This is a genomic window from Sporosarcina sp. FSL K6-1508 (assembly GCF_038007465.1).
GTDB lineage: Bacteria > Bacillota > Bacilli > Bacillales_A > Planococcaceae > Sporosarcina > Sporosarcina psychrophila_B.
Genome location: NZ_JBBOXF010000001.1, coordinates 1120858 through 1231537, shown reverse-complemented (window position 1 = coordinate 1231537; position 110680 = coordinate 1120858). Strand labels below are relative to the sequence as shown.

Below are 110680 nucleotides of genomic sequence, written 5' to 3'. Positions count from 1 at the left end.
ACGAAGTCGTAGTTTATCATGGCGCAGCCCTCCTTTATCCTTTCAGTTGAAGCCTCATCCTCTTTGCGACTATGTCATGGGTCACGCTTTTCACAATGCAATTAATTCCTACCTGAACACCGTCTTTCATGGATCCGATCGTGCCGGATGCAACTGATACTTTATCTCCCTTTCTAATCCAAGGGATATCAGGATGATTGAGCGGGCGACTAATCTCAGGCTTTCCCTTCTCTTTGAGAATTGCATTTCCTGCAGCTTTCGCAGCCCCGGCATTATCGAAGTCGGACTTGTAAAGGATCTCTTGCATGATTCCGAGTTCAGTTCTGCCACTTATGACTGATTCCACTTTTGGCCGTGCTTCTTTTGCTTCGTTACCGTAAATTTTCACACGAGTGACAAATCCGCTATCAATGGAATGTTCATCAGAGCTACCTTCAGTCGTCGCGTCAGTCAATTCATAAACGGTTGAATTCATTCCTTCTTTAACAACGTCGAGCTTGCCTAATGTCGAACGGACGATATAACCACTGTCGCCCTTTTCGCTCGATTCTTTAAACCGTTCCTTGATTGTGTCGGATAGATAACCGCGGTACATCTTCTTAATGAGCGAGACGTTCGGGCCGTCTATTTTCCCCAGGGGAATGCCCCATTCACCCGCGATCACTTTAACGCTCCCAGCTCCCGTCATTCCGGTTTTGAAATAATAGTGCTCCTTTGACGTCACCAGGCGATAATTCGGATCATAAGCAATGAAGTCAACGGTATGATCTTCAGATGTCGTTTTCCAGACGAAACTGGATCCCCGAAAGACTTCTTTCCACCCGTTGCCGTCAGTCGCCTCGAGCACCATCCTCTTGGCAAGGTACGCGTGCTGGTGAATCCAACCATCATCCCTCTTGATATTTTTAATATTGACCGCGAGCTTGGCCGCCACCTGACCTTCCATTTCTTCAAGTATGGCCGATTGCATTAAATCAGTAATATCAATCTTCGAACCGGATGGAGGCAACAAAGTTAAACGATAGTCAACTTTAGTCAAATCAATCATTTCAACCACGCTGCCGGGATCGTTATGGTTTCGCCTGGATAGATCAGGTCGGGGTTTTTACTCCTGCTCGTTGACTTGAAGGAACTCCATATCTCGGTCCACTTCGCGCCGCTGCCTGTATGCTTACGAGCGATCGCCCAAAGGGTGTCGCCTTTTTTTATTGTGTAAGTCTTTGGCTTCGGCTTAGTTTCACGAACAGTCTCTTTCCCGGAGGATTGAGGCTTCACCTCTTTGACGACGAAGTCACGAAACTCTGTCATTTCCAAGCTATAATGAATGTCGCCACCACCGCCAGAATACTCAGGACTAAAGGAATTGAAGAAAACAGGTATATTCCAGTCAGTGCCGGTTACAATGAAGCGCAACTTTTTTCCGGTCGCGCCTTTCGCGTCGGCCCACCCGCGGAACTTCTCAACAATTTCCTCCGGAGTCAATTCCGATTGGCGCTCTATGGACTGAAACTCCCCAGGCAACAACCCGTCTAAGGAGAACTTAACAGGCAATCTTCCACGCGGAACTTCGACGATCCCGAGGGTCGTGGGTTCAAAGCTCAACACCTTTGTGCCGATGACCGCCCCCATTCTCGTGGGGCCGATCGGCAATATGACGACTTCCTTTGTAACCGGATCTAAAAAAGAAAACTGCATACCTTCACCCCCTCTATCTGTTAGCAAGCGCCTCCAGCAATTTGGCCGTCATTTCTTTGCCGAATTTGCTGAGCACTTCATTTATGATTTCTTGATCAGTGGCAGATCCCTCGATCGCGACACTTACAGGTGCACTTACATGGATCGCACTCACAGGAGCAGGACTGCCGCCACCTCCGACAATTGCAGGCGCCGCGCTTGATTGGAAACCGATTCCGTCAGCATAAGCCGGCACATTGCCGAACACTTTTCTGGTGTCACGATGGGACAACACCGATGTCCCTTTCGGTAAATTCATGAGCGTGTCCACCCCAGGGGATAAAGATAAGCCGCCGCCAGGATAACGGATCAATTCAGGACCACCGCCATCCCCGACAATTGCAGGACCGCCTGGGTGGAAATTCGTCCCCTTTGCGTATTTGCGAGGAGAAACTCCTGTAATTTCCTCTCCTCGTTTAGTGACTCCTGTCGTCCAAGTCTTGACGTCGTCCCATTTTCCTTTTGCCCAATTATATGCGGATGTGATTCCTTCTTTCGCGCTATCAAAAGCAGACTTAATCCCGTCGGCTGCTGCTTCGCCTAGCGATTTTACCGGATCCCATACATTGGTCGAAAACCAACCAGATACTCCAGACCAGGACTCTTGTACGAAGTCTCTTGCTTCGGAATACCTGTCAAAAATCCACTGACCGGAAACAGCGGCTCCCTCTTTCACAGGAGCCCAAATTGCTTCGTCGAACCACCCCGAAAAGTCAGACCATGCACCTTGTATCCAGTCCTTCGATTCGGTATATCTATCAGATATCCATTGACCAGAAATGGCAGCCCCGGTTTGAATAGGAGTCCATATAGCTTCGGTAAACCAATCACTAACATCGCCCCATTTCTCCTGGACCCAACCCTTAGCCTCTCCGTATCTATCAGATATCCATTGACCGGCGATGGTTGCTCCTTCTTTCACAGGTTCCCAAACAGAATCGGAAAACCACTGATTAAAGTCCGACCAAGTTCCCAGCACCCGCTCTTTAGATGCGGTGTACTTATCTGATATCCACTGACCGGCAGCTGTAGCGCCGTCTGAAATAGGAGTCCAGACAGCATCGTCGAACCAATTAGAAAAATTTGACCACTTTTCCTTTGCCCATTCTTGTCCGATATCTAAGAGGCCGGCTGTGAAGTTCATGGCATTTATCGCCCCGTCTGAAATGGGGGTCCAAACAGTATTATCAAACCAGCCGGATATTTCTCCCCATTTGCTCTTGACGGCGTCTAAACCAGCACCAACCTTTCCACTTGCCCAGTCGGCTCCACCTTTGACTGAATCCAATCCCGCATTCCATTTGTCGGCTACCCAGGTACTCGCTGCTTCCGCTCCGGATTTTATTGAATCCCACTTTCCGCCCCACCATTCACCATTAAGTAAAGTGGCCGAAGTGACCTCTCGTGCACTATTAAACTTAGTGCCGATCCACCCAGCAACGTCAGCAGCCTTCTCCTTAATGATGTCCCAGTTTCCGCCTAACCACTCCCCTCCAACGGCACCTCCAATACCACCAACAAGACCTCCGACCCCTGCACCAATCGCGGTGCCGACGCCAGGAACAACGGAGCCTATAGCAGCCCCCGCCATTGCCCCTCCTTTAGCGCCAGCAATACCTCCACCAAAGGCACCGATCGCTCCGGGCAGCCCCTCTTTAGTTGAATTGGTTATTGCTACCGCGCTGAGTAACGTCCCGAGGAAAGGCAGTTTTTTCATCGCGCCAGAAATACCTTTCGGTAACTTAGGAGCCTTTGAAGGCTTCGGTACTGGCGTCGATGCTGATGCCGGTTTCGCACCTGAAGGTGGCAAAGGCTTCCCGTGTTGATCTAAGATCACTGGGGTATTCCTTGGTGGTGCTGACGCCTTTTGTGGTTCCGGTTTCCCTGCGCTACTAGGTTTTAAATTAGGAGCGACAACGGGTGGCGTTGAACCTTTACCTCCCCCCATTATCCGCTGGCCCGCACCAAGTAAGCCGCCGCCAGCCCATTTCGCGCCCTTCATTATGCCGCCTACGCCTTTCAACAGCGGAGATAAAGCCATGGCCGCCAGAGCGCCAGCGCCAAGCGTCGCCACGCCAGCCCCGCCCGCCGAAGTAGCTGTTTCCTTAGAAAACACACCATGTTCCTTAGCTGTTTCGTTCACACCGCCCCACATATCTCCCAGGGTGCCAAGGCCTTTCGAGAGGCCTAATTTCAACCCTTCGAATATCGCCTCTCCGATGGTCAGCCCCATTTCTGCTGCCCACGGTTTGCCTGACGATTCCCACCAGGCGTCTAGCGTAGGTTTAGCCGTGCCGCTCCACCAGCCGGACACGTCAGCCATAATGAATCCGATTTTACCTTTGAAGTCCAGGTTTTTAAAATCTTCATTTTCGAGATAATTCGTTTTTAAATAGTCAAAGCCCTTCTCCAACTTAGAAAAGGTCCACTCAGACGCTTCGTGACCAGCCTTGACGAGCGTTTCTTTCCAAGCGCCCCACTTATCCTGGTTATCATCAAGCCAATCATTTATGGCTTGCAATCGCGGCTTCATGCCTTCCAGGATCCCATCACCGAGCATACGGAATTGGGACGACATATACCCTGATAAGGTACTTAGCATACCTCTACCCGTCTTCGATAACGCCGCAGCGCCGCCTTTGAATTCAGCCTCTACACGATCTATAAAGCCATTAAAACCTATTTTGTCATACTCTTTTTTTGACATTTGCATATTAAAGCCTAGCTTCATCCTGGTCATGTTTCCCATTTTTGCACTCGTTAACGCCTGCATGGCATCCTCAACAGTTTGCTGTCCGCCTGACAAAGCGGCCATATCAATAGCCGCACTCGTCAAACGTTGTATGTTTTTCTGATCGTTGCCAGCCAGCGCGACGGCCCCTGTCATGGCTGGGAAAATATCAGCGGAACTATATGGCGTCTTATCCGCCTTCCGCCCCATCCAGGTCATCAGTTCTTTTTGAGCCTTCTGATCACCTTTAAGCCAATGGTTCATCGCCACGCCATAATCCTCAAAATTCATGGCCGCACCGACGGTTGCTTCTTTTAACTTATTAACCCCGACAACGGATAAAGCAACAGTGACCATAGCCGGTATGCTAGTTATAGCTCGCTTTATCCCCCCTAAAGTTCGGGTCGCCATATCGACCGCTCGAAGAGTGAAGCTATAGCTCCGGTTCGCAGTACGATGGATGAGCGAATTGACGCCGGTGATTACCCTTGTGGCATGGTCCACCGCTCGAACAGTCAGATTCCAACTAGAAGAAGTGAGGGATCTGAGTCGATCCCTCGTTTTTTGAACGGTAGACTGGAATCTCGTGACTTCTCTTTCAGAACCGCGAGCGGAGCTGCCTACCCTGCTTACGCTCTTTGCTGCATCCTCGGACGTGTTGCCCAGTTCCTTGGTGCTTTTTGCTGCTTTTTTAGCAGTATCCTCAAAGCCTTTAACATCTTTTTCAGCTCTTTTTAATCCATCGGAATACTTGTCGGTCGTTTCGATAGGGATCTCAATGCGATAAACTTCCTTCGACATTAAACTACCCCTCCGTTCTTCCGCCGCTCATTTTCTTCAATCAACTTAACCTCCATCGACAACAAGGCAAACTTGCGCATGCCGTCAGGAAGATTCATGATTTCGTCCGGCAATTTCCCGGTCCGTTGAAAAATCTCGTGCAGGAGCGTTATTCGTCCTCCTGCCCTAATGAGTTTTTTATGATTTCGTCCGCATCGTCGGTATAACCGGAAATTTCGTCAATCTTATCAATGATGGCTTTCTTTTCCCCGGCCTTCAGAACAACGTCAATCAGGTGGATCCCGTTTGGAACGTTCAGCTGCCTCCAGGCTTCCTTGTCATCCCAAATCTTCTGGCGATCTTCCTTCACGGTCGCATGATAAATGAGCAGCGACCTGAAGCGTGTGATATCCGTTTCCTCAGCAACTTTCACTCCGCCCAAGTTTTTCGCCTTACGGAATTTCGTCGCTTTATCTTGCAAATCATGGTACTGCTTCTCTGTCAAGGCATGGATGTCGAAAGAAAACAACACCTTCCCTTTCCGGGCAATTTCAATTGTCGTCGTATCATCTTTCTGATCCTGGTGTGCAGCCAAAAGGCCGCTGAGAACGGAGCTCTCAACAGCCAGCAATTCTTCTTGATTTAATTTTTCTTCAGACATTTAAATTCCTCCAATAGTTGTTTTTATCGTTGGTGCGAACGCAAGACAGCTGTGAACGTTAGATCCGGCAAGCGAGCACCTTTTTTAAATCCATCAAGAATCTTAACGAGCAACAAATCACGAACGACAGTCTCTGTGAATGTGAGAGTAAACGAGTAACCCGTTGTAATACCCCACTCGACCCACTCACCAGCCGCTTGATAATCAGCCGTATTAAAGCTCATCTGCGCGTGGAACGTGTTCACTTCCGCTAAGAAATTTCCATCCTCGTCATAAAGCTCGCCATCCACGCCGTGCAAAATATTTCGTGGATCAAACTCTCCACTATCGAGCTGCTCCTGCATTTCTGGTGGCATGTTAACGCGAAAACCCCATTCACGCTGAAGCAATTCCCCAGGTTGAACGTTTGCAATATCTATTTGATCGACAGGAATACAACGTCGAAATGTATATCTTCCATCCATGCTTTTACCTCCCTGAAATTAAAAAAGCCACCCGCGAAGGTGACTTCTCAATTATTTATTAATACTGAAACCCGAACGCCAAATAAGCTTTTTCAAGCCCATCTAGATCGACAAGATTGTCAAACTTAAACCAAGCCGAGTCGCCCTGCGGCGATGTAACTGGATCTATAATCATTTCTCCGCTTTCCAATCCGCCTTCACCGATCATTTCACCGATGATGCCATTGGCAAGCTGAATGACGAACTGCCTGCCGTCGTGGCCATTATCGATGTTGTTCGCCATAGCCTTGGAAATCGTGATAGCGATACGGTCGATCAGCTCATAGCGAGTACGAACGCGACGCAGCTTCTGCCAACCCTCATCCTCGTCTTCAGCAAGGGAAACAAGGGTATTGATTCCGTAATCAATCTGAGGAATGCTGTCCGGATTGAGAGAGAAGACCATCATCCCGCTCTGAACCGCTTCGTTATATTCATTCGAAGTCATTTCACCGATAAGACCAACACCGCCTGTAATCGTGTTCTTAGTCAGGCTGGACTTGTAGGACCCAGAGACCAGCATGCCAAGCACGCGAGCCGCAGCAGTTGCGCCCACGATTCCCCCTGTCGTCGTTTCGACACCATTCCCTACATAAACAACCGCGAAGTCATTAAAGGCCTTGGCGTGGGACTTGCGCGTTTCAAAAGAAACATCCGGCTTTTCACCAACGACCATCGTCATGCGGTAACCTTCTCGAATTTTTCGTCTTACAAACGCATGAAGTGCAGCGTGGATAATGGCGTCTTCTGAATCAACCGTAATCGAGTCGAAGAACTTAGTTTCAAGATGCTGCATTCCGTCGGTGTAATCTTCCCCGACAGTATCTGGATCTGCTCCGCCAGAAAGAGGTTCATTTATGACGACTTCTACTTCACCGGATCCAGCGGTTGTGGCCGTTAAGTATTTACTTTCCGCATTAACGACTTCAAGAAGTGCCGAGGCTTCGTTTTCACCCTTCGCGAAAGTTAACGACTGAATTTGTCGGGTGCCTTCAAACAGAATGATCTCTTTTAATGCAGGATCAAGAGCCTCCCTCACAGTCACGCTAAAGTTCCTGGACGTGGGGTACTTTGTCCGCAGCTTCACTGTTTCGGTTTCGGCTTCCAGGTCCACTTCTGCCGGTTGGCCGCCTGTGCCGATCCTGACTGTGTGACAGAACGAAGCGCCGCCCTCGAATATTTCATTAACCACGTCAGGGCCTAAGCCGGTTCCGAGTTTATCCTTTACGTCTTCGCCTGTATCCAGTGTGACAACTTCACCAATCGGCCCCCAGTTTGACTTGATAACAGCCGCAGAAACACCGAGTGGCCGCGAGTATCTTTTATACCCGCCGGCATTATACCAGCGGACGAAAACACCAGGGCGAATCTTTTGTTCACCGAGCTTAAACATTGCTCCAATTGACATGCTTTACACCTTCCTTTTCTTGAATTTTTCAATAGCCGCAAGGACCTGACTTCTCGACAATTCCTCGCCATCAACTAAACGTAAAGCGCCAGCCAATACCTCTGGCAACACACCGAAAGAAGACGGTGCCGCTTCGATCTCCTCGCGCTTATAAGTGGTCTCAGCGACAAGTGCTTTCTTGACTTGATCCGCCGTGACCTGTTTGTCTTTAGACATGGGATTCACCACCTAACTTTTCATCAAAATAGACATGCTTCAGGAAGCTTAAATTTTTCGCATCTTTGAGAACCCCGAACTTAACGGTCAGCGTTATCTGCCCTTGGCCGAACGGATCGTAGCCGCTGTCAGCTGCCGCCGTTTGGAAGTTCATCTTTGATCCGTCTGTCATATAGGTTCTGTTGTCGATCGCAAGCCTTCGCACGACTTGCTCCACATAGACACGCCGAATAGACACATCAGGAGAAATGATGTGCCCTCTTAATTGCATAGTTAACCAGGATCCCCAACTCGTCGGCTCGATGGCCGATGTAGACTCTTGCCGCCAATAAAGTGCAGGGTTCGAATTGGACGGGGACCAAGCGGTCGGATTCGTCTGCAGCTCGGGAAATCTTTCGGCAGACCATAGCCGCATGGCCGTGACAGGATCCGGATCGATTGGCGCATGCAACAGCCAGGCCAGTGAATAGACCTGGAAGCGCAGGCCGCGAGTGAGCGCGTCCCACTCTTCGTCAACTATGTCCTCTGTGGCCGTTCCTGCGTATTCGATGTAATGAGGGATTCCCTGCACGTCAAACCTCTTACGATGCAAGGCCCCAATTACTTCCTTCGAAAGCTCGTCAACGCGCTTAAAAGTCGTGCGTTCGACATACGGCCAAACTTCATAGACGGTTGTGAAATCCGCATAAGCCTCGCCGCTACTTTGCGCCCCTTCACGCAGCACAAGGTGGGGTTTCGGCAAATCAGGACCCGCCGCAGACGGCTCCCAAACTTCCCCTTTCACCATAGGTACGCCAGCCAATAACATATCCCTTATCGCGCCCCTCATTTAGGTACGCCCCCAATAAGACCTGACTTGACGCTTAATATCAGGCCATCTACTATCAGCGGTCGGATCAATGACAGGCTTCGCTTGCATACCTTTTATGGACTTCGCAAATATGGCTTTTCCACCAATAGAGAAGTGAAGCGCCTGAGCTGTCGTCGGTACGATAGGCCGCTTTTTTGGTCCGTATATCCCGGTCCCCATTTCGTGATAAAGACCGATCTTCGAGCCGTGAGCTAAATAGATAACGGCACCCTTGTCCGTTTTATCCGCGCCACCATGGATCGCCTGTCGAGTATTGCCTGTTCGATCAGTCCAAGCAGCATTGTTTTTAGCGGTCTTTTCCATGTCTTTCCCGATATTCTCCGCAAGGGCATGCAAGCCGGCTAACTTTCTGTCTAAATGCGCTCTTGCTTCAGTGCCAAAAGTCATATTAATTCACCCTCTCGAGCTCCCCTTGATAGCCAGTTACCTGACCGTGGATAGTTTGTGGATAGATCGCCTTAACGAGGAACTTCATCCCCATTGCCTCGAATTCATCTTTAACGTTGGTTCCGGCACGAATATCCGCCTCGTGATCTGCAAGCAAGCCAAAATAGCGGTCTACCTGCTTTTCACCGGCAAGCGTGGTGACTTTTTGACTCGTGTTGGAACTGGAAACAAAAACGCGTACAACAAAAGGACCTTCATCGGTTTCAACAACAGCGATGTGGCCCTCAGCTTTTTTCTTTTCCGTTCTTTTGACAATGATTTCAGCCGGGTTCTGATCAATGGACCACCGCGTATGCTGCCTGCGCATTTCGACAAGATTCATCATCACATCACGTCCGGCGTGCGGAACTTTAATATAAGGCTTGTGTCCGGCTCGCCTGGATCTTTTTCAGCTTCCGCCTTATCGTCATATAGCCTCGCCATTGCCAGGGCGTGGGTGTAACGATCCTTCATTGACGTCAAGTCATACTTTTCATTCCCAGCCGAATAGGACTGGATATCCCCCTGGATTAGCCCGGCTTTGATGGTCCAAATTTCCGAAGCCAAAGAGAATATACTTTCGTGTTCGTAGAACATCACCCTCAGGTCCTCATCAGTAAATAACGGGGAACCTGTCCCATTGGCCGGAATAGGATCATTCACCATAAGTCGCAATCTTTTAATTAAAATAACTGTCGGCTCCAATTAAGTCACCCCTTATCAGCCAGGTAGCGTAATCTCCTGAACGTTTTCATCAATGGCCAAGAATGTGCCTCTCCAGAAGTCACCGACGATTTGAGCCTCAACAAGACGAGTCAGATCACCGATTGACGAATTGATTTGCAACCCTTGTTTTACAAGCTCTTTAAATCCGCGCTTAGGACGAATCAGGTAGGCTTTACCTTGTGGCACTCCTGGATAAGCATGCGACTTTCTCGCAACGTCCGTCTCCCAACCGTCGTAATAGATGATGTCGGAAATCCCCGATGTGGCGCCGTATGGAGTCGCCTGAAGCGTCATGCTCCCTAGCGCATCTTGGATATCCTCCTGGTCAGCAGAATTGGCAAGCAGGATTGTGCCGGGACGCTTTGCGGTGCGCGTATCTTTCAGCGCCTGCCTTAGCGTTTCCCGTAAAGATAGGATGTAATGAGCATCGCTCGCCGTGCCCTTATTGCCGTCAGGCTTAACATAGACAGGAGCCGTTTTATTGGCCGCCTTGTACGTGTAACCGATGAACGGTCCCAGGTGCAAGTGGTTGAGCAAAGCGTTGTGCGCTTCACCAAATGCTTTGTTCAACATTTCAAAGTTGAATGTCTGGTTAAAGATCTGCATTTCCTTTGTATATTCGAACCCAGCAGAAAACCCTTTGAGCCGCGCGATTGGGCCGCTCTCAGCCTGCAAGCTGCCGAACTTGACCTCTTGACCTTCGATGTGCTCGAAGAAGATGACCGTTCCGCGCTGCGCCCACTTGGCCTCGAACTCCTTCGGGAAATTAGCATCCTCGATACGGTCAAAGATTGGACCATAAAGTACAGGCACCTCTTCGCGTCCCATTTCAACATCAAGGACTACTTTCTGGATCAATTCTTTTCGCACGATATCCGATGTAAGCATTTCGCCAATCGGCTTACCAAGCTCATAGGTCTCCATTTCACCGTCAACAATTTTCTTTGTGACAGCCTCTTCTTTTCCGTCCAATAAAAAAGGAACCTCAGCTTCATGGGTTCCTTTGCGACGCTTTTCTTTTAGTGATTCAATTGAATGGATTCTCATTGTTTAACTCCTCCCTTAAACCTGTGGTCCAAGAATGAACCAGATGACGTTATTTTGATCTTTTCCTTCAGTAACTCGGCCAACAAGACGGGGGGCGTCTGTTGGATCGGTCGTGAACTTCCCATCAGCGAAGTAAACTGGATCACCCGCTGCAAAGTCCTCTGTCGTCTGAATCTGATTCGTCTCATACTCAGCCTGCTCGATATTAAGAACGACCTCAGACGTTTCTCCAGCTTTAGTCTTAACCGACTGGAATGCTGGCCCGAAAAATCCGCCAAGCTCATAAAAGCTATTGACATCGATCGTTGTACTTGCAGGAACCGCGACCTTGACCGACTTCCCGTCAGATACTTTAGCGCGGTATACTTGGTAGCTTGTTGTTGGTGCTGCTTGCCCTTTGTAAGCCATGCGTAAATCCCTCCTTATAGCGCCGTGCGCTTAGTTTTCAAACTGGACGTGCCTTGGTTACCCGATGGAGTCCCGCGCAAAGCAGGGCCATCTGTGTGATAGTTACTGATGATAGATTTCACGCTTTCATCCGCAAGGAACGAGTCCATTTCACCAGCCATCTGCTCTTCAGTCATTCCAGGAGTGATCCCGGCTGAATGATAGGACCAGAGCTTTCCGATGACAGTCTTCTCGTCGGCGATATCTTTCTTGATCGCGTCGGACTCAATCTTTTTACCGATCATTTCACCGATAACCTTTTCAAACCCAGCCGATTCTTGCTGCTTCAATGCTTTCGCTGCATCTGTAGCGATCGCCACGACGTCCATTTCACCGGATACGCCGAGAGCCTCCTCGACTTTTTTCAATTTATCAACAGATGAAGTGATTTCATTCGCCCATTTTTGGTCAATGTCCGCCGCAATAACTTCTGGCTTCCAACCCATTTCTCCCGCAATCATCGGGACTGTCAATTGTTTGTTAGCGAGCATGGTTTTTAATGCCGCCATTAATTCTTCTGGATTCATTGTTTTTCCTTCCTTTCCTGTTTCCATTTCACCGGACGGACCATCACCGTCCAAGTCCCACATTTCGCCGGACATGGCGACAATACGGGTATTCATTCCCGCGCGATCAAGTGGCGTCCAATCGATGGACATAGGCTTATATCCGATGACGTTTGTTTCACCGGCTACCTTTTGGATTTTAGGCATACCGAAAATAGACACCTGCTTAATACGGCCGGAACGGATCCATCTTTTAAGGTCCGTCGCAGCAGCGTCAACCACTCCCCTAAAGTAAGCAATCTCACCTACCATTTTAGCGCCGACCCAATGGGTGACAGGGGGAAGAAACTGATTACTGACATCCTCGGGTTTCTGATGGCCGAGAAATCCATTCAGCGTGCTGCTGTTAACTGCGTCAACGATATTCCGTAGGGATTCCGCTGTATAATTCCAGCCACGCTTTGATCTCGAGGCCGGGATCTCCACCACCACTTCCAACGGATCGGTATCCCCCTTCTTCAGCTCGTCAATATTTACTGAAGAAGCAGCAGGAATATCATCAGCTTTCATTTCGCCGGTCGTGCCGCCGAATAGCTGAAAGACTTTGTTTTTATTTTCAGCCATTTCTCCGCATATAAAGATCTTATTCACATTCTCACCTCCCTCTAATGCTAGATATGATTCCAGACGTAATGGACTCAATGGCCTGCTCTATTTCAACATGAAGCGAACTGCCTGAATCACTCTCGGAAATAGGCGCAAAGTGCAGGTGTAGTAATTCGTGTACCAAGCAATTCTCCATGTCCTGCGAGACCATCACATCCGACGGATAATCGATGGGGTCCAATATTAATATCGTGGCCATCTTCTTGGTTAGGATCCAACTAATTTCGCCCTGGTTGTTGTCGTTGTCGAACTCCCTGCCACGAACGATTTTAGCCTTTATAATCCAATCTTGAAGGCGCAATCGCTTCTGCCACTCTTCCAAACTGCGCTGCAACTCCTCGCTAGAAAAGATAACTCTACTCATAATAAAAACCTCCTTACAATTTTCCTGTTTTATAAACTGTCTGGTACCAGCTTTCTAAATCCGGGTGCGTGTGCGGATTTGCATTCCATTCAACGAGTCGTTCTAGGAAGTCGTCCGTATTTTCCACGACCTCGGACAAGTTGCACAAACAGTTAGGGTGAGCTGGGTAATCAGGCAAATCCTCCAACTTATAAACGCCTCTACCTAAACCGCTGTCGTGCGCCGCGTTATCTTGACAAACGGAGCACGCGACCCCTGCGTTGGACAAACTCCATTGAATGCCCAAATTGGACGGATTAAGCTCGGCCGATCTTACTGAAGCTTCACCGTAAGCTGCCGCCATTTCAGTACGGGCAAGCCGCAATGATTCATAACTCAAATCTTTCGGCAATCCATCCCCGATCCGATCCATCATATTGGGATATTCCGTGACAAGCGAATTAGCGCCATCCCTTACATACCTCTGCAACATTTCCGCAACACGGACCGGGTGCTCACCTGCAGCGATAGCCTCTTGAATAACCGTCCCCATCGAAGCTCTTACTTTTTGACTCTGCCCCCAAATTCGATCAGACAGATTCAAGCCCTTTAAAGTCCTGAACTCCATAGCTTGCACAGCTTCGTGGTGAACCCTGAAATAAGAACGCTCCATAGGCTGCCAATCCATTTTTACGCGCTTCAGCAAAGATAGCGTCGTCTGCTTCGACTGATGCAGCCCCGCCTCAACACTAATGGACAAACCGCTACTAAAAAGCGACTTCAATTTACTTTCAATAGCTTCAGATGTGAACCTTAAATATTCGTCAAGGTGTTCCATTATCCGATAGGCCGCGCCAATCTTGTCAAGATCCTTGATCTTCCTGGCTAGTTGGTCCGTTGCTTCAATGTAAATGCGACGGATCTCCTTATCTTGCCGCAGGATCAACTCGATCAACTTCTTCCTGGACTGCAACAAAAGAAGTAAATATATCCCGGTGTTGTTTCCCAGGTCTTCGAATTCATCCATCAGCCATCACCCTTCCCGAGCTGCCGATTAATAATCTTCAACTGCTCTTCGAGATCTTCGGTATCCGGCATACGCAACCTATTTAAGCGAGACTTCGTGATTCGGTCTTGCTCACTCTCCCCCTCATCAACTTCCCATTCATTCATGGTGTTGATATGTCGGGCCAGGTAGTTAACGGCAGCCTCGTCACTGGCCAAGTTATTGCTAACTGCAGCAACAAGCGCATTCACAATGTTCAGCAACTCAGCACTAATCTCCTCGCCGGTTCTCGCGTCAATATTAGCCCACTTAACATCCGTGGCAAACGTCTCGAAGTGCTTATTCTCCGAGTGAGCTGTCATAGCCAAGACGATCCGAGCCAGACGCTGCCAACTATCAACAAAGTGCTCCCTCTTACGCTCAATTGAACGGATCAAGATGGGCATTTGCTCTTTAACTGAAGACAAACTGGAAGGTGTATGGACACCGAATACAAACTCCGGAGTTTCTGAAGCATCGACAATACAATAAAACAGGAGCTTCAGCAGCGCCTTACCGTCGCCGGTTGTTGATCTCGCTTCAATGAATTCCGCCGTTTCCCCATCAGTAAGCATAATGAGCTCGTGGCCATCAAGATTGATCTCGCCGCCATCTTTAGCGAACTGCTTAGGATCCGTCACGCCGAAGTTATTGAGCAAGAAAGACCTCACATCTTTTAACGACAACTTCAAGCGAGGCGTGCTGTGCATCTTAGACCCCTTCATCGCGTGCAACAGGACATCATGATAGGCCTTCAGGTATGGCTCAACTGCCTCCAGGTCTGACTGGCCGAAGACTCCTTCATCCCCCTCATTTTTAAAATGAATAATCGGGATAAAATCCCAAGGCGTTGGATGAGCGCCGACCTCGACATCGGGAGGTCTGTCCCCTTCAACCTCGATAATTTTCTCTCTCCGCCGGATCCGTTGCGTAATCGTTCCTTTTTTCTTGTTTTTGCGATCATCTTCCCATTCGTGAATGGAGACCAGCACGTACTCCTCTACATCGCCGGTCAATGGATCTCTTTTAATTTCCTTCACTTGCCCAGGAGGAAGGACGTTGTAAATCAAACGGGTCTTTTCTTCAGGATAAAGAGTCATGTCCTTCACATCTTCACGAGTGATCCAAACGAAACAATCGCCATCGCGAAGGCCGTTTCTTGTGGTTTTTTGCATATTGGATTGATTGGACAAAAAGAACTTTTCCAATACGGCATGCGCTTCTTTGTCGCCGCTTTTAAACGAAGGGACACCCATGAAGCTGACCGCGTTATTAATAATGATCTTGGCAAAGCCGGCGCCGAGCTTATATTCATCCTGGGTATTGTAATAGAGCGCCTTCGCTAATTCATAATCAACACGCGAACTGTCGAGTTTGTAACCCCCGCCGAGCGTTCCGGTAGTTGTTCCCCATCCGAAACGACCGCGAAAGCTATCACGCATCTTTGACATTTCCCCGACAGCCCGATCAATCCATTCAGCCATGAACCCTCACTCCTCTTAACAGCGCCGCAACATCATCGTCAAGCGCCTCTTTTCCTGTCTTAGCAAACGCCAAAACGACCGCATCCGCCCTATCGGGTGAACGCAAGCCTCTTTTCTTCATATCATCTTTGCTTTCCAGGTGTATTTTACCCTTAGAAGTAATTCGGTATTTCCTAGTAGACAGCTGGCCGACTAGATCTTCATCATCAGGCAGCTGGATCTCGCCGTCGTGCAAATAATCACGAATGGTCGCCCAGGACTCAGTGCCCCAGTTTTCATAATGGTCTGAGTCAATGGCCCTCCCGCCGTTGTGGCAGTCAATAACATCAATATGCAAGCCCTCTTCATACACCACTTCGCGCAGCCTGTCAGTCACGCCGCCGCCCACTCCGTCGTCGTCAATTTTTATAACGCAGGAAGGACGGCCGTATTCTAACATTAAGGCCTTTGCCAACATAAGCGCATTACCAGCCGTAACCATCGTGTCTTGCTTGCTGTAGGTTTTTAGGTAAGGAACAAAATGACCGATCCGAGGGCATATGACAGTCTGGTCATCCCCGAACCGTGCAACGTCCACTCCGATTTCAAGCGGGGCGTCTTCCGGGATCGCAAAGCCGTACTCTTCTCCGTAAACTTCCCGCATTGTGGCCGCCTCTACTTTTTCCAGGTGGATAAATGTATCAGGCTCACTTTTAGGGAAATCACCATAGACACGGACACGGACAACGTCGCTATCTTCTCCGTATCTGCGGATGAGGCGCTCGATGTTTTCCTTGCTCGCCCTGGAACTGTCCCAACTGCTCACTTTATGGACCTTATAATCCCCTCGATCCCGGTGGTGGGAATCATAAAAAACGCCGCTCGTTCTCGTCGGGTTGCCGCACATCAACAGCTTATTTTCCGCGCCTGAAAGCGTTCCGAGGATCGCCTCCATGATGTTATCTGCAACGCCTGAAGCCTCGTCAACAACAAATAACATGTAGTCTTCATGAAACCCCTGCATATTTTCGGGTTTAGTAGCCGTCCGGGCAGTGGCAAACCAACGCTCTTCGTTGCCAGCCATGTACACCTTCGTCTTGGTCCACTTTAAAAAGTTTTTTACAAGAGAGGACTCCATCCACTTGGCGATTTCCGCCCAAAGAACGTCATTCAGCTGCTGCCTAGTCGGGGCAGTACAAACGATCTTTGAATTCGGCCTGCAGCACAAGTACCAAATAACGGCCACCGCTTCAACGCTTGTCTTCCCGACACCTTGGCCGGACCGGACAGACACAAAAGGGTTGCCCGCTAAATCATTTAATACATCCCGCTGCCAAACGTCAGGGTGGAAGCTTAAAATATCCTCGGCAAAAGCCACAGGATCATCCCAGTACACGTCAATCAGGTCAACCATGACTTTATACGGCTTATTACTCATCGCGATTCACCTGGACTGCACGACGCTTTTCAGCCACTTCTTTTAACACGTTCACCCAATCATCGGCGCCGCCGTTACCCTTCTCACCATTCAGGATTTCCGTCTCAGCCTTCACCCTGTCAATACCAGCACGCAGCTGATCCAATTTCAATGGATGTTCCAAATAGGCTTTCTCCATATCATGCTTCTGCTTGACGGATCGAACAAGCTGGTTAGTTATCCTGGTTAACGCCTCTTCAATACTCAATAGATCGTCTATTTTTCGGAATTGATTTTCCTCGACTTGCGTCACGACAAGAGCGGATCTATTAATGGGGACTTTTCTGCTCACACCGTCTTTTTCAACCAAATGAACGTCCTTCGAGTTCTTCAACTCTTGCAGTACCCGCCGCCCCTTCTCGCTCAATCCGTCCTCGATCTCTCTTATTCTTTTCATCATGCGCCGCTGCCTCAATGAGAGCTCCCGTATGGTTATGTCTATTTGATAAAGGGGGTCAGTCTCGATGGAGTCGAATAATTCTTTTTCATCTTCATCTAAAAAGTCCCACATGATCGTTTCATATTCGCCGGTGGTAACAGCATTTTTATTGCCGTATGCCGGTCTACCTCCACGGTTACCCGCAGCCCTCTGATTTCCTTTTGGCGCTCCGCCGCGATTGCCAACTGCATTCTTGTTGCCTGTCGGAGGGCCCATTCTTGGGGTTGCATCCCTATCAGCAGGGGTTGCATCCCTTTCATTAACGGATGCATCTTTTTTTAACGGGGAATCACGCGACCACTTCTCGCGGCTTCTTCTGCTTTTCAGCGTCCCGATTTTCACTCCGTACTTTTCTGCCAAAGCCTTAAGAGTGATTTTGCTGGTTTCCCACTCTTGCCTTATTTCATTCCAATCCGGCATTTCACATCACCGCCACCTCCAGCGTTACTCGTGCTGTGTTCGTTTTCAGTAATCATCTTTCTGAAGCTCCAGGTCAATCTCGATCAGCTTCTTCAAGTCGTCAACGGTCTCGATCTTTATCTGGCCGTTCTGGAAATCCTTCACCCAACGAGCAATGCCTGCATTTATGATCTTCCGGTACTTCTCTTTAGAATCGATGAGGTTACTCGCTAACTCGATCTCGCGCTCCATTATTAAGAAGTCGAGCTCTTCGTCACTTATAGGCTTGATGCCTTTTTGCTGCACGGTTATCCCCCCTGTTCTTATTATCCGTTAACCAAGACCGGCTCTATTCCTGCAGATTCATAGAAGCGTCGTTTTATGACATCGCAAAATACAGGATCAAGCTCTAGCGTTCGACACTCCCTATCAGTTTGTTCACAGGTCATAAGAGTGGATCCGCTGCCGCCGAATAAATCAACAACAATATCTCCTTTCTTACTACTGTTCACAAGGGGAATCGCGATAAGCTCCAAAGGCTTCTGTGTAGGGTGGACATAATTATTTATGTTTCCACGGCTTACTTCCCATACAGTGGATGGTTCAGGAACATCTTCAAGTAAACCAGCACGCCAAACGGTTGATTGCGTTCTGCCGCCATACCAACTCGGCGCTTTACCTTTCTTAAATGCATAGAAACACGGTTCATGCTGCCACCTATACTGAGACCAACCAAAGGCAGGCGCATTCTTCACCCATATGCACTGTTGCCTGATTTCCAATCCGTTGGCGTTCATCGCATTCTGGAATTCTCTTTGATAAGAGGATCCGTGGAACACATAAATACCGGCAGCATCACTCATTAAATGAGCGTAGCTCCTGAAGACTTCATCCAGGAAGATGTCAAAGTCCGCATCCGACATATCATCATTCATGATTAAGCCGCGGCCTGACTCATTCAGTTCTGCTGAGTCACTTTTTATGGCCACATTATATGGGGGATCTGTAATGACGAGATCTGCTTTATCTTCACCCATCAATTTATCAATATCGCTTATTTTTGTAGCATCACCACAAACGAGCAGATGACGGCCGAGCTTCCAGACATCGCCGTGCTTCGTCTCGGGTTCCTTAATATCTTCCAGCGCTTGCTCCACATCGAAGTTATCCTCTTCGACAGGATCGTTTAATTCGGTATCTTGCGGCAAAGAGTCAAGCATTTCCTCTAACTCGCCGGACTCGAAACCAGTTAGCGCTACATCATAGCCACTGTCGCCTAGCTCATCCAGTAAATCTTTGAGCTTCAGAACATCCCAATCCCCTGATATTTTATTCAAGGCCACATTGAGCGCCTTTTCCTGATCATCGGATAAATCGACAACGGACACATCGAGTTCTTCGTATCCCAATTCTTCCAGAACCTTCAGCCGCTGATGGCCGCCTACTACATATCCGGTCCTTTGATTGAAAACGATCGTCTCTACCAGGCCGAACTCCAAGACGGATCTTTTTAATTGCTCATATTCAGGATCCCCTGGTTGCAGATCGACCCGCGGGTTATATGGAGCTGGCTTCAGGTCAGACAATTTCATTTTCTTTATCAGCATACTTCTACCTCACCCCTTCGATTTTTAGGTACGAAAAAACTCCGACCAATGAAAATGATCGGAGCTCGCCTATGTACTTTACCTAAAGGAGAACGTGTCCTTCAGGCAACCAGCGTCAAGCGCTTTGCTTAACTCGCCGGAACTAACCCTAGTGTAAACCATCGATTCAAAAAGGGGAAATCGTGTCCCTTTTGGTCTTTTTGGCCTTAATGGCCCCTTTTGGTCCAAATGGCCTTTTTGGCCTTAATGGTCTTTTTGGCCTTTTTGGCTTTTTTGGTTGAAGTGGTTTGTGTTAAGGAGAAACTCGATCATTTCATTCCTGCTTTCATTCAACCTATTCCGCGACATGCCCAGGTGCTGGCCGATGGAACGATAACTCATCCCATCAGTCATGCAATCGAAAATAACTCGGTGGACATCGTTCTCCAATAACTCCGCAGCATCTTCTATTAAGATGATCTTGGCCCTATAATCAATTATCCTGTTGTACATACGAAGCTCCCGCCTGTCCATCGCGTCCATTTCTGCCCTACTGCGAATTGCCGACCCTTTCGGCATTGCAGCCTCTAACCCATACTGTGCTACCCCTCTGTTTGACGGAGAGGAATCAATGCCGTAGTACATACTTTCTAAGCGGATCACTTCTCTTAACATGAATGTATAGTTATAAATCAATTGCTCTATTTTTTTCTGGTTCATCATGCACCATCCTCTCTCATCCATTAGCGACTTCTTATCGCGCCATTCCTTCGGTGGTACGTCTGGCGATTGGTCCCCATTAAATCGCGCAGCTCTCTATCTGTCAGTCGTTCCTTCGGCTTGTCTTGCGTTTCGCTGCTCTTCAGCGTTACCTCTCGTCTACGCGGTTGCGAAAGCCCCAATCTGGCAAACTCCGTTCTAAATGTCCGCATGTCATAACCCCTCCCCAGTTGTTAAGTAATACTTGACTACTGACCATTTTGTTAGCATCAACAATATGGTCGAACTCACCAAAAACGTTCATCACCCTTCCAACCAACGGCGACCGCCAAGCAAGTTGCCATGATGCCCAATATAGTATGATCAGCAGCAGCGACGTACCTCGCACCGAACGCCGTGTACAATTTAAGGGACAAAGTGAAATAAATTAGCGCCTTAGCGATCCAAAAAGCAAGGAAATTGAACAAAATTAAGTAAAAAGCGGTTCTTGCTACGTTTGCTATATTTATTAGAATTTTCATCTGAAGCGCTCCTCGGTTTGTGATATTTTCAAATAAAAAAGGACACCAAAGCAGCGCGAAGCTGAATCAGTGTCCCTGGTTGTTCCAGTAGACCTATTATGAATAACCTTTCGTTTTCCCGTGTACGCACCAGCCTATTTCTTCATAATTTCCATATTGATAAATCTTTCCACTCAGTCCGAGCTCGGTCCAGACGTAAATGACGCCCTCGGTATTGATTTGATCGGATATTTCGTTAAGTGTCAGCATTTCGATTCCCTCATCACCTTCATGCCATTTCAATCGATCAGCGTCAACAACATGCTGGTCAATGATAATAATCAGGAAGCCGTCACGGTAAATCATTTTGTTCCCTACATCCTCCACATCTTCGCCCCCTTATCTCATGGTAAAACTCACTTTTTCCGTATGAATTTTTCCATCTTGCCAGGTAATAAGCTGCTCGCCGAATCCGCTCTCCGGCTTCGTTATGAGCTTTAAGTCTTTCTTTTTAATCACCAGCACCGCGTCCGTATTCAGGCTTATTTTTTCCAGATTCCCATTTTCAACCTTATAGACCGCGTTTTCACTTAAACTAATCTCTATCTTTCTAGTCAACGGAACCCCTCCTGTGTGTTATAATATCCTTGCTGAAGGACGGGAGAAATCCTGTCTTTTTTTCTGTTCTGCTTAAATAAATCGATATGCCTATTAAATTTTTAATTCATCTTGCCACTCCCTAATGTGGTCAATTGATTCCTGCCAATCGTCACGACAGCTTTTCAAATAAGTCATTGACTCGACCACTTTGTCTTTTTCATTAAAAGAACAACCGTCGGCAGTCATGGTACTTAGCTTTTTATCCAGTTGATCAAAATGAATTTGGCACTCGTCACGTTTCCGAAAAGCTTCCTGTAGTGCTAATTGTAAAATTATTTGACGTTTGTTTATTTTTTTAAAGTCCATTTTATTGACTCCTTTCTGCGAAGTTTAATGGTCGTTATGCGTCTATGCGTTCGAAATGAATTGCGAGGTCATCCTCGTATATCTCCATCCATCTACCGTTAGAATCCGTCAAACGAACAGACTCAGCTGCCGCAATGAATCTATACGGTTCTTCATCCTTTTCCCAAACACTTCCCACTTCTACCGCAAAGTATTTATTTTCAACAAATGAACCGTCATCATCAAAAACATCTAATTCCAAAACTTTTACGCATTTATATTTAGCCATATCAACTCAACATCCTCCTTCTGGTCGAAGCTTAAAATAAGCCGTTTTCCCTTTGCTTTATATACCCCAGTTCCGCTTGCTCAATAATCAACAGTGCGACCTCCAGCGCAGGACGACGCAGCCAATCAGCAATTTCCGTAATATCTTCTCCTCGTTCCCACAACTCTCGAAAAACCAGGGTCTCCTTATCTGTAAATTCCCAATTAATATCGACTTCATCAAGAAGGATCCTTTTCTGCTCTTTCGCTAGAATCATAATATCCCCATCTTCTGAAATAGTTTTATCAATCCTGAAGTTACCGCAAGCGCCCCGGCGATTGAGGCGCTAACGCCGAAACGATCCTCTCCGTTAGTGATTCCTATAACACCGATAGACACCATAAATAATCCGACGACTAAAATCAGTACCCCTACGATCAACTCGAGATCCTTCCTTTTTCAGTTAGCCTATTCAGCAGTTTCGCTGCATCCGAAAACCTTATCTCCGCCACACTTTGAATGGATGCTGCACCGTAAACTTTGACCTTGTCTGACGATTTCCAATCCGGCATGGCCTTTAGTGCTTTTTCATAGTTAGATTCATTGACAGCTCTATCGAAGGAAGGGGTTATTTTACGGATCACTCGCTCCTTCTTCATTCACTGCGGCCTCCTTTCAAAAAATACTTCGCGAATCGCAACTGTTGATAGATATATGGATCATCTTCGCCACCGCCGCCATTTATCCAGTCCCTCGATCGCGATTGGATGTCTCTCAATACTTCTTTCGGCAAGAGGCCGGAGATCGCGTTTATTTGCTCTAATGCTGTCATTCACTTGATCCTCCTAGTCTTTCAAAAGTTCATATTTTTATAGAGTTCAAATTCTCCGTCTTTTCGCAACTGGTTAACAAGCGAGCGCAACGTTCCCTCTGTCCGCCCTACGGCCATGGATAAATTCCTTACGTTTCCGAGTCGGTAATGCTGACAAATATAGGCCAACTCTTTCGTCGTGTATTCGTTGCCGTGATTAAAGTGGTAAGCCGGGTGAAACTTCATGCGTCCGTGGTTGTCATATTGAATAGTTTCGTCTACAACAGGAGATCGATCAGCGCAGGAACTACACAAATTTCTTTCGAGTGAATCAGCCCACCAGCACGGACCATCCGAAGTCACGCAAGCATTTTCATCTGTACAACCACAAACTTTACATGTGTCTACCAACGATCATGCACCTCCATTTTTTCTTTCCTTCAGAACCGGAATATTATCTCCGCCCAACTTCTTGCAATCAAATCCCATCTTGCTGATACAGTGCCTATACAGCCGGCAACGAGTCATGCAGGCGACACCTTCATCCTCACGACGCATCCAACCAGGGCGAACGTCAGAAATAATAACTTTGTTCATTCATAAGCCCTCGACCGCTTGGCGAAATTCTTTAATTCAACAAGGTCGTCATGAATATGCTTACATTCATCGCAATGAATAAAATTGAAGCGGTCCAATGAGTATTCAATTAGCTGCGGGATGATCAAGACAGCACGGCAATTGTCACAAATCATAAATAAGCTTGCTGGCCTATCCATGAGCCTGCCTTCTTTCGCGCTTATCGTTATCCCGGCGCATTACAGCCCCGTAAAACTTATGAGAAGAGTTCCCCGCGTGTCGATACTTCGCACCGTCCCGATTCCTATAACCGCCATCCAACCAGGAATTTCCCTCTTTTTCGTATTCGTAATAACGGGCAACCTCAAAGCCGCGTGATTCGTTGTCGCCTACACGTGCAGAAAGCTCCTCTTTCGATTTTGCCTCGACCTTTATTTCAAAGTATTTTCGTTCCATGAGATCACTCCTTAATTTTTAAGGAGGGGCAGCCATAAGCCGCCCCGACCAAATTCATGCCACGCCTTTGTCAGCATCGTCATCCCGTGCTTCTGTATCAGAATCCGTGTTTTCCGGCTGCGTTTCCGGTTGCCCTTGCTTCCATTCCCACCACTTTTGAGCAAGAGGAGCAATACGGCATCTGTAATCATCGATTATTTCAACGATCTTACCTGAACTGATCCCCAATTCATCGGCCAACCGGATATAGGAGTCCCCTTCAACCCGACGCCTCGCAATGTCAGTCATGTTTTCTGGCAGATCGTCATAAGGTGGGGCCATATCACTTAAAATGAATTGGTCCACAGCCTCGCGATCAAGAGCGACTTCTTCTTGTTCGGTTTCAATAACTTCTTTAGGGAAGCCCGGGAACTCCAGTTGCTCCGGTTCCTTGACCTCTGCGACAATGCCATCTTTATCGATCTTGTATTCAATCAAAGGCTCTCGAGTAGCAGCATTGATTTCAATGTTGTAATTGACAATCGTAGACTCCAACTCTATCTGCGCTAGATTGTCAATCATTTTCGACAGACGTTCTAACTGCCCGCTCAATTCATCGCCGGATACTTCCAGGACAATTTCCTGGACACCCTTCGGCTTTAGGTTGACCTTTTTCACAACTGCTTTAAAATTTGCATACGACATTTGATATCCTCCTCACATAGATAATTGATGCGCCTGAGATTCAAGGGCCTCAATTTCAATTTCAACACGGGGTGTAGAGCTGTAATACTTGGAAACTTGCAAATCGACCACCTGGCTGTCATCATTCCAAATGATTTGAGTAAGCCCGTCTTTGACCCCTTTGACGTAGTTGTCAACATCAGGCCGGGTTACAGGTCTTAGCGTTCCAGCTTCCGCAGCTGCAGCTTTCTTTTTCGAGAAACTTTTCAAGGAAGGTTTGTACACCTTCACGCCCATTCTTAATGGCCCGGTGAGCAACTCCTTCGGACGATGCTGCGAAGCTACCAATTTCACATACTTTTTAAAATCGCGAGACTTGGCTGGATCATACATCCTGACCTGGCCATTTATCGTCGAAGCCCTGGGTCTTCCCTGGGCTACTGGTTCTCCGAATACAGTGAATTTGAGAATCATTGTCTATCAACCTTTCTATTTTTTAATGGCAGTTTAAGAGTCAATGAAAAATCCCGCCATCTTCTGGATCCCCCGCGATCAACTCCTCGTCATGACGGTAAATAACTCCGTTCCCATCGATGCTGTATTCTTCAGCGCGATCTTCCTGACTGATCCCCAGGTCATCAAAAATACTTTCCCAAGTCTGGTGAGTTTCTTCCTTGAATCGCTTGCATGAAGGACCGTGCTCGGCCTTCATTTTCTTGATGAATGCTTTAATTTCAGCTTCTACGCGATCATGTTCTGCATCGTGGTCGGCGCGCAGTTTGTCAAGATGCGCATCCTTCGCCGGATCCACTGTGCCGATCCGAACCTTTGTTACTTTCGTCATTTTTACACCTACGATTGATTTCAATAAGCTTTTAATTGGCATAATATTAGCCCTCCTGGTTTGTTTTTATTGATGGTTTGCAATAAAGAAATTGCCCATTTGATCTCTTGTTGGAACGCCATTTTCATCAGCTGTCTTTGTGGCCGGTTCAATAAACATGTCAGCGCTGCACTCGTAGCAAGAAACGAATTCCTGACCCAACGGGATGTAGATATTCGACTTGTAGCCGCATTCGCACCAGTAACGGCACTTATAACGTTTTCCACCGTTTTCACTGACCTTTATGCCTGTTACCCAGTGGCCGGGTTCCGCTTCAGTACCAACTTTCTTATCTGGAGAAGGACTAACTCTCGCGATCTCTTCAACAGGGAACTGCGCTCGATTTTCACTACCGATCATCGGGAGCGCTCGCGGCTTCGATGGACGCAACGCGTTTTCAATCATGTCATCCAGCCGATCATTTTTAGAAAGTGGTGGCATTTCAAATTCTTCGGTCACAAATTTGGTATAAACACCAGGAGCCGGCTTTTTAGTTGCTGGAGCCTCAATAGGAGCCGCGGCCACCTTTTGCTTAGGGACTTCTTTCACACCAGGAGACTCTTGCTTATATCCGCCCATATTTTGTATAGGCGTTGGCTTAGTTACGCCCAATGCTTCAAAGAAACCGAAAATGACATTTATTTCAGCTCCGTGAGGGGCACCCTTCAGCTCCATCTCACTCATTTTTTGACCGTCATTAAACTTAACAAATACTTCCATCGTCATTTCCTCCTCTTTTTTTAAAATGGCAGGTCATCATCTGTAACTTCAACCGGCCCGCCGCCAGTCGTGAATGGATCATCATCAGTCCGTGTGTAGTTTTGCTGCTGACTTTGCTGAGCGTTGCGATCCGGCGAACCTTGACTGGACCGGTCAGCGGAAGCATTGCGCGGTTCAAGGAACTGGACGCTATCAGCGACCACCTCCGTCATGAAGACGCGCTTTCCGTCCTGGCCATCAAAGCTGCTTGTCTGAATGCGGCCTTCAACGCCGGTCAAACTGCCTTTTCTTAAAAAGTTCGCCGTGTTCTCAGCTTGCTTTCTCCAAGTCACGCAGTTGATAAAGTCAGCTTCCTGTTCCCCGCTTTGCGATTTAAACGATCGGTTACAGGCTAAGGTGAATCGACAAACGGCAACCCCACCCTGGGTGTATTTTAGTTCTGGATCTTTAGTGAGCCGACCCACTAGGACAACTCTATTAATCATCGTGAAACCTCCCTATCTGTGATACTTAGCTGAATCAATGGACCCTTGCACTCATTTCATCCAGCTCTTCTTGCAATTTCCTTCTTCGTTCCTCGATATCAGGATCCGGCTCCCGTTCTGCTTCAGGGGCATCCTTTCGCTTGTTGAACCAATCAGGAATCTTCTCCTCACGTTGAGAACCGAAGCTGCGTCTACTTCCCGTATTTTGTTGCTGGACATTCTTTTGTTGTTCACGTTGCTTTTCAAAGGCAGTGACCTGCTCGACAGTGGAAAGCTTTCTGGTGTTCCAGTTTTTTAATATCCCCTCAGCGTAGCTCCATTTGGCAACGCCATTCTCGATGGCCAACTTCATGGCCATGATTACAAGATCTTTTGACATATCATCAATCCAGTCAGCCATCCGATCTGCGACATGCGGGGTTATCATTCCAAAGTGCTGCTGCTCATAAAAGTTGGTGACTTCTTTGAGATCCAAATTTATGAGACTCGGTGCGATCGGCGATGATGATGGTGATGATGATGATAAGTTCTTTAATTCTTTAGTGCTTAAATTCTTTACATTCTTGTTTGTGTTCAAATGCTGTTCACTCGCTGTCCATTCGCTGTTCACTTGCTGTTCATCTGCTGTTCTTTTGCTGTCCATTTCTTTTTCAGTTTCTTGATAAAGCGCCCAATTACCAACGGTTACAATGCTGTATTTGCTGTTCGCTTTGATGTTCAACATTCCCCACTCTTCAAACCTTTTGAGGTCGCGCCACCAAGTAGATTCACTTTGCCTTTTCTTCGGGGCAACACCGCGATTCATTTCTTCAGCGAGCGATATTCTCCCGGTAACAAATTGCCCAGGAAGCAATTTTATGATCTGATTCCCCACCAGCTGATCATGCTCGGCGTGGGAGGCCTGCAAAAGGCAATACATCCAAAGTTTCATATAGTGGGGATCTTGCCAGATCGGATTGTCAAGCAGCTTCCTGTGTAGTTTAATCCAGCCTTTTTGCACGTTGATACCTCCTTCCGACTTACGGCATGCGTTACACTTTTTCTTTTATTTCATCCAGGAATCTACTCGGTATAGCTGGCGCCGGCGATCCGTTCCACTGCTGCTTAGCGTGAGCATGGGACAAGAATAGTTGCTCCTTTGCTCTGGTCACTCCAACATACGCGAGGCGCCTTTCTTCCTCGAGATCACCACGTTTGGACGGGAATGTTTCCTCTACCAAACCGACGATGAAAACAACTTCAAACTCCAACCCTTTCGCACCGTGCATGGTCATGAGCTTGACTGCATCCTTCTCTTCGACAAGCTTTTCTTGAATATCTCTGAACTTCAGCCATTTTAGGAACGCCAGGAGGCCGTTGTCTTCACCCAGTGAAGCCTTTGAATCTTCCCAGGCCTTTATATACTCAATTCCGTCTTGGATCGCGTGTAGGCGATTTTGTAGCCCCTTGCCCTCATAGTCTTGCAACACGCCTAATATTTCAGCTGTGTACAGGATCAAATCTGACACATTCATACCTAGCGATTGCTTCTCGAAGATTAATGAACCTATTCCAAAGAACTTGGCAGATCTCCTGAAATCCAACTCCTTTAGCATGACCAACTCAGTCTTTTCTTGCCTAGCAGCCTCGAGCTTCAATTTCTTTTTTTCCCCTTCAGACAGAAAAGGTTCAGGGTAGTCAAGCGCCCGCCTTAATGCGTTGCCGTCCTTCTGGTTTGATATAACCTGCAACCAGGCAATAATGGATCTGATGTCTTGATTGCGCATGATATCGTTACGACCAAGCGCCACATTCGGGATCCCATCTCGCTCTAGCTGACTCTGCATTCTAGTAAGCTGCATATTCGTCCTTGATAGAACAGCGACATTTTTATAAGTGGTACCTGAGCTCCGCAGATCCTTTATTTTCCGAGCGATGCTTTCATATTCAGCTCTTTCATCACCCGTAGTAGAAACTGTTATCTGTGGCCCGTCTTTATGGGCGATCAAAGTCTTTTCTGATTGAGTCAAGTTGTACGAAATTAGGTTATTGGCTGCCGCAATGATTTCTCTCGTAGATCGATAGTTATCCTCTAACTTCACGACCTCGCAGCCAGGATACATACCAGGGAATTCGAGAATGTATTCAACCTTAGCGCCTCGCCAACCGTAGATGGCCTGAAAATCATCACCTACCGCAAAGAGATTGGCAGGAGCCAGCGAGCGGATCATTATCATCTGCTCGTCGTTGCTATCTTGGAACTCGTCAACGAATACGTGAGAGTAAAGCCTTTTGTAATGATTAAGTGACTCGGGGTGCTCGGCCCATAAAAAATTTATTTTTTCTATGAGCTTGTCCAAATCGATGGCGTTATTTTGCCGCAACCGATAAACGTACTCATTAATAACCATCGTGATTTCATGATTGGAAACATCATTTTCCTCATACGCCTCAACGACTTTTTTCAACTTAACCCTGTCGCCTAATTCTTTAATAATGACCTCGAGGATCGACGTGCGATCTTCTTGATCGTAAATCGTAAAGTTTTTATCGATGCCGATTAGATGACCCCAATCCTTCAGTACATGAACCGCGAAAGCGTGGAAGGTATTACAAAACAGCTTCTTTCCTTCCGCATCACCTACAAGGGAGATGACGCGCTCCTTCATTTCCTTTCCGGCCAACCGAGTGAACGTGAGGGCCAGCATGTTGCTGGTCCCCACCCGGTTATTAAATAAATGAGCAATACGCCTTGTAAGGACCGTCGTTTTCCCTGATCCAGCTCCAGCGAGGCAAAGGATCGTTTTATTATCCGAGAGGACAGCCCGCTGCTGCCCCTCATTCAATCCTTTAAGCAATGTTGCTTGCATCGATCACAACCCCCTCTGACAGGTTGTCAACAACCCAGCCATCCGCGGAAAAATCATACTCAATGGCGCCCGCTAGAATGATATTGTCAACTTTATCCGTCAAGCCGTTCAATCCATCGATGAGCAACTGGAAGTTTTGCTTGTCCAGGTGATTCAGGTTATCCATAGCAAGGATCCGCAACTTCGGCTGCGCCCTGTCGATAATGGTCATCATCATGGCCGCAAGGAAGACCGTCTGCTGCCCCGTGGACAAAGCGTCGAAATTCACTTCGTGGCCGCGATCATTGATCCAGCCAAACTCAAACAATTCTTTTCCGGTGTCGCTTTCCGTCTGAAAATAAGGAACTTGGTCAAACTTCATCAGTTTTAAATTTTCTTCAATCTGTGCGCGAATCGGCTCCAGGATCTCTTTCACCAACTCACCCTGAACACCCTTTGCACCCAACGACTCCTGAAGAATCTTCAGGGCGCCAGCCTTGTACTCGGCCTCGTTATTTTGCAAGACGTTTTCATTCATAAGGATCAGAGTCTGCTTGGATTTTTCTTTCTCCTGAACTTGCCCCTGGAGCTCTGCGATTCGAGCTCGTGTACCAGTCGCTTGTTTCGACATGATTTCTAGGTCTCCGATTGGATCAGCTTTTTCATTCACAAGTTTGTCCAATTCCTCTTTGAGAGACGCTAGTTTATTATTTCTGCGATCAATAAGGTTTAAAATATTAGCCTTTGCCGCTTCAGCATTTCTTACCTTCTGAGAAATAACATCACGCGCGCCTTGTACGACCTGCGCCTCAGCAAACACGGCAGCCTTCGCCTTTTCTTTTTCCTTGATGTTCTGAAGTAACAGATTCAATGCGCCTTCATGTTGATCGTGTAGCCCTTTCAGTTCAGCCATAGACTTCGCAGCTTCAGCTTTCTTCTTGTCGACATACTCATCGAACCCCGTGAAATCTTTATTACATGAAATCATTTGGCTGATGACACAAAAGCCAGCCATTTCTCCAACCTTCCGCAGCGTGCCGTCAAGCGTCTGGACGTTGGCTTGTACATTCATAATCAACTCTTTGTGCTTATTCAGCATTTGGCGCTGGGTATCAGCCAAGTTGTTCAGCTTCCCGATCTCCTCATCCAACGGCTTCAGTTGAGTTTCGACATCCACAGGCAAGGGAATGGAGGCAGTTAATGCAGCGATCTCCTCATCCAATGGCAAGGTGTTTGTTTCGACAGTGGTTTCATTTACTAACTGGATCTCTTTTTTTACTTCTTCGATCCGTTGAAAGCGTTTGTCGATATTGCGCTTTTTCTCTGTATCTGCAGATATATTCTTTTCAATGGAAATAAGATTGGCCTGTAGTTCTTCAAGCTCTTTTTTCGTTGCGGCAATGTCACGATCTGTTTCCGATAATTGATTTTTCATGTCAGACATCTGACGCACAGCGCCTTGTGAGTCTTCTTCTTTTCGTTTCCAGTACGACAATTCGGTCGTGGTCCAGTCGAGCATCGAGAGCAGCCCGTCATGAATATCAGCGCCATCACGAAACTGCTCTAAGGACTTCGCGATCAATTTATTCGTAATATCGAACAGCTCTTCATTGTTGGATTCAAGCTCCGCGGTCAACATTCTCTTCTGCAGGTAGTTTGATAGTTTTTCTTTATCCCACGTATTCGACTTGATTGGAGATAGGGAATAAATGAAATTCCTCCTCTTTGCATCAGAAAGTGCTAGAAACTCGTTGAAGTCGAGCGCGACGGGAAAGTTCCCGATTTCTTCATGGATACGATCTTTCTTCTGAGTAGCCGTCCGCTCCCCTTTACCAGGGGAAACGGAAATAACTTCTTTGATACTTATACTTTTTTCGCCAGTTCGGCCGTTGAATTTTTCTTCTTTCACAAAGCTCCTGGAGAACTCGAAGTCCTTTGTTTTAAGCCCTACCGCCATTTTGTCGCCCGTTGCAAATTTGAAGGTCGCCGCCGACGTCTTAGCTTGCCCTGGCACATTCCCGAGCATCGCAAGCCCTAGAGCCTGCATCCGCGTAGTTTTCCCTGACCCGTTCTTCCCAATGAGAATGTTCTTGCCTGTGAGGAGCTGCGTGATGCTTTGCCCCTTCATATTTTCGACCGTGATCTCAGTGATCATTTAAAACCCGCCCCTCTCCATTTGAAATACGTTTTCCGGTGGTGCTACCTCGCGCTCTATGAATTCCTCAACATAATCGGTGCCGTTGGGTACATCTTCGGCGCGAATAACTTCAGGATGGACAGATTGAGCAATTTCTTCATCGTCCGCATCAGCTATGAAATCGGCTTCAGTTGCTTCTGCAACCGCCTCAATGACCTCCGCCTTTTGGTTCCCGACTTCGATCTCTTCCCCGCGCTCTGCCTTATCTGCAATATCAAGCAGCTCTTCACGGTTGAAATCATGCACATAACCAACGACCGGAACGCGAGCGACATCACCCTGTTTGGTGACATATGCAGCACTAGCCAACGCTGGGTGCTTGGACATTACAAGTCGTTCACAAATTGATTGGGCGTTACGTTCCGCAAATTGCTTTTTATTGATAAACGTGTCGATCGCCTTCAGCACCTCAGGGTGTTGGATATTGGCTGCGATCCCAAGCGGCCCTTCGATCTTTAGGAAGATACTGTTTTGTTTTTCATCTTCGGTAAGCATCTGCTCCATGCAGACGCGTCCGGAACCCTGGTTGTACTGAACTTTTTTCATCACGTCCTGGATGAAGTAGGCCTTGATGTCATACAGCAACGTGGAGCTTGTTATAACAAGATTTCCTGTCGGGCTGTAACCGATCGCCGTCTTCTTAACCCATACCTTCGAGATCGTTCCAGATTCCGGATCAATTACCGGGTATGGATTTACAACAATTTGACCGTCAGGAAGCGTCAATGACTCTGGCGTGATGATCGACAGTCCTGCGATTTGGTTGAGGGTATTAAAACCCTTGGCTGTCGTCATTGTCTTCCCTTGGATCGTCGCAATCTCGCCGTTCAATTGGCGTAGAGTGACCGTTCCTTTCACACTGCGAATCTGCCCACCGTTCACCCTCTTGACGAATACTTCTCCATCGCCAAGCGCTGCGACATTTTGCTTCTTCAGCGCATCGATCTCTTGGAGCGCTCGGTTGAAATCTTGCTGAATTACCTGAAGTTCATTATTTTCTGGTTGCATAAATTGTTCCTCCCTTGTTTTTATGGAGGTTTCTATGTACAATGAAGACAAATTGTGAGTACACAGAAACCACTTAGCCCGCTGCCCTACAGCGGGCTTTTTTATTCACCTGCGATCGAGTGGATTGTATAGCATTCATCCACTCGATCACTTAGGCAGCCTTTGCTGCAATACGCCTCACCATCAAAAACCCTCAACTCGTCACCCTTGCATATTTCACACCCACATGCGCTGCAGCTCGCGACAGCTTCCGACTCCGGGTAAGGGTAGCCGGTTAACATCGTTTGCCTGATTGCTGTATCAACCATTTCACTCACTCCCTTCTGCGACATTTAAAAGTGAATCAACCAGTTTAGATACCTTGCCTTTGACCCGTCTGTCGATCAGCTCTTCATTGGCCGATTCAATTAAAGCTTCTAATTCGAAATCAGATAGATTCTTCAAACCATCTTCCGCTTGATTGCCAGAGTCCAGAGTTTCAGAGTCCAGAACTTCCAAGACCGGGCGCCAACCGATGTACACATAGCGATACGAAGCAGTAGTGCTGTGGAAGCTACGAGCTGAGTTGTAGCCGCGAGAGACACGGTACGAGCCGGCCTCAAAGAACTTTTCCTGACACCAGCTTAAGGTATACGCCCAATTCCAAAACTTGTTATGATTCCCGTTGAAGGACTCTGCAGACACGTATTCCGAGAAATCTTCTTCAGTTGGGATGGGTAACGAAGTATTTTCTTCGAGATTGACGATAATTTGATCCCACTCATTATTTGATGGAGTGCCGCCTAGTTCGTAATCCCCTTCAAAGGGTCTGTCGCCGCCAGTCAGGATCCTTAGTTTGAATCGGTTGCCCCCGAGTTTAACTTCTCGGCCGAACACCAGGCCCTGCTCATTCAGTTGGTCCCACGTAATATCAGTGAGTATATTTCTATCAGCCACCAGCACACGCTTACCTTCTTCGCTCAATCCTGGAACCCAGGAAATCAATGCCGCCGGATCCGTCGAGTCGACAATTCCAATCGATCCGCCGTTACGGTACCGGTGGATGTCACCAGGCTCTGGAGCGTGAGTTCCTTCATATCCCCAAGGACGCTGTGGAAACGGAAGCACCTTACCTTCAATAGAGAGAGCTCCTAACTTAACTTTTTCTGTCATCATTTTCCTGCCACCTTTCAAAATGTTCTTGCATCTGCGACGGCGCGATAAAGCTGCATAACTTCCCTGTTTTCATTCTCGAATCGCTCATTCTTAAGCATCGGAATGCTGTACGCGCCCTCCATGTCCGTCATCATGACTGAAAGCCTTTCGGTCTTGGATTCGTTCGAAGCACCCGACTGGATGATCTCCTTGAAGCGCTTCGTGAAGCCCTGCATTTCTCCGAACGTCATTCATTTCACCGCCTTCTTATATATATTGATGGGTCGGAGCCATCGCCACGCCCAGGAGCCGTAAGAGGAGGTAACAACTCCCGAACATGGCGACAGGCCCAAGCCTGCCGAATTCATACTTCTTTAATCCTGAATTTCACATCTAAAAATATGCTTTCATAAAGTTTGAGCGCTTCCTGAGCCTCCGCCCTGGTGTTATGCTCGACTTCCTTCCCCAAGGTTTCGTCCATCGTGCAAGATGTGACAACCATTCCGTTATCGCCACGAACTACATATTTCATGTGTTCACTTCCTTCTCCGTGTGCTAGAATAGTAGATATAGTATTTAACGAACCGCAGTGAGCAGGATGGCCGTCCTTAGCTCGCTGCTTTTTTTGATTCATAAATCTTTCTTTTATACTCAAACTCCAGTGCCAACAGCAGCGTCGGATTGCTTCGCATTTCTTTGCACATTTTCCGAACCTCACCTGCAGTCATCAACCGACTCGCCGAAAGAACATAGCTCATTCACCTTCACCCCCGTACAGCCTTGGTGACCATTCCTTGATGTTCAGCTTCAACTTGCAATCCCGACAAAAGCAGTTGTTCTCGATCGGTGCATACCAAACGACTTCCGGCTTATCAAAATCCCTGTGACATTCCCCGCAATAAGAAACCGTTGTTTTCTTCAAATCCATAAGATCATTCCTCCTACTAATTTTGTTAGCGTTTCAGTAAGCATTAATATATCCACGCTGTGTACCATTGCAATCCCTACCTCTATCGGCAAAGTTGCATTTGAGGGGTTCATCCGCGATCCAACGATTTGCAGCCATTTGACAAGGTCCTCAGCCTTTAACGGCATTTCTCCACGCTCCAACTTGGAGACAGTGCTTCTCGAGATATGCACCAGGGGCGCTATTTGCTCCTGGGTTAGATCAACGGCTTTCCTGGTTGATTTAAGCAACATTCCAAAGTTCATAACATTTGTTCACCTACTCTCGAATGTTCAAATTCTGAACAACTCCAAAATGTTCAAACTATGAACAGTATTAAACTATTGGTAGTTATATAATTAAGGTGCAAGCACGCGAAGACGGCCATAACCCTCTTCTTTCTTTTCCGCTGCGATATCAACAACTTCCGGCATGGATCTACTCGCCATCCACTGATCAACCAAATCCTTGCGAAACGTCCACTTGCTGCGTCCCTTGAATCTAAGTACCGGCAACCCCTCCTCGTGCACATATTTCCTAGCAGTGCCGAGTGATACCCCGATGTAAGCTGCAACCTCTTTAGTAGTCATAGTTTCCATTTGTGACACCCCCTTCAGCCTTAGACTTAAACGGGCGCAGTTTGCGCCTGTCCCTCCCTTGCAGAAACTTCACTTTACGTGGACTTCTTTCTCAAAAAAATATGAGGCTTGGACCTCTAAAACTACCGCTATTTTTTCTAGTTCCTCAATACTGATAGGACGCTTCCCGTGTTCCTTCATATTGTAGCCGGACACGGTTATACCAATGCTATTAGCGACAAAAGTTTGAGAAATTCCTTTAGATTCCCTCAATCCTCTCACCTTTTCGTGAACCTTCACTAGATAACCTCCTTTTTAATCCACGTTACGTGAACCTCTTGATTACATATTAACTCCACGTTAAGTGTAAGTCAACACTTTTATTAACCTTTCGTGGAATATGCTTAACGATACGTGAAATGTTGATATTATTAATGTGATAAATACGATTGAAAGGATCAAAAAATATGAGCTTGGGCAAACGTTTGAAAAACGAACGCGAAAAAAGAAAGTGGTCTCAAAAGTACGTTGCGGAGAGAGTAGGGATAACGAACACAGTTCTGTCCAACTACGAAAGAGATTACAGGGACCCCGACACCGACATGCTCGCTAAACTTGCTGAGCTTTACGAAGTCGCTACGGATTATTTGTTAGGGGTTCGTTCGAAGAAGGATGAAACGCGCACCAACGGCCTAACAGACAAAGATGAAAAAGACATAGCTAAGCGAATGGATAAGATGAAGGCAGATTTAATTGAGGCTAACGAGGATGTTGAAGGTCTGAACTATATGGGAGAACCTATGAGTGAAGAAGCATTTGAATCGTTTATGGAGGCGCTTGAACACGCAGAACGAATAGTAACGATAGCTAATAAAAAATACGCCCCCAATAAATATAAAAACAAGGACGAGAAATAGTCCTGTAGGGGGTCAGTGTGTGTGGATCAAGGAGATCGTTGAAGATTTAGTGAGAAAATACAGCACCAACAATCCGTTTGAAATTGCCGCAGCTAAGAATATACACGTGATCGAAAGAGACATGCATGAAGAAATATGCGGGTTTTACAAATACATGAGAAGAAACAAGCTCATCTTCCTTAATTCTAATTTGAATGAAAGGGATAAGTTTTTCACATGCGCCCATGAGCTAGGGCATTCAGAACTCCACCCGAGATTGAGTACCCCTTTTTTAAAACGAAAAACATTTTTTTCGATCAATAAAATAGAAGCTGAAGCAAATCGATTCGCTGTTGAACTATTGATGCCCGACGAAACGGTATATAAGTACAAAAATAGTTTCTTAGCATTTGATGAGATAGCCAGCATTCACGGCGTACCTAACGAGGTCGCGCACTTGAAAAGACTAAACAATATTAATTGAACAATATAGGAGGTGCCGCTAATGGATCTATTCTTATTTATAACAGGATTTGTCGCGATGCTTATCGCCTTTGGTTTATTGATTTTGAGAGTGTTCACCAAAGGGCCGAAAAAGAAGTTGCTAATATTACTAGCTGCCGGCTTCGCGCTTTTCGTTACTGGAGCATTGATCGGTGGAGCAAACATGACCCCTGAAGAAAAGGCTGTTGCAGAAGAAAGAAGATTGGCAAAGGCTGAAGAAAAGGAAGCAAAACTCGAAGCTGAACGACTTGAGAAGGAAAAAACAATAGAAGTTGAACGGAAGGAACTTGAAAAGAAAGAATTAGCTGAAAGGGAAAGGGCTGAAGAAGAAACTGCGGAAGCTCTAAGAAACGAACAAGAAGAAAAAGCGGTAGCAGAAAAGAAAAAATCAGACCCACTCGCCATCAAAGAGGTTGAAGGAAAAGCTGGTACCGAGAAAAATGAAGGGAGCACGGGTATAATCCCAATCTTCGATATTAAAGATGTTGCACACAAGACTGAAAGTGAAGTAACCGATCTACTCGGAAAACCCTTTGATACCGAAGAAGGTGATTTTTCTTTAGACGTTGATTCGCCGATATATACCTTGAATTATTATAAGGACGGGAAAATCGAAGTAATGTTCATAGAGGACAAGGCAGTGAACGTCATCCTTAATCTGAGCGAAGAAGAATATTTTTCCGGCGAAGATGCAAAGGGCAATCTGGAGTATTTAAATCTTACTGTTACCGATTTGGAAAAACCTCTTATAGAAGGACAAACTTCAGTGGGCGCATATAACATTGATGGATTTCACCGCGTGGAGGTGGGCAAGTGGCGCAATGTACCAGGAGGATTTGTCACTGTATTCACAGATAAAAAATATAAGTATTGAAGGTAGTCGAAGAGTACGCCCTATCCAGGGCTTTTCTTTCACCTAATAAACCGAACATTTATTCTTAATTGGAGTTGATTCATATGGCAAAAGGACATGCGAGAGAACGCAGCCGCAACATCTGGCAATTAGAAGTGGATCTCGGATCGTACAAGGATCCGGAGACCGGTAGAAGAAAACGGAATCGAAAATATAAGACAGTCACCGCCAAAGGGCAACGCGAAGCTGACACGGAACTTGCGAAGTTTGTCACGGAAGTGACCGGGGATGATTACTTTGAACCGACGAAGATGATGTTCTTCGATTTCGTCATGAAAGAATGGCTGCCGAAGTGCGGAGAACTTCGATTGTCGCACACCACTTTAGCTACACATATAGAGTATCTGGAGTTAAGGATTTTACCAGCATTCAAATATCTTCGAGTGGATCAGATACAACCTAAGCATATAGTAGACTTTATTTACAACATTAGCGAGGACGGTATGCGCGCAGACGGGAAAGAGGGTAAACTCGCTAGTTCCACAATTTTTTATCACTATCGAATTTTAAACAATATATTCAACTTTGCAGTAGAAATAAAAATGATCGAGGAGTCCCCGCTTGAAAATGTGCAGAAGCCTTCCGTCGAGTATGAAGAATCTGAGGTTTATGATTTAGAGGAGACGGTCCTATTACTTGCATGTTTGCAGAAGGAGTTACTACATTGGCAAGTTGCCGTTATTTTAGCTGTGACAAAAGGAATGAGGAGGTCCGAATTATTCGGGCTGGATTTACTGAAGCATTTCAACTTCCGAAAAAACACCGTAGAGGTAAGGCAGGCGTTAACGTATTCAAAAAGAAGCGGATTTCAAATACACGAGATCAAAAAAGGAAACAAGAGGGCTAAAAAGAGGAACATTGCATTGTCAGCCATTTTGCACGAACCGCTAAGCGAGCTGATAACGCTACGAATGAAAGAACGAGCTGTAGCTGAAGAGTTGTGGGAAGACGGAAAGCACTGCTTACTACTCGCTCACGAAGACGGCGAGCCTTACAATCCTTCGTCTATGAGAAATTGGTGGGTGCGATTCCTGAAGCGGCACAATTTAAGATACATCAAACTTCACTCGCTGAGACATACCATGGTCACATTATTGATCGAGCTCGAAATTCCGCTGTCGGCGATTTCAGATCGCGCCGGCCATTCAGGGATCCAAATCACGAATGACACATACGGTCACAAATTGAAAACGGCCGATCAGGTGGCGACGGCGAAATTGGATGCAGCACTATCCGGCACCAACAAAAACCAATAGAAATCATTCGGTTTTTAGGTTTGGCCGTCAAATGGTCGGCAATCAGGATTTTAAACAAACAAAAAAGCGGCCCCCAATCTCTTGGGAACCGCGTCATATATAAGGTTTCTCTGGAGCTTCCAACCGGATTCGAACCGGTGACCTCTTCCTTACCATGGAAGCACTCTACCTACTGAGCTATGGAAGCATATGGCTCCGCAGGTAGGACTCGAACCTACGACCGATCGGTTAACAGCCGATTGCTCTACCACTGAGCTACTGCGGAATAAAAAGTATTTTTTTATGTACATGCTGTTCACGACAAATTCCATTATAACAAGAATAAAATCTTTTTCAAGACCTTTTTTAAAATTTGTTTGTTCCCGACAGCAACTTTTACATAGTATCACATCTTTTGCATATCTGTCAACGCACTTTCATAAAGTACAATAGATTGTGTAAAAAGGGGACAACATATGCGAAACAAATATTTTATCATTGTCTTGATGTGCTGCGGGCTATTCTTGCTTCTCCCTGCATTACCTAAGCAGCTATCACCCATATCCGTCTTCCGCGTAACAGAAAAACCTGCCGTCATTGTACGCGGTTCAAACGGGTCAGCGCTCACCGTGAATATTTCATTTGGAGATATTGAGGTGGAAAAATGGATACAGGAATTAAATAAACCCTATCCACTCCTTTTTGTAGACACGAAATGGGCTGAGCGCTTTCCAGAAACCGTACAACTTATTAAAGAAAAGAATATTCCGGTTGGACTTCTCGGCGATGAAGGAGTGACCTATGAGCAGAACACACCAAAGTTCGTTAAACAACTTGAGCAGTTTGAAAAAACGTTCGAATTAAAACCTCTTTGGTTCCGTACACGTGATGAAGTTTTTCCTCTCGCTCTGTCTAGCATGCTCTGGGAAGCAGAAATTAATGCACTTGGGTCCTCAGTCACTTGGAGCGGTGGAAATCCTCCACCAGTCACAAAAGGGGAGATCCTATCTGTTCCTCATCATCGTGAGGAGCGTATTGATTTCGCTGAATTGAAAAAGTTAGACAAGGATCGGACCCTTATCACCGTAGAAGCTATGTTATTCGGAACAACAGTGAAAGTCAAAAAAATACCCGAGTAACCCAACTCCCACACTTGTTACAAGAAAGGCGATAATATCCAGACATGAAAGCTCTACGTTCTAACTTACCCAGAATTTCAAATTTTATAGTTTCTTGCAAAGCAAAAAACAGCACAATCCGCCTTTAACGGCAGTTTGTGCTGTTTTTCATTTTGCTTTAGCAGCTTTTCTACGTGCTTTTCTGCGTTCTTCCAATTTCACTTTGTCTTCATCCGACTGCTTGTTAAATTTCGGAAGTACTAAAATTTGATAAGCATTCACTGCAAGAAGCGGGAATAGCAAAATTGTTACCCATGAATCAATATTGCCTGAACGTACCATTAATGCCGGTAACCATTCAAGTGTTGTAATTACAATCATGAAAAATAGTGCTGAAATAAGCGTGTGTTTCTTCGTCCATCTCGCTTTGAAATAAGCGGTTACGGTGGAAACCCCAACAAGTGTCGCAAGTAAGCAGAGATATAAAACTGTGCGTCCCGTCTCGCCTGACGTCAACTGGAACCTGAAGAATATAAGGTCAAACAACACAACGACAATTATTAAAAGCTGGACCCAGTTCCACAATGTAAGTGTTTTGAAGATATTCACTCCGAATTGATGGACCGTTAAATAGGCGAAAAAACCCATTTGAGCAACGACACTCATGGTAAATCCAAGGAAAATCATCCATAGAAATGCGCCAATGAATTGACCATATTCCCCATTTGATAAATATTGAGAAAAGAATTCCCAGCGGACAATTAATCCCACAACCGCCGTAACGAATCCTCCGATTAGTAATGCTGTAGAAAAGAATTTTACCCAATTTCGTATTGTCACAATAGTGATCCTCCGTTTTGTTTTTACTTCCAATAGTGTAACAACGTTTCGTCAAAAAATCTATTTCATTAAACGATTCATGCATATTCTGCGCTGTATTGTGAACAATAAATGAAAATGCTTGTTGAAGGGAATTTGATTTCCATGAAAAAAATATTTTTTCTAATCCTGTTTTCAGCCTTTCTTTTAACTGGATGTAGCATGCAGCAGGCCGCTCCGACATATGATGAAACCAAAAAAATGATGACCGATGCGCTTCAGACAGAGGATGGAAAAAAAGCAATCCGTCAAATGTTTGCAGATCCGGAATTCAAGGAGCTGCTTATCTTGGAGCAGCCTGAAGTTAAAAAATCAATTGAAGATGCATTATTATCCAAGAAAGGAGAAGATTTTTGGAAAAAAACGTTCGACGATCCAAAGTTCACAGAAACCATTGCCAAAAGCATGAAAGAACAGCAGCAAGACATCATGAAACAACTGATGGATGATTCTTCATTTCAAAAACAATTGGAAGAGTTTTTCACGCAACCTGATATGTTAAAACAGCTGGAGACAGTTACGCAGTCGGCGAATATGAAAAAACATCTTGAAAAAGTGGTTGAAGAAACGATTAACAGCCCATTGTTACAAACAAAGTGGCAAGAACTCATTATGAAAGCCGGTGAACCGAAAGAGGAAGAAAGCGGCGGAGGCGGAGGCAACGGTAGCGGTGACCAAGGGGGAGCAAAGCAGGATGAAAGTAAAAGTGGAGGAGGCAAATAGCCTTCTCCACTTTTATCAATTCTTATTTTGTTGTTTTTTTAACAATGTTCTCTGCAATCCCCATATAAATCTTACCGATAGGATGATCCTCAGCATAGACAGAAGGTGCAAAGTCTTCTTCGTCCCAATCTGGCTGACCAAGCGGAATCTGACCGAGTAACTCTGTACGCAGTTCCTCAGCTAATTTCACTCCGCCACCCTGGCCAAATACAAATTCACGTTCACCTGACGTTTTTGATTCGAACCAAGACATGTTTTCAATAACTCCAAGCAATTCATGATCCGTTTGAAGCGCCATTGCTCCTGCACGCGCAGCTACAAAAGCAGCTGTTGGATGCGGAGTTGTTACAACAATTTCTTTGGACATTGGAATCATCTGGTGGATATCAAGCGCGACATCCCCTGTACCAGGCGGCAAATCGAGGAATAAGTAATCAAGATCTCCCCACTCAACATCACGGAAGAATTGGTCAAGCGCTTTCCCTAACATCGGGCCGCGCCATACAACTGGCGCATTATCCTCAACAAAGAAGCCCATCGAAATAACTTTAACGCCAAGACGCTCAACCGGGATAATCCGGTCCCCACGAACGACCGGTAAATCTGTTACGCCCATCATATCTGGAACACTGAAACCATAAATATCTGCATCGATCAAACCAACTTTTTTCCCGAGACGGGCAAGTGCTACGGCAAGGTTCACTGAAACAGTTGATTTACCGACGCCACCTTTACCCGAAGCGATTGAGATGAATTCAACATCGCTCAGAGGCGACAATAAGTCTTGAGCTTCCGATTCCGTCACTTTTCCGCGGAACTGTTCAAGCACTTCACTCGATAATTCTTCAAAACGGATACCGACGGAATCAGCACCTGCTCCTTTTAACGTATCGACCACTTGTGTTTGTAACCCCATCTGTTCAGCAGTATTAATTTTTGCGATGGCCAGCTTCACGCTTACATGTTTTTTCTCCGGCTTTATTGTTACACCTATAATGCCACTCGTTTCTGCAAGCGTTTTATGTAAAAACGGATCTTTCAGCTGTCCTAATAACTCTCGTACTGTTTGCTCATTTATCAACGCAGACACCCCTTGGAGGTTTTTTCATTCACCTCCAAGTATACCATAGTGGGTTGTTTTCATTGCTTGCAAATCACTCATTTTTCTTCCGTGGTATGAAATTCGATGATCCCTTCCATAATTGCATCCGCAACTTTCGATTGATACGCCGGGTCAGTCAGTAGTGCCCGTTCCTCGTTATTTGAGATGAAGCCTGTTTCAACGAGAACCGCTGGAGTTGGAACTTTTTTCAACAAATAGACTTTCTTGATCGCCATTGCCACTCTTTCTGTATTTTTCAAATTTGTCCGGAAAGACTCTTGAATCGCTTTTGCCAGAAATTCACCATTGGGATCTCCCCCCGGATGATAAAACACTTGGGATCCGCGCCATTTCTCCTCTGGTATTGCATTGACGTGAACACTGATGAACATATCAGGCTTTTCACTGATTGCGATGCTTTCCCTCAACTTCAAATCTGCCATTTTTCTCTCTCGGGTTGTTCTAAACTTTTCAGCCGGAGCATGTTCAGCCAGTGCGTCACCATCTTTCATCCGCGTCATGATTACCTGTGCCCCTTTCTTTTCTAGGCGCTTCTTCAGCTCATGCGAAATACTCAGCGTAATATCTCGTTCTACGACCTCATTGGATGAGGCTCCCCCGTCCATCCCTCCATGTCCCGGATCAATAAGAATCTTCACACCCCCAAGTTCTGCCGGCATGAAGAAATTCCGGTCTGACGAAGCCTTTACGCCGTACATAACAACTCCGAGAGAACATACAAATAGTAAGCAGATCACAAACCACCGTTTCATATGGACACCGCCTTTTTCCTTTACTATACGCAGAAATAACGACGGATATGTCCCACTAAAAGCAGAGTTAAAAATGAATAGCCTTTTTACTGTGTGATAATCAATGGTTCACACTAGTTCACAAAGACTTCGCGCTATAAAATCACGTTCCAGTGAATACAAATAATATCATGGTGAGATCAACCAATGATTAACTTCCTATAAAATAAAAAAGGAACCCCGAAAGGCTCCTCTTACATATCAATTATTCAGTAGTACCTTCCCATTTGAGCATGCCGCCTACCATATTAGTTACATCATACCCTTCATCCCCTAGAAACTCCGCAGCACGTCCACTACGGCCTCCTGAACGGCAAATAAGTATATACGGCTTAGAAACATCAAGCTCACTCATACGCACTGGTACATCTCCTAAAGGGATATGAGTTGCGCCCGGGATAATCCCTTCTTCTACTTCATCCGCTTCGCGTACATCAAGCAAGTGAAGTTGTTCACCTTTTTCTAACAGCTCTTGCACTTCGATTGGTGTGATTTCTTTCATAGCAAATCCTCCTCACTTTTTATCCTTTCTACTTTACCATAAACACGGTGATATTCATGGAAAACAGCTGTAGGTATAACAGCGGGGCCAAGCTAAACTTCGAATAGGTTATAACTAAAGGCTTTGGTATACTAAAGAGAAAGGACTTTTAAAACTCGTTCTAGATCATCATGCAACACAAAGGAGGACGGATCGGGCATGAGAGAGGATATTTCCTACACAACCGAAGAAATTGCTCAGATATTAAAAGTGTCCAAATTGACCGTCTATGATCTGATCAAAAAAGAAGAATTACCCTCGTACCGAGTTGGACGACAAATACGAGTAGACGCCCACGACTTGTCGGCTTATAAAGAGCGGGCCAAAAGCGGGAGAAACATAAAAAGAGTGGACACGCATAGACCGGAAAACCCTCCCTTTGAAAGTAAATCATCTACCACAACCAGACAAATCATAATTAGCGGTCAGGATTTAAGCTTAGACATATTAGCTAATTACATAGAGAAAAACTCAAACGGCTACCGTCCGCTTCGCTCATACACTGGAAGTTTGAACAGCTTAGTTTCCATGTACCAAGGAGAAGCGGATGTCGTAAGCACTCACTTATTTGACGGTGACACAGGAGAATATAATGTTCCGTACATCCGCAAAATTCTTGTGGGGCAACCTTATCTCATCGTCAATTTCCTATCACGTTGGGAAGGCTTTTACGTAAGGAAAGGAAATCCCAAAAACATTCAATCTTGGACTGATCTAACGAAGCCGGGAATCACAATGATAAACCGAGAAAAAGGTTCAGGTGTACGTGTATTAATTGATGAGAAGTTTCGGGTGGAAGGTATTTCTCCATATCGTGTAAACGGCTATGAGTCAGAAGAATTGAACCATATCGGAGTCGCCAGCAAAGTTGCAGGCGGGGATGCGGATGTAGGAATCGGCATCGAGAAGGCCGCCCGTCTTGTTGATGTTGACTTTATTCCCTTGATCGAAGAACGGTATGATCTCGTCATATTGAAGACCGAACAAAACGAAGGGCTTATTGATTTGTTAACACGTATTTTACAGTCAGATTCGTTCCAGAAAGAGATCAAATCAATCGGCGGCTACGATTTATCTCAAACAGGGAACGTTATCTTTGAAACATTTTAGCAAGGTTTAAAAAGCTACTTTCTTCAACGATATGACATAGTTGAAAGGAGGAACTTTCTTTAATTACAGCTAGCTAGCCTTCCAGCCGTGTTACCAACAGTCTTAGTCACCGATCCCTTTTCAAGATACAGGATTCTATCACCAAGCTTCTCCGCCTCATTCATGTCATGCGTAACAATAATAAATGGTATTCGCCAAATTTCATGGAGCCTTAACAGCTCGTCCTGACACTCGATCCGTGTTTCATGATCAAGTGCAGATAAGGGCTCGTCGAGTAATAAAATGGATGGTTCCGTTGCTAGGGCCCGCGCCAGTGCAACCCTCTGCTTCTCCCCGCCAGAAATCTGATGGGGATATTTTTTTAACAAATGCTGGATCCCTAACACACTTACTAAGTGTTCAATTTGAAATGGCGGTTCTCCTTCTTTTTTCTTTTTCATGCCATAGGCAATATTTTTTTTCACAGTCATATGAGGAAAAAGTGCATAATCCTGAAAGAGATAGCCGATATTTCTTTGTTTAGCCGGCAGCGGTTGTTGTTTTTCACAGAAGTACGTTTTTCCATCCAATCTGATATATCCCCCGTCAGGCTTGTCCAGCCCCGCTATACTATTTAATATTGATGTTTTCCCGGATCCTGATGGTCCAAATAAAACAAGAATTTCATCGTCTACCCTCAATTCGATATCCAATAAAAAGTGAGGCAGTTTTTTTGTGATGTGAACTTCGAGCATCCAATCACCCTCTTATCCATTATCATTTTTATAGCGACGCATGTTCCGTCTGCTCCACCAATTTAACCACATGATTGTACTAAATCCTAAAGCAACGATGATAACTACCCAAAAGGTAGCCTTCTCCATTTGCCCGGATTCTACAGCAAAGTAGATTGCCATCGGAATCGTATCTGTTTTTCCTGGGATATAGCCCGCCAACATCAACGTAGCACCAAATTCGCCGAGGCCCCTTGCAAAAGAGAGAACTAAACCGGCAAGAAGACCCGGCCAAGCAAGACGAAACGAAATGGTCCAAAAAACACGCCACTCAGAGGCTCCCATGGTTCTAGCCACATTCTCCAACTTTGCATCCAAGTTTTCAAAAGCTGCGCTTGCACTTTGGTACATTAAAGGAAAAGAAACGACTATCGAGGCAATAACTGCACCGAGCCATGAAAAAATGATTTGAATACCGAACGTGGAATACAGCCAACTGCCAATAAAACCATTCTTTCCAAAAAGTATGAGCAATCCGAACCCCACGACAGTCGGAGGTAAAACGAGTGGCAAAAGAAATAACGTTTCGATAATCCCTTTACCGAAGAACGTTTTGCGTGCCAGTATCCGCGCAAAGAAGACTCCCGCAATAAAAACGAAAAGAGTAGAAATACCCGCTACTTTTAACGATAAAAATAATGGCGTATAATCCGTTTCGTTCACTAGCATCCCTCTTCCCTCTTACTTGAATCCGAATTTCCTCAAGACTTCTTTGCCTTGTTTGCCTGTGAGAAATGCTATAAATGCTTTCGCCTCTTCAGGATGTGCCGTGTCGGCAATGACAGCCCCTGGGTAGACAATCTGATCATGCCATTCAGGATTAGCTACGGCCAATACTTTCACCTTGTCTGAAATCATTGCGTCACTAGCGTATACAATCCCAATATCCGCATTTCCCATTTCGACATGCGTCAGCACTTGGCGTACATCCGAACTCAAAACCAACTTACTTTGTAATGACTCCCCAAGCCCCAACTTTTCAAGAACTTGTTTCGTATAACGGCCAACAGGTACACTTTCTGGCTCACCAATTGCAAAATGGTCGATAATTGCTCGATCTATTTCTTCAAATGAGGACAAATTGAATGGCTTTTCTTTATTCGTAATTAACACCAGTTCATTTTCAGCAAAGTCTGTTCGGCTATCTTCAAGTATCAGATTTCTCTCCTGCAGCTTATCCATATCTTTTTTACTTGCCGATAGGAATACATCTGAAGGCGCACCTTGCTCGATTTGTTGTGCTAATTTACCTGAGCCTCCAGGATTGAACGACAGGGTAATGGTCGGATTTTCACTTTCAAACAAAGGCTTCAGATCAACCAATGCATCCGTCAAACTGGCTGCGGCCGAAATTGTTAATTCAACGTTATCATTTGATTCACCACTGATTGGCTGTTGTCCATTGGAACACCCTGCCGAAATCAATAACAAACATAGCAAAACAAGATAACATCTAACTTTTTTCACCATCAAAAAACCTCCCATTCCCTATATCGGTTATAACTAAGTATAACTAGTTATGTTTTGTTATATCTAATTATGAATTACCATAAACTGTGGGTCAAGCAATTTTCTTAATCAACTAACAGCCCTTTAGTGATGAAATCACAAAAAAGCCCTCTTCCACGAATGGAAAAGGACCTTTTTTAATTGCAAGATTAACGTTTTGAGAAATACGAACACATTTCTCATGTATAACCAAACCATCTAAATCCCTTCCTATCAATAACGAATAGAATTGTAAATTGATATAAAGGGTTGAACATGTATAAAAATTGATGCGACTTGAACCAATTTGAACCAAAATAGAAGCTAGTTGAATACACTTTGTTAACTTCTATATGGTTAATCGTTTTCCAATTGCTTTTTGGTGTCACTAAAATAAACGCGTTAATTCAAACAAACATGCTTGTTCGAACTTTCACGATTGAACGAGTGACTGGCACGAAGCACTCAACCAGAAAATCCTCAAGACCTAACTCGCTATGAATAATTCAGGTAAATCTATTTTTCTTCATATTTGATTACAAATTTCATATCTTTATCTAGCTTTATTGAGTCTACATCTTTGGAGCATATTCCGCCCTTACAGTCTTCTGAAGTAATTTCCCACTCGTATTTGTCGTTATTTTCCATGCCATAGAATGAATATATGACTCTCCCATCCTTTGTTTGTTTTAGGGTGATCTCTATGTTTGTGGATTTATTTACTTTCTCTATTTCTTCGCCTAAAGTTTTAGATTTTGTATTAACTATCCAAGATCGAGATCCATTTTCTGTATCAATATTTATGTCTATCTCTATCTCATTCATGCCATAGCCTTTAGCAAAATCTCTACCGATTTCGTACAACAGACTCAAACTCTCTGTGTTCACGACTGGTTTTTCACCAAACGTTGTAAACTGAATAACATCTCTTTCTGGCTGGTAATTTAACATCATACTCTTTCCATTATTATCTGTTCCTAGCATCACAATGTTCCTAGTATAATCAGCAATGACTTCTTTAATTGCTCCACCACCAGGTAAACCTTTATTATATGAATACACTAGTGAATATCCATCGTCCTTAATAAGCTTTGCTCCACTCGGAACATAACTTGGCCTAGTTGTATTTGGCTCTGGGATACAAGAATTAATTCCAGGACCATAAAGCCCTTCAACACAATCTTTATCAGGCTTAGGTTTAGGTTTAGGTTTAGGTTCTGGCTTGACCGGCGGTGTCTGTGTCAATGGCTTATCCGGCTTCGGTGCATTTTCTGGATTCAATGCGCGATATAAGAACATCGCGTAGTGCGCACGTGAAACTGAGTCGCTTGGTAAGTATTTACCGTTGCTGCCGGTTGTGATGCCGCTCATGTATAGCGATGAAATATAGTCTTTTGCCCAGTGGCTTTCGCTCACGTCATCGAAGATATAGCCTTTGTGAATGTCTAGGTTAAATGCTTCAACTATCACTTTTGCCATTTGCGCACGCGTTAAGTTATCCGCTATGCCGAAATTTCCGTCATCTTTACCATCGAAGATGCCCGCACGATAGACTTTTTGTACGATATCGTAATCGGGGTGTGTTTTCGGTACGTCTTTGAATTCTTTACCTGCTCTCACAGGTGTTAAGTCAAGTGCTTGTACGAATGAAGACGCGACGTGTACTCGGCTGATTGATTGTGCCGGTTTAAACAGATTGCCTGGGTATGCATCGATAATACCTTGGTCATACATCGCCATGATTTCTTTGTATGCTGAATTGCCTTTTGATACGTCCTTTAACTCTTGCAAAACCTCAGCACTAACTTCTTGAGCTTGCATAGGCACTACCATTGCCGGTAACGCAACTGCCATTGCCAAAGAACTCAAAAACAACTTTTTACTCATATGATTTTCCGCCTACTTTCAGTGAACTATTTCCTATATACCATCATATACCAATGTCCCCCTTATTCCAATAGAGTGGTGACTGCCACCATTGTTCTTTTTTCTGGATTTAAAAGCATACAAAAAGCCCTCCTCCACGAATGGAAAAGGGCTTTGAATTGAAAGATTAACGTTTTGAGAACTGTGGTGCACGACGTGCGCCTTTAAGACCTGGTTTTTTACGTTCTTTCATTCTTGCATCACGTGTTAGGAATCCAGCAGATTTAAGCACTGGACGGAAGTCAGGGTCTACTTGAAGTAGAGCACGTGCAACTCCGTGACGGATTGCTCCTGCTTGTCCTGTGTATCCACCACCATCGACGTTTACAAGGATATTGTAGCTTCCAAGAGTTTCTGTAGCTACTAGTGGTTGTTTGATGATTTCGCGAAGTGTCGCGAACGGTACGTAGTCTTCTACGTCGCGGTTGTTGATGATAATTGTGCCATCTCCAGGAACTAGACGTACACGAGCTACTGAGCTTTTACGACGGCCTGTGCCGAGATATTGTACTTGTGCCAAGTTGTTTCCTCCTCTTAATTAACCGCGAAGTACGAATACTTCTGGTTGTTGTGCTGCGTGCGGGTGATCCGGTCCAGCGTATACGTTAAGTTTTCTGTATGTTTGACGGCCTAAAGGACCTTTTGGAAGCATTCCTTTAATTGCAAGTTCAAGCATTTTTGTTGGGTAGTTCGTACGCATTTCAAGAGCAGTACGTTGTTTCATGCTACCCGTATAACCTGAGTGACGGTAGTAAATTTTGTCTTTCAATTTGTTACCTGTAAGATGTATTTTTTCTGCATTGATGATGATGACATGGTCACCTGTATCAACGTGTGGTGTGAACGTAGGTTTATGTTTGCCGCGCAAAAGTGATGCAACTTCAGAAGCAAGACGACCAAGCGTCTGTCCTTCAGCGTCGACAACGAGCCATTTACGCTCTACTTCGTGACCTTTAGCCATGAATGTTGTACGCATAATTTTATCCTCCTAAATGAATATCTATTAGTTCCCGTTTTCTCTATCCCTAAACACAAGTATACCTTCCGGGGCTTATTTGTGGGGTTATTGAAATACCATTACTCATCTTATACCGAATTCCACATTAAGTCAAGCGGTTATCCGAAAAACACCAGGAAAAGTTGCCTCAGTCCTCGTAGCTCACTTTTTGCAAGTACAAACCGTGTGCCGGCGCGGTTTTAACGTTCGCTTTACGACTGCAAGATTCAAGTATTTGCTTGACGTCCCCCGGAGTTTTCCAGCCGTTCCCTACTACAAGAAGCATACCTGCAATGCTTCGAACCATATTATATAAAAAACCGTTTCCTTCGATTGTCATGACAAGATAATCACCTTGCTTTTCTAGCTCAAGCGTCCTTATCGTTCTGACTTTATTGGTTGTAGCGGTTTTTGAGGAACAGAAGCTTGTAAAGTCATGTGTCCCTATTAAAAATTCCGCGGCTTCCTTCATCAACTGAATATCGGGATGCGATCTGCCGAGATGAACGGAAAAGTTACGCTCAAATGGGCTGTGTACTTCACTATAAGACCACTTATAAACATAAGTCTTACCAGTAGCAGAATAACGGGCATGAAAATCTTCGTCGACGTATTCAACTTCCACCAACCGGATATCTGTAGGCAAAAGTACATTCAACGCCAGCTTCCAACGATCTATCGGTAAATTCAACGGGGTGTCAAAATGAATCACTTGTCCAGTTGCGTGCACTCCGGAATCCGTCCTGCCACTTGCGACAGAAAAAATTTCCTTGTCTTTATGCATTTTCACTAACGCTTTATCAATTTCCGCTTGAACTGTCCGCATGCCCGGCTGTATCTGATACCCCGAAAAGGAAGTGCCATCATATGAAATAATTGCTTTAACACGTTGCATCTGCATTTACCTCCTATGCCCTAAGAAGGAAGAGGACGACAACCAACACCGCAAGCAATACCATTATTGTAGTATCACGCCAGTGCCATTTCAGCTGCCTGTACCTCGTCCTACCCTCGCCTCCGCGATACCCGCGAACTTCCATGGCGACTGCAAGGTCCTCCGCACGTTTGAACGCACTCACGAAGAGCGGTACGAGCAAAGGAATGACTGCACGGATTCGCTGCTTAACAGAGCCAGTACTAATGTCTGAGCCCCTCGCCAATTGCGCTTTCAATATCTTATCCGTCTCATCCATCAATGTCGGGATGAAACGCAGGGAAATTGACATCATCAGCGCAAGTTCATGAACTGGTAATTTAAATCGCTTAAATGGTCCCAGTAAATCTTCCATACCATCTGTAATCGAGATCGGTGATGTTGTTAACGTCAAAATGGATGTCAGCAAAACAAGAACGAGAAAACGAATGGAAATGAAAATACCTTGCCTTAATCCTTCTTCGTATATCTTTAGGAACTTCCAATCAACAAGAAGTGCCCCTTCTTTTGTAAAAAAGATATGCATGATTAACGTGAAGACAACCAAGAAAAGAATTGGCTTCAACCCATTAATCAGGAAATACAGACGTATCCTTGATGTGAAAATAACAAGAAATGTAAATCCTAACAGCACGGCATATGTCACTGTATTATTTGCAAGGAACACTCCGATGATAAACAAAAACACAAATGACAACTTCGAACGGGGGTCCAGTTTATGGACAAATGAATTTCCCGGGATATAACGGCCGAAAATCATCTTTTCCAACATTAACGGCCACCTTCTTCCGCCGCAGCAAATGCTATCGCCTTCGCAAGCTGTTCTTCCGTCAATGCCAGCCCTTGGAGTGGACGGCCGATTAACTTCTCAATATCACGTTGGAACTTTACTGAGCGCGGTAAACCTAACCTAAAAGACTTTAGCTTCTCTTCATCACTAAACACTTCTTGCGCGGTCCCGGACATGACTGAACGTCCATCATGCATAACAACAACATTGTCCGCATAACGTGCAGCATCTTCCATACTATGTGTCACGAGAATTGTCGTCAGGTTTTCTTCAACATGGAGGCGACTGAAAAGCTCCATAATTTCACGCCGACCTCGTGGATCGAGTCCTGCTGTGGGCTCGTCCAAGACTAGCACAGAGGGTCTGAACGCAAGGACTCCAGCTATAGCAACCCGGCGCATCTGTCCGCCTGAAAGGTCAAACGGAGACTGCTGTGCGACCTCTGGAGGGAGTCCTAACAGTTCAATCAGTTGATGTGCCCGTTTTCTTGCCTCTTCTTCGGGCACACCAAAATTCATAGGACCGAACATAATATCTTTTTCTACAGTTTCCTCAAATAGTTGATGCTCTGGAAACTGAAAAACAATTCCTACATGCCTGCGGACCTCTTTCAGCCCTTTCGCTTTCGTACCGGCAGTAATCGTCGTATCTCCAATTTTCACAACACCTTCTGAAGGTTTTAACAAACCATTCAAATGCATTAGAAGTGTCGATTTTCCTGAGCCGGTATGGCCTATAATTGCAGAATAAGAGCCAGAACGTATCGTTGCATTTACGTCTTGCAATGCTCTCTTTTCAAAAGGAGTGTCTTTCCCATACAAATACCCTACTTGCTGAAGTGAGATGTCCATAATTCATTCACCAACTCTTCTTCCGTCATATGCTCACCGTTAAGCTCCATCCCAGACTCCCGTAACAAGTCAGATACTCTCATAGCGAATGGCAAGTCCAAGCCTATCTCCTCAAGTTCATCTCCCCGGGCAAATATCTGCTCTGGCGTACCAATCGTCAGAACTTTGCCTTTGTTCATGACAATGATTCGATCTGCCAACAACGCCTCTTCCAAGTCATGTGTTATGGAGATGACCGTAAGACCCGTCTTCCTTTTCAACTCTTCAACTAAATGAATCACTTCATTACGCCCCTGTGGATCAAGCATTGACGTCGCTTCATCCATAATAAGAATCTTTGGATGTAAGGCGAGCGCTCCAGCTATTGCAACGCGTTGTTTCTGTCCGCCGGAGAGATGGTGCGGCTCCTGATTGAGGAAATCACTCATATTTACCTGCGAAAGTGCATCGTGAACTCGGATCACCATCTCTTCGAAAGGAACTCCGTTGTTTTCTAATGCAAATGCAACATCATCTTGGACTGTCGAACCAACAAATTGATTATCCGGGTTCTGAAAAACAAAACCCATTTGTGAACGTATATCCCATATGTTGTCCTCAGTCAATTTCTCGATAAACACGTTGATATTCCCTTCTTCCGGGAACAACAGACCAATCATTAATTTCGCAAGCGTCGACTTACCAGAACCATTATGGCCAACAATCGCAATCCATTCATCGTCTTGTACCGTAAACGACACACCATCGACTGCTTTCTTTGTGACCGCGTCCTCAGATTGATAAGAATAAGACACATTATCCATCGACAGAATTTCCTTCATCGCCTACCACCTCCGACTACATTCACATTATGTATAGAAGGACTCCTTGCGAACTGCCAAGGAATCCCTCCGAAAAAAAATTTATTATTTTTGGATAAAAAAAAGCGCGCACCTCATCCGAAGAAATGCGCTCATATCTATGACTAGTACCAGGTGCTCAATCCGATACCGCGGATGAGGTGCGTAGAGCTAGACCAGGCGGTATTCACCGACGATCGTAACACTCAGCTTTTAAATTTGTCGTATAAATTTTGAAAAAAGGGTGCGGCTCTGGGAACGCCAGACACACCCCCTTGTAGACTAAATCAATTACTCCTCGGCAAAATTATATTCGCCGGAGGCTCTAACTTGGTTCAGTGGGCGTTCTGACGCCCACTGAATCTAGTTAAACGAGTTCGATTACAACGACAGGAGCTCCGTCGCCGCGACGAGGTCCCATTTTCATGATCCGTGTGTATCCACCTTGACGCTCAGCGTAGCGTGGAGCAACGTTATCAAAAAGTTTTTGGATTGCGAAGATTTCTGTCTCTTTGCCTTCTTCGTCCGTCATCGTAACAAGTTCGCGACGGATGAATTGTGCAACTTGACGACGTGCATGCAAGTCTCCACGTTTACCAAGCGTGATCATTTTCTCAACAACTGAACGCAATTCTTTCGCACGAGCTTCTGTCGTTTGAATACGTTCGTGTACGATAAGATCTGTCGCTAGGTCGCGAAGCATTGCTTTACGTTGTGAACTTGTACGTCCAAGTTTTCTGTATCCCATAGAAGTTTCCCTCCTTCAATCTATAAATTCACTCAATCTTCAGTGCGTAACTCTAGGTTAAGCTCGTCCAATTTCGCTTTCACTTCTTCAAGTGATTTACGGCCAAGATTTCGTACCTTCATCATTTCATCCTCTGACTTGCTAGCAAGTTCAAGAACTGTATTGATGCCTGCACGTTTTAGGCAGTTGTAAGATCTAACTGAAAGGTCAAGTTCCTCAATAGTCATCTCGAGCACTTTCTCTTTCTGATCTTCTTCTTTTTCCACCATAATTTCTGCAGTTTGGGCTTCATCTGTCATACCGACAAATATATTTAGATGTTCTGTCAGGATTTTTGCCCCAAGTGAAACAGCTTCTTTAGGACCAATGCTGCCATCTGTCCAAACATCAAGTGTCAACTTATCGAAGTTCGCCATTTGGCCAACCCGAGTGTTTTCCACTTGGAAGTTAACGCGTGAAACTGGAGTGTAAATAGAATCGATTGGAATAACGCCAATTGCGAGATCCTCACGTTTGTTTTGATCAGAAGGTGCGTAACCGCGTCCACGTACAGCATACATACGCATGCGCAAATGTCCGTTTTTACCAAGAGTCGCGATAGGTAGTTCAGGGTTCAATACTTCTACGTCACTATCATGTGTAATGTCCGCAGCTGTAATGACTCCTTCGCCTTTCACGTCTATCTCAATCACTTTCTCTTCATCTGAATAGATTTTGAGAGCCAGTTTTTTTACGTTCAAAATAATTGACGCGACGTCTTCTACGACACCTTCAATTGTTGAGAACTCATGAAGCACACCATCAATCTGAATAGATGTGACAGCAGCACCCGGCAATGAGGATAGAAGGACCCGGCGCAGGGAGTTCCCTAACGTGTTTCCATATCCGCGTTCGAGTGGTTCGATGATAAACTTACCGAACTTGATGTCTTCGCCGATCATAACTGTTTCAATCTTCGGTTTCTCAATCTCGATCATTCATTTACCCTCCTTCAAAACATCAATGTATAGGCCGTTCCATATTGAAATCGATTTTCATAGACGGCAAATTGCAATCGCACAATCATTGTTGACAAAAATTGTGTTTCTCAATCATATGGAGAATAAGCCATTATACACGACGGCGTTTTGGTGGTCGGCATCCATTATGCGGAACCGGGGTAACGTCTCTGATTGCAGTAACTTCAAGACCTGCAGCTTGTAGTGAACGAATGGCTGCTTCACGTCCAGCACCTGGACCTTTAACAGTAACTTCCAACGTTTTTAGACCGTGCTCCATAGATGTTTTAGCAGCTGTTTCAGCAGCCATCTGTGCAGCAAAAGGAGTTGATTTACGAGAACCTCTGAAGCCTAGTGCACCTGCACTTGACCAAGATAGTGCGTTCCCTTGCATGTCAGTGATTGTAACAATTGTATTATTGAATGTTGAGCGGATATGTGCAATACCGGATTCAATATTCTTTTTCACACGACGTTTACGAGTTTGTTGTTTACGTGCCATGTTAAGAAGATACCTCCTTTACCTATTATTTTTTCTTGTTCGCTACTGTCCGTTTAGGACCTTTACGAGTACGTGCGTTATTCTTCGTGTTTTGTCCACGAACAGGTAGTCCACGACGATGACGGATACCACGGAAGCTACCGATTTCCATCAAACGTTTGATGTTAAGGGAAGTTTCACGTCGAAGGTCACCTTCAACTTTGAAACCGTCCAATTGTTCACGGATTTTATCAAGCTCTGCGTCAGTAAGATCACGAACGCGCGCATCCTCAGATACTCCAGCTGCTGCTAATACTTTTTGAGCAGTTGTTTTTCCGATTCCGAAAATGTAAGTTAATGAAATGACAACGCGCTTATCGCGCGGAACGTCTACACCAGCAATACGTGCCATATAGATTGTGCACCTCCTTCAGAATTAGCCTTGTCTTTGTTTATGTTTCGGATTTTCACAGATTACCATTACTCGGCCGCGTCTGCGAATAATTTTACATTTTTCACAGATCGGTTTTACAGATGGCCTTACTTTCATCTTACCCAACCTCCTTCAATATTCCGGAGTGCAAAAGATTATTTAAAACGGTATGTTATACGACCACGTGTTAAATCATAAGGCGAGAGTTCCATTGTCACTTTGTCGCCAGGCAGGATGCGGATAAAGTGCATACGAATTTTGCCTGATACATGCGCAAGAATTGTATGGCCGTTTTCCAGCTCAACTTTAAACATCGCATTCGGCAACGTTTCGAGTACGGTTCCTTCAACTTCAATTACATCATCTTTCGCCATCAACCCAGTCTCCCTTCTATATCCAATAAAGGTTCTCACCATCGAGCGGCATCAGTCGCCTTTAAAGCTTCCTTCAACATATGTCCGGATTGCATGAGTGATGTTCGAAAGAGGTCTGTCACATTCCGTTTCCCTTAAGTCAGTCCTCGACTTCGTGTTGTGGAAAATTGCGTCGAAATGGACACAACTGTCCAGAATGCCGTGGATGAGTCCCCAGTTGCGTTATACAGTTCTTTCCACGAAATTCATTATACCTGCCTGAACAGGAAAATGCATTTACTGTGTTTTAGAACCGTACATCCGCTAAAAAACAACTAGTTGTTATACCGGGCATCATATGCTTTTGCAGCTCGTTGAAACGTTTATTCTATGCTTATATACTATACTACCCAAAAAAAGTTTATAATATCTAAGTTTGAAAAGGATTATTGTCCGTTTCCTTGCAGAATAGCGTCCAAGTCCTTGAAAACGTCCTTGATGTCTTTTTGCCCATCGATGTTCACCAATACCTCTTTGGAATCGTAAAACGCCAAAAGTGGTGCGGTTTGATTCATATTTACTTCCAGACGGTTCGTGACAGTTTCCGGATTGTCATCGGCTCGCTGATAAAGTTCTCCGCCATCCTTATCACATATGCCTTCAACCTGTGGAGCGTTGAAAAGCAAATGATAGGACGTACCGCATACTTTACAGATACGGCGGCCTGTCAGCCTCGCAATAAGTTCTTCTTTCTCGACTTGGATATTGAGTACATACTCAATCTTTTTCCCCATGTCAGCCAAAAGCTTATCAAGCGCTTCAGCTTGAGGAACTGTACGCGGGAAACCGTCAAGTAGGAATCCGTTATCGCAATCGGATTTGCTTAATCGTTCACGAACAATTCCGATTGTCACTTCATCAGGGACAAGTGCTCCCTGATCCATGAACGACTTTGCTTTGACTCCAAGTTCCGTGCCTTCTTGGATAGCAGCACGGAACATATCGCCTGTAGAAATATGAGGGGTTCCGTACTTTTCGACAATTCTGTCTGCCTGTGTACCTTTACCGGCTCCTGGCAGACCCATTAATACGATATTCATACGTATTGCACTCCCATTCATATTCACATCACAAAGAGATGAACCTTTGTGATTATTACTTCATGAATCCTTTGTAATGCCTTTTCACAAGTTGTGATTCAAGTTGTTTCATCGTTTCGAGTGCAACCCCGACGACGATGATCAAACTTGTTCCTCCAATTTGCGCAGACTGTGGAAGGTTTGCGATATTGATGAAGAATATTGGCATGACTGCGACAGTAGCGAGGAATATCGCACCAACGAATGTCAGTCTATACAAAGTGCTCGTTAGGTAATTTTGTGTATTTTGTCCTGGGCGGATGCCCGGGATATAAGCGCCTTGTTTTTTCAAATTATCCGCAATGTTCTCCGGATTCACCTGGATGAATGCGTAGAAATATGTGAATGCAATGATCAGTATCAGGTAAAACACCATTCCAATCGGTTTCGTATAATCGAAAACGTTTGTAATTGTAGTCGTTACACTGTTATTACCGAAGAAGGTCGCTATTGATTGCGGTGTAATGAAAAATGCAGAAGCAAAGATTACCGGGATAACCCCTGCAGCATTAAGTTTCAATGGTAAGTGTGTCTGTTGGCCTGCAGTCGTTTGACCTCGTCCAGTGACACGCTTCGCATATTGGATCGGAATTTTCCGAAGTGCTTCTTGGAAGTAAATAATTCCGACAGTAATCGCAATGATCAAGACGAGTAGAAGAGCCATGATTGCCAACTTAATGAACAATTGCTCACCTGCATCTTGGATCTGTGTTGCGTAAAGTTGGTTGACTGCATTTGGGATTGCTGCGACGATACCAGCAAAGATAATAATGGAAATACCATTCCCAACACCTTTTGCTGTAATCTGTTCACCAAGCCATAAAAGAAATGCAGTTCCTGCCGTCAATACGATCGCGATGACCACATATGTCGAAACACCTTCGTCTTTAATCAGTGTACCGCCGTACATTTGGTTAAAACCAAATGACATAGCGATTGCTTGAATAAAGGCTAGGATTATTGTGAAATACCTTGTGAACTGTGCAAGTTTCCGTCTTCCGACATCCCCTTGTTTCGCCCATTCAGTAAATTTCGGTACTACATCCATCTGCAATAATTGCACAATAATAGATGCGGTAATGTATGGCATGATACCCATGGCAAGAATAGAGAAGTTGGCAAGGGCCCCACCACCAAATACATTCAGTAACCCAATAAGATTATTATCGGTTTGTTGGAGTGCTGTTGCATCAACGTTTGGAACAGGAATGAAAGTTCCTAATCTGAAAACGATAAGCACAAGCAATGTGTAAAAGATTTTAGACCTTATATCTCGAACGCGCATAAAGTTAGAGATTGTCTGAAACATTAAACCACCTCGGTTTGCCCGCCAGCTTTCTCGATAGCTTCTTTAGCGGAAGCAGAGAATTTGTGAGCTTTGACAGTAATCTTTTTCTCAAGAATCCCGTTACCCAGAATCTTAATACCTGATTTTGCATTGCTCACGATGCCTGATTCGATTAGTAGCTCAGGCGTTACTTCAGTACCTTCGTCGAAACGATTAAGCGTGTCAAGGTTTACGATTGCGTAATCCTTACGGTTGATGTTAGTGAAACCACGTTTAGGAAGTCTTTGGAAAAGGGGAATTTGTCCACCCTCAAAACCAAGACGAACGCCACCGCCCGAACGGGAGTTTTGTCCACCGTGACCTCTACCGGAAGTTTTACCAAAACCAGAACCGATTCCGCGCCCAATACGTTTACGTTTTGTACGAGAACCTTCAGCAGGTTTCATAGTGTGTAATTTCATCTCATTGGCACCTCCTTATTCAAAAAATCGGAATTATAGTTCCTTAATTGTTACAAGATGGTCTACTTTGCCGATCATGCCACGAATTGCAACATTATCCTGATGTTCGACCGTTTGGTGTAATTTACGAAGTCCAAGCGCTTCGACTGTTTTACGCTGTGCTGGCTTAGAGCCGATAACGCTTTTTGTAAGGGTAATTTCAAGTTTATTCGCCATTGTATTTCCCCCCTTAACTATACAGTTCTTTCACGGATTTACCGCGCAATTTAGCTACGTCTTCTGCGCGTTTCAAATTCGTCAATCCTTCGATTGTTGCACGAACCATATTGATTGGTGTGCTTGACCCAAGAGATTTAGAAAGGATATCCGTGATGCCTGCAAGTTCAAGTACCGCACGAACAGGTCCGCCGGCGATAACTCCAGTACCAGGAGCTGCTGGTTTGATGAGGATTTTTCCTGCACCAAAATGTCCAAGAATTTCGTGCGGAGTTGTTCCTTTGACCATTGGCACAACGATCAAATTCTTCTTCGCATCTTCAATTGCTTTACGGATTGCATCCGGAACTTCTTGTGCTTTACCAGTACCGAAACCGACACGGCCATTTTTGTCTCCGACAACGACGAGAGCAGTGAAACGGAAACGACGTCCGCCTTTCACAACTTTCGCTACGCGGTTAATCGTAACTACGCGTTCTTCGAATTCACTTTTATTCTGATCATTACGACGCATGAAATGTGTACCTCCTTCTTAATTAAAATTCCAGACCGTTTTCACGTGCTGAGTCTGCAAGAGCTTTCACACGGCCGTGAAATAGGTAACCGCCACGGTCAAATACTACTGACTTAACGTCCTTTTCAACAGCTTTCTTTGCGATCATCTCGCCGACTTTTACTGCTGCTGCAGTGTCTGCTTTGGATTCAGATCCAAAATCTTTATCCATTGAAGAAGCACTTACAATCGTTACTGCATTCACGTCATCAATCAATTGAGCATAGATATGCTTGTTTGAACGGAATACGTTTAGGCGTGGACGAGCTGCAGTCCCGCTGATTTTACGACGCACACGTGCATGACGTTTCTTACGAGTAGCATTCTTGTCTTTTTTCGTAATCATCGTGATCACTCCTTCCAGATGCCTTAAGCGGCATTATTTACCTGTTTTACCTTCTTTACGACGGACAACTTCGCCTTCGTAACGAATCCCTTTGCCTTTATAAGGCTCTGGTGGACGTACTTTTCTTATGTTTGATGCAAGAGCACCTACGCGTTCTTTATTGATACCGCGAACAGTGATCTTAGTGTTAGCAGGAACTTCTACTTCAATTCCAGCTTCCGGTGTAAATTCAACTGGGTGAGAGTAACCAATGTTCAACACCAATTTCGAACCTTGAAGTGACGCACGGTAACCGACACCGACTAGTTCAAGTTTGCGTTCGAAACCTTGTGAAACGCCTACCACCATATTATCGAGTAGTGAACGTGTCGTTCCATGAATGGAACGGTGTTCTTTGGATTCAGAAGGACGGATCAATGTGATTACATTGTTCTCCTGCTCGATTTTAATATCCGAGTTAAATGTGTTTGTAAGTTCGCCTTTAGGTCCTTTAACAGTAACAAAGTTACCTTCTGTAATAGTAACTGTTACGTTTTCAGGTACCTCAATCGGCTTTTTGCCAATACGGGACATTCAAGTGCACCTCCATTCATTTGTTACGGATTACCAGACGTAAGCTACTACTTCTCCGCCTACTTGTTTAGCGCGTGCTTCTTTGTCTGTAAGTACGCCATTTGATGTAGAAACGAGGGCGATACCAAGACCGTTCAAAACTTTAGGAACTTCGTTTGTTTTAGCGTATACACGAAGACCTGGTTTTGAAATACGTTTAAGACCAGTAATAACACGTTCGTTATTTTGACCATATTTAAGGAAAATGCGGATGATACCTTGTTTGCTATCCTCAACATATTCAACGTCGCGTACGAAACCTTCACGTTTAAGGATTTCTGCGATTTCTTTTTTCATGTTTGAAGCAGGTACTTCAAGCTTTTCGTGACGAACCATATTGGCGTTACGAATGCGTGTAAGCATGTCTGCGATCGGATCACTCATTGTCATTACATTTACCTCCTTCCCAAATTTAGGGGTTTACCAGCTGGCTTTTTTGACGCCAGGAATTTGTCCCTTATATGCTAACTCGCGGAAACAAATACGGCAAAGCTTGAATTTACGATATACGGAATGCGGACGACCACAACGTTCACAACGTGTGTATGCTTGCACTTCGAATTTTGGTGCGCGTTTTTGTTTAGCGATCATTGATTTTTTAGCCACGTTTACGCCTCCCTCTTATTTACTTTTGGAACGGCATGCCGAACTGCATTAATAACTCATGTGCTTCTTCATCGGAGTTTGCAGTCGTAACGATGACGATATCCATACCGCGTATTTTAGATACTTTATCATAATCAATTTCAGGGAAAATTAGTTGCTCTTTTACGCCAAGCGTATAGTTTCCGCGACCGTCGAATGCTTTCTTAGAAACACCACGGAAGTCACGTACACGGGGCAATGAAACCGAAATCAGCTTGTCTAGGAATTCATACATACGCTCGCCGCGTAGAGTAACTTTCGTTCCGATAGGCATGCCTTCACGGAGACGGAATCCAGCGATTGATTTCTTTGCTTTTGTGACAACAGGTTTTTGACCCGAAATAATTGTTAGATCTTCCACTGCCGCATCTAGTGCTTTCGTGTTTTGAACAGCATCACCAACACCCATGTTAATGACGATTTTATCAACTTTTGGTACTTGCATTACTGATGTATATTCAAACTTGCTCATAAGAGCAGGTGTGACTTCGTTTTTAAACTTATCTTTTAAACGGCTCATCTGTTGGACCTCCTTTCATCCGTTACTTATTTGTCCAGGTTTTCTCCGGATTTTTTAGCAACACGAACTTTTTTGCCATCTTCAATCTTGTAACCTACGCGAGTTGGCTCGCCTGTCTTAGGATCGATCAACATGACGTTTGATACATGGATAGCTGCCTCTTGGCTCACAATTCCACCTTGAGGATTTTCCTGGTTAGGTTTCGTATGTTTCTTGACGATGTTAACACCTTCAACAAGCACGCGATCCTTTTTAGGGAAAGCTACTAGAATCACACCAGTTTTACCTTTGTCTTTACCAGTGATGACCATAACTTTATCGCCTTTTTTAACATTCATTCTGTCGCACCTCCTTGATTGGCACTATCATGTAATTAAAGAACTTCAGGAGCTAGTGAAATGATTTTCATGAAGTTGCTGTCACGAAGTTCGCGAGCAACTGGTCCGAAAATACGAGTTCCACGTGGGCTCTTGTCGTCACGGATAATAACACAAGCGTTTTCGTCAAAAGTAATGTAAGAACCGTCTTTACGGCGTACTCCGCTTTTCGTGCGGACGATAACAGCCTTGACGACTTCACCTTTTTTAACAACGCCACCTGGTGTTGCTTTTTTAACAGTAACTACTACTACGTCACCGATATTTGCCACTTTACGGCCTGAACCGCCTAAAACCTTAATTGTAAGTACTTCACGAGCGCCTGAATTGTCGGCGACTTTCATACGACTTTCCTGTTGGATCATTGAGGCTACCTCCTCCCGGATTTATATCTCCGAACGTTATTAGATGATGACCGCTTTTTCGACAACTTCGAGTAGGCGGAAACGTTTTGTTGCTGACAATGGACGAGTTTCCATAATACGAACAACATCACCGATTTTCGCTTCGTTTAGTTCATCGTGGGCCTTAAATTTCTTAGAGTACTTAACACGTTTACCGTATTTAGCATGTTTCTTTTGCGTTTCGATCATTACAGTAACTGTTTTATCCATTTTGTCGGATACAACGCGGCCTGTATACACTTTGCGCTGGTTACGCTCCTCAGTCATGGCTGCAACCTCCTTCATCAGTTATTTGCACTGATTTCTCTTTGACGTATTACTGTTTTCATGCGCGCAATCGATTTACGAACTTCTCGGATGCGTGCAGTGTTTTCTAATTGACCTGTCGCAAGTTGGAAGCGAAGGTTGAAAAGCTCTTCTTTCAGTGATTTCACTTTTTGCTCAATCTCTGCAGTTGTTAAGTCACGGATTTCATTAGCTTTCATTAGATTCACCACCAATTTCTTCACGTTTTACAAACTTAGTTTTGATAGGAAGTTTGTGAGATGCAAGGCGAAGTGCTTCACGTGCAACTTCTTCCGATACACCTGCTATTTCGAACATAACTCTACCAGGTTTAACAACTGCAACCCAGCCTTCTACAGCACCTTTACCGGAACCCATCCGGACTTCAAGAGGCTTCTTCGTATATGGTTTGTGCGGGAAGATGTTGATCCATACTTTACCGCCACGTTTCATGTAACGTGTCATTGAAATACGTGCTGCTTCGATTTGACGGTTAGTAATCCACGCCGAATCTAGCGCTTGTAGACCGTATTCGCCGAATTGAACTGTTGCTCCGCCTTTTGTAGTACCGCGCATTTTACCACGGAATACACGACGATATTTAACTCGTTTAGGCATTAACATATTAGTTGCCTCCTTCCTCAGAGTTCTTCTTCTTCACTGGAAGGACTTCTCCACGGTAAATCCATACTTTAACGCCAAGCTTACCAAATGTTGTGTCAGCTTCTGCGTGTGCATAATCAATGTCTGCACGTAATGTATGGAGAGGGACAGTACCTTCACTATAATGTTCCGACCGAGCGATGTCAGCACCGCCAAGACGTCCAGAAACTTGTGTTTTAATACCTTTAGCGCCAGAGCGAATCGTACGTTGAATCGCTTGTTTCTGTGCACGACGGTAAGATACGCGTGTTTCTAGCTGACGTGCAATTGATTCTGCTACTAGTTTCGCATCAAGATCTGCACGCTTAATTTCAATAATGTTGATGTGAACGCGTTTACCAGTGATGTCGTTCAACATTTTACGAAGTGTTTCGACCTCAGTACCACCTTTACCAATAACCATTCCTGGCTTAGCAGTGTGGATGCTGATGTTAACACGCTTTGCAGCACGTTCAATTTCCACTTTAGAAACAGATGCTTCTATAAGGCGTTTTTCGATGAAATCACGGATTTTCAAATCTTCGTGCAAGAGAGTCGCATAGTCTTTTTCTGCGTACCATTTAGACTCCCAGTCACGGATGATACCGACCCGTAAACCGTTAGGATGTACTTTTTGACCCACGAATTATCCCTCCTTCTTTTCTGATACCACTAATGTGATGTGGCTCGTACGTTTATTAATTGCACTTGCACGTCCTTGTGCGCGTGGACGGAAACGTTTCATAGTCGGACCTTCGTCAACGAAAACTTCGCTAACAATTAGGTTTTCGACATCCATTTCATAGTTATGCTCAGCATTTGCAATCGCTGAATTCAAAACTTTTTCCACTACCGGAGATGCCGCTTTCGGCGTCAAACGTAGAATCGCGACAGCTTCACCGATTTTCTTGCCCCGGATAAGATCAACGACCAAACGGACTTTGCGAGGAGCAATACGGACTGTGCGGGCAGTAGCTTTTGCTTGTTGCATCAGAATAACCTCCTCTCAATTAACGTCTTGTTTTCTTATCGTCGGCGCCATGACCTCTGTATGTGCGCGTAGGTGCGAATTCACCAAGTTTGTGACCAACCATATCTTCAGTAACGTAGACAGGAACGTGTTTACGTCCGTCGTATACAGCAATTGTCATTCCGATGAAAGTCGGGAAGATTGTTGAACGTCGTGACCATGTTTTGATAACCTGTTTTTTCTCGGAATCCTTTTGTGCTTCAACCTTCTTCATAAGATGATCGTCTACAAATGGTCCTTTTTTCAAGCTGCGGCCCATGTTGGAACCTCCCTCCGTGTTTGTACTACGGTCCAATCATTGAACCGCAGTGCATTACTATTACTTCTTGCGACGACGAACAATAAGTTTGTCGGATTTGTTGTTTTTCTTACGTGTTTTATAACCAAGTGTCGGTTTGCCCCACGGAGTTACTGGAGACTTCATACCGATACCAGTTTTACCTTCACCACCACCGTGTGGGTGATCGTTAGGGTTCATGACAGAACCACGTACTGTTGGGCGTTTACCCATCCAACGTGAACGTCCTGCTTTACCGATGTTGATAAGTTCGTGTTGTTCATTACCAACTTGACCAATTGTCGCGCGGCATGTTGCAAGAATCATACGAACTTCTCCAGATTGAAGACGTACAATAACGTACTTATCTTCACGGCCTAGTAGTTGTGCAGATGTTCCTGCTGAACGTACTAATTGTCCGCCTTTACCTGGTTTCATTTCGATGTTGTGAATTGTAGTACCCATTGGAATGTTTTCAAGTGGAAGTGAGTTACCGACCTTGATATCCGATTCTGGGCCTGACATAATCGTTGCTCCAACTACTAAACCTTTTGGAGCGAGGATGTAACGTTTCTCTCCATCTACGTAATTGATTAGAGCAATGTTGGCTGAACGGTTTGGATCGTATTCGATCGTAGCAACGCGTCCTGGTATGCCATCTTTCCGGCGTTGGAAATCGATGACACGGTATTGGCGCTTGTGGCCTCCACCATGGTGACGAACAGTAATCCTACCAGTGTTGTTACGGCCGCCTTTCCGCTTAAGCGGTGCAAGCAATGATTTTTCCGGTTTGTCAGCAGTAATCTCAGCAAAATCGGATGTAGTCATGTTACGGCGTCCGTTGGAGGTAGGTTTGTATTTCTTAATCGCCATTTGTGTTCCCTCCTTCATATAATTAAATATCTATAGTTGTTCGAATTACATTTCGAAAAGTTCGATGTCTTTTGAGTCAGCAGTTAATGTAACAATCGCTTTACGGCGTCTGTTCGTATAACCGGAGTGCTTACCCATACGCTTAAGTTTGCCTTTGTAGTTCTGTACGTTCACTTTATCAACTTGAACACCGAAAACTTCTTCGATAGCTTGCTTAATATGTGTTTTATTAGCGCGCGTATCAACTTCAAAAGTGTACTTTTTGAATTCCATTTGTTCAGAAGTACGCTCGGTAATGACCGGACGTTTTAGAATATCACGTGCTTCCATTAACCAAGCACCTCCTCTATTTTTTGAACTGCTGCTTTAGTTATTACTAGTTTATCGTGACCAATAAGGTCAAGTACGTTAATGCCTGTCGCTGTTACTACACTGATGCCAGGGATGTTACGTGCGGACAATGCCACAGTTTCATCTAGATCTGCAGTTACAATCAACGCTTTCTTGTTAATTGATAGATCAGCTAGTACTTTGATGAACTCTTTTGTTTTTGGTGCATCGAATGTTAGCCCTTCAAGAACGATGATATCTTCTTCGCGAACTTTCGTAGAAAGAGCTGAAAGAAGAGCCAACCTCCGGACTTTCTTCGGTAATTTGTAGCTATAGCTTCTTGGAGCTGGACCGAATACGATACCGCCTCCACGCCATTGTGGTGATCTGATCGACCCTTGACGAGCACGACCTGTACCTTTTTGACGCCACGGTTTACGTCCGCCACCAGCTACTTCCCCACGGGATTTCACTTTGTGGTTACCTTGACGTAATGAAGCGCGCTGTTGAACCAATGCTTCGAATAAGACAGCTTCGTTCGGCACGATACCAAAGATTGCTTCATTTAGTTCGATGTCTCCGACAGAAGTTCCTGCCTGGTTTAATACGGATACTTTAGGCATTCCTGTTTCCTCCTTCCTTTAATAATCAGTTCCCTTTGATTGCGCTACGCACTTGTAGAAGTGATTTGCGTGATCCTGGAACGTTACCTTTTACTAGTAGCAAGTTGCGCTCAGTGTCAACTCGTATAATTTCAAGGTTTTGTACTGTTACTGTTTTGCCACCCATACGTCCAGGCATTTTTTTACCTTTGAATACACGTTGTGCATCAACAGATCCGATTGAACCTGGTGCGCGGTGATGACGTGATCCGTGGGTCATAGGTCCGCGTGAATATCCGTGACGCTTGATAACACCCTGGAACCCTTTACCTTTTGATGTACCTGTGATGTCGACGATATCGCCTTCAGCAAAAGTATCAACTTTGACTTCTTGACCAACTTCGTAGCCACAAACGTCTAATTCGCGGAATTCGCGAATGAAGCGCTTAGGTGCAGTATCAGCTTTTGCAACGTGCCCTTTTTCAGGTTTGTTAGCAAGCTTTTCGCGTTTATCTTCAAATCCGATTTGGATTGATTCGTAGCCGTCTGTTTCCGTAGTCTTCTTTTGAAGAACAACGTTTTGTCCAGCCTCAATCACTGTTACCGGGATAAGATCTCCGTTTTCAGCAAAAATTTGCGTCATACCGAGTTTTCTTCCCAAGATTCCTTTGGTCATTTAGTCCACCTCCTGAATTAATGTGTGTTTTATTTAGTATCGATTAAAGTTTAATTTCAATGTCAACGCCTGATGGTAAATCGAGTTTCATTAAAGCATCGACAGTTTGTGGTGTCGGGTTAACGATATCGATTAGACGTTTGTGAGTACGCATTTCAAACTGCTCGCGCGAATCTTTGTATTTATGCACCGCACGAAGAATCGTGTAGACAGTTCTTTCAGTCGGTAGTGGAATCGGACCCGATACACTAGCACCCGAACGTTTTGCTGTTTCTACGATCTTTTCAGCTGATTGATCAAGAATTCTATGATCATATGCTTTTAAACGAATACGAATTTTTTGTTTTGCCATTATTTTCCCTCCCTTGCGCCTATTTTGTTATAGACATTCTCCGCGAAAATTTCCCACACACATGCCATGGCAAAGCGGCCTGGTGTGTCGGCAACCTCTCGCTTCATCGCAGTCAAAGACCAACATTCAATATTATACACAAAGAAAAAGAATCACGCAAGTCTTTTGGCGGAATTCTTTTTCTCAGCTTTTTTAGTATAATTCCCTCACGCTCATATTGCAACATTGTGAGCAATAGACCGAACACTTTATTAATTAAAAAACATGACTGTTGCCCACCCGAAGATAATTAATGGGATATTGTAGTGAATAAATGTAGGTACACATGTATCCCAAATATGATTATGCTGACCATCGACATCAAGACCGGCAGTCGGCCCAAGCGTAGAGTCCGATGCAGGCGATCCTGCATCACCAAGTGCGGCCGCCGTTCCAATAAGTGCGATGATAGCTAACGTGCTAAAACCGAATTCCATACTGAGAGGTACGAAGATTGATGCAATAATTGGGATTGTCGCAAACGAGGATCCGATTCCCATCGTTACGATTAACCCGACAAGAAGCATGACAAGCGCAGCCACTCCTTTGCTATCTCCAAGAATTGAGCTTGCATATTCGACAAGCGTAATAACATGTCCCGTCTCTTGAAGCACTGCAGCAAATCCGTTCGCTGAAATCATAACAAATCCTACAAATGCCATCATGCGCATTCCTTCATTGATTAAGCCATCTGCTTCTTTCCACTTAAGTGCTCCAGTAATATATAAAATTCCAATCCCAGTCACTGCACCTGCAATCATAGACTGCGTCGGTATCTGTACGCTAAGCGTACCAATAAGAGCCATGACGGTGAAAACAATATTACGCGTTTTGACAACTACTACTTCTTCAGTGATTTCAATCTGTTTGTCCGCATATTCCCTTGGCTTGCGATAAGAGAAAAAGATTGCAATTAGAAGACCCGCAACTAACCCAAGAACCGGGAACGCCATTGCTTTTGGAATGTCCGCCATATCGATTGCTAAACCTGCACTTGCCATTTGGTTGGCCAAGATTTCATGGAAGATGAATCCATATCCATAAGGGAGTAAAATATACGGAGCCGTCAACCCGAATGTTAGGACTGTCGCTATCAGACGACGATCTACTTTCAACATATTTAATACATGTAAGATCGGAGGTACTAATAAAGGTATGAATGCTATGTGAATCGGTATAAGATTTTGAGAAAATAAGGCCATTGCCAGAAGAATTAACACGATCAGCACTTTACCTAGAGCTGCACGATCTGCCTGCCCTTCTTTTTTCACAATACGCAACATCGCTGCTACAAGCAGTTGAGGTATGCCCGTCTTTGAAATTGCAACCGCAAATCCACCTAGTAGTGCATAACTGAGCGCAATTGTTGCGCCATCACCCAGGCCATCAGTGAACGACTCAATTATCTCATCGAATGATAAGCCACCTGTAAATCCGCCAACAATAGCGCCTGTAGCGAGTGCCAATACAACGTTCACTCTCAATAGACTTAAAATCAACATAACAACTACAGCAATAACTACAGCATTCATTTGTATTCCTCCTGCGATTTGTTTCTTTAGTCAACTAAAGTAATAAAGTATAGTATTAAGATAGCAGAGAGACTTTCCTTTGTCAATAAAAAAAGGCAACAAAAAACCCCACCACTAAGGGCGGGGTTTTTTAATAATAATTATTTAAGGATTGTTGCTACAACGCCAGCGCCTACAGTACGTCCACCCTCACGGATAGAGAACTTCGTACCTTCTTCAAGAGCGATTGGAGCAATTAGATCGATTGTCATTTCAACGTTGTCCCCAGGCATAACCATTTCTACGCCTTCTGGAAGTTCGATAACACCAGTCACGTCAGTTGTACGGAAGTAGAACTGTGGACGGTAGTTAGAGAAGAATGGAGTGTGACGTCCACCCTCTTCTTTTGAAAGAACATAAACTTCAGATGTAAACTTTGTGTGTGGAATGATAGTACCTGGTTTAGCAAGTACTTGTCCGCGTTGGATATCATCACGTGATACACCACGAAGTAGTGCACCGATGTTGTCGCCAGCTTCTGCATAGTCAAGAAGTTTACGGAACATTTCTACACCTGTAACAGTTGTATTTTTTGGTTCTTCAACGATACCGATGATGTCAACAACATCTCCGATTTTAACTACTCCACGCTCAACGCGTCCAGTAGCAACTGTTCCACGTCCTGTGATTGAGAATACGTCCTCAACAGGCATCATGAATGGTTTTTCAGTGTCGCGTGGTGGTGTTGGGATATACTCATCAACAGCAGCCATAAGTTCAACGATTTTATCTTCCCACTCTTCTTCGCCTTCAAGTGCTTTAAGAGCAGATCCTTTGATGACAGGAATGTCATCGCCAGGGAAATCGTATTCAGAAAGAAGGTCACGAATTTCCATTTCTACTAGTTCAAGAAGTTCTTCGTCATCAACCATGTCACATTTGTTCATGAAGACAACTAGGTAAGGAACACCAACTTGACGTGAAAGAAGGATGTGCTCACGAGTTTGTGGCATTGGGCCATCAGCTGCAGAAACAACTAGGATCCCGCCATCCATTTGTGCTGCGCCAGTGATCATGTTTTTAACATAGTCGGCGTGACCTGGGCAGTCAACGTGTGCGTAGTGACGAGTAGCAGTTTCATACTCAACGTGTGAAGTATTGATTGTGATACCGCGCTCTTTTTCTTCAGGTGCGTTATCAACGTCCGCGTAAGAACGTGCTACTCCACCTGATCTTTTTGCAAGAACTGTAGCGATTGCTGCAGTTAGTGTAGTTTTACCATGGTCGACGTGACCGATTGTTCCTACGTTAGCATGCTGCTTGGAGCGGTCGAATTTTTCTTTTCCCATTGTGGAAATCCTCCTCGAAATATAAAAGTTTTTTTGTTTTTATATAGTTATAGGCGTTAAAAGGGGGCCCCCCTTTAACTTCCTATATCTACTCATAATTCATTTTAAATAGAAACAAAGTTGAATTCTATTATTCGCCTTTGTTTTTCTTGATAATTTCTTCAGCAACTGATTTCGGCACTTCTTCATAGTGATCGAATGACATTGCGAAGTTACCACGTCCTTGTGTATTAGAACGTAGAGATGTTGCATAACCAAACATATTAGCAAGTGGAACCATTGCACGAACTACTTGTGAATTACCACGAGCTTCCATTCCTTCTACACGGCCACGGCGTGATGTAACATCACCCATAATATCGCCCATGTATTCTTCTGGAATCTGAACTTCAACTTTCATCATTGGCTCAAGTATAACTGGACTAACTTTAGATACAGCGTTTTTCAATGCCATAGATGCAGCAATTTTAAACGCCATCTCATTGGAGTCGACATCATGATAAGAACCGTCGAATAGACGAGCTTTAATGTCGATCAAAGGATAACCAGCAACTACACCATTGTCAAGTGAATCACGGATACCAGCTTCTACTGCAGGAATATATTCACGTGGAACTGATCCACCAACAACGTTGTTAATGAATTCGAATCCTTTTCCTTCTTCGTTAGGAGAGAATTCAATCCAAACGTGACCAAACTGTCCACGTCCACCGGATTGACGCACGAATTTACCTTCAACTTCCGCTGAAGCACGGAATGTTTCACGGTAAGATACTTGTGGCGCTCCGACGTTAGCTTCAACGTTGAATTCACGGCGCATACGGTCTACAAGAACGTCAAGATGCAATTCACCCATACCAGCGATGATTACTTCTCCAGTTTCTTGGTCTGTATGTGCGCGGAATGTCGGGTCTTCCTCTTGAAGTTTAGCAAGAGCCATACCCATTTTATCTTGGTCGGCTTTTGTTTTTGGTTCAACAGAAAGTGAGATTACTGGTTCTGGGAAGTCCATAGACTCAAGAATTACAGGTGCGCTAGCCTCACATAGTGTGTCACCAGTTCCTGTATCTTTAAGACCGACTGCAGCAGCAATTTCCCCTGAATGTACTTCAGAAATTTCTTCACGAGAGTTGGCATGCATTTGTAGAATACGTCCTACGCGTTCACGCTTCCCTTTAGAAGAGTTCTGAACGTATGATCCTGATTGAAGAACACCAGAATACACACGGAAGAATGTCAATTTACCTACATAAGGATCCGTCATAACTTTGAATGCAAGTGCCGAGAACGGCTCGCTGTCGTCTGAGTGACGCTCAACTTCTTCATCAGTATCAGGATTTGTTCCTTTCATAGGCGGGATATCTAGTGGTGATGGAAGATAATCAACTACAGCATCAAGAACAAGTTGAACACCTTTGTTCTTGAAAGCAGTACCACATACAACCGGATAGAATTCAACAGCCAATGTCGCATTACGAATTGCTTTTTTGATTTCTGCGGTAGTAATTTCTTCTTCATCCAAGAATTTATTCATTAGGGCTTCATCAAATTCAGCAACCGCTTCAATCATTTTTTCACGGTATTCTTCGGCTTGCGCACGGAATTCTTCCGGAATTTCTTTGATTTCTGCAGTCATACCTGAATCATCGCCGTAGTAAACTGCATTCATTTCAACTAAATCGATGATTGCAGAGAATGTATCTTCTGCACCAATCGGCAATTGAATTGGATGCGCGTTTGCTCCAAGACGTTCACGAAGTGTACCTACAGAATATAGGAAGTCTGCACCCGTTTTGTCCATCTTGTTAACAAATACTAGACGTGGAACGCCATAGTTAGTCGCTTGACGCCAAACCGTTTCTGTTTGTGGTTCAACACCTGATTGAGCGTCAAGTACTGTTACAGCTCCATCAAGAACACGAAGGGAACGTTCAACTTCAACAGTGAAGTCTACGTGACCAGGAGTATCAATGATGTTTACGCGGTGGCCTTTCCATTCAGCTGTTGTAGCAGCTGATGTGATTGTAATTCCGCGCTCTTGCTCTTGCTCCATCCAGTCCATTTGAGATGCACCTTCGTGCGTTTCTCCGATTTTGTGGATTTTACCAGTGTAATAAAGGATACGTTCAGTCGTCGTCGTTTTACCGGCATCGATGTGAGCCATGATTCCAATATTACGTGTATTCTCTAAGGAGAATTTTCTAGCCATATTATAGATCTCCTTCCGTCTCGGATTAGAGTGTCAATGATTCGCCGAATCTTACCAGCGGTAGTGAGCGAATGCTTTGTTAGCATCTGCCATTTTGTGCATTTCTTCACGGCGTTTCACAGAAGCACCAGTGTTGTTAGAAGCGTCAAGGATTTCATTCGCAAGACGTTCTTCCATTGTTTTCTCACCGCGTGTGCGTGAGTAGTTAACGATGTAACGAAGTCCAAGAGTCGTACGACGATCAGGGCGTACTTCAACTGGAACTTGATAGTTTGCTCCACCTACGCGGCGTGCTTTAACTTCAAGTACAGGCATTACGTTAGTAAGTGCCGCTTCGAATACTTCAAGTGGATCTTTACCTGAACGTTCTTTCACAAGCTCGAACGCACCATAGAGGATTTTCTGAGATGTTCCTTTTTTACCGTCAACCATCATTTTATTAATTAGACGTGAAACGAGCTTCGAATTATAAATCGGATCCGGAAGTACGTCACGTTTTGCAACAGGACCTTTACGTGGCATGTTGTATTCCTCCTTTCGAAATGATTATTCCGAGTTAATTTCCCTTAACTTTCCGAAATGATTATCTCGAATTAATTTTTCTTACTTTTTAACTTTAGGTTTTTTAGCTCCGTACATAGAACGGCTTTGCATACGGCCAGTTACACCAGCTGTATCAAGTGCTCCACGAACGATGTGGTAACGAACACCTGGTAAGTCTTTTACGCGTCCGCCGCGAAGTAGGACTACACTGTGTTCTTGAAGGTTGTGGCCTTCACCAGGGATGTATGCGTTGACTTCCAATGAGTTCGTCAAGCGTACACGTGCATATTTACGAAGAGCCGAGTTAGGCTTTTTCGGTGTCATTGTGCCAACACGCGTACAAACACCTCTTTTTTGTGGTGAGTTTACGTTTGTCATTGACTTTTTGAAGCTGTTATAGCTTTTTCCGAGTGCTGGAGATTTAGATCCTGTCACTTTTGATTTACGTGGTTTACGGACCAATTGATTAATTGTAGGCATCGGTTTTTCCTCCTTTCGAACTTCTTTTGTAAGACCACACATCCAGGTGGTTCATTTTTGGGGTAAAAACAAAGTCTTTGTGCTTCATTGCACAAAAACTATTATTCAGTAATCGCAACCACCGCTGCACTGACTTGAATGCCACAAGCGTTTCCGAGTCTTTCTTTCGAATCAACATGTGTCACTTGAACGCCATGAAGTGCGGCTTCCTCCATCACTGGAGCAATAATCCGTTCTTCTGCATCCTGCGCAATAATAATTTCTATCACTATCCCTGCACGGATTGCTTTCACTGCTTGCTTTGTACCGATGATTGTCTTCTTTGCCTGCTCGACTTTTTCATAAGACATTTCCACATCCTCCAAAGTACAGACATCCAACTATCAACCTTTTGTATTTTATCATCTGTTAGTAAAACTGTCAACACATAAAAGAAAATCAGGGGAGTACTTTCGTATTCCCCTGTTTTAAGTTTAAGTGATATAACTCTAACTTACTTAGTTGCTGTTTTTTCTTGCTCCATCACGATATGACGGTAACGTTGCATTCCTGTTCCGGCTGGAACAAGTTTACCGATAATAACGTTCTCTTTCAAGCCAAGTAACTCATCGGTTTTCCCTTTAATAGCTGCATCTGTCAAGACACGAGTTGTCTCTTGGAAAGATGCTGCCGATAAGAAGGATTCCGTTTCAAGTGAAGCTTTTGTAATACCGAGAATGACAGGACGGCAAGTAGCAGGAACCTTGTTAACTTTAAGCACTTCTGCATTCGCATCCGAGAATTGATGGATGTCGAGCAGTGAGCCCGGCAACAGATCCGTGTCTCCCGCTTCGATAATACGCACTTTACGAAGCATTTGGCGAACCATTACTTCAACGTGTTTATCGCCGATTTCAACACCCTGCATACGGTAAACTTTTTGAACTTCTTTTAAGAGATAAACTTGAACGGTAACAACGTCTTTTACAACAATCAATTCTTTCGGATCGATAGAACCTTCGGTTATAACTTCACCGCGATCAATCTTATCACCGACATCGACTTTAAGACGGGCGTTGTATGGCGTGAGGTATTTCCGCGTTTCTACATCGCCTTGAATTGTAATTTCTTTTTGGCCTTCACGGATTTCATCGATTTCAATGATTTCCCCTTTGATTTCCGAAATGACCGCAACCCCTTTTGGATTACGTGATTCGAAGATCTCTTGGATACGCGGAAGACCTTGTGTAATATCATCCCCTGCAACTCCACCTGTATGGAACGTACGCATTGTAAGCTGTGTACCCGGCTCGCCGATAGATTGTGCAGCGATAATACCAACCGCTTCACCCACTTCAACTTTTTCACCTGTTGCCAAGTTAATGCCGTAACATAATTTACATACGCCGTGTTTCGTATTACAAGTGAACGCAGAACGGATCGTTATTTGCTCAAGTCCCGCATCCAAAATTGCGCGAGCAGCATCAGCAGTAATCAATCCATCTTTTTTAAGAATCAAAGCACCTGTTTCAGGGTGGTAAATCGTTTTCTTCGTGTGACGACCTTCGATACGTTCATCCAGGCCTTCGATTACTTCCGTTCCATCCATAAGTGCTCCGATATCCAATCCGCGATCCGTACCACAATCATCTTCACGAACGATGACGTCTTGTGCAACGTCAACAAGTCGACGTGTCAAGTAACCTGAGTCAGCTGTCTTAAGGGCAGTATCGGCAAGTCCTTTACGCGCTCCGTGTGTCGAGATGAAGTACTCAAGCACCGTCAATCCTTCACGGAATGACGATTTGATTGGAAGTTCGATGATTCGTCCAGCCGGGTTGGCCATCAGACCACGCATACCAGCAAGCTGCGTAAAGTTTGATGCGTTACCCCGTGCGCCCGAGTCACTCATCATGTAAATCGGGTTTGAGTGATCGAGGGAGTCCATCAATTTATCCTGAATGACATCCTTCGCATGGCTCCAGTAAGAAATGACGCGATCATATCGCTCTTCTTCTGTTATGAGACCACGACGGAATTGCTGCATCACTTTATCGACTTTATCTTGTGCTTCTTTCAGGATATCGTCTTTATTAGGCAAGACGACGATATCGGAAATACCGATCGTAATCCCTGCACGAGTAGAATATTTAAATCCAAGATTTTTCATCCGGTCAAGCATTCTTGACGTTTCTGTAATGTGGAAACGTTTAAAGATCTCCGCGATGATATTTCCAAGGATTTTTTTCTTGAACGGCTCAATTAGTTCCATTTCAGCAACATGCTCTTTAACGTTCACAGTCCCAGATACAAAGTACTTGTCTGGTGTTTCGATTTGCAAGTTGAAATCTGACGGCTCGTTAATATACGGGAAAGATTTCGGCAGAATTTCATTGAAAATCACTTTTCCGACTGTCGTTATAAGAAGCTTACCATTCTGTTCATCAGTAAACGTAGGGTTGTTCAAAGAACTTGCCTGAATAGCGATACGCGAATGTAAATGTACGAAACCGTTATGATAAGCAATAAGTGCCTCATCCGCATCACGGAATGAAGTACCTTCCCCTGACGCGCCTTTACGTTCCAGTGTGAGGTAGTAGTTTCCTAATACCATATCCTGAGAAGGCGTAACGACTGGTTTCCCGTCTTTCGGGTTCAAAATGTTTTGTGCTGCCAACATAAGAAGACGCGCTTCCGCTTGTGCTTCTGCGGATAACGGAACGTGGACGGCCATTTGGTCACCATCGAAGTCAGCGTTATAGGCTGTACAAACAAGTGGGTGAAGCGTGATCGCACGTCCTTCTACAAGAATTGGCTCGAATGCTTGAATACCAAGTCGGTGAAGAGTCGGGGCACGGTTCAATAAGACCGGATGCTCCTTGATGACTTCTTCGAGAACGTCCCAAACTTCCGAATGGAGGCGTTCAATTTTACGTTTGGCACTCTTAATGTTGTGCGCAAGACCTCGTTCAACGAGTTCTTTCATAACAAACGGTTTAAATAGTTCAATCGCCATTTCTTTCGGCAGACCGCACTGATACATTTTCAAGTTAGGACCTACGACGATAACGGAACGACCAGAATAGTCAACACGTTTTCCTAGTAAGTTTTGACGGAAACGTCCTTGCTTACCTTTCAGCATATGAGAAAGGGATTTCAATGGACGGTTACCAGGTCCTGTAACCGGACGGCCACGGCGACCATTATCGATAAGTGCATCAACTGCTTCTTGCAGCATCCGCTTCTCGTTCTGCACAATGATTCCTGGTGCGCCTAAATCCAATAAGCGTTTCAATCGATTGTTCCGGTTGATGACCCTTCTGTACAGGTCGTTCAAGTCAGATGTTGCAAATCGTCCACCATCAAGCTGCACCATTGGGCGAAGCTCCGGCGGAATGACTGGCAATACTTCAAGAACCATCCATTCAGGTTTATTGCCCGAGTTACGGAATGCTTCTACAACTTCTAGACGTCTGATTGCACGTGTACGACGTTGTCCTTGAACTGTTTTTAACTCTTCTTTCAAGAATTCCATCTCTTTTTCAAGATCGATAGCTGCAAGAAGACGTTCAATCGCTTCAGCACCCATTAGCGCTTGGAATTTGGAACCATACTTTTCGCGGTAGATACGATATTCCCGTTCTGAAAGCAATTGCTTCCTTTCAAGCGGAGTATCCGCAGGGTCAACGACTACATATGATGCGAAATAGATGATTTCCTCCAAAGCACGTGGTGTCATATCAAGGATAAGACCCATTCGGCTTGGAATTCCTTTGAAATACCAAATATGTGTTACAGGAGCTGCAAGTTCAATATGCCCCATACGTTCACGACGAACTTTTTGACGCGTCACTTCTACTCCACAACGGTCACAAACGACGCCTTTATAACGAACACGTTTATACTTCCCGCAATGACATTCCCAATCTTTTGTAGGTCCAAAAATACGTTCACAGAACAGACCATCTTTTTCGGGTTTCAATGTACGGTAGTTAATTGTTTCTGGCTTTTTCACTTCACCATATGACCATGAACGGATCTTATCAGATGAAGCAAGCCCGATCTTCATATACTCAAAATTATTTACATCTATCAAGGAGCCTACCTCCCTCTAGTCTAATCGCTGCAATTGGCTTTTCCGAGCAAGCGCACACTTGATGTTCAAAAGAGAAGGGGGAATACGTTAACTTCCCCCGAGAATCATTTATATCTTTCACTAGGTAAATCAAACAGGCTGATTTTCTTTTATAAGATTCAAAGCATCTGTTGGTTGCATATCATCGTCTTCTTCAAGATCGCGTAACTCGATTTCTTCCAAATCAATCGACAGCATCTTAACATCCAAACCAAGACTTTGAAGTTCTTTTATAAGAACTTTAAAGGATTCTGGAACGCCTGGTTGTGGAACACTTTCACCTTTAACGATTGCTTCGTATGTCTTCACACGTCCTACGACGTCATCCGACTTCACAGTCAGAATCTCTTGAAGCGTATAAGCTGCCCCATAAGCTTCAAGTGCCCACACTTCCATCTCACCGAAACGCTGTCCACCGAACTGAGCTTTACCGCCCAGAGGCTGCTGTGTGACAAGTGAGTATGGTCCCGTTGAACGGGCATGGAGCTTATCATCGACCATGTGGGCCAGTTTGATAATGTACATGACACCGACTGATACACGGTTGTCGAAAGCTTCACCTGAACGACCGTCATACAGAATTGTTTTCCCGTCACGGTCCATTCCAGCTTCTTCCATCGTTTCCCAAACATCCTGTTCGTTCGCCCCGTCAAATACAGGAGACGCCATATGGATGCCAAGAGTACGAGATGCCATACCAAGGTGCATTTCAAGAACCTGTCCGATGTTCATACGCGATGGTACACCGAGCGGGTTAAGCATGAGGTCAATTGGTGTGCCATCCGGCAAATAAGGCATATCCGCTTCAGGTAAGATGCGGGAAATAACCCCTTTGTTCCCGTGACGTCCAGCCATTTTATCCCCAACAGAAATTTTACGTTTTTGGACGATATACGCGCGAACCAATTGGTTAACGCCCGGCGGCAATTCGTCACCATCTTCGCGATTGAACACTTTTACATCTAGAACGATCCCACCCGCGCCATGCGGTACTTTAAGGGATGTATCACGGACTTCACGTGCTTTTTCGCCGAAAATCGCATGCAGAAGTCTTTCTTCGGCAGTCAATTCAGTTACGCCTTTCGGAGTCACTTTCCCGACAAGGATATCGCCATCACGAACTTCGGCTCCAATACGTATAATACCGCGGTCGTCCAAGTTGCGAAGTGCATCTTCACCGACGTTTGGAATATCACGCGTAATTTCTTCAGGTCCGAGCTTTGTATCTCTCGCTTCAGATTCGTATTCTTCGATATGGACCGAAGTATATACATCATCTTTTACAAGACGTTCACTCATGATGATAGCATCTTCATAGTTGTAGCCATCCCATGTCATGAATGCCATGAGAACGTTGCGACCAAGTGCCAGCTCCCCTTGTTCCATTGAAGGGCCGTCCGCAAGAATATCAAGCGGCTTAACGCGATCTCCTACGCTACAAATTGGACGCTGGTTATAACATGTCCCTTGGTTTGAACGAATGAAGTTTTCAAGACGATATATTGTAAGATCGCCTTTCACTTCTTTTCCATCCACCATTTCAATACGACGAACGCGGATTTCTCTTGCCTCAACATGCTCAACAATTCCCTCAAACTTCGCAAGAACAGCCGCACCTGAGTCACGTGCTGATATATGTTCCATACCAGTACCGACGAATGGAGCTTCTGGATTGAGAAGAGGTACAGCTTGACGTTGCATGTTCGCACCCATAAGGGCACGGTTCGAGTCATCGTTCTCAAGGAATGGAATACATGCAGTTGCCGCAGAAACTACTTGTTTAGGCGAAACATCCATGTAATCGATTTGTTCCCGTTTAAAGACAGTGTTATCCCCTTGGAAACGACCGACAACTCCTTCACTAACGAAAGAACCATCTTCTGCGAGGATTGCATTTGCTTGTGCTACAACATAGTTATCTTCTACATCTGCAGTCAAGTAATCAATTTTGGCTGTGACTCGACCACTAACCGGATCAACTTTGCGGTATGGTGTTTCAATAAAGCCGAACTTATTTACTTTCGCAAATGTAGAAAGTGAGTTAATCAATCCAATATTCGGTCCCTCTGGCGTTTCAATCGGACACATACGGCCGTAATGGGAGTAATGCACGTCACGTACTTCCATTCCTGCACGTTCCCTTGTCAAACCACCGGGCCCAAGCGCAGACAATCTACGCTTGTGCGTTAATTCAGCAAGTGGATTCGTCTGATCCATAAATTGGGATAATTGAGAACTACCAAAGAACTCCTTAATAGATGCGATAACAGGACGGATATTAATTAGCTGTTGCGGTACGATTGACTGCGTATCATTAATGGACATACGTTCTTTTACGACACGTTCCATACGAGAAAGCCCGATGCGGAACTGATTTTGAAGAAGTTCACCCACTGAGCGCAGACGACGGTTACCAAGATGATCGATATCATCTGTATTACCTACACCATGAAGAAGGTTGAAGAAATAACTAATTGAAGCAACGATATCTGCAGGCGTTACGTGCTTGATGGAATCATCGACATAAGCATTGGAGATTACGTTAATCACTTGTTTCTCTTCACTTTTCGGAGAATAAATTTTAATGGTTTGGATTGTTATTTTTTCATCGAGAACTCCACTCGCATGAGTGATTTCTTCGAAACCAATTCCTTTTTCCAAGTGTGGAAGAAGACGGTCCAATGCACGGCGATCGATAAGTTGATCTTTTTCAAGCAGAATTTCACCTGTTTCAGGATCGATAAGCGTTTCAGCGACTACCTGGTTAAACAAACGATTTTGGGCATGAAGTTTCTTATTCATCTTATAGCGGCCGACATTTGCTAAATCATAACGTTTTGCATCGAAAAATCTTGAGAACAATAGATTCTTCGCACTATCCAATGTTGGCGGTTCACCTGGGCGAAGACGTTCGTATATCTCAAGTAACGCTTTTTCAGAGCTTTCCGTGTTGTCCTTCTCGAGTGTGTTGCGCAAATACTCGTTATCACCGATTAAATCAATGATTTCCTGGTCAGAAGAGAATCCAAGAGCACGGAGGAGTACCGTAATCGGCAATTTCCGTGTCCGGTCAATCCGAACGTGGACAACGTCTTTTGCATCTGTTTCGTATTCGAGCCAAGCACCGCGGTTCGGAATAACAGTCGCTCCGAATCCACGCTTACCATTTTTGTCCGTTTTGTCACTGTAATAGACACTTGGAGATCGGACGAGCTGAGAGACGATAACCCTCTCCGCACCATTAATGACAAACGTGCCGTTTTCTGTCATAAGAGGGAAATCCCCCATAAAGACATCTTGCTCTTTTACTTCTTCTGTCTCCTTATTATGGAGACGTACTTTTACGCGGAGTGGTGCCGCAAACGTTACATCCCGCTCCTTCGATTCCTCTACAGGGTATTTAGGCTCCCCAAGAGTGTAATCGATGAATTCCAACGATAGATTTCCCGTGAAATCCTGAATCGGGGAAATATCGCGGAACATATCCAGCAGTCCTTCTTCTAAGAACCACTCATAAGATGCCGTCTGGATTTCAATCAGATTCGGCAGATCGAGCACTTCGCTGATCCGTGCGAAACTTCTCCGCTGACGGTGTTGACCATACTGAACTAAATGACCTGTCAACTCTTTCACCCCTTATAAAACAATATTAGTCCTTTGCGAAACCATAAAAATAGTGTATGATATCGAAAAAAACAAAAAGAAAACGAGTTCCGGTAAGAGCTCATTTTCGGTTTTACCATCTTTTATACATCGTCAGTATGCCTTTCATTTCCATTTTTCATGCAAAAGGGCATACGACCGCACTATAATAATTTATGCATTTTACAACTTTAGCATATCAAGACTATCCAGTCAATATTTTTCGACTTTTAAAATGTAATAGCCTTTCTTCTTAACAACCGTCTCGACGTTGCCGAAAAGTTCTTTCAAACAATCTATTGTTGATGGTGCACCTTGTTTTTTCTGAATGACGATCCATAACTCACCGCCAACTTTCAGTTTCAAAAAAGCACCTTCATAAAACTTGAATACCGTCTCTTTTCCTGCACGGATTGGCGGATTCGTCAAAATTGCAGCAAATCCCCCTGCCGTGACACCGGATAATGCATCACTTGGATAAATCTCCACATTCGAAATGCTGTTTTGTTTTGCATTATACGCAGCAAGAGCGAGTGCACGTTCATTCACATCAACCATGTGAACGCTCCGTTCCGGAAAAGATGCGGCAATCGATAAGCCAATCGGACCATAGCCACAACCAACGTCAAGAATTAACCCTTCCGTTACTGACAACATAAAACTCTCAGCTAAGAGCCGCGAACCAAAATCCACTTCACCTTTACTGAAAACTCCTGCATCCGTCTTAAATCGAAGCGTTTTTCCGCGTAATTCGGCGGACCATTCTTTCGGATTACTTTTCACTTTCGGATTTTCCGAGTAGTAATGTTCAGACACGCAAGTCTTCCCCCTCGTCTAGAAACTTATAACACAAAAAAGAAGATCGCCTGAGTTTTCTGACGATCAAATGACTTGTTTTACACAAGCCAAAGATAAAAAAACGAAGAAAAGCCCGTCCAAATCCGACGAGCTTTTCTTCATTATTCAAAAATTACTTAACTTCGATTGATGCGCCAACTTCTTCAAGTTTCGCTTTCATTTCTTCTGCTTCTTCTTTAGAAACGCCTTCTTTGATTGCTTTAGGAGCTTCGTCAACAACTGCTTTCGCTTCTTTCAAGCCTAGACCTGTAATTTCGCGAACCGCTTTGATAACTTTGATTTTTTGATCTCCAGCAGATGCAAGGATTACGTCGAATTCTGTTTGCTCTGCAGCAGCTTCGCCACCGCCAGCTCCTGCCATTGCAACAGGTGCTGCAGCAGTTACGCCAAACTCATCTTCGATTGCTTTTACAAGGTCGTTAAGTTCAAGTACTGTCATTTCTTTGATCGCTTCAAGAATGTTTTCTTTAGTCATTATATTTTCCTCCTAGTAATTGTTTTAGTCAGGCAAGCCCAAGCGTATTCCTTGTAGTCTTAACCCGCAAGTTGTATTTCAAGCGGCGATATTAAGCGCCTTGTTCTTCTTTTTGCTCTGCAACAGCTTTTGTTGCAAGCGCGAAGTTGCGCATTGGAGCTTGAAGAACGCTGAGTAGCATAGAAAGTAGACCTTCGCGTGACGGGAGATCCGCCAATGCTTTAATGTCCGCTTCAGATGCAATTGTTCCTTCGATTACGCCAGCTTTGATTTCAAGCTTTTCGTTTTTCTTTGCAAAATCGTTAAGGATTTTTGCAGGAGCAACGACGTCCTCGTTTGAAAATGCGATTGCATTCGGGCCTGTAAGGTGTTCGTTCAACCCTTCAAGTCCTGCAGCTTCAGCAGCACGGCGTGACATCGAGTTTTTATAAACTTTAAAGTCAATACCTGCTTCACGAAGCTGTTTACGTAGTTCGGTAACTTGACCGACTGTAAGACCGCGGTAGTCAACTACAACGACAGATGCAGCTGATTTCAACTTGTCTGTAATTTCACCAACTACCGCTTGTTTTGCTTCTAATACTGTGCTCATTTGGACACCTCCTAAAAAGTTTGGGTCACTTATACCGATATGAAAAGCCCTCAATCTACAAAAGCAGACTGAGGGCTGAAAAGTCGTCATCTTTTAAAAGAAAAAGAGCGTCTTGTCCTCGGCAGGAAGTTTTAAGCGGCATGCCGCTCCTGCTGTCTACGGTACAAATGGTTATATTCACAACAGAAATCATCTTATCAAAAGACTATCTCTTTGTCAATATTTATTATTTGATTACTACGCTTGAAGGATCAACTTTTACAGAAGGACCCATTGTAGTCGTAACGTTAACCGACTTCATGTATGTTCCTTTTGCAGAAGCTGGTTTCGCTTTTTGAACAGTTTCAAATACAGTTGCAAAGTTTTCTGCAAGTTTAGCATCATCGAATGAAACTTTTCCGATTGGCGCGTGAATGATTCCCGCTTTGTCCGCACGGTATTCAACTTTACCTGCTTTGATTTCTGCTACTGCTTTCGCTACGTCAAATGTTACTGTGCCAGTTTTCGGGTTAGGCATAAGTCCTTTTGGTCCAAGAACACGTCCAATTTTCCCTACTTCACCCATCATGTCCGGAGTAGCAACGATAACGTCAAAGTCAAACCAACCTTGTTGGATTTTAGCGATATATTCAGCATCCCCTGCATAGTCTGCACCAGCAGCTTCAGCTTCTTTAAGTTTTTCGCCTTTTGCGAAAACAAGAACGCGTTGAGTTTTACCAGTACCGTTCGGAAGTACAACTGCTCCACGGATTTGTTGGTCATTTTTACGAGTATCGATTCCAAGACGGAATGCAACTTCAACTGTTGCGTCAAAATTAACCGTGCTTGTTTTTTTCGCAAGCTCGATTGCTTCTTTAACGTCGTACGCTTTCATGTGTTCAACTAGTTTTGCAGCTTCTGTGAACTTTTTACCTTTTTTAGCCATTTAAAAATTCCTCCTCGATTGTGGTTTTAACGGGTTAAACCTCCCACGAATAAGGGTTGCGTGCTCCGGAGAACAAGCGCAACCCCCACTACAAACAACTATTGCTTTATAAAATCAAGATCAGTCTTCGATCGTGATTCCCATACTGCGAGCAGTACCTTCAACCATTGCCATCGCTGCTTCAACTGACGCTGCGTTTAAATCTTCCATCTTTTGTTCTGCAATTTCGCGAACTTTATCACGTTTTACAGTAGCAACCTTGTTCTTATTCGGTTCACCTGAACCTTTTGTAAGATTAGCTGCAACCTTCAGCAATACTGCTGCCGGTGGAGTTTTTGTAATGAAAGTAAATGAACGGTCTTCGAATACAGAAATTTCAACAGGAATAATAAGGCCTGCTTGATCCGCTGTACGCGCATTGAATTCTTTACAGAATCCCATGATGTTCACACCTGCTTGTCCTAACGCCGGTCCAACTGGTGGAGCCGGATTCGCTTTCCCAGCAGGAATTTGCAATTTAACAACCTTAATGACTTTTTTAGCCACGAGACACACCTCCTTAAGTCCGTGATGTGGTAATAGGGTTACCCCTCCCACTCATATGTGCCTGCCGGCTTGCACCGGTAGAATTTGGATAATTCGACCAGACCATTTGTTTACAGTCTGACCTTTGAAATGATACCACTATTTCGCTATGTGCGCAAGTGACAAATGATTATAATTTTTGAACCTGTTCGAAGTCAAGCTCCATTTTCGTTTCTCGACCGAACATATCCACAGATACTTTCACTTTACCTTTATCTTCGTCAATTTCTTCCACTTTACCTTGGAAGTTCGCGAATGGACCTTCCAATACTTCAACCATTTCGCCGAGATCAAAGTCAATCTCTACTTTACGCTCTTTCACGCCCATTTGTTTGAGAATGAAATCGACTTCTTCAGGAAGCAATGGCGTTGGCTTTGCGCCTCCGCCTGATGATCCTATGAATCCCGTAACGCCTGGTGTATTCCGAACAACATACCAAGAATCATCCGTCATAATGATTTCCACAAGAACATAACCCGGGAAAGTTTTCTTCAGAACTGTACGTTTTTTACCGTCTTTAAAATCTGTTTCTTCTTCTTCCGGAATGACCACGCGGAATATTTTATCAGACATACCCATCGTTTCAACACGTTTTTCCAGATTGGCTTTCACCTTATTCTCATAACCGGAGTACGTATGCACGACATACCAATTTTTCTCCATATCCATAGTGACGAGGACTGAACGTCCGTCCCTCCTTTTTTCGTACAAATAAGAAAAGCACCAGGCGCCGTCCAGCCCAGACAGGCATAAGCGATGAAAGCAAGCGGTCTAAGATCGAGACATTCTATCGCAGGGCGGTACCTGAAGCCTTAACAATTGAAAAACCCCGTTCATACTGCTTGACGGGATATTTTTCAAGTGAAATATTCATATTCCTTTATTATAACGCAAGGTACCATTCTAATACTCGTGAAATGCCAAGGTCAACGAGTCCGAAGTAGACCGCCATGAAAACGACTGTTGAAAGAACAACAATTGTGTAACGCGTCAATTCTTTGCGTCTCGGCCAGCTGACTTTTCTCATTTCCGAGACAACGTCTTTGAAAAAACCAATTAACTTGCCCATTATATCGTAAACCTCCGAATATAAGTATGATCCTGCTTCTTAACTAACTGTTTCATGCCGTTTGTCTATGCAATAGATGTGCATTGCAATGTCTGCAAAACTTCTTAATTGACAAACGTTCTGTTGGTTTATCTTTCCGTGCCGGCACGGAATAGTTTCGTGATCCGCATGTATCGCAACTTAAAATAATTTTTTTAGACATTCCGTCACCCCTTGCGACTCATTGTTCTTTATTCGAAAAGAGCCTACGCAGCGCATATTTAAGGGCGCGAGGAGCCGAGATGAAAACTGTTAAATGCCTCTGCAGCCTTATATCCCCGGACTTCTTGAGCATCTTCTCATAGTCTTGCTAAAGAGTACCATCTACCATTGATGATGTCAATACTATGGAAATGGATAATCACCACACTGCATCGACTTGCATATAGCGCTCAAGTTTACGTTTTATCCGCTGAAGAGCATTGTCCACAGATTTCACTTGCCTATTCAACTCTTCAGAAATCTCCTGGTACGATTGGCCGTCTAGGTACAGTGCGAGCACTTGTTTCTCAAGACTGCTTAGCACCTTATTCATTTCATCTTCCATCTGTACAAAATCTTCCCTGTGAATCATGAGACCTTCAGGATCATCCAGAACAGGACCAGCAATTACGTCTAGCAATGTGCGGTCGGACTCTTCGTCAAATACCGGCTTGTCCAATGACACTGACGTATTAAGTGGAATATGCTTTTGTCTTGTTGCAGTTTTAATAGCTGTGATAATCTGCCGCGTGATGCAAAGTTCCGCAAACGCCTTGAATGAACTCAATCGATCCTCTTTAAAATCGCGGATTGCTTTGTACAGGCCGATCATGCCTTCCTGAATGATATCTTCCCGGTCCCCGCCGATTAAAAAGTATGAGCGCGCTTTCAATCTGACAAAAGATTGATACTTCTTAATAAGAAAATTAAGCGCATCCGTGTTGCCTTCGTGGATGATTGCTATGATTTCTCCGTCGGATAATCCGGTGAAATCCGATATGCTGTCTACAACGTATGTTTTCTCCACCATCTGGATCACCCCGGTTCGTTATCACTATTATATAACAAGTATACCTTACTGGAAAAATTTACGTCAACCGTTCATTTCATTCCACGTCGCCATTTTTCAAATATTTCTGCAACTTCGTCAGTTAAAGGTATCTTTGAAAGCGGCCGCTGCCCTTGGATTGTCTTCACTTTTGCCGATATAAGTTCATCAATTTTATTTATTTCAAGTTCTAGCTCGCGAGCCGACTTTCTTAGTGCGCCATGTGCAAAAATGACCCATTGTTCTGTTAAATCAGATGTGGCTACATGAATTTGAACACTTCGTCCCCTCAATTCGGAAACCAGTTTTTCAATTCTTTCATCGGCAGTTTCTTTTTCCCGGGTAAAGACAATCTCGACATTGTAGTGCCGTTTTCTTTTTTCAATACCCGGTACAAGATGCGCATCAAAAATAATAATGACACGCCAACCAGTATGCGCCTTGTATTCCGCCATCCGTTCTATCAAACGGTCCCGTGCATCCGCTAGTTTTTTCCGCTTCATCCCGCCCAGTTCCTCCCATGCGCCGATAATATTATAGCCATCGACTAGGAGTATATCTGTTTTCATCTGTTAGACGTATGCGGTTGACGTTTGCGCAGTACCTCGTACATAAGAAGGGAAGCTGCAACTGACGCGTTCAATGAGGTAACATGTCCAACCATTGGCAAATGATAGAGGAAATCGCATTTCTCTTTCAAAATACGCGACATTCCTTTTCCTTCACTTCCGATGATAACAGCAAGTGGAAGCGTCGCATCCATTAACCTATAATCTACTGATTTGGCAGCATCTGTCCCCGCAATCCAGACTCCCCGCTTTTTTAGTTCCTCTACCGTTTGGGAGAGGTTATTTACACGGACGACAGGGATATGTTCAATTGCACCTGTAGATGACTTGGCAACAACGCCTGTCAACCCGACGGCGCGGCGCTTCGGTATGATAACTCCGTGGACCCCTGTTGCATCTGCAGTCCGAAGAATCGAACCCAGATTGTGGGGATCCTCGAGTTCGTCGAGAATGAGGAAGAACGGATCTTCCCCTCGCTCGGTTGCAACTGTAAATAAGTCTTCTAATTCCGCATATTCGTAAGCCGCAACCGAAGCGATAATTCCCTGGTGATTCACATCAAGCAAACCATCCAACTTTTGTTTCGGCACTGCCTGTATGATAATCCCGGCTTTTTTTGCCAAGGATAGAATCTCACCGATACTTTTCATATGAAGCCCTTCAGCAACCCATATCTTATTCAGTTCCCTGCCGGAGCGTAGCGCTTCAACAATAGGATTTTTCCCACCAATTAATTCAGCTTCAATTTCATTTTCGTGTTCATTCATCATAATCCCTCCTCTTTCGGCATTTCGATGAACCGAATTGACTCATCGATAATCTCTTTCACTCGTTCTTCTCTGCCCAGTAAATGCAAGTAACCAATGACAGCTTCAAATCCTGAACTATAGTTGTACGTCACGACATCCGTGTTTTTAGGGACAGAACCAGATTTCGCATTGCGACCGCGCCTCATGACCGCCGCTTCCTCTTCCGTCAGAAATCCTGATTCCTGCATCATCTTCAGTGTAGCTGCCTGTGATTTCGCAGATACATAATGCGTCGCTTCCCTGTGTAGCACATTCGGTTTCACACGCCCTGAGCGCAGAAGATGCTCCCGAATTGCCTGTTCGTATACCGCATCTCCCATGTAAGCAAGGGCCAATGCCTTTATTTGTTTAACATCTATATCACGCAAGTTATACACGTCGCTCATCCTCTTTTCCAACGTGTGCCTTGTGCTGTATCTTCCAGGATGATGCCTTGCGCTTTCAATTCATCACGAATTTCGTCTGATCGATTGAAATCACGGTTGCGGCGTGCCGCTAGCCGTTCTTCAATTAGCGCTTCGATGTCTTCGTCCAATAAACCTGCTTCGTCATCAAGTGGCAATCCAAGAACCGTCATCAACCCATCAAATGTATGGATGAAATGCTCAAGGACATCCGATTGCGTATTCTTTTCTAGCAAATAGACGTTTGCCAGCTTCGATAACTCGAATATCGATGCAATAGCGTTCGCCGTGTTGAAGTCGTCATCCATTGCCGTTTCAAACTCACTTTTAATTTCATCCACTTTATGATTCCAGATATCTTTCTGGTCGCCGAGATCCGCAGACGTTTCGAGTCGGTGTTTCAAGTTGTTATATGCGGTACGGATTCGAGCAAGCCCGTTTTCTGCACTCACAACTAATTCTTGCGAGAAATTGACCGGATGTCTGTAGTGAACGGATAACATAAAGAAACGAAGTACTTTCGGATCAATCTGCTTCCTAATATCGTTTACAAGAACAAAATTACCCAGTGATTTGGACATTTTTTCATTATCGATATTAATGTACCCATTGTGCATCCAATAACGGGCAAACTGTTTGCCTGTCATCGCTTCCGATTGAGCGATTTCGTTTTCATGATGTGGGAATGTCAGATCTTGACCTCCCGCATGAATATCGATTGTATCGCCAAGGTGCTCTCTTGCCATGACCGAGCATTCGATATGCCAGCCTGGACGCCCTAATCCCCATGGACTATCCCATGAAATTTCACCCGTTTTAGCCGATTTCCATAGGGCAAAGTCGAGCGGATTTTCTTTCTTATTGCCTTCCTCAATTCGCGCTCCAACCTTTAGTTCATCCGTTGATTGGTGAGACAATTTACCATAGCCATCGAATTTCTGAGTACGGTAATAGACATCCCCTTGCGATTCATAGGCGAAGCCTTTATCAACCAACACGTTGACGAAATCAACAATATCTTCAATATGATCCGTCACACGCGGATGAACATCCGCTTTGCCGCAACCGAGCGCAGAGACGTCTTCGAAGTAAGCATTGATGAAGCGTTCCGTCAGTTCACCGACCTCTTCCCCGAGTTCGTTTGCCGCCTTAATGATTTTGTCATCGACGTCTGTGAAATTTGAGACGTATGTTACGTCATATCCACGATATTCAAGGTAGCGACGTACCGTATCATAAACAATAACCGGACGTGCGTTTCCGATGTGGATGTAATTATAAACAGTAGGGCCGCAGACATACATCTTCACTTTGCCTTCTTCCAATGGGATAAAGGGCTCTTTCTTGCGTGTTAACGTGTTATAAATTTGAATCGTCATGATAAATCCCCTTCCTTCACTTTGGAATTCTCCAATTGTTCGAGCCTGTTTTTCAAATAGTTAATCTCATTTTCAAGCATCTGACATCTATCAGCTACAGGATCCGGCATGTCACGATGATCATGTTTACTCTTCACCCGCACACCGTTCGAAATGACGACCTTCCCCGGGATACCAACAACCGTCGACTCCGGCGGTACGTCTTTTAGCACGACTGAACCTGCCCCTACTTTACTGCCCTCACCAATTGTGATGGAGCCCAACACTTTCGCACCCGATGCAACAAGTACATTATCATGAAGCGTCGGATGCCGCTTGCCGCTTTCTTTACCTGTACCGCCGAGGGTTACGCCTTGGTAAATCGTGACGTCATTACCGATTTCACATGTTTCTCCTATGACAACACCCATACCGTGATCTATGAAAAACCTGCGCCCAATCTTTGCGCCGGGATGAATTTCTATTCCTGTGAAAAAACGGCTGATCTGCGAGACAAGACGTGCTAAAAATAATAACTTTCTTTTATACAAAGCATGTGCAATTCGATGAGACCATAACGCGTGTAATCCGGAATAAGTTAACACCACTTCGAAAGTATTACGTGCCGCCGGGTCCTGTTCAAATATGCACCGAACGTCTTCTTTCATTCTGCGAAACAACTCGTTCACTCCCCTTTTTTCGTGTTTAGCTCCAGCGGCCAGATGCTCGGGTCATAAGCCGACCCGACTACGCGGGATAGCGCCCCGCTTCACCGGTCCGTCTTATGCCTGTCGCGGGCCTACAAAATGTAGGTCATGCAGCTGTTGCCACAGGACGTGGCGCACTTAAGCTGCGTTCCTTTGCTCTGGCCGCTTCCGCTTTTCTTGTCTAGCTTCAGCGGCCAAATGCTCGGGTCATAAGCCGACCTGACTACGCGGGAAAGAGCCCCGCTTCGTCAGTCCGTCTTATGCCTGCCGCGGGCCTACAGGATGTAGGTCATGCAGCTGTTGCCACAGGAAGTGGCGCACTTAAGCTGCATTCATTTGTAAAGGCCGCTTCCGCTTTTCTCATAAAAAAATACGTCCCCGTCAAATAAATGACAGAGACGCATTGAATGCGTGGTTCCACTCCGCTTGGAAGGTGTTTGCCTTCCCGCTTGACGCCCATAACGCTGGCGATGCGTCCGGCCTACTTACTTTCGGCACGGCACTCAAAGGGGCATTTCCACGTTGCAGAGGCACGGATCATTTACAGCCGGTGATGATCCTCTCTGAAGAGCTTGCAACATGTACTTATCCTTCTCAACGATTTAGGTCTATAGGAGTCATTATGACAGGACGACGCGATTTTAGACCACGTTCCTTAAAACAACCTCCTATAGATATTACTTCCCATTTTACATTTCAAAAGTCGAAAGTCAATGTTATTGTTTTGCGTATTTAGCAACTCGCGCGATTGACTTTTCTTTACCTATTAAAGCAATGGATGCCTGTAATTCAGGCCCATGCATCTGACCTGTTGTCACAACACGGATTGGCATAAATAAGTTTTTCCCTTTATGGCCGGTTTCCTTCTGGACTGCTTTAATAGCGTCTTTGATGGACGGTGCATCAAAAGTTTCGAGTGCTTCCAGTTTTTCTTTGAATGAAGCCATGACCTCAGGCACCTGTTCCCCGGCAAGTACAGCTTGTGATTCTTCATCATATTCAATCTCATGATCGAAAAACTGGGCGGATAGTTCAACAATTTCCGCTCCAAAGCTGAGCTGATCCTGATAAAGAGCGATTAGATCATGTGCCCAAGCAGTTTCCGCTTCTGTCATATCTTTATTAATAAGTCCGGCATCTTGAAGATATGGCAATGCAAATTCAACCACTTCATCGAGGCTCATTTTTTTCACGTATTGGTTATTCGTCCATGTCAATTTTTGTTTGTCGAACATAGATGGAGATTTAGATAATCGGCTTACGTCGAACATCTTGATGAGCTCTTCGTGTGTGAAAATCTCCTCTTCTCCACCCGGCGACCAGCCAAGCAATGCAAAGAAGTTGAACATCGCGTCAGGTAAGTACCCGAGGTCTTTATATTGTGAGATGAATTGAATAATCGACTCATCGCGTTTTGAAAGCTTTTTACGATCTTCGTTTACAATTAGTGTCATATGACCGAATTGCGGATATTGCCAACCAAAGACATCAAACACCATTAGTTGTTTTGGTGTGTTCGTCAAATGTTCTTCTCCACGGAATATGTGGGATATTTTCATAAAATGATCGTCGATTACGACCGCGAAATTATAAGTCGGGATACCGTTCGCTTTCACAAGAACCCAGTCACCGATGTCTTTCGATTCGAATGACACTGTGCCACGCACAAGGTCTTCCACTTTATACGTAACATTTTCCGGCACACGCATACGAATTGTATGCGGCAGTCCGGCAGCTTCTTTTTCTGCTACTTCTTCCGCGCTCAGATTGCGGCATTTACCGCCATACATTGGCGCTGCAATACCTGCTGCCTTCTGGGTTTCACGCTCTGCTTCCAGTTCTTCTGATGTACAGAAACATTTGTAAGCATGACCATTCTCCACGATTTCCTGACCGTATTTCGTATAAAGGTCAAGACGTTCCATTTGACGATATGGACCATATGGACCTCCGATGTCAACTGATTCATCATAATCGATGCCCAGCCATTTTAAATTATCAAGTTGGGAAAGTTCTCCCGATTCGATATTACGTTCAATATCCGTATCCTCGATTCGGACGATAAATTTCCCTCCGTGATGGCGTGCATAAAGATAGTTGAAAAGCGCAGTCCGTGCTCCTCCAATATGTAAATGGCCTGTCGGACTTGGCGCATAACGTACGCGTACTTCTGTTGTCATATGATTTCTCTCCGATCTGATTTTACTACTGTTTGTTATTTTACCACTTGCCCTGATTGTTTAAAAGCTGTTATGCCTTAATGAGAAGAATCGTCGCCATAGAAGCAATCCCTTCTTCGCGTCCAGTAAATCCTAGTTGTTCTGTTGTCGTCGCTTTAATATTCACTTGTGTTTCATCTGCCTTCAACAACTCTGCGACACGCTTACGAATCACTTCAATATACGGTGCCATTTTTGGCTTTTGTGCAATAATCGTGCAGTCAATATTTCCGAGTTTATAGCCTTTGTCTTCTACGAGTGTCCAGATTTTTTCTAACAGTACTGCGGAGTCCGCATTTTTGAATGCAGCATCCGTATCTGGGAAATGCCGTCCGATATCTCCTTCACCGATCGCGCCAAGAGCCGCATCAGTAATTGTATGCAGAAGCACATCCGCGTCAGAATGGCCCGTTAACCCCCTGTCATGCGGAATTGTTACGCCGCCAATGATAAGCGGGCGACCTGCCTCGAATTTATGTACATCAAAACCTTGTCCTATGCGAATCATTAAAATCCTCCTGTCTCCTTCTTAATAAGATCTCTCCGAATAGGAGATCTTCCTGTGTAGTCATCTTAACATTGTCATACGTACTTTCGACGATGTGCACAGGCTGTCCGAAACGTTCTACAAGCATTGATTCATCCGTCCCTAGAAAGCCTTGTGCTTGTGCTTCTTCAGACGACCGTTTAAGCAAAGCGTATCGAAACGCCTGCGGGGTTTGGATGACCCATAACTTGCCGCGATCCACCGTCTGCTCAACAACGCCCTCCTTTGCATATTTCATCGTGTCTTTCGCCCGCACACCCGCAATTGCCGCACCATGTTCGTTAGCTACTTTCACCAGTTCAGCAATGACCGAGAGGCGGATAAACGGTCTTGCAGCATCATGGACAAGAACAATACCATCCTTGTCATATACTTTCATACATGCCGCCACACTATCTTGCCGTTCTCCTCCGCCATCTACCAGCGCAGTCACTTTCCTGATAGCAAACTCTTCAAGCAACGCTTGGATATACTCACGTTCGTCTGACTTTACCGCAAGGATGATCCCCTCGCATGCCGGATCACCTTCGAACACATCGAGCGTATGAATCAAAATCGGCTTGTCATCCAATTTTAAAAAAAGTTTATTATAACCTGCACCCATTCGCTGACCGCTTCCAGCTGCAGGCATCATAACTGTATAGTTCACAATTGCCATCCTCTTCTATTCATAATCACAAACTGCTTAATTCACTTTTGAAATCTTACCATTTTTAAGTTTTGCGAAAATCATTCGCCCTGCTGACGTTTGTAACACACTAGTTACAACGACATCAACGGCGTTGCCAATGTGGAATTTCCCATCCTCGACTACGATCATTGTGCCATCATCCAAATAGGCGACACCCTGATTATGCTCCTTGCCATCTTTAACGATGACGACGTACATATCTTCTCCCGGAATGACAACCGGTTTCACAGCATTTGCAAGATCATTAATGTTCAACACGGATACACCATGTAAATCTGCGACTTTATTCAAGTTAAAGTCATTTGTCACGACAAGCCCGTCCATACTTTTCGCCAAATGCACAAGCTTCATGTCTACCTCTGGAACGCCGTTGAAATCTTCGTCCGTTATAAGGATATTCGGACCGTCGTCGGTTTGCATGCGTTTTAGAACATCAAGCCCGCGTCTGCCTTTTGTCCGCTTTAACGTATCCGAGGAATCCGCAATATGCTGCAACTCTGTTAATACGAACTGCGGCACTACAAGCACGCCTTCCAGAAAGCCGGTTGCAGAAATATCGGCAATCCGACCATCTATAATAACACTCGTGTCCAAGACTTTGTAGAGCTTACCTTTTGTTTGCCCCGCTGCATCCTCCACTTCTTTCTTTTTGAGCCCACTGTTTTTTGTAGACTGCAGCGCATGGATCAGTTCCTCCCGTTTCTTAAACCCGACCTGAAAACCGAGATACCCAAGAATAATCGATAAAAGAATTGGAAGTACAGACGTAATGACAGGTATCTGAATACTGCTCAAACCAAAACTGACAAGGAATGCGACACTCAAACCTACCATGAGACCAATTGTACCAAAGAGCAAGTCGAAAATCGGCGCTTTCAGTAAGCGCTCTTCCATCCACTTAATAAAATTAATAATCGGTTCAGTTAAGAAAAGACTGAGCAAAAAGAGAAGCGCTGCTCCAAGGATTGCGGACACGTATGGATTGTTTATTAATAGACTCGAAGTAAAAGAAAATAATTTGAATAAATGCGGTAAAAATAACACACCCAACGTTCCTCCAATTAGCAGGAATGAAACTTGAACTACCTTTTTCAACATATGAACCACCTCCTTATTTTACTAATTATACATGTTTCCCCTTCATACCGCTTTGATAAGCATAGGGAAATGCAATATTTCCTTCTATCGTCATAGGACTCTCGACCGCACATGAAAGTTCCTTATCTTTGCATCATTGCAACAGCGAAACGACAGGGGCTGCCATAGTGGCAGTCCTATCCTGCATTCATTCTTTGAAAGCGATTTTCAAGGCATCGCTGACTGTTTCAACACCGACCACACGGATGCCTTTCGGGTAATCCCAGCCGCCGAGATTCGAAGCGGGAACAATGACGCGTTCGAAACCAAGTTTTGCCGCCTCTGTCACACGCTGTTCGATGCGGGAGACCCGGCGTACTTCGCCCGTCAGGCCGACTTCGCCGATAAAGCAGTCAGACAACCCAGCCGCCAAATCACGGTAGCTAGAGACAATGCTCATGAGCACGGCGAGGTCGATTGCCGGTTCATCCAGCTTCACGCCGCCCGCAACTTTAATATAAGCATCCTGAGCCTGCAACAGCATACCCATCCTTTTCTCAAGCACAGCCATCAACAAGGAAACTCTGTTTTGATCGAGACCGGTTGCCATTCGCTTCGGATAGTTGAAACTCGACGGAGTGACCAGCGCTTGAATTTCAACAAGAATCGGGCGCGTTCCTTCCATCGATGCGACAACCGTCGAGCCGGGCCCACCTTGAGACCTTTCTTGGAGGAACAATTCGGACGGATTGAGCACTTCCTTCAACCCGGATTGCAACATTTCAAAAATGGCGATTTCATTTGTCGAGCCAAACCGATTTTTCACACTGCGCAGAATCCGATACGTATGATGACGCTCCCCTTCAAAATACAGAACGGTATCCACCATATGCTCAAGCAACCGCGGTCCTGCAATCTGGCCATCTTTCGTCACGTGACCCACGAGGAAAATAGCGATGTTCTGCGTCTTGGCGATGCGCATCAGTTGAGCTGTACATTCGCGTACTTGAGATACACTTCCAGGCGCTGACGCCACTTCGGGGTGATGGACCGTTTGGATTGAGTCCACGATAACAAACGTCGGTTTCACATCCGCAATCGTTTCATGAATTAAGCCAAGATCCGTTTCCGCATAGATATATAGTTCATCCGACTTTACGCCAAGTCTTTCTGCACGCAGTTTCGTCTGGCGAATTGATTCCTCCCCTGAAATATAAAGGACACGCTGCCCTTTATTCGCAAGCAGTGAAGACACTTGAAGAAGGAGTGTCGACTTTCCAATGCCCGGATCTCCACCAATCAGAATGAGTGAGCCAGGTACAATCCCGCCGCCCAGAACCCGGTTAAACTCATCCAGGTCTGTGTCGATTCGTGGTTCCTGCACCATCTCGATTGAACTGATCGGCAATGCTTTTTGACGAACAGCATCCGTATGCTGAAATGCACCGCGCGGACCTTTTTGGGCAACAACTTCAACTTCTTCTTCCATCGTGTTCCATTCGCCGCAGCCTGGACACCTGCCCATCCACTTCGGTGATTCATAGCCACAGGATTTACACATGAACTTTGTCTTTCTTTTTGCCATAAAATCCTCCAAACACGAAAAGGACAGCCCATCGCCGCCGAAAAGAACCGTCGGTGGTATGGACTATCCAGTTCAATCTTTATTTTTCTAGTACTTCTTCTATTTCCACGACCTGTTGTTTTTCGGCATCTTTGCCTGTCTTGACAACAAATTCTCCATCGACTACATCGATGAGTACTTTACCGCCTAGCAGAATCGTCCCTTTAAGGAGTTCCTCAGACAACCGGTCCTCAACGTGTTTCTGAATTGCACGACGTAGTGGTCGAGCACCATAATCCGGATCATAACCGACATCGACGATTTTCATTTTCGCTTCATCAGTCAACTCAAGTTCGATATCCTGTTCACCTAGACGTTTTGTCAATTCATTGGACATAAGCGAGACGATTTCACGCAAATGCTCTTTTTCGAGTGAATGGAAAACGATCATTTCATCGACACGGTTTAAGAACTCCGGACGGAATGCTTTCTTCAGCTCTTCAAGCATTGCCGATTTCATGCCTTCGTAATCACGACCTGCATCTCCTAAGTTGAAACCGACGTAACGATTCTTTCTTAATTCTTGTGCTCCTACGTTGGATGTCATAATGACAACCGTGTTACGGAAGTCAACTGTGCGTCCTTTTGAATCCGTCAATCTTCCATCTTCCAGTACTTGCAAGAGTACATTGAAGACATCCGGGTGAGCTTTTTCAATTTCATCTAACAGGACAACTGAATATGGTTTCCGACGAACCTTTTCTGTTAACTGTCCGCCTTCTTCATAACCTACATACCCCGGAGGTGAACCGACGAGACGCGACGTCGAGTGCTTCTCCATGTACTCGGACATATCGACACGGATCATTGCATCTTCATCACCGAACATGACTTCTGCAAGTGCTCTTGCCAATTCCGTTTTCCCGATGCCTGTTGGTCCAAGGAAAATGAAGGAACCAATCGGACGCTTCGGATCTTTTAACCCTGCACGTGCCCGTCGTATTGCCCGGGAAATAGCTGTCACTGCTTCACTTTGGCCAATGACGCGTTCATGAAGCATCTCTTCCATATTGAGCAGCTTAGCAGATTCCGCTTCGGCTATTTTAGAAACCGGTATTCCAGTCCACATCGCTACAACTTCTGCGATATCTTCAACTGTTACTTCGGACTCTTTCTGGCCCTGTTTTTCTTTCCAGTCTGTTTTAGTTGTTTCAAGTTCTTCTTTCATCTTCTGTTCTTTATCACGGAACGATGCCGCTTTTTCAAATTCTTGACTTTGGACAGCAGCATTCTTTTCAGAGCGGATTGCTTCCAATTTCAATTCAAGCTCTTTCAAATTTGGCGGTGTTGTATATGAACGAAGGCGTACTTTCGAACCCGCTTCGTCAATCAAGTCAATCGCTTTGTCAGGAAGGAATCTATCAGAAATATAGCGATCCGACATTTTTGCAGCCGCTTCAATTGATTCGTCAGTGATTTTCACACGGTGATGCGCTTCATAACGATCGCGTAGGCCATGGAGAATCTGAATCGTTTCATCGACAGTCGGCTCGTCGACTTGAATCGGTTGGAAACGTCTTTCAAGTGCTGCATCTTTTTCGATATATTTACGATATTCGTCGAGCGTCGTTGCACCGATACATTGCAATTCACCGCGTGCCAGAGATGGCTTCAGGATATTAGATGCATCGATTGCACCTTCAGCTCCGCCCGCCCCAATCAGCGTATGCAGTTCATCGATGAACAGGATGATATTGCCCGCCTGTCGAATCTCTTCCATCACTTTTTTCATGCGGTCTTCGAATTCACCACGGTATTTCGTACCTGCAACGACCGTTCCCATATCAAGTGTCATAACACGCTTGTCACGGAGAATTTCCGGCACTTCGTTGTTGATGACTTGCTGCGCGAGTCCTTCCGCGATTGCCGTCTTACCAACACCCGGTTCCCCGATTAGCACTGGATTGTTTTTTGTACGGCGCGCTAGCACTTCGATGACGCGTGTTATTTCCTTGCTCCGACCGATAACCGGATCAAGCAAACCTTCACGTGCCACTTCCGTTAAATCACGTGCCAAGCTATCCAATGTCGGTGTTGCTGCAGAATTTGAAATGCCTTGGCCGGTTGCAGAACTGTCATTGCTTCCAAGAAGCTGAAGTACTTGTTGACGCGCTTTGTTAAGGCTGACACCAGCATTATTCAAGACACGTGCTGCCACACCTTCTCCTTCGCGGATAAGTGCCAGCAAAATATGTTCTGTTCCGATATAAGAATGGCCAAGCTTGCGTGACTCATCCACCGATAATTCAATGACCTTTTTTGCTCGAGGTGTGTAATGGACGATTGGACCGACATCCTTTGTTCCAGCCCCTACAAGTTTTTCTACACCTTGTACGATTGTTTCAAAGTTGACACCTATCGCTTCAAGCGCTTTTGCAGCAATGCCTCCACCTTCACGAATTAGCCCAAGCAAAATGTGTTCTGTTCCAATAGACTCGTGTTTCATACGGATAGCCTCTTCTTGGGCAAGTTGCAATACTTTCTGTGCTCGCTGTGTAAATCGATTAAACATCATATTCAGTCCTCTCCTTCTATCTATATAAATCAATTCCCTAAAAACTCATAGATTACTCAATTGAGTTTCTATTTCAAAAAGGTGCAAGAAATAGCCATCCTATTATACGTATTCAACCAACTATACAGGAATTCCTTTATTGCAAAAATTGACTTTGACTATCTTTGACTTAACTATACCTAAATGAAATGCAATATGCAAAATACCTGCTCACTCTTCTGGATTACTTCCAGCTGAGGGAGCTGCTCTTTCTACAGTGAGCCGTTCACGAAATAGTTTCGCCCTGAATATATCTCGTTCTTCTTGAGATAATTCCGTGCTTGCATATTGTTGCAGGAATCCTGCCTGCATAAAAATCATCAACTCGTTCAAAATCGACATATCAACGTCCTGGATAATGCCTAAGTCTATACCGAGTCTGACGTCCGAGAGGCAACGTGCCGCCTCGCCTGAAGGTAATAACCGAGCATAGCTAATTGTACCCAGCGAACGGAATAACCTATTCTCAAGCGCAATTCGGGACTTCGTAAGCAACAACTCGCGTGATTTCCGCTCATGCCCAATCAGCCGAGATGCAATATTTCCAAGATCCGCAAGAATTTCCTGTTCTGTTTTTCCGAGCGTCGTCTGATTCGACACTTGATAGACATTACCGGGCGCCTCGCTTCCCTCTCCGTAACTTCCACGGACGATTATTCCAAGCCGAGAGATGGCAGGGATAATACGGTCAATCTGCTTCGTCATCGTAAGTGCGGGCAAATGCATCATCACTGATGCGCGCATGCCGGTTCCCGTATTCGATGGACAGCTTGTCAAATAGCCGAAGTCTTCATCGAAAGCATAAGGTAGTTCTTTTTCGAGATAGTCATCAACCTGATCAGCTTGTTTATAGGCATCCATAAGCTGCAGCCCTGGGTAAATACACTGTATTCGAATATGGTCTTCCTCGTTCACCATGACACTTACAGTTTCATTTTCCGATAGCAGGACTGCACCATGCCGATCAGGGGCCGCAAGCTGCGGGCTGATCAGATGTTTTTCAACAAGCACTTGACGCTCCAGTGCGGGCAAATCGGACATCTTGGTGTAGGAATACCCGCTTTGCATAGAATCAAGCAAAACACCCGTAACCGCTCTGTCAACTGCCATCGCTTCTTTTTCAGTAAATGCAATAGGAAAACGATACCCCGTCAAGTTGCGGGCAAGCCTAATTCGCGTCGACATCACGATGTCTGAATGCTCTCCATAAGCAGTCATCCAAGGGGTTACCGCATTACGCATGAACTTTTCAATCGACATCGTTTTCTTCACCTCCATGGGCAAGGTGTTGCTTTAGTGTATTCGCTTCATCACGCAAAGCTGCCGCCTCTTCAAAATGCTCGGCTTCCACAGCCTCTTTCATTTTCACTCGGATTTCTTCAATTTTCTTTTTGACTGCATATAATTCGTTGAAAGAAACCGGGATTTTTCCGGTATGAGTAGAGTGACCGTTGTGAAGCTTGCCAAATACATGCGGTAGGTTCCCGCGGAATGTGTCGTAGCATTCGGAACAGCCAAACTTTCCGATGTCAAGAAATTTCGGGAACGTCAGACCGCAAGAAGGACATTCGGGTCCTTCTAACAACTCTCCCCGCGTTTGTGGTTGCGCCAAGAAAGGATCAGAACCTCCGAACCAGTGGGATAGGAACTGCTGAATCGACAGGGGTTCCTGGTTGGGGTCAAATTGGAATGTCTGCGATTGGAAAGCGCACTTTTCACATAAGTGTCTTTCCATCGATCCGACCACACTTTCTTGGGTGATCGTAATGGAAGCAGGTCGTTCTTTACAATTTTCACATATCATCGAAAGCCACCTCATAATAGTTAGATTGACGATTAGTTGAGCTGTTCGTAAATAAGCGTCAAGAGCATCGCCTGTAAAATGCGCGCACGTATAATATCACGTTCCGGAAGCGGCTGATGAATCGTCGTTCGATCGACAGCAGCAAGAATGAGCTTTGATTCGCGTTCCGATATGACTTCTTCCTCAATCAGTCTGTAAACGACATCCAAGGCCATCGTATAGGAAGCTCCCGATTGGATACCGCCCAAAATATGTTCAATCAATTCTTTACGCGAATTTGCTTGCACGCGGAAAATGCGTATATAGCCGCCGCCCCCGCGCTTCGATTCAACTGCATAACCACGCTCCGCTGTGAAACGGGTTTTAATGACGTAGTTGATTTGAGAAGGAACGCACTGGAACTTTTCAGCAACTTCATTGCGCTTGATTTCAATAATTCCACACTGTTCCTCTTCGATTATGGATTTCAAATATCCTTCTATAATGTCGGAAATGTTTCTCATGCCCTCACCTCTTTCATACGGGGGATAAGCCGTTGACTTTGACTATCTTTGACTTGATTGTACATGACATTCCGTATGTTCTGCAATCGATATGCACCAGACTCAGCCAGTATCGGCTTGTTGCAATACCTTTTAACCGTACTAAACAAAAAATGGAGCGCAGGACGAATTCTCCTGACACTCCATTTTTTATTATTCCATGCTGACGTTCGTCAATTCTTTCACAGGCAAGAATAATTCACCTGTCTCCAAATACGTAACGGCAAGCTTATCGCCTTCTTGAATATAGATCGCGAGCGGCACCGTTTCCGACGAAACAATAAAGTTACGTCCATCATCTGCTAAAAATGAAACGAGCGTAAAGTCACCAACGCGCTCTTTAAATACACGTACAACCGTTACCGCGGCTTTCGCTTCTTCCGCGCTCGAACTGCCGCCTACATTGCTGCTCCCGCGCTGGAGAGCTGTCTTATATAATTTCAATGCCTCGTTCGGCGTGTTGCCGAAGACCGATATTTCCGGATTGGCAGCTGATACGATGAAATAATTTTGCAAGAATCCATTCGAATCAAGCACTGGCGTCAACCAACTTGCTTCACCGTAAAAATTGTACAAGACCGGCATTTCACCAGACCATTTCTTCTCAATGAATTTCTTTTCAATAATCTGAAGCGCTCCTTGTGAATCCATATATGACTCTTCCAGATTGCCTGTATAATACGTTGCTTCACCTGTCTTACCATCCGTCAATGCATAGCCGAGCATCGAGTCGACGCCTTCTTTCGGACTTGTGAAGTCTGTAAAGTAATACATATGGCCCTTCTCGTCGAAAATCGGACTCACATTCGCCTCTGTTCCTTCATCAGACGGCAGCTTGACATCTTTTTTCCCAACGACTGAATTCCAAAAACCATGGACATAGTTTCCGAAATAACTGTTTTGCAGGCTTACCGCCTCAGGCGAAACAGCTCCATCGATAAAATCGGGCACATCTGCAAGCGAATACTTCTTCACATCGCCATTAGCAGGATCGACCGTCACAATCCCTTTAACATCAAAGCCATTACGTGCGGATATAAATTCCCCGTAAGAGCGGATATAGTGCGGTTTTCCATCATCATCAATTTCAAGTTGTACATCACCGTAAAAAATAAGGTTCGGCATTTTCATTCGTATATGACGTTCCACTTCTTTATGGAAGAATGATGAAGGTGTATACGCCATTTCAGCTTTCACGAATTTCGGGTTATCTGATGAATCTGTCGCACTCATCGTAAAGTACCCTGGCGTTGTTTTCGCATTCCACCATTTAAAGAAGCCTGAAAACTCGACGGGCGCAATATAGACAAACTTGCCATCGACCTTTTGAATTTGCAGACTGCCCAGTTCATAGTAACTCGTATTCGGCACTTGCCCAAATGCTTTCTTCATCTTATTACGGGCAAATTTCGGAGGAACACTTGCGGGTGTTTTTGTTTCATCGAATGCTTTAATTTCCACTTGCTGGTCCATTTCAACTGCTTTGTATTTCTTATCGGCGTTGAATAGTGGCGCACTGAGAATATATGCTCCAAAAGCGAGAGAACCTAAAAATAGAACGAGTTTCAATTGGCGGTCTTTCCCGCCCGCTGAGATTGCTCCAAGGAAAGTAACGATAAGAAATGCTATCCATAGAGACGTCCAATTACGATCCATGTTTGTAGTGTAGTAAAACACGAACACGACAATAGCAGACAGAATCGCCACGACGACAATCGCCGCTCCTCTATTAAAAGGAACTCTTACATTCGCTTTTGCCTCATCCACACTCGGTTTCTTTTGAGTACTCAAGATAAATGGGACGATTACTAAACTGAAAATGACGCCCACAATAATTGAAAATAGTATTAAGTTAAACATATATACACCCTTTTCCATTATCAAAGATTTTTGCTGATAGTAAAGTATACGGTTAAACAGGGGAATAGTTTCATTTTATTGATTTGAAATTAAGAAGGTTTACCTTTTTGAATTAAGGGCATAGGGTATATAGAGGATTTTTTACGGCCCTTCTTTTTTCCTTGGTCTCACGATCCAAAACAAAAAACTCCGGGGTAAATAAACCAGTGGAGGCAATACATTTTGAATTGGTATGAGAAATTAAACGAATACTTTCCAGTCGAAGAAATGAAGTCAAAAGAACATATGGACGCATTACTGACTGACAAGAAAAGCGTCTATAAAAAAGATGAAGGACCGCATCACGTACTCATGTATGTCGAATTCGAAAAGTTTATTTTCGTCGACTATTTGTTTGTATCAACACAATCACGCGGTATGGGACTTGGCGGTAAACTGTTGACTATGTTAAAGACCAAAAACAAACCGATTCTCCTTGAAGTAGAGCCCGTCGATTATGAAGACACGGATACTGCAAAACGGCTTAAATTCTACTCACGCGAAAACTTCTCCCATGCACAGCGTATCGGTTATAATCGTCGTTCTCTTGCAACAGGTGAGAACACAGTGCTTGAAATCTTATACTGGTCACCAACAGATTCAGGCGAAGAAGAAATCTACAATGCAATGACACAGACTTACGACGAAATCCACACTTATAAAGATGAAACATTTTACGGTAAAAAGTACGATCCGACTGATAAAGTACTTGTTTTTCATACGAAGGGCAAACGGGATATTCTTCAACCGTTTAATCCTCCCGAATAAAAATGGACTTCCCGTTGAATGGGAAGTCCATTTTTAAATTCACACTGTAATTGGTTCTTTGGCTAATGGTTCCAAATCTACTTCAAACCCCATATCCTTTAGTGTTTGAAAATCCTTATCGCTCTCCTGACCATTTGTTGTTAAATAATCCCCGATAAAAATTGAGTTTGCCGGATATAACCCGAACGGTTGGAGGCTGCGCAAGTTCACTTCACGTCCACCGGAAATTCTAATTTCCTTTGACGGATTAATGAATCTAAACAAGCACAACACTTTCAAGCAGTAAAACGGTGTCAACTCATCCGTGCCGCCAAGCGGGGTCCCATCTACTGCGTGTAAAAAATTTATAGGAATTGAATCTGTATCCATCGCGTACAAACTGCGTGCCATTGAGACGACATCTTGTTGTGTTTCCCGCATACCAATGATGACACCTGAACATGGTGAAATGCCAGATTGTTTCACAATATTAACTGTGTTTACACGGTCATTATATGTATGAGATGTCGTAATACTTTCATGGTGCTCTGCCGACGTATTAATATTGTGATTATATCGGTCTACACCAGCTTCTTTCAATCGGGAAGCCTGTTCCGGCTTCAAAAGTCCAAGGCATGCACAAACAGTCATATGCTCATGTTTTGACTTGATTTCCTTCACAGAATCGATGACAATTTCAAGTTCACGGTTTACAGGACCTCTCCCGCTCGCCACAATACAGTAGGTTCCCGCATTTAATTCGGCTGCTCTTGTCGCGCCGGCTACAATTTCCTCTTTTTTCATCATGGAATACTTTTCAATCGGCGCTTTCGAAATAATAGACTGCGCACAATAGCCGCAGTTTTCCGGGCATAAGCCCGATTTCGTATTCATAATCATATTGAGTTTTACTTTATTTCCATAATAATGTTTTCGAATTGTATAAGCCGCGTGAAGAAGCGGCAGCAAGTCATCATCTGGACTGTCCAAAACAGAAATGGCTTCCTTGTCCGTTAATTGGTGCCCTTCAAGTACGCGTTTCGCCAAAGTATCATAGTTAGTCATACTTAACGCCTCACTTTTAACACTTTATACATACGATGCCCGAAAATCCCGGCAAGTACGGCAAGAATGATATCTTTCGGTAGCGGCGGCATCATCAATACCCATGCCACTTTATAGGAGAATACATCAGGAGCAGCTGCCCAGAGTTTAAATGCGACATACATCCAGTTCGTTCCGAATACATAATTCACAACCATTCCAACAAGTGCAGCGATAATATAACCATGTATCTTTCCATTCTTTTCAACGATTTTCCCTGCAATGAATGCTACAAAAATGAAAGATACAACAAATCCAAATGTTGGACTGATAATTGACCCAACTCCGCCGCCAAACTTTGCAAATACAGGTGCCCCCGCAAGTCCGATAAACATATAGACCGTCATTGCGAGCGCTCCCCTGCGACTGCCAAGAATAAGTCCTGCAAGAATTGCGAAAAAAGTCTGCAACGTAATCGGTATGCCACCTATAACTAGAAATGGTACAAACGCTGTAATATTTGCCCCGATCATCATCAGCGCCGCGAACATCCCACTGTAGACAAGCGTTAACGGACTCATGATACTTTTACTTTTCGTCTTCACTGTAGCTGTTGTCATAATACACCCCTAGCGTTTATGTTATCTTTAACAGAATAATAGATAACATATTATACGTCAACCTAAATATTTTATTGGTTAACCTATATATATATATTGATAAGAGTATTAACGTAAACACAAACAAAAAAAGATCGATAGCAAATTTGCTATCGATCTCTTGTCAGGATTTTTCGCCTTCATCTTTCGGGAACAGGAAATAAGAAATTACCCCGCTTACAAGCATTGCACCAATTATAATGAAAAAGCGTGATAGTTCGGGTACGTCCTGGAAATCCTTACTCAATTTCATCCAGCCAAATCCCCCAACAAGCAACATTATAGGAATGACAAATTTAAAAGCTCTCAACAAATTCACCTTCTGCATAAAATTATGGTAGCTCTACTCTACCATAACCTATCCTTACCTCCACTGTCGACGACCTGGGCCACCAAAGCCACCTTGTTGTGGTCCGTAACCACCCATTCCGGGGCCAAATCCAGGCTGTGCCTGAAGTGTTTCACCCATAACATTCCGTGTCGTTTCTGTGAAATAGTGACGTGGAATTTCAACAGTATTCACCCGGTTCACATTGACGATCGGATGAATAAAAGGAACCTCCCGTGGCACAAATTGGTCGTGACAACGATATTGCGTCGGGCAAACAACCGGCTGTACCTGATTACCATGACAATTACCCTGTTGCCAATTACCTTGTGGCATCATATTTCCGTGGTGCATCATATTTCCATGTTGCATCATATTCTCACCTCCTCCTCCTATTACATGTGAAAAGAAGAAGGACAAACGGGCGATAGACTCTACGGGCGCTCATGAAAATTAGAAATTTTAATTTACACAACGATAAAGAGGGATTTAATCTCAATTTTTCGCATTGCGCATTCTCTTATAATAGCGAAACAATCGAGTCACTAGATAAAGTGGGATGATGAAATATGACATAGCAGTCAATCACATTCTGACAATAAAACAAAAGCGCAAGCGCCTGGTCAGGATAGGATGACAGGTATGAGGCACTATTTGTTGGAGAAGGCTTCAGCTCAATCCTACCTGGCTGGGTCGACTGATCATATACTTCTGCTGACCGATCATATCCAACACCAAACCGACCGTAACAAACAATTCTAGACAACAACAAAGAGCCTTTCCAATAGAAAGACTCTGCCCGTACCTTCACAATTAATAATTCGAACTGGACAACAGACACCCAAAACTTTCAAATCTATCCCTTAGAAGTGCAGTTAAAAAACAGAAAAACCCCACATCTTGATGGGGTTTAATTATTGGTAATCACGCGGCATATTTTCTTCATCATGAAAGACATGTGATTCTTCTCGTTTCCCCTCAATATCCTCGGGGTATTCATAGATTGGTCCGCCTTCACCAATCATATTCAACTTATCGATAAAGTCCCTATCCCGCCTTAGTTCCATTTCAGATTGCTCAATCGGTAAACGTTCCATATAGATCATCCTTTCATCATTTTGCCGGGGCTAAATGCGATAGAAAATATCCAAACGTTTAACAGCAATTCTACTTATTCTAACTACCATTATACTAATTTTTCAGTTAAATGTAAACAGTTACATCCTTGACGTTTTGCAGATGCATCAAAAGGCTATACTATAGAAGACAGGTATGCTAGGAGGTTATTTTATGAAAAGAATTATTCTCTTTGACGGCGAATGTAATTTTTGTGACTCAAGTGTGCAATTCATTATAAAGCGAGACCCTTCAGCCCATTTCCTCTTCACTTCCTTACAAAGTGAAAAAGGCATGGAACTAACGAAGCAATATGCCATTCCATCCGAAGTTGACAGTCTGGTTTTAATTGAAAACGGTAAAGCGTTCACCAAGTCTTCCGCAGCGCTCCGTATAGCAAAAAAACTAGACGGATTATGGCATCTGTTATTTCTATTTATACTCGTACCACGTAAAATTCGTGACGCTGTATATGATTACATTGCAAAGAATCGCTATAAATGGTTTGGTAAGAAAGACGATGCTTGTATGCTGCCCTCGCCAGATCAACGGAAACGTTTCATTTAACCAACGACAAAAAGGGATTCCCGAATTTTACCGGGAATCCCTTTTTTGTACCTCAACGAGCGATTACGCTTTTGTTTGCAGTTCCTTGTTCTCCTCAGCTGAAAACGCACGTGACCTGGTTAAAAAGCGTTTGCCTTCGACGCCTTCGAGTGAAAACATGCCGCCTCGACCGTTGACGACGTCAATGATCAGCTGTGTATGCTTCCAATACTCAAACTGGTTTTTGTGCATATAGAACGGTGTTTCGCCAATATGGCCGAGCAGGACGTCTTGATCACCTACAATCAGTTCCCCGTCCGGATAGCACATCGGTGACGAACCATCGCAGCAGCCGCCCGATTGGTGAAACATAAGCGGACCGTGTTTATCTCTCAAAAACGTAATGAGTTCAAGTGCAGCGTCAGTTGCGAGTACGCGTTCCGTCATCCGCACGACCTCCTTTTTGTATCAATCACGCCTCGGTGTGATTGCGTCCAGATTTTGAATTGAGCCTGAGGCCTACGAGGAAAGATTGAACTTCATCTTTCCTCGTAGGTCATGCAGTCGTTGCGACAGGAAGTCGCGAACTTAGACTGCCTTCCTTAACTCCTTTCAAAATCTGTGACATCCGCCGGAGGCTTTAGGCCAACGAGGAGGAATTGTAGTTCATTCCTCCCTGTTGGTCATTCAGAGGGGAGGGATTGAACTGCATCCCTCCTTGTTGCCGCAGGACGCGGCGTTCTTAGTCTGAGATCCACAATTCAGCCGAGGTTTGAATCCCGACTGAATGAAGTCAAAAGAAACCTTGTTTGTTCTCACTGTAGCTAACGAGCATGTTTTTCGTTTGCTGGTAATGATCCAGCATCATTAAGTGGTTTTCACGACCGACACCAGAAGCTTTGTACCCGCCGAATGCCGCATGTGCCGGATACATGTGATAACAGTTTGTCCAGACACGTCCCGCTTGGATTCCGCGACCGAAACGATATGCTGTGTTCATATCGCGTGTCCAAACAGCAGAACCTAAGCCATATAATGTATCATTCGCAATTTCAAGCGCTTCTTCTTTCGTTTTGAATGTTGTAACGGAAACAACAGGGCCAAAAATTTCTTCTTGGAAAATCCGCATTTTATTGTCGCCTTTAAAGACAGTCGGCTTGACGTAGTATCCGCCTTCCAACTCGCCTTCCATGTTGTTTTGTTCTCCGCCTACTAAACATTCCGCACCTTCTTGTTTCCCGATATCGAGATAAGAAAGGATTTTCTCAAGCTGTTCAGTAGAGGCTTGCGCACCCATCATAACTGTCGGATCAAGCGGATTTCCTGTTTTAATCGCTTTTACGCGTTCAATTGCGCGCTCCATGAATTTATCGTAAATTGATTCTTGGATCAATGCACGCGAAGGACATGTACATACTTCGCCTTGGTTCAGCGCAAACATGACAAAGCCTTCTACTGCTTTATCCAAGAATGCATCGTCTGCTTCCATCACATCTTCAAAGAAAATGTTCGGCGATTTACCGCCAAGTTCAAGTGTTACAGGAATTGCGTTTTGTGAAGCGTACTGCATAATCAGACGTCCCGTTGTTGTTTCGCCTGTAAACGCAATTTTTCCGATACGCGGACTTGATGCAAGCGGCTTCCCTGCTTCAAGACCGAAACCGTTTACGATATTCAGAACACCCGGCGGCAATAAGTCTTCAATCAGTTC

Annotated in this window: 145 protein-coding genes, 2 tRNA genes and 2 other annotated features (2 of these 149 running past the window's edge); of the genes, 9 read left to right on the top strand and 138 right to left on the bottom strand. The window is 44.7% G+C overall.

The window, feature by feature from the left end:
• From MKZ11_RS05925 to MKZ11_RS05665, 53 genes are all read right to left on the bottom strand, one after another.
• Positions 1–20, bottom strand: the 5' portion of a protein-coding gene (locus MKZ11_RS05925; RefSeq protein ID WP_340793074.1) for a hypothetical protein. It extends 244 nt beyond the left edge of the window; the window shows 20 of its 264 coding nt (coding positions 1–20); it begins with the start codon at positions 18–20; the stop codon falls past the left edge of the window.
• Between the two features lie 14 nt (positions 21–34).
• Positions 35–1048, bottom strand: coding sequence for an XkdQ/YqbQ family protein (locus MKZ11_RS05920; RefSeq protein ID WP_445327029.1), 1014 nt, complete (start codon positions 1046–1048; stop codon positions 35–37).
• The gene (locus MKZ11_RS05915) at positions 1045–1695 is read right to left on the bottom strand and encodes a LysM peptidoglycan-binding domain-containing protein (RefSeq protein ID WP_340793072.1); all 651 of its coding nucleotides are present in this window, start codon (positions 1693–1695) and stop codon (positions 1045–1047) included. The genes MKZ11_RS05920 and MKZ11_RS05915 overlap by 4 nt, the downstream gene beginning before the upstream one ends.
• Before the next feature lie 13 nt (positions 1696–1708).
• The gene (locus tag MKZ11_RS05910; protein ID WP_340793071.1) at positions 1709–5266 is read right to left on the bottom strand and encodes a hypothetical protein; all 3558 of its coding nucleotides are present in this window, start codon (positions 5264–5266) and stop codon (positions 1709–1711) included.
• Positions 5267–5414: 148 nt separating this feature from the next.
• Positions 5415–5906, bottom strand: coding sequence for a phage tail assembly chaperone (locus MKZ11_RS05905; RefSeq protein ID WP_340793070.1), 492 nt, complete (start codon positions 5904–5906; stop codon positions 5415–5417).
• Between the two features lie 23 nt (positions 5907–5929).
• Entirely contained in the window at positions 5930–6370 is a 441-nt protein-coding gene (locus MKZ11_RS05900; protein ID WP_340793069.1) for an endoglucanase, read from the bottom strand.
• A 58-nt stretch (positions 6371–6428) separates the two neighbouring features.
• Entirely contained in the window at positions 6429–7817 is a 1389-nt protein-coding gene (locus MKZ11_RS05895; protein WP_340793068.1) for a phage tail sheath subtilisin-like domain-containing protein, read from the bottom strand.
• 3 nt (positions 7818–7820) lie between these two features.
• Positions 7821–8033, bottom strand: coding sequence for an oligoribonuclease (locus MKZ11_RS05890; RefSeq protein ID WP_340793067.1), 213 nt, complete (start codon positions 8031–8033; stop codon positions 7821–7823).
• The gene (locus MKZ11_RS05885; protein WP_340793066.1) at positions 8026–8820 is read right to left on the bottom strand and encodes a hypothetical protein; all 795 of its coding nucleotides are present in this window, start codon (positions 8818–8820) and stop codon (positions 8026–8028) included. The genes MKZ11_RS05890 and MKZ11_RS05885 overlap by 8 nt, the downstream gene beginning before the upstream one ends.
• A 42-nt stretch (positions 8821–8862) precedes the next feature.
• Positions 8863–9291, bottom strand: coding sequence for a hypothetical protein (locus MKZ11_RS05880; RefSeq protein ID WP_340793065.1), 429 nt, complete (start codon positions 9289–9291; stop codon positions 8863–8865).
• Position 9292: 1 nt separating this feature from the next.
• Entirely contained in the window at positions 9293–9676 is a 384-nt protein-coding gene (locus tag MKZ11_RS05875) for a hypothetical protein (RefSeq protein ID WP_340793064.1), read from the bottom strand.
• Positions 9676–10035 (bottom strand): hypothetical protein, encoded by a 360-nt coding sequence (locus MKZ11_RS05870; RefSeq protein ID WP_340793063.1) that lies wholly within the window; start codon positions 10033–10035, stop codon positions 9676–9678. Before MKZ11_RS05870 ends, MKZ11_RS05875 begins: the two co-directional genes overlap by 1 nt.
• Before the next feature lie 15 nt (positions 10036–10050).
• On the bottom strand, positions 10051–11103 hold the full coding sequence (locus tag MKZ11_RS05865; protein WP_340793062.1) for a hypothetical protein: 1053 nt from the start codon (positions 11101–11103) through the stop codon (positions 10051–10053).
• 15 nt (positions 11104–11118) lie between these two features.
• Positions 11119–11511, bottom strand: coding sequence for a DUF2190 family protein (locus MKZ11_RS05860; protein WP_340793061.1), 393 nt, complete (start codon positions 11509–11511; stop codon positions 11119–11121).
• A gap of 14 nt (positions 11512–11525) precedes the next feature.
• Positions 11526–12758, bottom strand: coding sequence for a hypothetical protein (locus MKZ11_RS05855; RefSeq protein WP_340793060.1), 1233 nt, complete (start codon positions 12756–12758; stop codon positions 11526–11528).
• A 38-nt stretch (positions 12759–12796) separates the two neighbouring features.
• On the bottom strand, positions 12797–12940 hold the full coding sequence (locus MKZ11_RS05850; RefSeq protein ID WP_340793059.1) for a hypothetical protein: 144 nt from the start codon (positions 12938–12940) through the stop codon (positions 12797–12799).
• A 159-nt stretch (positions 12941–13099) separates the two neighbouring features.
• On the bottom strand, positions 13100–14041 hold the full coding sequence (locus MKZ11_RS05845) for a hypothetical protein (RefSeq protein WP_340793058.1): 942 nt from the start codon (positions 14039–14041) through the stop codon (positions 13100–13102).
• Between the two features lie 50 nt (positions 14042–14091).
• Entirely contained in the window at positions 14092–15594 is a 1503-nt protein-coding gene (locus tag MKZ11_RS05840; protein ID WP_340793057.1) for a phage portal protein, read from the bottom strand.
• The gene (locus MKZ11_RS05835; protein ID WP_340793056.1) at positions 15587–17011 is read right to left on the bottom strand and encodes a phage terminase large subunit; all 1425 of its coding nucleotides are present in this window, start codon (positions 17009–17011) and stop codon (positions 15587–15589) included. Before MKZ11_RS05835 ends, MKZ11_RS05840 begins: the two co-directional genes overlap by 8 nt.
• Positions 17004–17909: a phage terminase small subunit gene (gene terS / locus MKZ11_RS05830; RefSeq protein ID WP_340793055.1), complete on the bottom strand. Its 906-nt coding sequence runs from the start codon at positions 17907–17909 to the stop codon at positions 17004–17006. Before terS ends, MKZ11_RS05835 begins: the two co-directional genes overlap by 8 nt.
• A 45-nt stretch (positions 17910–17954) precedes the next feature.
• The gene (locus MKZ11_RS05825; RefSeq protein ID WP_445327028.1) at positions 17955–18140 is read right to left on the bottom strand and encodes a hypothetical protein; all 186 of its coding nucleotides are present in this window, start codon (positions 18138–18140) and stop codon (positions 17955–17957) included.
• A gap of 74 nt (positions 18141–18214) precedes the next feature.
• Complete coding sequence (locus MKZ11_RS05820) at positions 18215–19495, bottom strand: site-specific DNA-methyltransferase (RefSeq protein ID WP_340793054.1); 1281 nt, start codon at positions 19493–19495, stop codon at positions 18215–18217.
• A 243-nt stretch (positions 19496–19738) separates the two neighbouring features.
• Positions 19739–20194: a sigma-70 family RNA polymerase sigma factor gene (locus tag MKZ11_RS05815; RefSeq protein ID WP_340793053.1), complete on the bottom strand. Its 456-nt coding sequence runs from the start codon at positions 20192–20194 to the stop codon at positions 19739–19741.
• 287 nt (positions 20195–20481) lie between these two features.
• Positions 20482–20715 (bottom strand): hypothetical protein, encoded by a 234-nt coding sequence (locus MKZ11_RS05810; protein WP_340793052.1) that lies wholly within the window; start codon positions 20713–20715, stop codon positions 20482–20484.
• Positions 20716–20811: 96 nt separating this feature from the next.
• The gene (locus MKZ11_RS05805) at positions 20812–21081 is read right to left on the bottom strand and encodes a hypothetical protein (RefSeq protein ID WP_340793051.1); all 270 of its coding nucleotides are present in this window, start codon (positions 21079–21081) and stop codon (positions 20812–20814) included.
• A gap of 12 nt (positions 21082–21093) precedes the next feature.
• Positions 21094–21312 (bottom strand): DUF3954 domain-containing protein, encoded by a 219-nt coding sequence (locus MKZ11_RS05800; RefSeq protein ID WP_340793050.1) that lies wholly within the window; start codon positions 21310–21312, stop codon positions 21094–21096.
• Positions 21313–21405: 93 nt separating this feature from the next.
• Complete coding sequence (locus tag MKZ11_RS05795) at positions 21406–21660, bottom strand: hypothetical protein (RefSeq protein WP_340793049.1); 255 nt, start codon at positions 21658–21660, stop codon at positions 21406–21408.
• 34 nt (positions 21661–21694) lie between these two features.
• Entirely contained in the window at positions 21695–21928 is a 234-nt protein-coding gene (locus MKZ11_RS05790) for a hypothetical protein (RefSeq protein ID WP_340793048.1), read from the bottom strand.
• Positions 21929–21959: 31 nt separating this feature from the next.
• Entirely contained in the window at positions 21960–22184 is a 225-nt protein-coding gene (locus MKZ11_RS05785; protein ID WP_340793047.1) for a helix-turn-helix domain containing protein, read from the bottom strand.
• Positions 22181–22348, bottom strand: coding sequence for a hypothetical protein (locus tag MKZ11_RS05780; protein ID WP_340793046.1), 168 nt, complete (start codon positions 22346–22348; stop codon positions 22181–22183). The genes MKZ11_RS05785 and MKZ11_RS05780 overlap by 4 nt, the downstream gene beginning before the upstream one ends.
• Complete coding sequence (locus tag MKZ11_RS05775) at positions 22345–22566, bottom strand: hypothetical protein (RefSeq protein WP_340793045.1); 222 nt, start codon at positions 22564–22566, stop codon at positions 22345–22347. Before MKZ11_RS05775 ends, MKZ11_RS05780 begins: the two co-directional genes overlap by 4 nt.
• Complete coding sequence (locus MKZ11_RS05770) at positions 22563–22739, bottom strand: DUF6877 family protein (RefSeq protein WP_340793044.1); 177 nt, start codon at positions 22737–22739, stop codon at positions 22563–22565. The genes MKZ11_RS05775 and MKZ11_RS05770 overlap by 4 nt, the downstream gene beginning before the upstream one ends.
• 21 nt (positions 22740–22760) lie before the next feature.
• Positions 22761–23129 carry a hypothetical protein gene (locus MKZ11_RS05765; protein ID WP_340793043.1) on the bottom strand — a complete coding sequence of 123 codons (369 nt, stop codon included), beginning with the start codon at positions 23127–23129 and terminating at the stop codon, positions 22761–22763.
• A gap of 3 nt (positions 23130–23132) precedes the next feature.
• Positions 23133–23315, bottom strand: coding sequence for a hypothetical protein (locus MKZ11_RS05760; RefSeq protein ID WP_340793042.1), 183 nt, complete (start codon positions 23313–23315; stop codon positions 23133–23135).
• A 171-nt stretch (positions 23316–23486) separates the two neighbouring features.
• A complete protein-coding gene (locus MKZ11_RS05755) occupies positions 23487–23750 on the bottom strand; it encodes a hypothetical protein (protein ID WP_340793041.1) in 264 nt (87 codons plus the stop codon).
• A gap of 54 nt (positions 23751–23804) precedes the next feature.
• On the bottom strand, positions 23805–24434 hold the full coding sequence (locus tag MKZ11_RS05750; RefSeq protein WP_340793040.1) for a 2-methylcitrate dehydratase: 630 nt from the start codon (positions 24432–24434) through the stop codon (positions 23805–23807).
• Between the two features lie 12 nt (positions 24435–24446).
• On the bottom strand, positions 24447–24884 hold the full coding sequence (locus tag MKZ11_RS05745; RefSeq protein ID WP_340796929.1) for a RusA family crossover junction endodeoxyribonuclease: 438 nt from the start codon (positions 24882–24884) through the stop codon (positions 24447–24449).
• Between the two features lie 43 nt (positions 24885–24927).
• A complete protein-coding gene (locus MKZ11_RS05740; RefSeq protein WP_340793039.1) occupies positions 24928–25299 on the bottom strand; it encodes a hypothetical protein in 372 nt (123 codons plus the stop codon).
• Positions 25300–25323: 24 nt separating this feature from the next.
• Positions 25324–26016, bottom strand: a complete 693-nt coding sequence (locus MKZ11_RS05735; protein ID WP_340793038.1) for a hypothetical protein — start codon at positions 26014–26016, stop codon at positions 25324–25326.
• A gap of 20 nt (positions 26017–26036) precedes the next feature.
• Entirely contained in the window at positions 26037–26501 is a 465-nt protein-coding gene (gene ssb / locus MKZ11_RS05730) for a single-stranded DNA-binding protein (RefSeq protein WP_340793037.1), read from the bottom strand.
• A gap of 34 nt (positions 26502–26535) precedes the next feature.
• On the bottom strand, positions 26536–27501 hold the full coding sequence (locus MKZ11_RS05725) for a DnaD domain-containing protein (protein WP_340793036.1): 966 nt from the start codon (positions 27499–27501) through the stop codon (positions 26536–26538).
• Between the two features lie 31 nt (positions 27502–27532).
• Complete coding sequence (locus MKZ11_RS05720; protein WP_340793035.1) at positions 27533–29350, bottom strand: ATP-dependent helicase; 1818 nt, start codon at positions 29348–29350, stop codon at positions 27533–27535.
• Entirely contained in the window at positions 29331–31484 is a 2154-nt protein-coding gene (locus tag MKZ11_RS05715) for a hypothetical protein (protein WP_340793034.1), read from the bottom strand. Before MKZ11_RS05715 ends, MKZ11_RS05720 begins: the two co-directional genes overlap by 20 nt.
• Positions 31485–32534, bottom strand: coding sequence for a hypothetical protein (locus MKZ11_RS05710; protein WP_340793033.1), 1050 nt, complete (start codon positions 32532–32534; stop codon positions 31485–31487).
• Positions 32535–32635: 101 nt separating this feature from the next.
• Positions 32636–32866 carry a hypothetical protein gene (locus MKZ11_RS05705; RefSeq protein ID WP_340793032.1) on the bottom strand — a complete coding sequence of 77 codons (231 nt, stop codon included), beginning with the start codon at positions 32864–32866 and terminating at the stop codon, positions 32636–32638.
• The gene (locus MKZ11_RS05700) at positions 32844–33689 is read right to left on the bottom strand and encodes a hypothetical protein (RefSeq protein ID WP_340793031.1); all 846 of its coding nucleotides are present in this window, start codon (positions 33687–33689) and stop codon (positions 32844–32846) included. The genes MKZ11_RS05705 and MKZ11_RS05700 overlap by 23 nt, the downstream gene beginning before the upstream one ends.
• A 14-nt stretch (positions 33690–33703) precedes the next feature.
• Positions 33704–33919 carry a hypothetical protein gene (locus MKZ11_RS05695; RefSeq protein WP_340793030.1) on the bottom strand — a complete coding sequence of 72 codons (216 nt, stop codon included), beginning with the start codon at positions 33917–33919 and terminating at the stop codon, positions 33704–33706.
• Positions 33920–34032: 113 nt separating this feature from the next.
• On the bottom strand, positions 34033–34200 hold the full coding sequence (locus tag MKZ11_RS05690) for a hypothetical protein (RefSeq protein WP_340793029.1): 168 nt from the start codon (positions 34198–34200) through the stop codon (positions 34033–34035).
• A 76-nt stretch (positions 34201–34276) separates the two neighbouring features.
• Entirely contained in the window at positions 34277–34426 is a 150-nt protein-coding gene (locus MKZ11_RS05685) for a hypothetical protein (RefSeq protein WP_340793028.1), read from the bottom strand.
• Positions 34423–34596, bottom strand: coding sequence for a hypothetical protein (locus tag MKZ11_RS05680; protein WP_340793027.1), 174 nt, complete (start codon positions 34594–34596; stop codon positions 34423–34425). The genes MKZ11_RS05685 and MKZ11_RS05680 overlap by 4 nt, the downstream gene beginning before the upstream one ends.
• Positions 34587–34868 (bottom strand): helix-turn-helix domain-containing protein, encoded by a 282-nt coding sequence (locus tag MKZ11_RS05675; protein ID WP_340796928.1) that lies wholly within the window; start codon positions 34866–34868, stop codon positions 34587–34589. Before MKZ11_RS05675 ends, MKZ11_RS05680 begins: the two co-directional genes overlap by 10 nt.
• Before the next feature lie 105 nt (positions 34869–34973).
• Positions 34974–35213: a helix-turn-helix domain-containing protein gene (locus tag MKZ11_RS05670; RefSeq protein WP_340793026.1), complete on the bottom strand. Its 240-nt coding sequence runs from the start codon at positions 35211–35213 to the stop codon at positions 34974–34976.
• 69 nt (positions 35214–35282) lie between these two features.
• Positions 35283–35492: a helix-turn-helix domain-containing protein gene (locus MKZ11_RS05665; RefSeq protein ID WP_340793025.1), complete on the bottom strand. Its 210-nt coding sequence runs from the start codon at positions 35490–35492 to the stop codon at positions 35283–35285.
• Between the two features lie 167 nt (positions 35493–35659).
• Here MKZ11_RS05665 and MKZ11_RS05660 point away from each other — a divergent pair, with 167 nt between their 5' ends.
• From MKZ11_RS05660 to MKZ11_RS05645, 4 genes are all read left to right on the top strand, one after another.
• Positions 35660–36109, top strand: a complete 450-nt coding sequence (locus MKZ11_RS05660; RefSeq protein WP_340793024.1) for a helix-turn-helix domain-containing protein — start codon at positions 35660–35662, stop codon at positions 36107–36109.
• Between the two features lie 19 nt (positions 36110–36128).
• On the top strand, positions 36129–36572 hold the full coding sequence (locus MKZ11_RS05655; protein ID WP_340793023.1) for an ImmA/IrrE family metallo-endopeptidase: 444 nt from the start codon (positions 36129–36131) through the stop codon (positions 36570–36572).
• A gap of 21 nt (positions 36573–36593) precedes the next feature.
• The gene (locus tag MKZ11_RS05650) at positions 36594–37466 is read left to right on the top strand and encodes a hypothetical protein (RefSeq protein WP_340793022.1); all 873 of its coding nucleotides are present in this window, start codon (positions 36594–36596) and stop codon (positions 37464–37466) included.
• A gap of 83 nt (positions 37467–37549) precedes the next feature.
• Positions 37550–38761 carry a site-specific integrase gene (locus tag MKZ11_RS05645; protein WP_340793021.1) on the top strand — a complete coding sequence of 404 codons (1212 nt, stop codon included), beginning with the start codon at positions 37550–37552 and terminating at the stop codon, positions 38759–38761.
• Positions 38762–38872: 111 nt separating this feature from the next.
• Here MKZ11_RS05645 and MKZ11_RS05640 read toward each other — a convergent pair.
• Positions 38873–38948, bottom strand: a tRNA-Thr gene (locus tag MKZ11_RS05640).
• Between the two features lie 3 nt (positions 38949–38951).
• Positions 38952–39026, bottom strand: a tRNA-Asn gene (locus MKZ11_RS05635).
• Positions 39027–39216: 190 nt separating this feature from the next.
• Here MKZ11_RS05635 and MKZ11_RS05630 point away from each other — a divergent pair.
• Complete coding sequence (locus tag MKZ11_RS05630; protein ID WP_340793020.1) at positions 39217–39879, top strand: hypothetical protein; 663 nt, start codon at positions 39217–39219, stop codon at positions 39877–39879.
• A 147-nt stretch (positions 39880–40026) separates the two neighbouring features.
• Here the strand turns inward: MKZ11_RS05630 and MKZ11_RS05625 are convergent, their stop codons facing one another.
• Positions 40027–40698: a KinB-signaling pathway activation protein gene (locus tag MKZ11_RS05625; protein WP_340793019.1), complete on the bottom strand. Its 672-nt coding sequence runs from the start codon at positions 40696–40698 to the stop codon at positions 40027–40029.
• A 144-nt stretch (positions 40699–40842) separates the two neighbouring features.
• Between MKZ11_RS05625 and gerD the strand changes: the two genes are divergently transcribed.
• Entirely contained in the window at positions 40843–41460 is a 618-nt protein-coding gene (gene gerD, locus MKZ11_RS05620; protein ID WP_340793018.1) for a spore germination lipoprotein GerD, read from the top strand.
• A 22-nt stretch (positions 41461–41482) separates the two neighbouring features.
• On the opposite strand, the gene MKZ11_RS05615 is transcribed toward gerD, so the two are convergent.
• The 3 genes from MKZ11_RS05615 to MKZ11_RS05605 all read right to left on the bottom strand — a co-directional run bounded on the left by MKZ11_RS05615 (position 41483) and on the right by MKZ11_RS05605 (position 43876).
• Positions 41483–42541: an Mrp/NBP35 family ATP-binding protein gene (locus MKZ11_RS05615; RefSeq protein ID WP_340793017.1), complete on the bottom strand. Its 1059-nt coding sequence runs from the start codon at positions 42539–42541 to the stop codon at positions 41483–41485.
• A gap of 77 nt (positions 42542–42618) precedes the next feature.
• Positions 42619–43335 (bottom strand): N-acetylmuramoyl-L-alanine amidase, encoded by a 717-nt coding sequence (locus MKZ11_RS05610; protein ID WP_340793016.1) that lies wholly within the window; start codon positions 43333–43335, stop codon positions 42619–42621.
• Between the two features lie 244 nt (positions 43336–43579).
• Positions 43580–43876, bottom strand: coding sequence for a rhodanese-like domain-containing protein (locus tag MKZ11_RS05605; protein ID WP_340793015.1), 297 nt, complete (start codon positions 43874–43876; stop codon positions 43580–43582).
• Between the two features lie 198 nt (positions 43877–44074).
• On the opposite strand from MKZ11_RS05605, the gene MKZ11_RS05600 reads away from it, so the two are divergent.
• Positions 44075–45025: a helix-turn-helix transcriptional regulator gene (locus MKZ11_RS05600; RefSeq protein ID WP_340793014.1), complete on the top strand. Its 951-nt coding sequence runs from the start codon at positions 44075–44077 to the stop codon at positions 45023–45025.
• Between the two features lie 59 nt (positions 45026–45084).
• On the opposite strand, the gene MKZ11_RS05595 is transcribed toward MKZ11_RS05600, so the two are convergent.
• From MKZ11_RS05595 to MKZ11_RS05245, 71 genes are all read right to left on the bottom strand, one after another.
• A complete protein-coding gene (locus MKZ11_RS05595; protein ID WP_340793013.1) occupies positions 45085–45759 on the bottom strand; it encodes an ATP-binding cassette domain-containing protein in 675 nt (224 codons plus the stop codon).
• Positions 45760–45771: 12 nt separating this feature from the next.
• Entirely contained in the window at positions 45772–46467 is a 696-nt protein-coding gene (gene modB / locus MKZ11_RS05590) for a molybdate ABC transporter permease subunit (RefSeq protein WP_340793012.1), read from the bottom strand.
• A gap of 12 nt (positions 46468–46479) precedes the next feature.
• Complete coding sequence (gene modA / locus MKZ11_RS05585; protein WP_340793011.1) at positions 46480–47268, bottom strand: molybdate ABC transporter substrate-binding protein; 789 nt, start codon at positions 47266–47268, stop codon at positions 46480–46482.
• 534 nt (positions 47269–47802) lie between these two features.
• Positions 47803–49173, bottom strand: coding sequence for an S-layer homology domain-containing protein (locus tag MKZ11_RS05580; RefSeq protein ID WP_340793010.1), 1371 nt, complete (start codon positions 49171–49173; stop codon positions 47803–47805).
• A gap of 166 nt (positions 49174–49339) precedes the next feature.
• Positions 49340–49732 (bottom strand): 30S ribosomal protein S9, encoded by a 393-nt coding sequence (gene rpsI / locus MKZ11_RS05575; RefSeq protein WP_340793009.1) that lies wholly within the window; start codon positions 49730–49732, stop codon positions 49340–49342.
• Positions 49733–49750: 18 nt separating this feature from the next.
• Complete coding sequence (gene rplM / locus MKZ11_RS05570; protein ID WP_340793008.1) at positions 49751–50188, bottom strand: 50S ribosomal protein L13; 438 nt, start codon at positions 50186–50188, stop codon at positions 49751–49753.
• A gap of 169 nt (positions 50189–50357) precedes the next feature.
• Positions 50358–51104, bottom strand: a complete 747-nt coding sequence (truA, locus tag MKZ11_RS05565) for a tRNA pseudouridine(38-40) synthase TruA (protein WP_340793007.1) — start codon at positions 51102–51104, stop codon at positions 50358–50360.
• A gap of 13 nt (positions 51105–51117) precedes the next feature.
• Positions 51118–51915: an energy-coupling factor transporter transmembrane component T family protein gene (locus MKZ11_RS05560; protein ID WP_340793006.1), complete on the bottom strand. Its 798-nt coding sequence runs from the start codon at positions 51913–51915 to the stop codon at positions 51118–51120.
• Positions 51915–52784 carry an energy-coupling factor ABC transporter ATP-binding protein gene (locus tag MKZ11_RS05555; RefSeq protein ID WP_340793005.1) on the bottom strand — a complete coding sequence of 290 codons (870 nt, stop codon included), beginning with the start codon at positions 52782–52784 and terminating at the stop codon, positions 51915–51917. The genes MKZ11_RS05560 and MKZ11_RS05555 overlap by 1 nt, the downstream gene beginning before the upstream one ends.
• The gene (locus tag MKZ11_RS05550) at positions 52760–53605 is read right to left on the bottom strand and encodes an energy-coupling factor ABC transporter ATP-binding protein (RefSeq protein WP_340793004.1); all 846 of its coding nucleotides are present in this window, start codon (positions 53603–53605) and stop codon (positions 52760–52762) included. The genes MKZ11_RS05555 and MKZ11_RS05550 overlap by 25 nt, the downstream gene beginning before the upstream one ends.
• Positions 53606–53990: 385 nt before the next feature.
• Positions 53991–54371, bottom strand: coding sequence for a 50S ribosomal protein L17 (gene rplQ, locus MKZ11_RS05545; RefSeq protein ID WP_340793003.1), 381 nt, complete (start codon positions 54369–54371; stop codon positions 53991–53993).
• A gap of 32 nt (positions 54372–54403) precedes the next feature.
• A complete protein-coding gene (locus MKZ11_RS05540; RefSeq protein ID WP_340793002.1) occupies positions 54404–55348 on the bottom strand; it encodes a DNA-directed RNA polymerase subunit alpha in 945 nt (314 codons plus the stop codon).
• Between the two features lie 133 nt (positions 55349–55481).
• Positions 55482–55871: a 30S ribosomal protein S11 gene (rpsK, locus tag MKZ11_RS05535; protein WP_203247893.1), complete on the bottom strand. Its 390-nt coding sequence runs from the start codon at positions 55869–55871 to the stop codon at positions 55482–55484.
• Between the two features lie 25 nt (positions 55872–55896).
• Positions 55897–56262: a 30S ribosomal protein S13 gene (gene rpsM / locus MKZ11_RS05530; protein ID WP_340793001.1), complete on the bottom strand. Its 366-nt coding sequence runs from the start codon at positions 56260–56262 to the stop codon at positions 55897–55899.
• A gap of 24 nt (positions 56263–56286) precedes the next feature.
• On the bottom strand, positions 56287–56400 hold the full coding sequence (gene rpmJ / locus MKZ11_RS05525; protein WP_084212378.1) for a 50S ribosomal protein L36: 114 nt from the start codon (positions 56398–56400) through the stop codon (positions 56287–56289).
• A 38-nt stretch (positions 56401–56438) separates the two neighbouring features.
• On the bottom strand, positions 56439–56657 hold the full coding sequence (gene infA / locus MKZ11_RS05520) for a translation initiation factor IF-1 (RefSeq protein WP_067204804.1): 219 nt from the start codon (positions 56655–56657) through the stop codon (positions 56439–56441).
• 425 nt (positions 56658–57082) lie between these two features.
• Positions 57083–57736, bottom strand: coding sequence for an adenylate kinase (locus MKZ11_RS05515; RefSeq protein ID WP_340793000.1), 654 nt, complete (start codon positions 57734–57736; stop codon positions 57083–57085).
• Between the two features lie 55 nt (positions 57737–57791).
• Complete coding sequence (secY, locus tag MKZ11_RS05510) at positions 57792–59084, bottom strand: preprotein translocase subunit SecY (protein WP_340792999.1); 1293 nt, start codon at positions 59082–59084, stop codon at positions 57792–57794.
• Positions 59084–59524: a 50S ribosomal protein L15 gene (rplO, locus tag MKZ11_RS05505; protein ID WP_179392975.1), complete on the bottom strand. Its 441-nt coding sequence runs from the start codon at positions 59522–59524 to the stop codon at positions 59084–59086. Before rplO ends, secY begins: the two co-directional genes overlap by 1 nt.
• A 33-nt stretch (positions 59525–59557) precedes the next feature.
• Positions 59558–59740, bottom strand: coding sequence for a 50S ribosomal protein L30 (rpmD, locus tag MKZ11_RS05500; protein ID WP_340792998.1), 183 nt, complete (start codon positions 59738–59740; stop codon positions 59558–59560).
• Between the two features lie 13 nt (positions 59741–59753).
• A complete protein-coding gene (gene rpsE, locus MKZ11_RS05495; RefSeq protein WP_340792997.1) occupies positions 59754–60254 on the bottom strand; it encodes a 30S ribosomal protein S5 in 501 nt (166 codons plus the stop codon).
• A gap of 22 nt (positions 60255–60276) precedes the next feature.
• Positions 60277–60639: a 50S ribosomal protein L18 gene (gene rplR, locus MKZ11_RS05490; RefSeq protein ID WP_340792996.1), complete on the bottom strand. Its 363-nt coding sequence runs from the start codon at positions 60637–60639 to the stop codon at positions 60277–60279.
• A gap of 33 nt (positions 60640–60672) precedes the next feature.
• Positions 60673–61212, bottom strand: a complete 540-nt coding sequence (rplF, locus tag MKZ11_RS05485; protein ID WP_340792995.1) for a 50S ribosomal protein L6 — start codon at positions 61210–61212, stop codon at positions 60673–60675.
• Between the two features lie 30 nt (positions 61213–61242).
• The gene (gene rpsH, locus MKZ11_RS05480) at positions 61243–61641 is read right to left on the bottom strand and encodes a 30S ribosomal protein S8 (RefSeq protein WP_251699700.1); all 399 of its coding nucleotides are present in this window, start codon (positions 61639–61641) and stop codon (positions 61243–61245) included.
• Positions 61642–61671: 30 nt separating this feature from the next.
• Positions 61672–61857: a type Z 30S ribosomal protein S14 gene (locus MKZ11_RS05475; protein ID WP_254761053.1), complete on the bottom strand. Its 186-nt coding sequence runs from the start codon at positions 61855–61857 to the stop codon at positions 61672–61674.
• A gap of 19 nt (positions 61858–61876) precedes the next feature.
• Positions 61877–62416: a 50S ribosomal protein L5 gene (gene rplE / locus MKZ11_RS05470; protein WP_340792994.1), complete on the bottom strand. Its 540-nt coding sequence runs from the start codon at positions 62414–62416 to the stop codon at positions 61877–61879.
• Between the two features lie 26 nt (positions 62417–62442).
• On the bottom strand, positions 62443–62754 hold the full coding sequence (gene rplX / locus MKZ11_RS05465; RefSeq protein ID WP_340792993.1) for a 50S ribosomal protein L24: 312 nt from the start codon (positions 62752–62754) through the stop codon (positions 62443–62445).
• Between the two features lie 35 nt (positions 62755–62789).
• The gene (gene rplN, locus MKZ11_RS05460) at positions 62790–63158 is read right to left on the bottom strand and encodes a 50S ribosomal protein L14 (RefSeq protein ID WP_067204773.1); all 369 of its coding nucleotides are present in this window, start codon (positions 63156–63158) and stop codon (positions 62790–62792) included.
• A 39-nt stretch (positions 63159–63197) separates the two neighbouring features.
• A complete protein-coding gene (rpsQ, locus tag MKZ11_RS05455) occupies positions 63198–63464 on the bottom strand; it encodes a 30S ribosomal protein S17 (RefSeq protein ID WP_340792992.1) in 267 nt (88 codons plus the stop codon).
• Between the two features lie 17 nt (positions 63465–63481).
• Entirely contained in the window at positions 63482–63682 is a 201-nt protein-coding gene (rpmC, locus tag MKZ11_RS05450; RefSeq protein WP_025783856.1) for a 50S ribosomal protein L29, read from the bottom strand.
• Positions 63672–64106 (bottom strand): 50S ribosomal protein L16, encoded by a 435-nt coding sequence (gene rplP, locus MKZ11_RS05445; protein WP_340792991.1) that lies wholly within the window; start codon positions 64104–64106, stop codon positions 63672–63674. Before rplP ends, rpmC begins: the two co-directional genes overlap by 11 nt.
• 1 nt (position 64107) lies before the next feature.
• Positions 64108–64767 (bottom strand): 30S ribosomal protein S3, encoded by a 660-nt coding sequence (rpsC, locus tag MKZ11_RS05440; RefSeq protein WP_340792990.1) that lies wholly within the window; start codon positions 64765–64767, stop codon positions 64108–64110.
• A 3-nt stretch (positions 64768–64770) separates the two neighbouring features.
• Positions 64771–65115 (bottom strand): 50S ribosomal protein L22, encoded by a 345-nt coding sequence (gene rplV, locus MKZ11_RS05435; RefSeq protein ID WP_340792989.1) that lies wholly within the window; start codon positions 65113–65115, stop codon positions 64771–64773.
• Between the two features lie 19 nt (positions 65116–65134).
• Positions 65135–65413: a 30S ribosomal protein S19 gene (gene rpsS, locus MKZ11_RS05430; RefSeq protein WP_340792988.1), complete on the bottom strand. Its 279-nt coding sequence runs from the start codon at positions 65411–65413 to the stop codon at positions 65135–65137.
• Between the two features lie 60 nt (positions 65414–65473).
• Positions 65474–66304, bottom strand: coding sequence for a 50S ribosomal protein L2 (rplB, locus tag MKZ11_RS05425; protein ID WP_340792987.1), 831 nt, complete (start codon positions 66302–66304; stop codon positions 65474–65476).
• Positions 66305–66349: 45 nt separating this feature from the next.
• The gene (rplW, locus tag MKZ11_RS05420; protein WP_340792986.1) at positions 66350–66634 is read right to left on the bottom strand and encodes a 50S ribosomal protein L23; all 285 of its coding nucleotides are present in this window, start codon (positions 66632–66634) and stop codon (positions 66350–66352) included.
• Positions 66634–67257: a 50S ribosomal protein L4 gene (gene rplD / locus MKZ11_RS05415; protein ID WP_340792985.1), complete on the bottom strand. Its 624-nt coding sequence runs from the start codon at positions 67255–67257 to the stop codon at positions 66634–66636. Before rplD ends, rplW begins: the two co-directional genes overlap by 1 nt.
• A gap of 25 nt (positions 67258–67282) precedes the next feature.
• Positions 67283–67912 (bottom strand): 50S ribosomal protein L3, encoded by a 630-nt coding sequence (rplC, locus tag MKZ11_RS05410; RefSeq protein WP_340792984.1) that lies wholly within the window; start codon positions 67910–67912, stop codon positions 67283–67285.
• A 43-nt stretch (positions 67913–67955) separates the two neighbouring features.
• Positions 67956–68264, bottom strand: a complete 309-nt coding sequence (gene rpsJ / locus MKZ11_RS05405; RefSeq protein ID WP_067204744.1) for a 30S ribosomal protein S10 — start codon at positions 68262–68264, stop codon at positions 67956–67958.
• A gap of 251 nt (positions 68265–68515) precedes the next feature.
• Positions 68516–69835, bottom strand: coding sequence for a Na+/H+ antiporter family protein (locus MKZ11_RS05400; RefSeq protein ID WP_340792983.1), 1320 nt, complete (start codon positions 69833–69835; stop codon positions 68516–68518).
• A 140-nt stretch (positions 69836–69975) separates the two neighbouring features.
• The gene (gene tuf / locus MKZ11_RS05395; protein ID WP_340792982.1) at positions 69976–71163 is read right to left on the bottom strand and encodes an elongation factor Tu; all 1188 of its coding nucleotides are present in this window, start codon (positions 71161–71163) and stop codon (positions 69976–69978) included.
• Positions 71164–71293: 130 nt separating this feature from the next.
• A complete protein-coding gene (gene fusA / locus MKZ11_RS05390; RefSeq protein ID WP_340792981.1) occupies positions 71294–73372 on the bottom strand; it encodes an elongation factor G in 2079 nt (692 codons plus the stop codon).
• A 51-nt stretch (positions 73373–73423) separates the two neighbouring features.
• On the bottom strand, positions 73424–73894 hold the full coding sequence (rpsG, locus tag MKZ11_RS05385) for a 30S ribosomal protein S7 (protein WP_340792980.1): 471 nt from the start codon (positions 73892–73894) through the stop codon (positions 73424–73426).
• A gap of 81 nt (positions 73895–73975) precedes the next feature.
• The gene (gene rpsL / locus MKZ11_RS05380; protein WP_340792979.1) at positions 73976–74395 is read right to left on the bottom strand and encodes a 30S ribosomal protein S12; all 420 of its coding nucleotides are present in this window, start codon (positions 74393–74395) and stop codon (positions 73976–73978) included.
• A gap of 101 nt (positions 74396–74496) precedes the next feature.
• Positions 74497–74745 carry a ribosomal L7Ae/L30e/S12e/Gadd45 family protein gene (locus tag MKZ11_RS05375; RefSeq protein WP_340792978.1) on the bottom strand — a complete coding sequence of 83 codons (249 nt, stop codon included), beginning with the start codon at positions 74743–74745 and terminating at the stop codon, positions 74497–74499.
• 143 nt (positions 74746–74888) lie between these two features.
• Positions 74889–78470, bottom strand: coding sequence for a DNA-directed RNA polymerase subunit beta' (rpoC, locus tag MKZ11_RS05370; RefSeq protein WP_340792977.1), 3582 nt, complete (start codon positions 78468–78470; stop codon positions 74889–74891).
• A 129-nt stretch (positions 78471–78599) separates the two neighbouring features.
• Entirely contained in the window at positions 78600–82133 is a 3534-nt protein-coding gene (rpoB, locus tag MKZ11_RS05365) for a DNA-directed RNA polymerase subunit beta (protein WP_340792976.1), read from the bottom strand.
• A 231-nt stretch (positions 82134–82364) separates the two neighbouring features.
• Positions 82365–82967, bottom strand: a complete 603-nt coding sequence (locus MKZ11_RS05360; RefSeq protein WP_340792975.1) for a class I SAM-dependent methyltransferase — start codon at positions 82965–82967, stop codon at positions 82365–82367.
• Positions 82968–83121: 154 nt separating this feature from the next.
• Positions 83122–83484, bottom strand: a complete 363-nt coding sequence (gene rplL / locus MKZ11_RS05355; protein ID WP_340792974.1) for a 50S ribosomal protein L7/L12 — start codon at positions 83482–83484, stop codon at positions 83122–83124.
• Positions 83485–83575: 91 nt separating this feature from the next.
• Positions 83576–84076: a 50S ribosomal protein L10 gene (gene rplJ / locus MKZ11_RS05350; RefSeq protein WP_340792973.1), complete on the bottom strand. Its 501-nt coding sequence runs from the start codon at positions 84074–84076 to the stop codon at positions 83576–83578.
• A gap of 31 nt (positions 84077–84107) precedes the next feature.
• Positions 84108–84256 (bottom strand) — a sequence feature (ribosomal protein L10 leader region).
• 46 nt (positions 84257–84302) lie between these two features.
• Positions 84303–85001, bottom strand: a complete 699-nt coding sequence (gene rplA / locus MKZ11_RS05345; protein ID WP_340792972.1) for a 50S ribosomal protein L1 — start codon at positions 84999–85001, stop codon at positions 84303–84305.
• 120 nt (positions 85002–85121) lie between these two features.
• The gene (rplK, locus tag MKZ11_RS05340; protein ID WP_340792971.1) at positions 85122–85547 is read right to left on the bottom strand and encodes a 50S ribosomal protein L11; all 426 of its coding nucleotides are present in this window, start codon (positions 85545–85547) and stop codon (positions 85122–85124) included.
• 169 nt (positions 85548–85716) lie between these two features.
• Positions 85717–86250: a transcription termination/antitermination protein NusG gene (nusG, locus tag MKZ11_RS05335; RefSeq protein WP_340792970.1), complete on the bottom strand. Its 534-nt coding sequence runs from the start codon at positions 86248–86250 to the stop codon at positions 85717–85719.
• 220 nt (positions 86251–86470) lie between these two features.
• Positions 86471–86656, bottom strand: a complete 186-nt coding sequence (gene secE / locus MKZ11_RS05330; RefSeq protein ID WP_340792969.1) for a preprotein translocase subunit SecE — start codon at positions 86654–86656, stop codon at positions 86471–86473.
• Between the two features lie 52 nt (positions 86657–86708).
• Entirely contained in the window at positions 86709–86858 is a 150-nt protein-coding gene (rpmG, locus tag MKZ11_RS05325) for a 50S ribosomal protein L33 (RefSeq protein WP_340792968.1), read from the bottom strand.
• 198 nt (positions 86859–87056) lie between these two features.
• Positions 87057–87707, bottom strand: coding sequence for an RNA polymerase sporulation sigma factor SigH (sigH, locus tag MKZ11_RS05320; RefSeq protein ID WP_340792967.1), 651 nt, complete (start codon positions 87705–87707; stop codon positions 87057–87059).
• 71 nt (positions 87708–87778) lie between these two features.
• On the bottom strand, positions 87779–88294 hold the full coding sequence (locus tag MKZ11_RS05315) for an NYN domain-containing protein (RefSeq protein WP_340792966.1): 516 nt from the start codon (positions 88292–88294) through the stop codon (positions 87779–87781).
• Positions 88291–89061, bottom strand: a complete 771-nt coding sequence (rlmB, locus tag MKZ11_RS05310; protein ID WP_340792965.1) for a 23S rRNA (guanosine(2251)-2'-O)-methyltransferase RlmB — start codon at positions 89059–89061, stop codon at positions 88291–88293. The genes MKZ11_RS05315 and rlmB overlap by 4 nt, the downstream gene beginning before the upstream one ends.
• Positions 89061–89489 carry a Mini-ribonuclease 3 gene (locus MKZ11_RS05305; RefSeq protein ID WP_340792964.1) on the bottom strand — a complete coding sequence of 143 codons (429 nt, stop codon included), beginning with the start codon at positions 89487–89489 and terminating at the stop codon, positions 89061–89063. The genes rlmB and MKZ11_RS05305 overlap by 1 nt, the downstream gene beginning before the upstream one ends.
• The gene (gene cysS / locus MKZ11_RS05300; protein WP_340792963.1) at positions 89486–90886 is read right to left on the bottom strand and encodes a cysteine--tRNA ligase; all 1401 of its coding nucleotides are present in this window, start codon (positions 90884–90886) and stop codon (positions 89486–89488) included. Before cysS ends, MKZ11_RS05305 begins: the two co-directional genes overlap by 4 nt.
• Positions 90883–91545 carry a serine O-acetyltransferase gene (gene cysE, locus MKZ11_RS05295; protein WP_340792962.1) on the bottom strand — a complete coding sequence of 221 codons (663 nt, stop codon included), beginning with the start codon at positions 91543–91545 and terminating at the stop codon, positions 90883–90885. Before cysE ends, cysS begins: the two co-directional genes overlap by 4 nt.
• Positions 91546–91963: 418 nt before the next feature.
• Positions 91964–92179, bottom strand: a binding site (T-box leader).
• 109 nt (positions 92180–92288) lie between these two features.
• On the bottom strand, positions 92289–93752 hold the full coding sequence (gene gltX, locus MKZ11_RS05290) for a glutamate--tRNA ligase (RefSeq protein WP_340792961.1): 1464 nt from the start codon (positions 93750–93752) through the stop codon (positions 92289–92291).
• Positions 93753–93822: 70 nt separating this feature from the next.
• A complete protein-coding gene (gene ispF, locus MKZ11_RS05285) occupies positions 93823–94299 on the bottom strand; it encodes a 2-C-methyl-D-erythritol 2,4-cyclodiphosphate synthase (protein WP_340792960.1) in 477 nt (158 codons plus the stop codon).
• Positions 94274–94987, bottom strand: a complete 714-nt coding sequence (gene ispD, locus MKZ11_RS05280) for a 2-C-methyl-D-erythritol 4-phosphate cytidylyltransferase (RefSeq protein ID WP_340792959.1) — start codon at positions 94985–94987, stop codon at positions 94274–94276. Before ispD ends, ispF begins: the two co-directional genes overlap by 26 nt.
• 36 nt (positions 94988–95023) lie before the next feature.
• A complete protein-coding gene (locus MKZ11_RS05275) occupies positions 95024–96127 on the bottom strand; it encodes a PIN/TRAM domain-containing protein (protein ID WP_340792958.1) in 1104 nt (367 codons plus the stop codon).
• 187 nt (positions 96128–96314) lie between these two features.
• Entirely contained in the window at positions 96315–97691 is a 1377-nt protein-coding gene (radA, locus tag MKZ11_RS05270; protein ID WP_340792957.1) for a DNA repair protein RadA, read from the bottom strand.
• A gap of 79 nt (positions 97692–97770) precedes the next feature.
• On the bottom strand, positions 97771–100245 hold the full coding sequence (locus MKZ11_RS05265) for an ATP-dependent Clp protease ATP-binding subunit (protein ID WP_340792956.1): 2475 nt from the start codon (positions 100243–100245) through the stop codon (positions 97771–97773).
• Positions 100246–100455: 210 nt separating this feature from the next.
• Complete coding sequence (locus MKZ11_RS05260; RefSeq protein ID WP_340796927.1) at positions 100456–101544, bottom strand: protein arginine kinase; 1089 nt, start codon at positions 101542–101544, stop codon at positions 100456–100458.
• A complete protein-coding gene (locus MKZ11_RS05255) occupies positions 101534–102088 on the bottom strand; it encodes a UvrB/UvrC motif-containing protein (RefSeq protein WP_340792955.1) in 555 nt (184 codons plus the stop codon). Before MKZ11_RS05255 ends, MKZ11_RS05260 begins: the two co-directional genes overlap by 11 nt.
• 32 nt (positions 102089–102120) lie before the next feature.
• Positions 102121–102591 carry a CtsR family transcriptional regulator gene (locus tag MKZ11_RS05250; protein WP_340792954.1) on the bottom strand — a complete coding sequence of 157 codons (471 nt, stop codon included), beginning with the start codon at positions 102589–102591 and terminating at the stop codon, positions 102121–102123.
• A 192-nt stretch (positions 102592–102783) separates the two neighbouring features.
• Positions 102784–104490: a hypothetical protein gene (locus tag MKZ11_RS05245; protein WP_340792953.1), complete on the bottom strand. Its 1707-nt coding sequence runs from the start codon at positions 104488–104490 to the stop codon at positions 102784–102786.
• A gap of 222 nt (positions 104491–104712) precedes the next feature.
• Here MKZ11_RS05245 and MKZ11_RS05240 point away from each other — a divergent pair, with 222 nt between their 5' ends.
• Positions 104713–105297, top strand: coding sequence for a GNAT family N-acetyltransferase (locus MKZ11_RS05240; protein WP_340792952.1), 585 nt, complete (start codon positions 104713–104715; stop codon positions 105295–105297).
• Between the two features lie 39 nt (positions 105298–105336).
• Here the strand turns inward: MKZ11_RS05240 and bioB are convergent, their stop codons facing one another.
• From bioB to MKZ11_RS05210, 6 genes are all read right to left on the bottom strand, one after another.
• On the bottom strand, positions 105337–106341 hold the full coding sequence (bioB, locus tag MKZ11_RS05235; protein ID WP_340792951.1) for a biotin synthase BioB: 1005 nt from the start codon (positions 106339–106341) through the stop codon (positions 105337–105339).
• Between the two features lie 2 nt (positions 106342–106343).
• A complete protein-coding gene (locus MKZ11_RS05230) occupies positions 106344–106940 on the bottom strand; it encodes a biotin transporter BioY (protein ID WP_445326977.1) in 597 nt (198 codons plus the stop codon).
• Positions 106941–107103: 163 nt separating this feature from the next.
• On the bottom strand, positions 107104–107289 hold the full coding sequence (locus MKZ11_RS05225; RefSeq protein WP_340792950.1) for a histidine kinase: 186 nt from the start codon (positions 107287–107289) through the stop codon (positions 107104–107106).
• Between the two features lie 54 nt (positions 107290–107343).
• Complete coding sequence (locus MKZ11_RS05220; protein ID WP_340792949.1) at positions 107344–107682, bottom strand: hypothetical protein; 339 nt, start codon at positions 107680–107682, stop codon at positions 107344–107346.
• Positions 107683–107827: 145 nt separating this feature from the next.
• The gene (locus MKZ11_RS05215) at positions 107828–108073 is read right to left on the bottom strand and encodes a hypothetical protein (protein ID WP_340792948.1); all 246 of its coding nucleotides are present in this window, start codon (positions 108071–108073) and stop codon (positions 107828–107830) included.
• A 148-nt stretch (positions 108074–108221) separates the two neighbouring features.
• Positions 108222–108404 carry a hypothetical protein gene (locus MKZ11_RS05210; RefSeq protein WP_340792947.1) on the bottom strand — a complete coding sequence of 61 codons (183 nt, stop codon included), beginning with the start codon at positions 108402–108404 and terminating at the stop codon, positions 108222–108224.
• Between the two features lie 193 nt (positions 108405–108597).
• Here MKZ11_RS05210 and MKZ11_RS05205 point away from each other — a divergent pair, with 193 nt between their 5' ends.
• Positions 108598–108990: a thiol-disulfide oxidoreductase DCC family protein gene (locus tag MKZ11_RS05205; RefSeq protein ID WP_340792946.1), complete on the top strand. Its 393-nt coding sequence runs from the start codon at positions 108598–108600 to the stop codon at positions 108988–108990.
• A gap of 63 nt (positions 108991–109053) precedes the next feature.
• Here the strand turns inward: MKZ11_RS05205 and MKZ11_RS05200 are convergent, their stop codons facing one another.
• The gene (locus MKZ11_RS05200) at positions 109054–109416 is read right to left on the bottom strand and encodes a DUF779 domain-containing protein (RefSeq protein WP_340792945.1); all 363 of its coding nucleotides are present in this window, start codon (positions 109414–109416) and stop codon (positions 109054–109056) included.
• Between the two features lie 346 nt (positions 109417–109762).
• On the bottom strand, positions 109763–110680 hold the 3' portion of the coding sequence (adh, locus tag MKZ11_RS05195; protein WP_340792944.1) for an aldehyde dehydrogenase. The gene runs 624 nt beyond the window's last position; the window shows 918 of its 1542 coding nt (coding positions 625–1542); the start codon falls outside the window, past its right edge; the stop codon is at positions 109763–109765.

Bases quoted from the DNA above. Each gene is read 5' to 3' on its own strand.
- gerD (WP_340793018.1), top strand. From the start codon at position 40,843: ATGAAAAAAATATTTTTTCTAATCCTGTTTTCAGCCTTTCTTTTAACT.
- rpsL (WP_340792979.1), bottom strand. From the start codon at position 74,395: ATGCCTACAATTAATCAATTGGTCCGTAAACCACGTAAATCAAAAGTG.
- MKZ11_RS05540 (WP_340793002.1), bottom strand. From the start codon at position 55,348: ATGATCGAGATTGAGAAACCGAAGATTGAAACAGTTATGATCGGCGAA.
- cysS (WP_340792963.1), bottom strand. From the start codon at position 90,886: ATGACGATTCAAATTTATAACACGTTAACACGCAAGAAAGAGCCCTTT.
- MKZ11_RS05690 (WP_340793029.1), bottom strand. From the start codon at position 34,200: ATGAAATATGTAGTTCGTGGCGATAACGGAATGGTTGTCACATCTTGC.
- rplW (WP_340792986.1), bottom strand. From the start codon at position 66,634: ATGGAAGCACGTGATATTCTAAAACGTCCGGTCATTACCGAGCGTACT.
- rplF (WP_340792995.1), bottom strand. From the start codon at position 61,212: ATGTCCCGTATTGGCAAAAAGCCGATTGAGGTACCTGAAAACGTAACA.
- MKZ11_RS05815 (WP_340793053.1), bottom strand. From the start codon at position 20,194: ATGAACCAGAAAAAAATAGAGCAATTGATTTATAACTATACATTCATG.
- MKZ11_RS05820 (WP_340793054.1), bottom strand. From the start codon at position 19,495: ATGCTGATAAAGAAAATGAAATTGTCTGACCTGAAGCCAGCTCCATAT.
- MKZ11_RS05810 (WP_340793052.1), bottom strand. From the start codon at position 20,715: ATGAAAATTCTAATAAATATAGCAAACGTAGCAAGAACCGCTTTTTAC.
- rpsG (WP_340792980.1), bottom strand. From the start codon at position 73,894: ATGCCACGTAAAGGTCCTGTTGCAAAACGTGACGTACTTCCGGATCCG.
- rpmG (WP_340792968.1), bottom strand. From the start codon at position 86,858: ATGTCTAAAAAAATTATTTTAAGTTGCGATACATGCGGATCACGAAAC.
- rplR (WP_340792996.1), bottom strand. From the start codon at position 60,639: ATGATTACGAAAAAAGACAAGAATGCTACTCGTAAGAAACGTCATGCA.
- MKZ11_RS05900 (WP_340793069.1), bottom strand. From the start codon at position 6,370: ATGGATGGAAGATATACATTTCGACGTTGTATTCCTGTCGATCAAATA.
- MKZ11_RS05200 (WP_340792945.1), bottom strand. From the start codon at position 109,416: ATGACGGAACGCGTACTCGCAACTGACGCTGCACTTGAACTCATTACG.
- MKZ11_RS05315 (WP_340792966.1), bottom strand. From the start codon at position 88,294: ATGAAAACAGATATACTCCTAGTCGATGGCTATAATATTATCGGCGCA.
- MKZ11_RS05705 (WP_340793032.1), bottom strand. From the start codon at position 32,866: ATGTCGCAGAAGGGAGTGAGTGAAATGGTTGATACAGCAATCAGGCAA.
- rpsE (WP_340792997.1), bottom strand. From the start codon at position 60,254: ATGCGTCGTAATGATCAGAATAAAAGTGAATTCGAAGAACGCGTAGTT.
- MKZ11_RS05265 (WP_340792956.1), bottom strand. From the start codon at position 100,245: ATGATGTTTAATCGATTTACACAGCGAGCACAGAAAGTATTGCAACTT.
- rpsQ (WP_340792992.1), bottom strand. From the start codon at position 63,464: ATGACTGAGGAGCGTAACCAGCGCAAAGTGTATACAGGCCGCGTTGTA.
- rpmC (WP_025783856.1), bottom strand. From the start codon at position 63,682: ATGAAAGCTAATGAAATCCGTGACTTAACAACTGCAGAGATTGAGCAA.
- MKZ11_RS05775 (WP_340793045.1), bottom strand. From the start codon at position 22,566: ATGAAGAAGGAGCGAGTGATCCGTAAAATAACCCCTTCCTTCGATAGA.
- MKZ11_RS05220 (WP_340792949.1), bottom strand. From the start codon at position 107,682: ATGATGCAACATGGAAATATGATGCACCACGGAAATATGATGCCACAA.
- MKZ11_RS05670 (WP_340793026.1), bottom strand. From the start codon at position 35,213: ATGGAAACTATGACTACTAAAGAGGTTGCAGCTTACATCGGGGTATCA.
- MKZ11_RS05715 (WP_340793034.1), bottom strand. From the start codon at position 31,484: ATGATCACTGAGATCACGGTCGAAAATATGAAGGGGCAAAGCATCACG.
- MKZ11_RS05595 (WP_340793013.1), bottom strand. From the start codon at position 45,759: ATGCTCGAAGTTCACATCACAAAAAAACTGCCTCACTTTTTATTGGAT.
- gltX (WP_340792961.1), bottom strand. From the start codon at position 93,752: ATGACAACAGAAGTACGCGTACGTTATGCGCCAAGTCCGACAGGCCAT.
- rplQ (WP_340793003.1), bottom strand. From the start codon at position 54,371: ATGGGATACAGAAAACTTGGACGTACAAGTTCACAACGTAAAGCAATG.
- MKZ11_RS05610 (WP_340793016.1), bottom strand. From the start codon at position 43,335: ATGAAACGGTGGTTTGTGATCTGCTTACTATTTGTATGTTCTCTCGGA.
- rplE (WP_340792994.1), bottom strand. From the start codon at position 62,416: ATGAGCCGTTTAAAAGATAAGTTTAAAAACGAAGTCACACCTGCTCTT.
- rpsH (WP_251699700.1), bottom strand. From the start codon at position 61,641: ATGACAATGAGTGATCCGATCGCAGACATGCTTACACGCATTCGTAAC.
- MKZ11_RS05660 (WP_340793024.1), top strand. From the start codon at position 35,660: ATGAGCTTGGGCAAACGTTTGAAAAACGAACGCGAAAAAAGAAAGTGG.
- MKZ11_RS05770 (WP_340793044.1), bottom strand. From the start codon at position 22,739: ATGACAGCATTAGAGCAAATAAACGCGATCTCCGGCCTCTTGCCGAAA.
- MKZ11_RS05915 (WP_340793072.1), bottom strand. From the start codon at position 1,695: ATGCAGTTTTCTTTTTTAGATCCGGTTACAAAGGAAGTCGTCATATTG.
- MKZ11_RS05580 (WP_340793010.1), bottom strand. From the start codon at position 49,173: ATGAGTAAAAAGTTGTTTTTGAGTTCTTTGGCAATGGCAGTTGCGTTA.
- MKZ11_RS05600 (WP_340793014.1), top strand. From the start codon at position 44,075: ATGAGAGAGGATATTTCCTACACAACCGAAGAAATTGCTCAGATATTA.
- MKZ11_RS05895 (WP_340793068.1), bottom strand. From the start codon at position 7,817: ATGTCAATTGGAGCAATGTTTAAGCTCGGTGAACAAAAGATTCGCCCT.
- MKZ11_RS05840 (WP_340793057.1), bottom strand. From the start codon at position 15,594: ATGGCTGAATGGATTGATCGGGCTGTCGGGGAAATGTCAAAGATGCGT.
- MKZ11_RS05740 (WP_340793039.1), bottom strand. From the start codon at position 25,299: ATGCCAATTAAAAGCTTATTGAAATCAATCGTAGGTGTAAAAATGACG.
- secE (WP_340792969.1), bottom strand. From the start codon at position 86,656: ATGGGCAAGTTAATTGGTTTTTTCAAAGACGTTGTCTCGGAAATGAGA.
- rpsK (WP_203247893.1), bottom strand. From the start codon at position 55,871: ATGGCACGTAAACAACAAACTCGTAAACGTCGTGTGAAAAAGAATATT.
- MKZ11_RS05550 (WP_340793004.1), bottom strand. From the start codon at position 53,605: ATGAAGGAAATTCTGTCGATGGATAATGTGTCTTATTCTTATCAATCT.
- MKZ11_RS05910 (WP_340793071.1), bottom strand. From the start codon at position 5,266: ATGTCGAAGGAAGTTTATCGCATTGAGATCCCTATCGAAACGACCGAC.
- MKZ11_RS05275 (WP_340792958.1), bottom strand. From the start codon at position 96,127: ATGTTGAAAAAGGTAGTTCAAGTTTCATTCCTGCTAATTGGAGGAACG.
- MKZ11_RS05795 (WP_340793049.1), bottom strand. From the start codon at position 21,660: ATGGACTTTAAAAAAATAAACAAACGTCAAATAATTTTACAATTAGCA.
- infA (WP_067204804.1), bottom strand. From the start codon at position 56,657: ATGGCGAAAGATGATGTAATTGAAGTTGAAGGAACCGTACTCGAAACG.
- MKZ11_RS05375 (WP_340792978.1), bottom strand. From the start codon at position 74,745: ATGTCTTATGAAAAAGTCGAGCAGGCAAAGAAGACAATCATCGGTACA.
- terS (WP_340793055.1), bottom strand. From the start codon at position 17,909: ATGCCGGATTGGAATGAAATAAGGCAAGAGTGGGAAACCAGCAAAATC.
- rplM (WP_340793008.1), bottom strand. From the start codon at position 50,188: ATGCGTACAACATTCATGGCTAAAGGTCACGAAGTAGAGCGTAAATGG.
- MKZ11_RS05790 (WP_340793048.1), bottom strand. From the start codon at position 21,928: ATGGCTAAATATAAATGCGTAAAAGTTTTGGAATTAGATGTTTTTGAT.
- MKZ11_RS05255 (WP_340792955.1), bottom strand. From the start codon at position 102,088: ATGATATGTGAAAATTGTAAAGAACGACCTGCTTCCATTACGATCACC.
- rpsS (WP_340792988.1), bottom strand. From the start codon at position 65,413: ATGGGCCGCAGCTTGAAAAAAGGACCATTTGTAGACGATCATCTTATG.
- MKZ11_RS05890 (WP_340793067.1), bottom strand. From the start codon at position 8,033: ATGTCTAAAGACAAACAGGTCACGGCGGATCAAGTCAAGAAAGCACTT.
- MKZ11_RS05680 (WP_340793027.1), bottom strand. From the start codon at position 34,596: ATGGATTTGAAGAAAACAACGGTTTCTTATTGCGGGGAATGTCACAGG.
- MKZ11_RS05785 (WP_340793047.1), bottom strand. From the start codon at position 22,184: ATGATTCTAGCGAAAGAGCAGAAAAGGATCCTTCTTGATGAAGTCGAT.
- MKZ11_RS05675 (WP_340796928.1), bottom strand. From the start codon at position 34,868: ATGTTGCTTAAATCAACCAGGAAAGCCGTTGATCTAACCCAGGAGCAA.
- rplV (WP_340792989.1), bottom strand. From the start codon at position 65,115: ATGCAACAAGCAAAAGCTACTGCCCGCACAGTCCGTATTGCTCCTCGC.
- MKZ11_RS05920 (WP_445327029.1), bottom strand. From the start codon at position 1,048: ATGATTGATTTGACTAAAGTTGACTATCGTTTAACTTTGTTGCCTCCA.
- MKZ11_RS05230 (WP_445326977.1), bottom strand. From the start codon at position 106,940: ATGACAACAGCTACAGTGAAGACGAAAAGTAAAAGTATCATGAGTCCG.
- rplA (WP_340792972.1), bottom strand. From the start codon at position 85,001: ATGGCTAAAAAAGGTAAAAAGTTCACAGAAGCTGCAAAACTAGTTGAA.
- MKZ11_RS05885 (WP_340793066.1), bottom strand. From the start codon at position 8,820: ATGGTGAAAGGGGAAGTTTGGGAGCCGTCTGCGGCGGGTCCTGATTTG.
- MKZ11_RS05865 (WP_340793062.1), bottom strand. From the start codon at position 11,103: ATGAGAATCCATTCAATTGAATCACTAAAAGAAAAGCGTCGCAAAGGA.
- fusA (WP_340792981.1), bottom strand. From the start codon at position 73,372: ATGGCTAGAAAATTCTCCTTAGAGAATACACGTAATATTGGAATCATG.
- MKZ11_RS05560 (WP_340793006.1), bottom strand. From the start codon at position 51,915: ATGTTGGAAAAGATGATTTTCGGCCGTTATATCCCGGGAAATTCATTT.
- nusG (WP_340792970.1), bottom strand. From the start codon at position 86,250: ATGGAGAAAAATTGGTATGTCGTGCATACGTACTCCGGTTATGAGAAT.
- secY (WP_340792999.1), bottom strand. From the start codon at position 59,084: ATGTTTCAGACAATCTCTAACTTTATGCGCGTTCGAGATATAAGGTCT.
- MKZ11_RS05875 (WP_340793064.1), bottom strand. From the start codon at position 9,676: ATGATGAATCTTGTCGAAATGCGCAGGCAGCATACGCGGTGGTCCATT.
- tuf (WP_340792982.1), bottom strand. From the start codon at position 71,163: ATGGGAAAAGAAAAATTCGACCGCTCCAAGCAGCATGCTAACGTAGGA.
- MKZ11_RS05825 (WP_445327028.1), bottom strand. From the start codon at position 18,140: ATGGAGCGCGAGATCGAGTTAGCGAGTAACCTCATCGATTCTAAAGAG.
- MKZ11_RS05245 (WP_340792953.1), bottom strand. From the start codon at position 104,490: ATGTTTAACTTAATACTATTTTCAATTATTGTGGGCGTCATTTTCAGT.
- rplJ (WP_340792973.1), bottom strand. From the start codon at position 84,076: ATGAGCACAGTATTAGAAGCAAAACAAGCGGTAGTTGGTGAAATTACA.
- ispF (WP_340792960.1), bottom strand. From the start codon at position 94,299: ATGATTCGCATAGGACAAGGTTTTGATGTACATAAATTCGAGGCAGGT.
- rplP (WP_340792991.1), bottom strand. From the start codon at position 64,106: ATGTTAATGCCTAAACGAGTTAAATATCGTCGTGTATTCCGTGGTAAA.
- sigH (WP_340792967.1), bottom strand. From the start codon at position 87,707: ATGGTGGAGAAAACATACGTTGTAGACAGCATATCGGATTTCACCGGA.
- MKZ11_RS05650 (WP_340793022.1), top strand. From the start codon at position 36,594: ATGGATCTATTCTTATTTATAACAGGATTTGTCGCGATGCTTATCGCC.
- MKZ11_RS05880 (WP_340793065.1), bottom strand. From the start codon at position 9,291: ATGACTTTTGGCACTGAAGCAAGAGCGCATTTAGACAGAAAGTTAGCC.
- rplO (WP_179392975.1), bottom strand. From the start codon at position 59,524: ATGAAATTACACACTATGAAACCTGCTGAAGGTTCTCGTACAAAACGT.
- MKZ11_RS05605 (WP_340793015.1), bottom strand. From the start codon at position 43,876: ATGAAAGAAATCACACCAATCGAAGTGCAAGAGCTGTTAGAAAAAGGT.
- MKZ11_RS05250 (WP_340792954.1), bottom strand. From the start codon at position 102,591: ATGAGAAACATTTCCGACATTATAGAAGGATATTTGAAATCCATAATC.
- MKZ11_RS05735 (WP_340793038.1), bottom strand. From the start codon at position 26,016: ATGGAAGTATTTGTTAAGTTTAATGACGGTCAAAAAATGAGTGAGATG.
- MKZ11_RS05700 (WP_340793031.1), bottom strand. From the start codon at position 33,689: ATGATGACAGAAAAAGTTAAGTTAGGAGCTCTCTCTATTGAAGGTAAG.
- MKZ11_RS05645 (WP_340793021.1), top strand. From the start codon at position 37,550: ATGGCAAAAGGACATGCGAGAGAACGCAGCCGCAACATCTGGCAATTA.
- rplN (WP_067204773.1), bottom strand. From the start codon at position 63,158: ATGATCCAACAGGAAAGTCGTATGAAAGTCGCCGACAATTCAGGCGCT.
- MKZ11_RS05750 (WP_340793040.1), bottom strand. From the start codon at position 24,434: ATGTCGTATGCAAATTTTAAAGCAGTTGTGAAAAAGGTCAACCTAAAG.
- MKZ11_RS05685 (WP_340793028.1), bottom strand. From the start codon at position 34,426: ATGAGCTATGTTCTTTCGGCGAGTCGGTTGATGACTGCAGGTGAGGTT.
- MKZ11_RS05710 (WP_340793033.1), bottom strand. From the start codon at position 32,534: ATGCAACCAGAAAATAATGAACTTCAGGTAATTCAGCAAGATTTCAAC.
- rplC (WP_340792984.1), bottom strand. From the start codon at position 67,912: ATGACCAAAGGAATCTTGGGAAGAAAACTCGGTATGACGCAAATTTTT.
- rplX (WP_340792993.1), bottom strand. From the start codon at position 62,754: ATGAATGTTAAAAAAGGCGATAAAGTTATGGTCATCACTGGTAAAGAC.
- rpsM (WP_340793001.1), bottom strand. From the start codon at position 56,262: ATGGCACGTATTGCTGGTGTAGACGTTCCGCGCGATAAGCGCGTTGTC.
- rplB (WP_340792987.1), bottom strand. From the start codon at position 66,304: ATGGCGATTAAGAAATACAAACCTACCTCCAACGGACGCCGTAACATG.
- MKZ11_RS05515 (WP_340793000.1), bottom strand. From the start codon at position 57,736: ATGAATATCGTATTAATGGGTCTGCCAGGAGCCGGTAAAGGTACACAG.
- rpmJ (WP_084212378.1), bottom strand. From the start codon at position 56,400: ATGAAAGTAAGGCCATCTGTAAAACCGATCTGTGAAAAATGTAAAATT.
- bioB (WP_340792951.1), bottom strand. From the start codon at position 106,341: ATGACTAACTATGATACTTTGGCGAAACGCGTACTTGAAGGGCACCAA.
- rpsJ (WP_067204744.1), bottom strand. From the start codon at position 68,264: ATGGCAAAACAAAAAATTCGTATTCGTTTAAAAGCATATGATCATAGA.
- modA (WP_340793011.1), bottom strand. From the start codon at position 47,268: ATGGTGAAAAAAGTTAGATGTTATCTTGTTTTGCTATGTTTGTTATTG.
- MKZ11_RS05755 (WP_340793041.1), bottom strand. From the start codon at position 23,750: ATGGAACGAAAATACTTTGAAATAAAGGTCGAGGCAAAATCGAAAGAG.
- truA (WP_340793007.1), bottom strand. From the start codon at position 51,104: ATGCAACGTGTTAAAGCAATTATTTCATATGATGGCACTTCCTTTTCG.
- MKZ11_RS05720 (WP_340793035.1), bottom strand. From the start codon at position 29,350: ATGCAAGCAACATTGCTTAAAGGATTGAATGAGGGGCAGCAGCGGGCT.
- MKZ11_RS05695 (WP_340793030.1), bottom strand. From the start codon at position 33,919: ATGACGTTCGGAGAAATGCAGGGCTTCACGAAGCGCTTCAAGGAGATC.
- rlmB (WP_340792965.1), bottom strand. From the start codon at position 89,061: ATGAATGAACACGAAAATGAAATTGAAGCTGAATTAATTGGTGGGAAA.
- MKZ11_RS05555 (WP_340793005.1), bottom strand. From the start codon at position 52,784: ATGGACATCTCACTTCAGCAAGTAGGGTATTTGTATGGGAAAGACACT.
- rplD (WP_340792985.1), bottom strand. From the start codon at position 67,257: ATGCCTAAAGTATCCGTATTAAACCAGGCAGGAACTTCTGTCGGAGAC.
- modB (WP_340793012.1), bottom strand. From the start codon at position 46,467: ATGCTAGTGAACGAAACGGATTATACGCCATTATTTTTATCGTTAAAA.
- MKZ11_RS05305 (WP_340792964.1), bottom strand. From the start codon at position 89,489: ATGAGCGACGTGTATAACTTGCGTGATATAGATGTTAAACAAATAAAG.
- MKZ11_RS05860 (WP_340793061.1), bottom strand. From the start codon at position 11,511: ATGGCTTACAAAGGGCAAGCAGCACCAACAACAAGCTACCAAGTATAC.
- MKZ11_RS05905 (WP_340793070.1), bottom strand. From the start codon at position 5,906: ATGTCTGAAGAAAAATTAAATCAAGAAGAATTGCTGGCTGTTGAGAGC.
- MKZ11_RS05400 (WP_340792983.1), bottom strand. From the start codon at position 69,835: ATGAATGCTGTAGTTATTGCTGTAGTTGTTATGTTGATTTTAAGTCTA.
- rpmD (WP_340792998.1), bottom strand. From the start codon at position 59,740: ATGGCGAATAAACTTGAAATTACCCTTACAAAAAGCGTTATCGGCTCT.
- MKZ11_RS05210 (WP_340792947.1), bottom strand. From the start codon at position 108,404: ATGGAACGTTTACCGATTGAGCAATCTGAAATGGAACTAAGGCGGGAT.
- MKZ11_RS05205 (WP_340792946.1), top strand. From the start codon at position 108,598: ATGAAAAGAATTATTCTCTTTGACGGCGAATGTAATTTTTGTGACTCA.
- rplL (WP_340792974.1), bottom strand. From the start codon at position 83,484: ATGACTAAAGAAAACATTCTTGAAGCGATCAAAGAAATGACAGTACTT.
- MKZ11_RS05260 (WP_340796927.1), bottom strand. From the start codon at position 101,544: ATGTCGATTGAAAAGTTCATGCGTAATGCGGTAACCCCTTGGATGACT.
- MKZ11_RS05835 (WP_340793056.1), bottom strand. From the start codon at position 17,011: ATGAGTAATAAGCCGTATAAAGTCATGGTTGACCTGATTGACGTGTAC.
- MKZ11_RS05630 (WP_340793020.1), top strand. From the start codon at position 39,217: ATGCGAAACAAATATTTTATCATTGTCTTGATGTGCTGCGGGCTATTC.
- radA (WP_340792957.1), bottom strand. From the start codon at position 97,691: ATGGCAAAAAGAAAGACAAAGTTCATGTGTAAATCCTGTGGCTATGAA.
- ssb (WP_340793037.1), bottom strand. From the start codon at position 26,501: ATGATTAATAGAGTTGTCCTAGTGGGTCGGCTCACTAAAGATCCAGAA.
- MKZ11_RS05760 (WP_340793042.1), bottom strand. From the start codon at position 23,315: ATGAACAAAGTTATTATTTCTGACGTTCGCCCTGGTTGGATGCGTCGT.